Genomic DNA, 112993 nt, shown 5'->3' with positions numbered 1-112993 from the left:
GATGATGCGGCGGCCATCCGGCAGATCGTAATTCTCGCGGACCTTGCCTTTGTAGTGGTTCGGCAATTCCGGAATGAAGGCATCGGAGAGAACGCGCAGTGCTGTCATTCGGTGTCGTGGCTCCCAACGACGTGAGTTTCTGGGGCGACTATTAACAAAGTCGATGGCGCTTCGATACCGAACAGACGGCAATCGCCTGTAGAAAAGCCCGCCCCACGTCAGCCCCATCAATCGATCGGCATGGCATGCCGCCATTCCGAATGTGCCGGCTTTTGCGAATAAACAAGACATTGCCGTCGCCGTGCTGTCTATTTGAAGCTTCCTGCAATTCTGGGGGAGCGGGGACGGGTGGAACTGCAATTTCTGCTGGTCGGATTTGCCTGCGTGATCGCGGCCTGTCTGTCGTTCATCACCTTCGTGAAATGGCGCGAGGTGCAGGCGATGAGCCACTGGCTGCCGACGCCGGGCAAGATCATCTCGTCGCGCGTCGAGGCGCGCAAGGTGAAGGTCTCGGGCGTCGGCGCCGACAGCGAGAAGGTCACCGAAATCCGAAATTTTCCCGCCATCACCTTCGAATACAAAGTGGCCGGCAAGAAATACCGCGGCTCGCGCTACAGTGTGAAGGAAAATCTCGGCAATTTCGAAGTCGATGAAACCCTGGCGCAGTTTCCTACAGGCGCCGAGGTGACGGTGTTTTATAACCCGGCCGATCCCAGCAAAGCGGTGATCGAGCGCACCTTGCCGGACGGCGCCTTCAAATTCATGGTCAAGCTGTCTGCCGGGCTGGTGATCGGTTCCGCGGTGCTGGTGTTTTCCACCGGTGGTGTTCTGGAGGCGATCAGGCCGTTCCTGCCCAAGCCGGAAAAAATTGGCATCGCGATGGTTCTGTTTTTCATGGGCCTGTTCATCCTGCTCATGGGAATAGCCCATAAGGTTCTTGCAAGGCGGTCGACAAAATGGCCCGTTGCCGCCGGCCGCATCGATGCTTCGGGAGTTGAGACGGTCCGGATCGATGGCGGCTCCCAACGCTGGCGCCGCGCCTTTCGGTCCCGCATCGTCTACAGCTATGAGGTTGCCGGTCGGCGCTACACTGCCAGCCGCGTCACCTTCGGCGCCGCTGTCGCCGCTTCTCTGGCCGCCCTGGTTCGGGGCGAGTCGCAACGCTACGCCGAAGGCAGCAAGGTCGACGTACACTACGACCCCGCCAACCCGGCCTCGGCTGTGCTGGAATGCCGGGTGCGCGGGCTGTGGCTGCTTTGGGTGTGTTCGGCTGCCTTTCTCGGCGGCGCGGCGTGGCTGGTCGGGCTGTTGCCCACTCTTTGACAGGATGCAGTGATGAACAACGCCATGAGATCGATCATCTGGGCCGGTGCCCTGTTTGCTTCAATGACACTATCCGCCATCGCACGCGCGGACGAGCCGGCGCCGTCGCGCCCGCCAATCGACAAATGCGCCTGGGAAAAATTGGCCGACAAGACGGTCGGTCTGGCCGCCTGGGCGCAGCGCTGCGATTTCGGCTTTCGCCAGATCCATTTCGAGTTCGTCGGCAACGCGCTCGTCATCAAATACAGCGACGGCGGCGCGCCCGATCCGCTGGTCGAAGTCTTCGACATCAAATCAGGCGAAACCGCCGAAGCTGCCGTGCTGCGCCTGTTGCTGGAAAAGACTGACAAGGCCGTCAGTGCCCGGTGTGAACTCGCGCCCTACACCGAGGGCACCGTGCCCGCCGGCGTCAAGCGTTACACATTCAGCCCGGATGCCGCCTACGCCAAGGAACTGCAGGCGGCCGCCAATGACGAGGTCCCAGAACCGCCCTGCGGCGACCGGGGCGAAATGCCTGACGGCATCCAGTATTTCGAAGTGCCGGCGGGCGAGGGGCACAGGGTGCTGTTCGTCCGGGTGGGGCAGGATGAGCCGCTGTTTGACGAGCAGACGTTGCGGGTGTTGCCGTAGCAGGCCTTCCCTTCTCCCCTTGTGGGAGAAGGTGGATCGGCGCGCAGCGCCGAGACGGATGAGGGGTGCGCGACAAGAGCTCGGCGTGAAAAGGCCAATGACCTGAAGCACCTAACTAAGATCGCACCTGATCGCGACCCTCAAAAAAATCGGCCCGATCTTGCGACCGGGCCGATGATGTTGCGTTTTAGCGCCTATGAGCTCAGCTGCACCCGCTCGTAGCGCCGCACGTATCGCACTTCTCGCAAGTCCCGTTGCGCACCATGGTAAAATTCTGGCATTCGGAGCAGGAATTGCCGGTGTAGCCTTGCAGCAGCGACTTGGCGCGGCGGTCGGCTGCGAGCTTTTTCGCCTCGGCCGCTTCATTCGCCGCGGCGTCGGTGAACAGCGCCGCGGTGGCGTCGGCCGCGTCCACAACCTCCTCGAAGGCGATGTCCTCGGCCAATTCCTTGGCCCGCTCCTCATAGTCGCGCTTGTAGGCGACCGCCTCGTCGCTGGCCGGCTTCAGCGCCAGTACGTTGGAGCCGGAGAAGGCGGTGGGCGCCGTGCGGGCACCGGCGGAGCCGCCGGCAAAGCCCTTCGGCTCGTTACCGGTTGCCCGCGACACCAGCTTCACCGGCGAGGCGCCACGGGTCAGGCCCTTGGACACCGCATCCGTCTTGCCTTCGCTGATGCCGCGTCCCAGTGCCGTGTTGGAAAAGTCCGACTGGTCGACATGGGCGAGGTCGTTGCGGCCGAGATAGGAGATGGCGAGCTCGCGGAACACGTAGTCGAGGATCGACGTCGCGCTCTTGATGGCGTCGTTGCCCTGCACCATGCCGGCCGGCTCGAACTTGGTGAAGGTGAAGGCGTGGACATATTCATCGAGCGGCACGCCATACTGCAGGCCGAGCGAGATGGCGATGGCGAAGTTGTTGAGCAGGCCGCGCAGCGTGGCGCCTTCCTTGTTCATGTCGATGAAGATCTCGCCGAGACGGCCATCGTCATATTCGCCGGTGCGCAAGAAGATGGTGTTGCCACCGATCTTGGCCTTCTGGGTGTAGCCCTTGCGGCGTCCCGGCAGCTTTTCCTGCTCGCGCGACACGCGCTCGATGATGCGCTCGACGATCCGCTCGGTGATCTGCGCCGCGCGCGCAGCCGCCGGGGCCTGGATCAGCTGCTCGACCGCATCGTCCTCGTCCTCCTCGCCATCGGCGAGCAGCGAGGCGTTCAGCGGCTGCGACAGTTTCGAGCCGTCGCGATAGAGCGCGTTGGCCTTCAGCGCCAGCTTCCACGACAGCATGTAGGCGCCCTTGGCGTCTTCCACCGTCGCATCGTTGGGCATGTTGATGGTCTTGGAGATGGCACCCGAGATGAAGGGCTGTGCCGCCGCCATCATCTGGATGTGGCTGTTGATCGAAAGCGAGCGCTTGCCGATCTTGCCGCACGGGCTGGCGCAGTCGAACACCGCAAGGTGCTCGGCCTTGAGGAAAGGCGCGCCTTCGAGCGTCATAGCACCGCAGACATGGATGTTAGCGGCTTCGATGTCCTTCCTGGAGAAGCCCAGCGCCGGCAGCATCTCGAACGAGAAGTCGTTGAGCTGCTCGTCGGTGAAGCCAAAGGTCTCCTTCACCCAGTCGGCGCCGAGCGTCCACTGGTTGAAGACGAACTTGATGTCGAAGGCCGACTTCAGCGCCGCATTGAGCGCGGCGATCTTGTCATCGGTAAAACCCTTCGCCTTGAGCGAGCCGGGGTTGACCGCCGGCGCCTGGTTCATGTTGCCGTGGCCGACCGCATAGGCCTCGATCTCGGCGATCTGGCTCTCGGAGTACCCCAGCGTGCGCAGCGCTTCCGGCACGGCGCGGTTGATGATCTTGAAGTAGCCGCCGCCGGCGAGCTTCTTGAACTTCACCAGCGCGAAGTCGGGCTCGATGCCGGTGGTGTCGCAATCCATGACCAGGCCGATCGTGCCGGTCGGCGCAATCACGGTCGCTTGCGCATTGCGGTAGCCATGCTCTTCGCCGAGCTCGATGGCGCGGTCCCAGGCGGCCTTGGCATGCACGGCCAAATCCTGCTGCTTCAGGTCGGAAGCGACCAGCGGCACCGGGTTGACGGCGAGCTTCTCATAGCCGCCCTTTTCGCCGTAAGCGGCGCGGCGGTGGTTGCGCATCACGCGCAGCATGTTCTGCGCGTTGCGGTCGTAATCGGCGAACGCGCCGAGCTCACCGGCCATCTCGGCCGAGGTGGCATAGGCGACGCCGGTCATGATCGCGGTGAGCGCGGCGCAGATGGCGCGGCCCTCGTCGCTGTCATAGGGAATGCCGGACGTCATCAAGAGGCCGCCAATGTTGGCGTAGCCGAGGCCGAGCGTGCGGTATTCGTAGGACTGCTTGGCGATCTCCTTCGACGGGAACTGCGCCATCATCACCGAGACTTCGAGAACGATGGTCCACAGCCGCACCGTGTGCTCATAGGCGGCGATGTCGATCGTGCCGTCGGCATTGCGGTAGGGCAAAAGGTTGATCGAGGCCAGGTTGCAGGCCGTGTCGTCGAGGAACATGTATTCCGAGCACGGGTTGGACGCCCGGATCGCACCGGCCGAAGCGCAGGTGTGCCAGTCGTTCATCGTCGTGTTGAAATGCAGGCCCGGATCGGCGGAAGCCCAGGCGGCGTAGCCGATCTTTTCCCAGAGGTCGCGTGCCTTCAGCGTCTTCAACACCTTGCCGTCCTTGCGCGCGGTCAGGTGCCAGTCGGCATCGTCCTCGACGGCGCGCAGGAAGTTGTCCTTCAGCGACACCGAATTGTTGGAGTTCTGGCCGGAGACGGTGAGGTAGGCGTCGGAATCCCAGTCGGTGTCGTAGGTCTTGAACGACATCGAGGTGTAGCCTTGCTTGGCGAACTGGATGACGCGGTAGATGTAGTTCTCCGGCACCGCCGACTTCTTGGCCGCCCTGATCTCGCGCTTCAGCGCGGTGTTGATCGACGGGTCGAAGCAGTCGTCGGCATTGCCTTCACAGTTGATGCAGGCCTTCATGATCGCTTCGAGATGCTTCTTGACGATCTTGGAGCCGGTCACCAGCGAGGCGACCTTCTGCTCTTCATTGACCTTCCAGTCGATGAATTCCTCGATATCGGGATGGTCGGCGTCGACAATGACCATTTTGGCGGCGCGGCGCGTCGTGCCGCCCGACTTGATGGCGCCCGCCGCGCGGTCGCCGATCTTGAGGAAGCTCATCAGGCCCGACGAGCGGCCGCCGCCGGACAGCTTTTCGCCTTCGCCGCGCAGCAGCGAGAAGTTCGAGCCGGTGCCCGAGCCGTATTTGAACAGGCGCGCTTCACGCACCCACAGGTCCATGATGCCGCCTTCGTTGACGAGATCGTCCTGCACGCCCTGGATGAAGCAGGCATGCGGCTGCGGATGCTCGTAGGAGGACTTCGACTTGGTCAGCTTGCCGGTGAACGGGTCGACATAATAGTGGCCCTGGCTCGGACCATCGATGCCGTACGCCCAGTGCAGACCGGTGTTGAACCATTGCGGCGAATTCGGCGCCACGCGCTGGGTGGCCAGCATGTAGGCGAGCTCGTCGCGGAAGGTGAGCGCGTCGTCTTCCGACTTGAAGTAGCCGCCCTTGTAGCCCCAGTAGGTCCAGGTGCCGGCAAGGCGATCGAAAACCTGGCGGGCGTCGATTTCGGAGCCGTAGCGCTCGGCTTCCGGCAGCTTTGCCAGCTCGGCCTCGTCGGCGACGGAGCGCCACAGGAAGGAGGGGACGTCATTCTCCTCGACCTTCTTCAAGCGTGCAGGCACGCCGGCCTTGCGGAAATACTTCTGCGCCAGAATGTCGGCGGCAACCTGGGAGAATTGCGCCGGCACATCGATATTGTCCAAGCGGAACACCACCGAGCCATCCGGATTCTTGATCTCCGAAAGCGCCTTGCGGAATTCGATCTCCGCATAGGCTGATTGTCCTGGCTTGGTGAAGCGACGCTCGATGCGCATTGGTCCGGTCCCTTTTGTCTATATATAGCGCTTTTCCCCAGGGATTTCTGCCCCACAAGCTGAAAAACGCAGTCCGCCGTTTGCCGGCATTGCGAGCAACGCCGGCACTCTCCTTTTCGCGAGTGCCGGCATGCAGACAGCAATACGCCTTCCCCAGCGTTTGCCCGGGCTGCAGACCGACCCTTGCGGGTCCTCAACTGAAACTTTGATCGATTCCCTCGTTCGAGGGAGGTTCACACTATCTAGCGTCGAGACTGCCTGCAAACACTAAATATAGTGTTAACAGATGATTTTTTCCAGTCCGACAATTCTCCCTTTCGCCACCCCAAGCCCCACGATCCCAACGCTTCCGCCAGCCTCGTAAACAGGCGGAAATCTGGGCAAAAACGCACAAAATCCGGGAAAAAGACCGGGCTCGAAACTCTCCGGTCGCGCCCTCAACAAGAGCACATGGCACATAAAAGGCGACTCGGATTGCGTCGTCAAGGATTCGTTTACGTAGCTTTTGTGACCCCAACATCTTGTGTGTCACATATGTGGATAACGGGGACAGAAAACCGCCTGCGCCGAATTCGCTTGGCACCGAATCCGAAGCCGGCTTTCGCCCGGCTTGCGAGCCGGACAGGCCAATTCCAGGCTCGATCGTCTGCCGTCCAGGCAACGCCGGATCGGCTGGTGCAGCCCCGCAACCCGATTCCGGATCTTTTTGAAAAAAACTTGACGCCGCGGCAGACGGATGCACTTACTAGTCCGTAACTAAGATATAAGTTCCATAAATATGGAATATACGAAGGGAACCCATATGAAGCGCTTTCTGCATATTGCTGCTTCGCTCGCCGCGCTTCTCCTCGCGGCGACGGGCATCGCCTCGGCCGAGCCCGCCAAGGGCGGTGTCATCGATGTCGCGACCATCGGCGAACCGCCGACGCTGGACCCGATGGCCTCGACCGCCGACCTCGTCGGCATCGTCACCCAGCATATCTACGAGACGCTCTACACCTTCGATAAGGACTGGGGCATCACGCCGCTTCTGGCCGCCGACATGCCTGAGATTTCGCCCGACGGGCTCGTCTACACCATCAAGCTTCGGACCGGCGTGAAGTTCCATGACGGCAGCGATATGAACTCGGCCGATGTGGTCGCCTCGCTGCAGCGCTGGATGAAGATCGCCACCCGCGGCAAGCAGGCGGCAGAAGTCATCGCTTCGGTCGATGCGATCGACGATGCGACGGTCAAAATCAGCCTGAAGAAGCCGTTCGCCCCGCTGCTGGCGCTGCTGTCGCTCAACAATGCCGCCGCCATCATCATTCCGTCGGAAAATGCCGGGCAGGACCCGCTGACAAGCTTTGTCGGCACCGGTCCCTACATGCTGAAAGAGCGCAAGCCCGACCAGTTCATCCAGCTTGCCCGCTTCGACGGCTACAAGTCGCGCGACGGCGAGCCCGACGGCTATGGCGGCGCGCGCAAGCAATATCTCGACGAGATCCGCTTCGTCCCGGTTCCCGACCCCAACACCCGCGTCGAAGGCGCGGTCGCCGGCCAGTTCGCCTATGTCGATTCCATCCCCGTCGAATCCTTCGACAAGATTTCGGGCGGCAAGACCGCGCCCGTCATCCTGAAGCCGTTCGGCTGGCCGGTGTTCGTGCTCAACACCAAGCAGGGTCTGAACAGCGACATCCGCATCCGCAAGGCAATCCAGGCCGCGCTCGCCCCCAACGACATGCTGCTTGCCGCTTTCGGTTCCAAGGACTTCTTTGCTGCCAACGCAGCCCTCTATCCCGAAGGCTATGCCTGGCACACCGACGCCGGCATCGAACCTTACAAGCCCGATGGCGACACTGAGGCCGCGGCAACGCTGCTGAAGGAGGCCGGCTATGACGGCAAGCCGCTGCGCATCCTCACCAGCCGCCAGTACGAGTTCCACTACAAGATGGCGCAGGTTGCCGCCGAATACCTCAAGGCCGCCGGCTTCCAGGTTGAGCTCGACGTTGTCGAATGGGCGACGCTGACCAAGAACCGCACCGATCCGGCGCTCTGGGATGTCTATATCACCCACAGCCCGTTCCTGCCGGAGCCGTCGCTGACCGGCATCATGTCGGATTCGTCGCCAGGCTGGTGGGTGTCCGACCGCAAGCACCAGGTGCTGAATGCGTTCAACGCCGAGGCCGATCCGGCCAAGCGCGTTGCGCTGTTTGCCGATGTGCAGAAGGCGGTGTTCGACGAAGTGCCGGCGGTCAAGATCGGCGACTTCAACGCGCTTGCCGCGCAGGCGCCGACGCTGAAAGGCGTGACGCCGGCGCCATGGCCCTACTTCTGGAACGCCTATCTCGAGGGCAAATGAGAATCCTCCCGCCTGTCCCGCCGCGTAGGGACAGGCACTTTTGGGCGCCGGCCGGTGTGGCCGGCGCCCGGCAAGACCATCCAGTGGATTGCTGAAGTATGCTGCGCTCGATCCTCAACAGGCTTCTCGGCATGATCGTCGTCATGGCGCTGGTGGTCACCATCGTCTTCGTCATCGTGCGGGTGACACCGGGCGATCCGGCCGCTGTCATGCTTGGCCCTGACGCGTCCGCCGCCGATATCGCCGCATTGCGCTCGCGGCTCGGCCTCGACGGCTCGATCCCCGAACAGTTCGCGCGCTATGTCTTTGGCGTCGTCCAGGGTGATTTCGGCCAGTCGATCTTCCTCAACCAGCCGGTGACGACAGCACTGGCCCAGCGTGCCGAGCCGACCTTCTTTCTCACCATCTTCTCGCTGTTGATCGCCACGCTGATCGCGCTGCCGGTCGGCATCCTCGCCGCCTACAAGCGCGGCTCGATCTTCGACCAGGCGACAACCACCGTGGCCATGTTCGCGGCCAGCGTGCCGAGTTTTTGGCTGGGCCTGCTGTTCATCCAGTTCTTCGCCGTCAAGCTCGGCTGGTTCGACACGTCGGGCTATGGCGGACCAGGCGCATCCTTTGCCGACCGGCTGAGCCACCTCGTGTTGCCGGCGCTGGCGCTCGGTCTCGTCAGTTCGGCGCTGATCACCCGCTTTACCCGCGCCTCGATGCTCGACGTGCTCAATGACGACTATGTCCGCACCGCACGCTCCAAGGGCATGAGCGAATGGCGCGTGGTGCTGAAGCACGCCTTCAAGAATGCGCTGATCCCGATCCTCACCGTCATCGGGTTGACGGCCGCGCTGCTGATCTCCGGCGCCGTGGTGACCGAAACCGTGTTCGGTCTGCCCGGCGTCGGCAGCCTTGTCGTCTCGGCGGTGCTGCGGCGCGACTATCCTGTCATCCAGGGCGCGCTGCTGGTCATCGCCGGGCTCTACGTGCTGGTCAATTTCGCCATCGACATGCTGTATCTCGCCGTCGATCCGAGGGTTCGCTACTGATGGCCGCGATCTCCGCCCCGATCCACTCCGAGCCCAACATTTTTTCGCGGCTGCTCGGACGGCCGACCTCGGCCGCCGGCATCGCCGTGCTGGTGATCATCGTGCTGGCCGCGATCCTGGCGCCTGTCATCGCGCCCTATGCGCCGTCAAAACTGTCCATCGCCAGCCGGCTGCATGGACCGAGCCTCGAGCATCTCTTCGGCACCGACGATCTCGGCCGCGACGTCTTCACCCGCATGCTCTATGCCGCGCGCACCTCGCTCAGCGTCGGCTTTGCCGTGGTGATTTTCTCCTCGATCATCGGCACCATCCTTGGGCTGATATCGGGCTATTTCAGACGCCTGGACACGCCGGTATCTCGGCTGATCGATGCGATGATGGCGTTTCCCGACATCCTGCTCGCCATCGCGTTGGTGGCAGCACTCGGCGCAACGGCGATCAACGTCGTGATCGCGCTCGGCATCGTCTATGCGCCCAGGCTCGCCCGCGTCGTGCGCGCCTCGACACTGGTCATCCGCGAACTTCCCTATGTCGAGGCGGCGAGGGCGCTCGGTGTGCCGACGCCAACCATCCTGATCCGCCACGTGCTGCGCAACGTGACGTCGCCGCTGCTGGTCCAGGGCACCTTTATTTTCGCCAACGCCATTCTGGCGGAAGCTGGCCTGTCCTTCCTCGGCGTCGGCATTTCGCCCGACATTCCGACCTGGGGCACGATGATCGCCACCGGCCGCCAATATATGGATCAGGCGCCCTGGGTGATGATGTTTCCGGGTGCCGCCATCGTCATCACCGTGTTGTCACTGCAGCTGGTTGGCGACGGCCTGCGTGACCTTCTCGACCCCCGACTGGCAAAGGATATCTGATGTTCGGCAACCGTTTTCAAAAGGCCGACCGGCCGCTGCTGATCAAGGGCGCCAGGCCTGTCGGGTTCGGCACCGGCGTCGATCAGCCGATCGATGTACTGGTTGATGAGCAGGGCCGTATCGCCGAGGTCGCTTCGAAGGTTGCCGCGGGCGAGGGCGTCAACACGGTCGATGCCAAAGGCGCGTTCTTGTCGCCGGGCTGGACCGATCTGCATGTCCATGTCTGGTATGGCGGCACCGACATTTCGCTGCGTCCGGAACAATGCGGCGCGGCGCGCGGCGTCACCACCATGGTCGATGCCGGCTCGGCCGGCGAGGCCAATTTTCATGGCTTTCGCGAGTTCATCGTCGAGCCGGCCAAGGAGAATGTCTACTCCTTCCTGAACATCGGCTCGATCGGCCTTGTCGCCTGCAACCGGGTCAGCGAATTGATCGACATGCGCTCGATCGACTTCGACCGCACCATCGCCACCGTCGAGGCCAATCGCGATGTGATCGTTGGGCTCAAGGTCCGTGCCAGCCACGTCATCACCGGCGGCTGGGACCTGACGCCGGTGCGGCTGGCGAAGAAACTCAGCCGTATTCTCAAGCTGCCGATCATGGTGCATGTCGGCGAGCCGCCGCCGCTATATGATGATGTGCTCGGGCTGTTGACCGAAGGCGACATCGTCACCCATTGCTTCAACGGCAAGGCCGGCGGCTCGATCATCGAAGATGAAGACCTCTATCAGCTCGCCGAACAGGCGGCGGCGCGCGGCATCGTGCTCGATGTCGGCCATGGCGGCGCCTCCTTCTCCTTCGATGTCGCCAAGGCGGCGCTCGAGCGCGGCCTGGCGCCGGCGACGATCTCCACCGATCTCCACAACCGCTCGATCGACACATCGGTCTGGGACATGGCCACCACCATGTCCAAGCTTTTGTCGCTCGGCATGAAGTTCGAGGATGTGGTGGCGGCCTCCACCACGGCGCCGCGCCGCGCCATCCGCCTGCCGACGGAAAAGCTGCTGGAAAAGGGCAAGCCGGCGGAATTCACCGTCTTCGATGTCGTCGACGCCGATCTGACCGTGCGCGATTCACAAGGAGCGCTGAGCACATTGCACCGACTGTTCGAGCCACGTCACGCCATTCTGGGTGCGCAAGCCATTGCCGCGCATCGTCACGTTCCCATGCCCAGGGAAGGTGAGGGCGGTGTTCATGCCTGTCCGCATTGCGGGTGGAAGTTTTGACCGGGTGAAAACCATGACCGAACCGCTCGCCAGTGACGTCATCCTGTCGGTTCGCGATTTGCGGACCTGGTTCGTGACGCGCCGGCTGACGGCCAAGGCGGTGGACGGCGTGACCTTCGACCTCAAGCGCGGCAAGACGCTCGCCGTGGTCGGCGAATCCGGTTCCGGCAAATCCGTCACCAGCCTCTCCATCATGGGGTTGCTGTCGCGGCCCGGCGCCATTGCCGGCGGCAACATCCTGTTTCGCGACCGGCAAGAGCGCGTCCACGATCTCGCCGGCTTCAGCCAAAAACAGTTCAGGAGAATGCGCGGCTCCGAGATCGCCATGATCTTTCAGGAGCCGATGACCAGCCTCAATCCGCTGTTCACGGTCGGCGACCAGATCGGCGAGATGATCGCGCTGCATGAGTCGGTCGACGGCCGCGAGGCGCGCAAACGGGCGCTCGCCATGCTGAAACATGTCGAAATCCCCGATGCTGAATCCCGTCTGGACGACTATCCGCACCAGATGTCGGGCGGCATGCGCCAGCGCGTCATGATCGCCATGGCGCTGTCGTGCAGCCCCTCGCTGCTGATCGCCGACGAGCCGACCACCGCGCTCGACGTCACCATCCAGGCGCAGATCCTCGATCTGTTGCGCCGCCTACAGGCCGAGATGGGCATGTCGATCCTGTTCATCACCCACAATCTCGGCGTCGTCGCCGAAATCGCCCATGATGTCGTCGTCATGTATGGCGGCCGTGTCGTCGAGCAGGCGCCGGTCAATGATCTCTTCGCGCATCAGCGGCACCCCTACACAAAAGGCCTGCTCGCCTGCACACCGAACGCCGCGCGCGACATCGATGCCGCCGGCGAGCGCCGTGCGCTCTATTCGATCCGAGGCAGCGTGCCGCCGATCACCAACCTGCCGCCGGGCTGCGCCTTCGAACCGCGCTGCGATTTTGCCATCGCACCGTGCCGGGCCGCACCGCCGGCACTGGTGCCGGCCGGCCCGCACGGTGCGTCGCGCTGCATCAGGAGTGCTGAGCTATGAGCGCGCCGCTGCTCAGCGTGCAGGGCCTGACCAAGCATTTTCCGGCCCGCAATGGCCGCATCGTGCATGCGGTCGAAAATGTCAGCTTCGACGTCCAGCGCGGCGCGACCGTCGGGCTGGTCGGCGAGTCCGGTTCCGGCAAGACCACTGCCGGCCGCGCTCTGCTGCGGCTGGTCGAGCCGACTGGGGGCAAGGCGCTGTTCGATGGCGTCGACCTGTTTTCGCTGTCGCCGCGCGACATGCGCGCCTACCGGCAAAAACTGCAGATCGTCTTCCAGGATCCGTTCTCCAGCCTCAATCCGCGCATGCGGGTCGCCGCCGTCATCGGCGAGGCCCTTGACGCACGCGGCTTTCCCCGAGGCAAGAGGCGGACTGAGCGCGTCGCCGAACTGCTGACGCTGGTCGGCCTGTCGCCGGACCACGCCAGCCGCTACCCCCATGAATTCTCCGGCGGCCAGCGCCAGCGCATCGGCATTGCGCGTGCGCTCGCCGTCGAACCGCAATTCATCGTCGCCGACGAGCCGGTCTCCGCCCTCGACGTCTCGGTGCAGGCGCAGGTGCTCAACCTGTTCAGTGACCTGCAGAAGAAGCTTGGGCTGACGCTGCTGTTCATCGCCCACGATCTGTCGGTGGTCGAGTATCTCTGCGACGAGGTGGTGGTGATGTATCTCGGCCGTGTCATGGAGCGCGGCCCAAGCCGGCTGGTCTATGCCGCGCCGCGTCATCCCTACACCAAAGCGCTTCTGGCGACCGCGCCAGTGCCGGATCCGACGCGCCGCCGGACACATATTCCCTTGCAGGGCGACATACCAAGCCCGATCGCGCCCCCATCCGGCTGCGTCTTCCGCACCCGCTGCCCGGAAGCGATTGCCGCCTGCGCCGAAATCGTTCCGCCGGTCGAGCCGATCGGCGGCGGACACCACGTGGCCTGCATCCGCCACAATGAAAAGCGTTAAATCAGGTTGACCGCCGCTATGTTGCTGCCCTTTACATCATCGCGATCAACCTCTTGAGGTCTCATGACAGCCAACGCACCTGATCAAGAGCTGAGCCGCGAAAAAATCGCCCCCGAGCCGCGGCGGTCGCGCACCAGCGGCATCGACCGCGCGCTGCAGATACTGGACTCTCTACAGCGCCAGGGCCGGCCGGCGACCGCCTACGAGATCGCGCGCGATATCGGCGCACCGCTGTCGACCGTCTATGTCATTGTCGACGACATGGTCGAAAAAGACCTTCTCGACCGCAAGGACAGCGGCCAGCTCTGGCTTGGGCCGCGGCTTTACCAATATGGGCTGACCTATGCCCGCACGCTCGACCTGCTCAATGTGGCGACGCAGGAAATGCACGAACTGGCGCAGGGCTCAAAAGAGACCGTCCAGGTCTGCGGCCGCGACGGCGACCATATGGTCGTGCTGGCCATGGAAGAGGGCAAGGACCATTTTCAGGTGACCTCGCGCGTCGGCACGCGCACGCCGCTCAACTGGACGGCGTCGGGCCGGCTGCTCGTCGGCCATCTGCCGGAGGCCGACCGCCTCGCCATCTTTGCCCGCTCGGCCACCGCGTCGCCGACAGGACGCGCCGAGACCGACAGGAACGTGCTGGCCAAGGCATCGGAGGCGGCACTGGCGCAGGGGCTGGCGATCCAGGCCGGCGAATCGGACTTTTCGGTCGCCTGCATCGCCGCACCCATCCGCGACAGCCAGGGCGCCTGCCGGGCGACGATCTCGATCGTCGTTCCCGACCTGAAACTCAGGCAGAAAGACCCCGATCTGACCGCGCTGGTCCGCCAAAGCGCCAGCCGCATCGAGACGCGCCTGGGCTGGCGTCGCGACGAGAGGTAAGCCCCGGCGTAGGTCTTTGTTTGATGCATGTCGTTCTCTCAAAACCGGGGCCACTTTTGAGCGACATGCATTAGCCTTTTCATTTTAGCTGGCGTGCATTATGTCTTTGGCGTCGCGCGGGGGCGCGTCTTGTCAATTCTGAGAGCATCCGTTACGCCCCGCCCATGACAGTTACCGTCCGTTTTGCCCCCTCACCAACCGGCCGCATTCATATCGGCAATGCCCGCACCGCCTTGTTCAACTGGCTGTTTGCCATGAACAACAAGGGTCGCTTCATCCAGCGCTTCGACGACACCGACATTGCCCGCTCGAAGCAGGAATTTTCCGACGCCATCCTCTACGACCTGCACTGGCTGGGGATTTTCCCCGACGCCACCGAATACCAGTCGCGGCGCTTCGAGGCTTACGACGCGGTGGTGGAGCAGCTGCAGAGGGCCGGCGTGCTCTATCCCTGCTACGAAACCCCCGAAGAACTCGACCTGCGCCGCAAGGTGCGCCGCACGCGCGGTCTGCCGCCAGTCTATGGCCGCGAGGCGCTGACGCTGTCGCAGCAGCAGATCGCCGAATACCGGTCGGACGGGCGCCGGCCGCACTGGCGCTTCCTGCTGCCCAACTTCACCAGCGACCCGCTGCAGCCGGAGCGCACCGAAGTGCACTGGAACGACCTGGTGCGCGGCGAGGAAACCGTCGATCTGGCGTCGCTGTCCGATCCGGTGCTGCGGCGCGAGGACGGCACCTATCTCTACACGCTGCCTTCGGTGGTGGACGATATCGAGATGGGCGTCAGCCACGTCATCCGTGGCGACGACCACGTCACCAACACGGGCGTGCAGATCGCGCTGTTCAAGGCGCTGGGCGCCGAGCCGCCGGTGTTCGGCCACCACAATCTGTTGACCACGGCGTCAGGCGAGGGGCTGTCGAAGCGCAGCGGTGCGTTGTCGATCGAAAGCCTGCGCGAGGACGGCATCGAACCGATGGCGGTTGCTTCGCTGGCCGTGCTTGTTGGCACCTCGGAAAATGTCGCGGCCATGCATGACATGCCGGCACTCGCCGAGCGCTTCGATCCCGCGTCCACCTCGAAATCGGCGGCAAAATTCGACCCGGACGAGCTGTTCGTGCTCAACCGCGCGCTAATGCACCATATGCCGTTTGCTGAGGCGCAGGACCGGCTGATCGTGCTTGGCATCTCCGGTGACAAGGCAGAGCCTTTCTGGCTGGCGGTGCGCGGCAATATCGACCGGCTCAGCGACGCGGTTGCCTGGTGGCGCATCCTTGCCGACGGACCGCAGCCACCGCCCGAATTTTCCGATGAAGATCGCGCCTTCTTGCAGCAGGCCTTCGACCTGTTGCCGGAAGAACCATGGAGCGGCACGGTCTGGAAAGACTGGACCGCCAAGATCAGGGAGGCCAGCGGCCGCAAAGGCAAGGCGCTGTTCATGCCGCTGAGGCTGGCGCTTACCGGACTTGCTTCCGGGCCGGAGCTTGCAGATCTATTGCCGCTGCTGGGTCGGGAAGGAACGCTGGCCCGACGACCCTGACCTTGCGCTGGTCCGGCGGGATCAGCGACACCGGCGACACCACAGGCTTGACGGCGAGGCGCTTGATGGCGGCGCGGTCGAGCCCGCCTTGCATGTTGGCCAGCGTCTCCGGATCGGCGCCCGGATCGGGCTTTGCCGCCGGCATCGGAATGAACGGCGTCGTCTCAACATCGGGCTGCGATTGCTCCGGCGGTGGCGGGTTGCCGCCGATGATCTCGAAATTTCCGGCCTGCGCATTGCAGCCGCAGGCCGGCGGCCGCGACATGTTGGGTTGCTTGTAGAGATAGGCGGTCGGCAATTCGCTGTAGGGCTGGCCTGTGACCGACGAGGTCATGTTGGCGGAATCGTCATCCATGCCGCGCGAATAGAACACCTGCATCTCGGTGCCGGGGCAGCTCGATTCGCAGTTCTTCTGGTCGCGCTCGAAATCGCCGAGCGAGGCCGAATTCGACATCGGGAAGAAATAGCCGTCGCAGGTGCGCACGCAGCTCGTATGGAACTCGCCGCCGACCGTCGGGAAATCCGGCACGCCGGGCTGGTTGAGCACGCGGCGCACATTGCGCTCCTCGCTGGGATCATCGTCGAGCGTGTCGACCTGCTGGTTGCCGCCGAACAGCTGGTCGAACAGATTGCCGTCGTCCGGTTCGCGGCTGGCTTCCTGCACCGGCTCCTGCCGCCGCGGCGCAACCGGCTCGTCGCGGCAGCCATTGGCGTCGAGCGCGGCCAGGATGCGGCCGCGGTCGCGCCGCGAGCCGCCGCCACCGGCAAGCTGAGCGCGCTTGGCTTGCAGGGCGTCGAGATTGGCATCCATGCGTTCGATGGATCGGTTGAGGGCTGCGCATGCGCTGACGTTGCGCGAAAACAGCGAAAACCCGCAATTCGCATCGCTCGCGCGGCCGCGAGCCTTATCAAGCTGCTCGCGCTGGCGGGTGATGGCGTTGTCATATTTCCGCACCATGCCGGACTTGCCGCCGCCATTGGATGAAGAAGCAAGCTCGGCTTCCAGCTGCCGGCAGACGCGTGAAGCGGCTTGCGGCTCAGCGATGGTGACGGCCGAAAGCACAAGCGCGCCAAGCAGCGCAGCCATGTGCGTCAGCTTCCACCTTCCGCCGCCCGTCATTGCCAGAGACCCCGCTTGCCTGCCTGTCGCGATGCTAACGGATTCGCAGTTAACCGTTCCCTCAATCTACAACCAAAGATGGTCTTAGCCCATAGACGAGGTGCACGAGGCGTTCGGATAAGGCGGCAACGGAGCGGCGTCACCACTGCATGAAAAAGGCGCAATCGTTCGGGAAATATCGCCTCGATCCAGCAATGCCCGGGGGACCTGCATGACCGCGATTAGCCGTCGAACCGCCCTGCAGTTCGGTCTGTTGTGCCTGGCGGCGCCCGCCCTGGCGCAGGAGGCATTGGCCGCGCCGGACTGGCGCAGCAAATTGGTCGAAGCCGCGCGTGAGCAGATCGGCGTCACCACCTTCTACGACCCGACCTATGTCCGCCTCGGCTATCCCGGCGGCGATGTCGCGCCGGATCGCGGCGTGTGCACGGACGTCATCGTGCGCGCCTATCGCCGCGCCTTCAATCTCGATCTGCAGAAGCTGGTGCATGAGGATATGGCAGCCAATTTCGCCGCCTATCCGAAGACCTGGGGCCTGAAAGCGACCGACCGCAACATCGACCACCGCCGGGTCGGCAACCTTGCGACCTTTTTCGCGCGCAAGGGTGTTTCCTTGCCCGTCAGCGAGGATCTCGCCGACTTCCAGCCGGGCGACCTCGTCACCCAGATGCTGCCCGGCAACCTGCCGCACATCGTCATCGTCTCATCCGACCGTTCAGCGGACGTGCCGGAAAGGCCGCTGGTCATCCACAATATCGGCGCGGGCGCCCGGCAAGAGGACACGCTGTTCGCGTTCAGACAGACCGGGCGCTACCGCTTCGCGCCGGCCTGAGAAACTCAGCCGAAATCCACCACCGCCTGCGCCTTGTGCGCCGCTTCGACCACCGCTAGCGCCGTCATGTTGACGACGCCGCGCGAGGTCACCGACGGCGTCAAGATATGCGCAGGCTTGTCGGTGCCGAGCAGGATCGGCCCGACATGCAGCGCATCCATCATCGTCCTTAGTGCAGACAGCGTGATGTTGGCGGAGTCTAAATTCGGGAACACCAGTAGGTTGGCTTCGCCCTTCAGCCGCGAATGCGGATAGACGCGCTGGCGCAGCTGCTCCGACAAGGCCGTGTCGGCATGCATCTCGCCGTCGCATTGCAGGTCGGGCGCAACCCGCGCCAGGATCGCCGCCGCCTGCCGCATCTTCAGCGCGCTGGGGGAATCGCGCGAGCCGAAATCCGAATGCGACAGAAGCGCCGCCTTCGGCTCGATGCCGAAGCGCTGGATTTCCTCGGCCGCCAGGATGGTCATTTCGGCGATCTCTTCCGCTGTCGGGTCGACCGAGACGTGGGTGTCGGTGAGGAAGATGATGCCGCGCTGCGAGATCAGCATCGACAGCGTCGACAGATCGCGGTCCTTGACGCCGGGGCGAGCGCCGATGACCAGCGTCACATTGCGCAGATGCCGCTCGAAACGGCCTTCAAGGCCGCAGATCATGGCGTCGGCGTCGCCGCGTTTGAGGGCAAGTGCCGCGATCACCGTATTGTCTGTGCGCACCATGGTGCGCGCGGCTTCAGTCGTGACGCCGCGCCGGCCCGCAAGCTCGATCAAAAGGTCGACATAGTGGCGGTAGCGCGGATCGTCCTCGGGGTTGATCAGGCCAAAATCGACGCCCGGCTTGATGCGCAGCCCGTAGCGCTTCAGCCTGACCTCGATGACATGCGGGCGGCCGATCAGGATCGGTTCGGCAATGCCTTCCTCCAGCACCACCTGGGCGGCGCGCAGCACACGCTCGTCCTCGCCATCGGCGTAGATGACGCGCTTGGCGCTCGACGCCTTTGCCGACGAGAACACCGGCTTCATCACCAGGCCGGAGCGGAAGACGAAGCGGTTGAGCTGGTCGATATAGGCGGCGAAATCGGTGATCGGCCGCGTCGCGACGCCGGTGTCGCAGGCAGCCTTTGCCACCGCCGGCGCAATGCGCAGGATCAGCCGCGGGTCGAAGGGCGAGGGGATCAGGAAATCGGGCCCGAAGATCGGCGTCTCGCCGGAATAGGCGCGCGCTGCAACGTCGGATGGCTCCTCGCGGGCAAGGGCGGCGATCGCCCTGACCGCGGCCATCTTCATCTCCTCGTTGATGGCGCTGGCGCCACAGTCCAGCGCGCCGCGGAAGATGTAAGGAAAGCACAGCACGTTATTGACTTGATTGGGAAAATCGGAACGGCCGGTGCAGATCATCGCGTCTGGTCGGGCTGCGCGCGCCGCCTCAGGCATGATCTCGGGATTGGGGTTGGCCAGCGCCAGGATCAGCGGTTTCGGCGCCATGTGCTGCAACAGTTCCGGCTTCAGCACGCCGGCGGCCGACAGGCCGAGAAAGACATCTGCGCCCGGGATCACATCGGCCAGCGTGCGCGCCTCGGTGTCCTTCACATAGGGGTCTTTCCAGCGGTCCATCTCGTCGGTGCGGCCCTTGTAGGCGACGCCGAAGCGGTCGGTGACCCAGATGTTTTCGACCTTGGCGCCGAGCGAGACCAGCAAATTGAGGCAGGCGAGCGCGGCAGCACCGGCGCCCGAGGTGACGATCTTGATGTCGGAAATGGTCTTGCCGGCGAATTCCAGCCCGTTAAGCACGGCTGCGGCGACGATGATGGCGGTGCCGTGCTGGTCGTCGTGGAACACCGGTATGCCCATGCGGGCCTTCAACTGCGCCTCGACCTCAAAACATTCCGGCGCCTTGATGTCCTCGAGGTTGATGCCGCCGAAGGTCGGCTCCAGCGCCGAGATCGTCTCGACCATGCGCTCGATCCCCGGCGCGTCGATCTCGATGTCGAAGACGTCGATCCCGGCGAATTTCTTGAACAGCACCGCCTTGCCTTCCATCACCGGCTTGGAGGCGAGGGGACCGATATTGCCGAGGCCGAGCACCGCCGAGCCGTTGGAGACGACGCCGACCAGATTGGCGCGCGCCGTATAGTCGGCGGCGGTCGCCGGATTGTCGCGGATTTCAAGGCAAGGGGCGGCGACACCCGGCGAATAGGCCAGCGCCAGGTCGCGCTGGTTGCCGAGCGGCTTGGTCGCCTGGATCTCGAGCTTTCCCGGTCTTGGATGCTTGTGGAAGTAGAGGGCGGCTTCGTCGAGGTCCGAACGTGCCGTTTTCTTGTTCTCGCCTTCCATGCGGCCGCTCCCTCGAAACTACTAAGTCCGAGTCCTTTTAGCATGCGGCCAAGGTTTGTCGCGACGCTAAATGACGCGTCGTCAGCTTTCTGCTGCGGCGCGTCGAAAGTCCCGTTGCATCAGATGCTTATACCGATTTCGTCGCAAACGACTCCTGCTGCTTCGCAGGTGCGTCGATCAAAAAGCGCTGACGTACAGACCGCCGTCGACCGGGATGTTCTGGCCGGTGAGATAGCCGGCATGGACCGAGCACAGGAAGGCGCAGACCTGGCCGAATTCTTCCGGCGTGCCGAGCCGCTTGGCCGGAACGTCGGCGCTGATGCGCGTCTTGCGCGCTGCGGCAGCAGCCGGATCTTCCGTCGTGCCGGCCTCATGCGGGCCGCGCAGCCGGTCGGTGTCGAGCTTGCCCGGCAGCAGGCTGTTGATGGTGACGTTGCGGTCGATCACCGTGCGCGCCACGCCGGCCAGGAACGAGGTCAGGCCGGCGCGCGCGCCGGACGACAGGTCAAGGCCGGGGATCGGCACATAGACCGACAGCGAGGTGATGTTGACGATGCGACCGAAGCCGCGCTTGGCCATGCCGTCGATGACCGCCTGCACCAGTTCGATCGGCGTCACCATGTTCTGCGTCACGCCTTCGAGGATTTTTGCGCGGTCGAGCTCGCGGAAATCGCGCAGCGGCGGGCCGCCATTGTTGTTGACCAGGATGTCGGGGTCGGGGCAGGCTGCCAGCAGCGCCTTCTGCACCTCGGGTTTCGAGACGTCGCCGACGATCTCGATCACCTTGACGCCATAGCGTTCGCGCAATTCGGCGGCGGTTTTGGCCACCAGTTCGGCATTGCGTCCGTTAACGACGAGATCGCAGCCCGCCTCGGCCAGCGCCATGGCGCAACCGCGCCCGAGTCCCTTGCTCGAAGCGCAGACGATGGCTTTCTTGCCCCTGATACCGAGATCCATGCCGATTTTTCTCCGTTGATTGGCGCGCACGCTAGCTCTTTGGCTGGCCCAATCGCAACCGTCATACGGTTGTTGCATGAATCGGGGCATAGCCTGCGCGAAAGCAACGGTGACGATCTGATGTCCAGCACAGAAACCCGCACTTTCCGCAGCATGTTCATATCCGACCTGCATCTCGGATCGAAGGCGGCTAAGGCCGAGTTCCTGATCGATTTCCTGCGGTATCACGACGCCGATATCATCTATCTCGTCGGTGACATCGTCGACGGCTGGCGCCTGCGGCGCAGCTGGCATTGGCCGCAGAGCCACAATGACGTCGTCCAGAAACTGCTGCGCAAGGCGCGCAAGGGCACCTCGATCACCTACATCGCCGGCAATCACGATGAGTTCGCGCGCCAGTTCCAGGGCGTGCATTTCGGCGGCATCGTCGTTGCCGACCGCGCCATCCACGAAACCGCCGATGGCAGGCGCCTGCTGGTCATCCATGGCGACCAGTTTGACACCGTCGTCCACAATCAGCGCTGGCTCGCCTATCTCGGCGACTATGCCTACGACGCGGCGATGATGGTGAACCGCGTGGTGACGAAGCTGCGCCATCTGCTCGGCCTGCCCTACTGGTCGTTCTCATCCTGGGCCAAGGTCAAGGTCAAGAAGGCGGTCAATTTCGTCGGCTCGTTCCAGACCGTGCTCTCCGAGGAGGCGCGCCGCTCGCATGTCGACGGCGTCATCTGCGGCCACATCCACCATGCCGCGATCGAGAATTACGGGGATGTGCAGTACATCAACACCGGCGACTGGGTGGAGAGTTGCACGGCGGTGGTCGAGCATTTCGACGGCCATATGGAGATCATCCACTGGGCGAAAATCCTGCCCGAAGCGCCGGACGAACCCTTCATCCCGATGCTGATCGAAGATCGGGTCGTCGAAGCGGCGTGAACCCCTGTTAATCGGTTAGTCCAGGCAGTTTCGGACCGCTTTCGCGCATGTTAAGGGATCGATGCGCGTTGCAGCCCTTTGTGCAGCGCAATTGGATCGATTCATGTCGCTGCCGCCGCTCTCGCCCGAACAACTCGTCAAGCCACGCCATTTCGAACTGCGCATGAGCCTGATCTTCGCGACATTGTTCGTGTCGCTGGGAACGCATCTGCCCTATTTCCCGCTCTGGCTCGAGGCCAAAGGCTTTCACGCCGAGCAGATCGCCATCATCCTGGCGGCGCCGATGTTTCTGCGCGTGGTGACGACGCCGCTGCTCACCGCACTCGCGGACCGGGCGAAGGACCGGGCCGACGTCTATATCGCGCTGGTGGCCGCGACCATGGTGCTTTCCGCCGGCTATTTCCTTAAGCCCACCTACGCCATGGTGCTTGCCGTATCCTTGGCGCTGACGGTGGTGTGGACGCCGCATTCGCCGATTGCCGATTCGCTGGCTTTGTCGGGCGTGCGCCGCTTCGGCTCCAACTATACGGCGATGCGCAAATGGGGTTCGATCTCCTATCTCTGCGCCAATGCCGCGGGCGGCTTCATTCTGTACTGGACAAGTGTGCAGGCCGTGCCCGTGATCATTTTCGTGTCACTTGCCGCCGCGCTCGTCGCCGGATTCTTGGCGCCGCGGATGGGACGACCGCGCAAGGCCTCGCCGCTTTCGGCGACTGAGATTCAGCACCAGGCGCCGAGCCTGTTAAATGCCTACTTTCTCTACTTCACCCTTGGCGTCGGTATCATCACCGCCAGCCATGCCTTTCTCTACGGCTTCGTCTCGATCTACTGGAAGTCGATTGGCATCAGCGGCTCCGTCATCGGCCTGCTGTGGGCCTGGGGTGTCGTAGCCGAAGTCTGCATGTTTTTGTTTTTCAACCGTCTTTTCGCTTCCGTCTCGGTGGTCAAGGTGATGCTGATCGCCGGCATCGGCTCCATCGTGCGCTGGATCGCCTTTCCGCTGATCTGGCCGCTCGGGCTTGGCGTTGCCGGCTTCTTCGGCGTCCAGACCTTGCATTCGGTGTCGGTGGCGATGGTGCTGATCGGCCTGCAGAGGATGATCGGCGAAACCGTTTCGGAAGAACGCACCGGTGCCGCCCAAGGCATTGCCTATTTCTTCAACGGCTTCTTTATGGCGGCGGTGACGCTTGCTTCCGGTCCGCTCTACGAGCGCTACGGCGTCGACGGCTTCCTGGCGATGATCCCGATCGCCATCATCGGCCTGGCGCTGATCGGGCTCGCCGCGCGCTCAGCCCCACAGCATCCTGTCAGGCGGTGAGACCAGCGACCCCTGGTAGACGAGACCGGGCTGGCGGTCGCGGGCCAAAAGCAGCGGACCGTCGAGATCGACGAACTCGGCGCCTTGCGCAAGCAGCACCGCCGGCGCCATCGCCAGCGACGTCCCGACCATGCAGCCGACCATCACCTCAAAACCCAGTTCGCGCGCGCGGTCGCGCAGGGTAAGCGCGGCAGTCAGGCCGCCGGATTTGTCGAGCTTGATGTTGACGGCGTCATAGAGGCCGACAAGCGCTTCAAGGTCCTTCGCTTCGTGCACGCTTTCGTCGGCGCAGATCGGCACCGGATGCGCGATGTGGCGCAATATGCCGTCATGGCCGGCGGGGAGCGGCTGTTCGATCAGGGTGATGCCGTGCTCGGCCGCGAAAGCCAGGTTCTCGACGATGTTGGCATCGGTCCAGCCTTCATTGGCGTCGAGGATGATGCGGCTGTCGGGCGCCGCTTCGGTCACGGCGCGAATCCTTGCCATGTCGTTGTCGCCGCCGATCTTGACCTTGAGCAGCGGCCGCCCGGCATTGGCGCGAGCTTGCGCCGCCATAGCTTCCGGCTCGCCCAGCGACAGCGTGTAGGCCGTCTCCAGCGCCGACAAAGGCACGGCGTGGATGGCGTCGGCCACCGCTATGCCGCTCATCTTCGCCTCCAGGTCCCACAAGGCGCAGTCGATGGCGTTGCGGGCAGCACCCGCCGGCATCGCATCAAGCAGGTCGTTCCGGCTCAAGCCGCCTTCTATCTGCCGGCGCATCGCCTCTATGGCGTCGCGCACGCCGTCCATGGTCTCGCCATAGCGCTTGTAGGGGACGCATTCGCCCCAGCCACGATTGTCCCCATCACGGATCGTGCAGGTGATGACTTCGGCCTCGGTCTTCGAGCCCCGCGAGATGGTGAAGGTGCCGGCGATGGGAAAACGCTCGGCCTCAACCGAAATGACACGCGCCATATTTTTCTGCTCCGGCTATGCGACAACGCGTCGTCGGCAAATCGACAGGTACGACCCGTCAGGCTAAACAGGACGCCATGTTGACCATCGGCAAACGCGACGCAAGCGGCAACGCCGCCAAGGAGGCCGACCACCAGCCCCGCGTCGCGGTCGGCGAGGAGGGTGGTGTCCTCGGCTGCGCTTTCTCCGGAATCTGGACGACAACGACCGTGGCGCATATCGACGCCGAGATGCGCAAGATCGAGCACCGCAAAGGCTTTCAGACGCTGGCCTTGGACCTTTCCCACATCGAGAAGATCGATACGGCCGGAGCCTGGCTGATCGACCGCCTGGTCAGCGTCTTCGAAAAGAAGGGCGTCGAGATCAAGATGCAGGGGCAAAGCGATGTTGCCTCCATCCTGCTTGGCGCCGTCAGCGAAGCCGTCCGGCGCGAGCCCGAATCGCGTGGTGTCCGGCGCCCCAACATCATCCTTCGCGCGCTGGAGGCGATCGGCCGCCGCGTGTATGAGATGCGCGACGATTTCCTCGCCTCGATGAACATCCTTGGCGCCACCATCGGCGGTGCGCAGATGAAGCTCGGGCGCGGCCATGCCATCAACCCGGCGGCGATCTTCAACCAGATCGACCGCATGGGCGTCGGCGCCATACCGGTGGTGGTGCTGATGTCGGCCATCGTCGGCGCCATCGTCGCGCAGCAGGGCGCCTACCAGCTCAACTATTTCGGCGCCAACATCTTCGTTGTCGACCTGGTCGGCGTGCTGATCTTGCGCGAGCTCGGCGTGCTGATGACCGCCATCATGATTGCCGGCCGTTCCGGCAGCGCCATCACCGCCGAAATCGGTTCGATGAAGATGCGCGAGGAGGTCGACGCGCTGAAGGTCATCGGCCTCAACCCGATCGGCGTTCTGGTGTTTCCGCGCCTAGTGGCGCTGGTGATCGCGCTGCCCTGTCTCACCATCATCGCCAATTTTGCCGCCCTTGGCGGTGGCATCCTCGCGGCGTGGCTATATTCAGGTATTGCGCCATCCGCTTTCATCGACCGCCTGCGTGGCGCGATCGATATCAGCACCATCTTCGCCGGCCTGATCAAGGCGCCATTCATGGCCATGATCATCGGAACCATCGCATCCGTCGAAGGCATGAAAGTCGGCGGCAGCGCTGAATCGCTGGGCCTGCACGTCACCGCCTCGGTGGTGAAGTCGATCTTCGTCGTCATCATCCTCGATGGCCTTTTCGCCATCTTCTACGCCTCGATCGAGTTCTGACATGATGGGCAAGAACTCAAAGGCGATCACGGCTGAGCAAGGTACGGGCGAGAGCGATATCGTCCTCTCCGTGCGCGACATCACGGTTTCCCTCGACGACAAGCTGATCCTCGACAAACTGGCGCTCGACATCAAGCGCGGCGAGATCCTCGGTTTCGTCGGCGCCTCGGGCGCCGGAAAATCGGTGCTGCTGCGCACCATTCTGGGCCTGCTGCACAAGCAGGCCGGCACGATCAAGCTGTTTGGTCTCGACCTCGATAAGGCCAGCGACATCGAGCGGTTGCGCATCGACATGCGGCTTGGCGTGCTCTTCCAGCACGGGGCGCTGTTTTCGGCGCTGACGGTGCAGGAGAACGTGCAAGTGCCGATGCGCGAATATCTCGATTTGCCGAAGAAGTTGATGGACGAGCTGGCCTTGCTCAAGATCGAACTGGTCGGCCTGCCGCCGGATGCGGCGCAAAAATTCCCCTCGGAGCTTTCGGGCGGCATGATCAAGCGCGCCGCCCTTGCACGCGCGCTGGCGCTCGACCCCGACATCGTCTTCCTCGACGAGCCGACTTCCGGCCTTGATCCGATCAGTGCGTCCGAGTTCGACGAATTGGTGGTGAAGCTGCGCGATACGATGGACCTGACGGTCTACATGGTGACCCACGATCTCGACACGCTGTTTACCGCTTGCGACCGGGTGGCGGTGCTCGGCAACAAGAAAATCCTGGTCCAGGGCACGATCGAGGACATGCTGAAGAGCGAAGAGCCGTGGGTAAAATCCTATTTCCGCGGAAAACGCGCCCGGCAACTTGATCTTGCGGCGCGCGCATAGCCATAAGTGGGGCAATGGAAACCAGAGCCAACTACGTCATTGTCGGCATTTTCACTGTGGTTGCGATCCTGGCGGCCTTCGCGTTCGTCTATTGGACGGCGCAGATCGGCGATCGGGGCGAGACGGCTCAGTTGCGCGTGCGCATTCAGGGCTCGGCCTCAGGCCTTGGCCCCGGCAGCCTTGTGCTCTTCAACGGCGTCAAGGTCGGTGTGGTCAAGCGCGTCTATTTCGACCGCAACGATCCGAACGCCGCCATTGCCACGACCGAGATCGACAAGACGACGCCGCTCACCAAGTCGACGCAGGCCGATATCGGCATCGCCAGCCTTGCCGGCCAGGTCAACATCGAATTGAAGGGCGCCAATCCCAAGGAACCGAACCTGCTTGAAGAGGCGGAAAAGGAAGGCAGGACCGCCGAGATCGTCGCCAACCCGTCGGCGGTCAACAATCTCCTGCAGACGGCGCAGAACATCTTCACCCGCGCCGACAAGGTGCTTTCCGATCTCGAAGGGTTCACCAAGGATGTGCGCGGGCCGCTGACCCAGACCGTCAAGAACGCCCAGACATTTTCCGATGCGCTGGCCAAGAATGCCGACGGCATCGACAAGTTCCTGACTGCCGTCAGCGCGCTGTCGGACGAGTTGAAGGGTGTTTCCGGCAAGCTCGACGGCACGCTGAAGGCCGCCGAAGGCCTGCTCAATGCCGTCGACAAGGACAAGATCAAGAGCATCGTTGCCAATGTGGACACAGTCACGGGGAACCTCAAGGAAACCTCGAAGCAGCTCGACGGCGTGATCAAGAACGTCGATACGGCGGTCGGCTCGGTCAATGACTTCGCCACGCGCACGCAAGGCACGCTGGCCAAGGTCGACAATGTGCTCGACGGCATCGATCCGGCGCAGGTGCGCGTAGCCCTCGCCAACATCCAGAAGGCCAGCGAAAACGCCAACAAGGCTGCCGCCGACATCGCCATGGTGACCGACAAGTTCGCCGACCGGGCCGACGATATCGACCAGACGATCAAGGACGCCAGACAGCTGGCGCAGCGCCTCAACGATGCCTCGGTGCGCGTCGACGGCATCCTGAAAAGGGTCGACACGCTGCTTGGTTCAGGCCAGGCCGATGGCGTCATGGCCGATGCCCGGGACACGCTGAAGGCGTTCAAGCAGGTCGCCGACACGCTGAATTCCCGGCTTGGCGTCATCACCGACAATCTGGCGCGCTTCTCCGGCCAGGGTCTGTCGAATGTCGAGGCGCTGGTCCAGGACAGCCGGCGTTCGATCACTCGCATCGAAGAGGCGGTAACCGATCTCAGCCGCAACCCGCAGCGCATCCTGTCGGGTGGCGACGGCGAGGTTCGGCAATTCGATGGCAGGGCGCGGCGTTGACTTCCGTGCCCGCCCGCCGCAAGAAGTTGAACCGCGAATACGGGTTGGTCTTACGATCCGGGGACAACGGGGATCGCGCGTGACGTTCAGTCTGGGTGGGTATAAATCTGCTGTCGTGTTGCTTGGCTTGACCCTTGCTGGCTGCGCCGCATTGGGAGGCAAGCCGGCGCCGCTCGATACGTTCGAGCTGTCCGCCCCGTCGATCGACGCGCATGGCCACAGCCGCCGCCAGATCCTGATCGCCCAGCCTTCCGCGCTCAAGGCGCTGGACAGCCAGAACATTGTCATCAAGCCGTCCGACCGGTCGATCCAGTACCTCAAGGGCGCGCAATGGGCCGACCGGCTTCCGCTGATCGTGCAGGCAAGGCTCGCCGAAACCTTCCAGCGCTCCGGCAGCTTTGCCGGCGTCGGCAAGCCAGGCGAGGGGCTGGCGATCGACTATCAGGTGATCGTCGAGATCCGCTCCTTCGAAGTCCGGGTCAATGGCGGCGAGCACGCCGAGGTCAATCTCTTCGTGCGCATCCTGAACGACCGCAACGGCGAGGTGCGCGCCTCGAAGAGCTTCACCGCATCCGCCCCCGTCTCGGGCAGCGGCAATCCAGCCTATGTCAGCGCGCTCGACAGCGCCTTCGGCGAGGCGGCGAAGGATATCGTGCGCTGGACGGATTCGGTTATCTGACGATCAGACAATTGGCTGGTCCGGGCGAGCAGGGCATCGGCCGTCAAGCATCCTGCCACGCCACCAAATCGTATCGGGCACCGTCATTGCGGAAGAAATGCGCGATCGCCTCGTAGCATTGCTCGATCGGGATGCACCACGACAGCGGGTATTCATCGACCTGACCATTCGCGAGCGTGTAGGCGCAGGTCTCATCACCATGGTGAGCGCCCTGTGTCACCGAGCCGCTGTCGCCTTCGAAGCGCAGATACATTAGCCAAGCGTGGTCGCCATTTCGCAGCATGGAGATGGATTGGCCACCAGGAGCTGTGATCCAAAGCTCGAACAATGGCTCCAGATTGAAGCGGCCCAAGATCGGAGCAAACTCGTCGAAGGCTTCGTATGCCCGAGAGATTCTGTTGAATGTAACTTCCACTGGGTCAGCTTGCTGCGTTGCCGCGTCCGCTGCGGAAGACCCGGAGGTCTCCCGCGTGCGGATGGGGCTTAGTGCAACCGGCCGCTGGCGTGGGCCAGCATGGTGTAGACCTTGCCGGTGTCCGACGTCAGGTAGGTCTGCGCCATGATGTTGTCGCGGTCGTTGCGCGACACGTCCTTGAGCAGCTTCTCGAAATCGTCGCAATAGCGGTCGACGGCCGCGCGGAACTCGGCTTCGCCCTGATATTTGCGGCGGATTTCATCAAAGGTCTGCTGGCCCTTGAGCGTGTAGAGACGGCGCGTGAACACGTCACGTTCGCCGCGCCGGTAGCGGTTCCACAGCTCGATCGAGGCGTCGTGGTCGATGGCGCGCGCAATGTCGACCGACAGCGAGTTGAGCGACTCCATGACATGCAGCGGCGAGCGCGGAGCGGGAGCCGCGCGCGGTGCTTCCACGGGCGCTGCCGGCTTGGCGATCTCTTCCTCGCGCGATGCCCCGGTCAGCAGGTCGCGCACCCAGCCACCTTGCGGCGTGCGGGCGTTGGCGTCGCGCTGGCGCGGTGCTTCGGCAGGACGTTCGATATCGAGCGTGCCGCGCAGGCCGCCGAGCGGCGCCTGCGGAGCCGGACGCTCGGCCTGCGGTGCCGGCGGCGGGCGGCGTACAGGCTCGGCCGGGCGCTGGACTGGCGCCTGGGGCGCCGGGCGCAGGTTGCGCGGCTCGGAATTGTCGCCACCACCGCGGCCCGATTTCGCAACGATATCCGAAAGTTCCTTGAGCGCATTGATCTGCTCGGAAACGGCACGGCGGATCGCCGAGGTCGATTCCTTGGCCTCTTCCGGCATCTCGATGACGCCCTTCTTGAGCTCGGCGCGGGTAAGGTCGAGCTCGCTCTTGATCGAGCTTGCGGTGCGCCGCATCTCCTCGGTCGCATCGGCGAACCGGTTGGTTGCCGAATCGACCACCTCCGCAATGGCGACGCGGATCTTGTCGGCCGAGGCCAGCGTCCTGCCTTCGGCATTCTGCATCGTCTGACCGACAAGGCTCTCGAAGGAACGCATCACCTTTTCGAGGTCTTCCGACTTCTTGACCAGGCCGACGGCGAGGTCTTCCAGCGACGACTGCCGCTCCAGCGTGTGTTCCAGATTGCTCTGCGCCGAGCTCAGCAGGTCGGAAGCCGACGACAACAGACGGCTGTGTTCGTCGAACTTGGTGGCGATCGAGGCGACTTCGCGCAGCGTCGAAGACGACAGTTCGGTAAGCCGCGTCGTGTTCGAATCGACCAGGCGGGCCGAGCTGGCGAAAGTCTGGGCGGCCTTTTCGGTGGTCGCTGCGAAGCTCTGCGTGCTGCCGCTGAGACGTTCGTCGACCTGGCCGAGATTGACCGCCGCCTGCTCGATCAGCTCACCGAGCTGCGAAGAGGAGACGCTCATGCGGCCGATGAGATCGGCGACACTGTCGGCGAGCGACGAGCGCGCGCCTTCGACGGCCGACAGCGTTTCGGCCGTGCGGCTGGCGAGCGCGTTGACGAGGGCTGCGTTTTCGCTGCGCAGCTTCTCGGTGGCGCGTTCGGTGACGTCTTCCATGCTCTTTTGCAGTTCCGAGCCGCCCTGGGCGAAGCGTTCGACCAGCGGCCGCGCGGTTTCGTCGAGGATTTTCGCCATCTCGGCCGAACGCGCCGCCAGCATCGTGTTGAGCTCGCGGGTGTTGGTGCCGATGGTCTTGGCTGCGTCGTTGGTGCTCTGGCCGATATGCTGGCCAACCGCGGTGAAAGTCTCCGCAATCGTGTTGGCGCGCGAGATCAGTTGAGCCTCGGCGCTGGACACCTGCTCGTTGAGCTTCTGGCCCATCGTCTCGGTGGTGTAGACGAGGCGGTTTTCGACATTCGCGACCTGTTCCTCGACGCGGGTGGTTGCCGCCGCGACGCTCGCCGCCAGCCGCTCGTCGGCGCCGGCCAGAGCCTGCTCCATTTCGCGGGCGTGGACGGCAAGTTCCTGGCCGGTCTGGCGCGCGCGTTCGGCAACCCGCTGCTCGGTGCTGGCGAAGGCGCCGACGATGTTGTCGGCATGCTCGCCGATCGTCGAGGTGGAGTCGGCGATGCGCGACACCAGCCGGTGGTCGGCCTCGTCGAAGATGCGGCTGATCTCGGTGGCGCGGGCCGACAGCGCGTCGGAACCCTCGGCGATGCGCGAAATCAGCTGCTGGTCGGCGGCGTCGAAGATGCGGCCGAGGTCGGAGGCGCGGGCGGCCAGCGCTTCGGCCGATTCGCCGATGCGCATGGAGAGCCGCTGATCGGCACCCTCGAAGTTGCGCAGGATATCGCCGGCGCGGTCGGCGAGCGACTGCGCCGTCTCGACCGCACGGGCGACCAGCTTCTGGTCGGCGGCGTCGAACGTGCCGGCGATCTCACCGGCGCGGGCAGCCAGCCGTCCGGCCGTCTCTTCGGCGCGGGCGAGCAGCGAGTTCGACGTCTCGTCGTGCCGGGCAAGCAGCGCGCTCGATGTGTCTTCGGCGCGAGCAAGCAAGGCGTTCGTCGTGTCCTCGGTGCGAGCAAGCAGCGCGCTCGTCGTGTCTTCGGCACGTGCGTGCAGGCGGCGATCCGCATCCTCGAAGGTGCGGGCGATGTCTTCGGCCCGGGCGAGCAGGGCGGCCGAGGTCTGCTCGGCGCGTTCGGCGATCTTGCGGTCGGCATCGCTGAAGGCGGCACCCGCCTGTTCGTGCAGGGCGCTGGTGACCTCCATCACCTTCTCGCGCAGGGCGCCGGCAACGAAGACGGCGCTCTTTTCGAGCACGTTGCGGACATTGTCGACACCCACCGACAGCGCGCGCTCCATCGTTCCGGCGCGCTCCTCGATAATGCCGGTCTGCTTGCTGAAGGCCTGCTCGATCTTCTCGACGTCGGCTGCGATAGCGGCCGAAATGTCGGTGCTTCTGGCGGCGATCTGGTCGATATGGCCCGACAGCGAGCGATCGACGTCGTTGCGCGCGTCGGCGAGCTTTGCCAGATCGCCTTCCAGCGCCTGGGTCAGCATGTTGCGGCCTTCGGCCAGCTTGCCGACATGGCCGGCGATGATGTCGTCGACCTCACTACGGCTTGCCGACAGCTTCTGCAGGTCGGCTTCGAGCGCGCGCTTGAGGATGTCGCGGCCTTCGGCCAGCTTTTCGACCTGGCCGGCGACCAGTCCGTCGATGCTTGAGCGGCTCTCGGCGAGCTTGGCGAGGTCGTCTTCCAGTGCCTTCGACAGCGACGCGCGATCCTGGGCGAGCTTGTCGCTGTGACCCTGGAGCAGGCTGTTGACATTTTCCAGATCGGTTTCCAGCACCCGTGCGAACTCGCCACGGTTTGCCGTCAGCTTATGCGACTGGTCGTCAATGGCGCTCCTGATCGTGCTGAGATCGGCTTCGAGTGCCCGCCTGAGGATGTCACGGCCCTCGGCGAGCTTCTCGACCTGTCCGGCGACCAGCCCATCGATGCTGGAGCGGCTCTCCGCCAGCTTGGCGATGTCGTCTTCCAGTGCCTTTGAGAGGGCAGAGCGGTCCTGGACGAGCCTGTTTTGATGATCGGCCATGATGCCGCTGACATTGTGCAGCTCATCCCGAAACGCCTGGGATATCGTCGAACGATCCTGCACAAGCCGGCTTGTATGGTCGGCGATCAGGTTGTTCACATTCTGCAGATCGGCTTCCAGTGCCTTCGAAAGCTGGCTGCGCTCTTCCGCCACCCTGTCGGAATGACCCGCAATGGCACCCTTTATGGTATTGATGTCGGCTTCGAGCGCGCGCTTGAGGATATCGCGGCCCTCGGCCAGCTTCTCGACCTGGCCGGCGACCAGCCCGTCGATGCTCGACCGGCTTTCCGCCAGCTTGGCGAGGTCGGCCTCAAGCGTCTGGGACAACAGGCCACGGTCGTCGGCGAGCCGGTTCGAATGGTCGGAGAGAAGGCCCCTGATCCCGGACAAATCGTTCTCCAGCGCCTTGCTGAGTTCGGTCCGGTCCTCGGCCAGTTTCGCCGAGTGGTTCTCGATCACGCCCTTGATGCCGATAATGTCGTTTTCCAGGGCCTTGGTGAGGACGGCACGGCCTTCGGCGATCTTTTCGACCTGGCCGGCGACCAGCCCGTCAATCGAGGCGCGGCTGTCGGCGAGCTTGCCGAGGTCGGCCTCGAGGGCGCGCGACAGAATGTTGCGGCCTTCAGCCAGTTTCCCGACATGTCCGGCGACCATTTCATCAATGATCGTACGGGCTTGCACGAGTTTTCCGGAGTCTTCATGCAAGGCCTGGTTGAGCCGGTTGCGGCCCTGTTCGAGGCGCTCAAGATGGCTGCCGACCGACGCGTCGATGGCGGCGCGCGACTCGTTGACCTTGCGCAGATCTTCCTCCAGAGCGCGCGAAATCAGGTTGCGGCCTTCGGCCAGCTTCTGCACCTGGTTGGTCACAGCGGCATCGATGCCGGCGCGGCCCTCGGCGAATTTCGCCAGATCCGCCTCCATGGCCGCTGCCATGCGCTCGCGGCTTTCGGACAGCTTGCGGCTGTGGTTTTCGACCGCGTCCTCGATGCCGACGCGGGCATCGGCGAGGCGCTGGATATCGGTGTCGAAGGAGCGCGACACGACATGGCGGGCCGCTTCCATACGGCCGGCGAAATCGCTGGCGCGGGCTTCGAGCATGGACGAGGTCGACGAGACGATGTCGGCCATGTCGGCGCCGATCTGGGTCTTGCCCTGATCGATCATCGCCGACAGATGGTCCTTGCTCTCGGCAAAGGTGTGGGCGATCTCGCGGGCACGCTCGACCAGCGTTTCGTTGATCTGGCGGGCACGCGCCTCGAGCGCGGCGTTGAGTTTTTGCGTGCCGGTATCCAGCGCTTCGGCGCGGGTCTGGAATTCGCTGATCAGCGCCTGGCCGCGTTCGGCCAGCGTGCGCTGGATGCCGTTGAGGCTGGATTCGAATTCCGAGCTCAGCGTGCGAGCGGCGCCGCCCAGCAGCGACACCATGCCGGTGGTGCGGTCGTCGAGCAGGTCGGTCAGCGACCGGGTGAGGCCATCCGTGGTGTCCGTCAGCTTGGCGATACGGGTGTCGAGCAGCGACGCAAAGGCTTCGCCCGAGGTCGACAGCCGGTCGGTGATCGTATCGAGGCGGCCTTCGACCTGGTCGAAGATCGACATCGAGCTTTCATTGATGCGGTCGATCAGCGTGTCGCCGGAATTGGTGATCGTCATCGACAGCTTGGTCGACGCGTTGAGGATGGAGTCGCGAATGATGTCCGAGGCAGCGCCGATTTCGTCCTTCAGCGTCTCATGCGCGCCGGTGATCGAGGCGCGAACGCGCTCGGCATGGGTGACGACGGCTTCGCGCTCGCTGCCCAGACCGTCGACCAGCTGCCGGATGCGGGATTCATTCTCCGAATAGGAGCGTTCGATCTGGTTGACCTCGCTGTGAACCAGCGTTTCCAGCTCGACGGCACGTGCCAGCGTGCGCTCGATGCCTTCGCCCATCGCCGCCACTTCGCGGCGAACGGCCTGGCCGATCATCATCACGCGGTCCTGGGCGAGGTTTTCCGGTTCCGCCAGGCGGAAAGCCACTTCCGTCATCGACTGGGCGGCAATGCGCATTTCCTGCGCGCGGCGGATCATTGCCGCGAAGGCCCAAAACAGGACAACCGGTATGATTGCCGCGATTGCGAGGCCGATCAGTTCGGGACGGGCCAGGAGTTGATCGAATGTACGGATTTTCCAGATGCTCGGGCCGAACAGCAGATTGGCGAGACCGCCGGCGCCGGCAATCCAGGCCAGCGACACGAACGCCACGACCCAATAGATCGTGCTCGACGCACGCCGGTTGAGGCTGTGCAGCAGCGTCTTGTAGTCTTTCTGGCGGTCGTCGTTTGCCGGCTTGAAACCGGCCGGCTGGGCGCTGTTGCGCGATTCAACCGGGCGCAGTTCAGCGGGCTTGGCAGCCGGCGCAGCACTTTGATTCTGTTGGACGGGTGCGCTTTGAGCGGGGGCGGGTTTCTGGGTGCGGCCTTCGCGCGCCAGTTCGTCCGCGGCCTGCGAAATCTGCGCTTCCAGATCTTCCATCGACGCCGCTATATCGAGATCGCCGCTGCCGTCTCCGCTAAGGTCTAGGTCTAGTGCCTTTTCGAGTTCCCTGGCTACGTCGCTGTCGAGAGTTCTGGTCGTCGTTGGTTTCTTCGCCATGCCTTCGCTACCCTGTACTAGCTGCCGAGGGACTTTATGATTTTGGCCTGATTCTGGCTTGTCTTATCCCACGCAGGAGGCTGAAAATGGACCCCTCGTATCGTAATGACACACTGGGGTAAAGAAAACATGCATTCCGCGAGATACGTAAAACTTTAAATATAAGGTTAACAAGAACGTGATTTGGCCGCCTCTACGGCAACAATTTTCCAGCCCATACATTAACGCGTTGGCGACGGAAATCGCCTATTTTTTTGACGGCGATCGGGACAAGGAGCTTCAAATTGGTACGCGGTGAAAGCGGCATTGCCTTCTCAATGCCGGGCGGCGATGCGTCGGGTCCGGCCCGTTCGCGGCCGGTGGATCTGGCCCATCTGGCCCGCCAGACAATGGGCGATCGCGCCCTCGAACAAGAGGTGTTGGCACTGTTCGTACAGCAGGCGCTTTCCGTCCGCGACAAGATCATCGATGCCGACGTCAGGGAGCGGCTGCTTCTGGCACACGGGCTGAAAGGTTCGGCGCGCGGCGTCGGCGCCTTTGCCATCGCCGACTGCGCCTCATTGATCGAACAGCAGCCGGAAGATGCACGCAGCCTCAAGCGCCTCGGCGTCCTGATCGAGGAAGTGCGCGATTTCATCGCCGCCATCAACCGGTAATGGCTGCCGCTCGGCAGCCGCCACTGGCATGAATCGGCCGGGCCAGGGCGCGCTTTAGCCAGCTTTCCGAAAAAACGTCACAAAGCGGCGCTTTCGCGCCGCAGTTGACTTGTCCGGCGGAGTGATTATCTCGGCTGAGACTCCCTTCAGGTGACAAATGACCAAGCTGACCTTCATCGCCCATGACGGCACCTCTTTCGATGTCGAGGCCGAAAACGGCTCGACCGTCATGGAGAATGCGATCCGCAATGCGGTGCCGGGCATCGAGGCCGAATGCGGCGGCGCCTGCGCCTGCGCAACCTGCCATGTCTATGTCGACGAAGCCTGGACGGCCGAGGTCGGCGAGCCGGAGGCGATGGAAGAGGACATGCTGGACTTCGCCTATGACGTCCAGCCGAACTCGCGCCTGTCCTGCCAGATCAAGGTGCGCGACGCCCTTGACGGCCTCGTCGTGCGCGTGCCCGCCCGCCAGGGCTGAACTTCCCGTTCCAGCCGATTTTTGCCGCTGCCGCTTGGCAGCGGGCCAATGCTCATGCAGTTTGGCCCAGTTTTGGCAATGAGGCTCACTTGGCATGACCGATGTAATCAAGACGGACGCACTCATTGTCGGGGCAGGGCCGGTCGGCCTGTTCGCCGTGTTCGAACTCGGCCTCCTCGACATGAAGTGCCATTTGATCGACATCCTTGACCGGCCCGGCGGCCAGTGCGCTGAACTCTATCCGGAAAAGCCGATCTACGACATTCCGGGCTGGCCCTTGATCTCGGCGCAAGGGCTGGTCGACAAGCTGATCGAGCAGATCCATCCGTTCAAGCCTGATTTCACCTACAACCGCATGGTCTCCAGCCTGGAAAAGCTGGAGGATGGCTCCTTTCGCGTCACGACCGACGAGAATGAGGTATTCGAGGCCAAGGTGGTGGTGATCGCCGCCGGCGGCGGCTCGTTCCAGCCCAAGCGGCCGCCCATTCCCGGCATCGAGGCCTATGAGGGCAAGAGCGTCTTCTATTCGGTGCGCCGCATGGAGGATTTCCGCGGCCACGATCTCGTCATCGTCGGTGGCGGCGATTCCGCGCTCGACTGGACGCTGAACCTGCAGCCGGTGGCAAAAAGCGTCACGCTGGTTCACCGCCGCCCGGAATTCCGCGCCGCGCCCGACAGCGTCAACAAGATGTACGCCATGCAGGAGATGAAGCAGCTGGAGTTCCGCGTCGGCCAGGTAAGCGGTCTGACCGGCGCCGACGGCCAGCTGGCGTCAGCGACCATCAAGGGCGGGCCTGACGGCGATATCGAGGTGCCGTGCACGCGCATGCTGCCCTTCTTCGGCCTGACCATGAAGCTCGGCCCGATCGCCGAATGGGGGTTGAACCTTCACGAGAACCTCATTTCGGTCGATACGGAAAAATTCCAGACCTCGGTACCCGGCATCTTCGCCGTCGGCGACATCAACACCTATCCCGGCAAGCTAAAGCTGATCCTGTCTGGCTTCCACGAGGTGGCGCTGATGGCGCAAGCGGCCAAGCGCGTCATCAGCCCCGGCGAACGCATCGTCTTCCAGTACACGACCTCCTCAACCAGCCTGCAGAAGAAGCTCGGCGTCGTGGAGTAAGGCCTTCAGGGCTTTGCGGATCACTCCACCAGAACGACTGGCGCCTCGGCCTCGTCGCGGCCGCGCAGCGACTTCTCCGGCATCAGCGCCAGCGTGATCAGCGCCAGCACGAGCGTGATGGCCGCGGCAAGGAAGATCATCATGAATGGCGTTGCCGAGACGATCTGTCCGGCAGCCGGCACGCCTTCGCCGGCAAGCGGCAAGCCGTAGCCGAGCGCGACCGCGCCGAGCATGGCGACGCCGAGCGCGCTGCCGAGCGAACGCAGAAAGGTCAGCACGCCGGTGGCGACGCCGAGATGCGCGCGGTCGACCGCGTTCTGGACCGACACGGTGGCAACCGGGAAGGTGGTGCCGCTTCCAAGTCCAATGCAGATGGTCAAGAGCTCGACCACCAGCAGCGAGGCACGGCCGGCGACCAGGCTGAGCACGCCAAGGCAGATGATGGCGAAGAGAACGCCGACCATGGCGATGCGCTTGTAGTGAAAGAAGCGCGGGATCGTGCGGCCGCTGAATGTCGCGCCGGCGACCGTGCCGAGCAGCAGGCCGAGCATGGCAAGGCCCGACTGGCTGACCGACAGGCCGATGATCGACTGCAGATAGACCGGCAGGTACACCGACAGGCCGATATTGGCGGCCTGCAGCAGGAACATCGACGCCGTGCCGGCAAGCACGATCGGGTTGCTGAGCACTTCCAATGAAATCAGCGGCTCGGCTGCCCGCATCAGCCGCAGTGCAAACGCGCCCCAGAAGACCGCCGAACACGCGAGCAGACCGAGGATCTCGCGCGAGGCCCAGGGATAGGCGCTGCCGCCCCAGTTGAGCGCCAGCAATAGCAATGCCGTCGCCACCACCAGAAGCAGAGCGCCCAGCGCGTCGATGCGGTGCCGCTTTGCGGCGACCGGCAGCTTGCGCAGCGGCTTGTTGATGATCGCCATGGCCACCAGGCCAAGCGGGATGTTGATCCAGAAGATCAGCGACCAGTGCAGATGTTCGGCAAAACCGCCGCCGAGCAACGGTCCGGCGATGCTGGCGACAGCCCAGGTTCCCGAAATCCAGGCGGCATAACGCGCCCGTTCACGTGGCGGCACCAGGTCGCCGATGACGATCTGCGCCAGGGCAAACAGGCCGCCGCCGCCGGCACCCTGGATTGCCCGGCCGATGACCAGCACGAACATGTTGGGGGCCATGGCGCTGACCAGCGATCCCGCGAGGAAGATCAGGATCGCCGCATAGACGGTCGGCCGGCGGCCATAGACGTCGGAGATCTTGCCGTAGAGCGGCGCCATGGCGGTCGCCGTCAGCAGATAGCCGGTCACGATCCACGGCAGATAGTCGGCATGGCCGAGCGAACGGCCGATGGTCGGCATGGCCGGCGCGACGATGGTCTGGTCGAGCGCCGCCAGGAGCATCGACAACAGGATGCCGGCGATGATGACGTTCTTTTCGCTCTCCGTCAGCGGCGCGGCCGCCATCACCGGCTTGTCGACAGCCTGGTCCATATCAGTTCATCCACAATGCCTGGCGAGCGATTGCGCGGCGCCAAATGGCCGCTCCGCTGTCCGCCGCCTCGATTGGTCTTGATCTCGTGTCTCGAAGCTCGCGTCGAGCGAGCCTGACATATGTCGTTCCCTATAGGCCGATTTCGACCCTTGCCCGAAAACTTTTCGTGACTGGCCTCATGCTTCGGCGACTTTGGCTTGTGATCAGCCGGGCGGAAGCTGGCCGTTCTCGACGCGCTGCATGCGGTAGCGCAGCAGCCGCAGGATGCGGCTTTCGAAGTTGACGCCCTCGACACGGTCGAAGCGCAGCTGGTCCTGGTCATGCCTGGCGAGTTCGGCCGCGGTGATCTCAGCCGCCTTGGCCTTCGCCTCGGCGCAGGTCTTTTGCGGGTAGCTGGCGTTCAGCGCGTCTTCGAGCTGACGGCCGTGATTCTTCGCGATCTCGACATGGCGCTCCTCATGGCGCTTGATGTCCGCCGACAGCGTATCCCAGAAGAGCCTGACATCGGCGTCGGCCTTGCGCGGCCTGCGCCATTGCGGAAGGATTACCTTTACCTTGACGGTGACGGCGGCCTTGGCGATGCGGCAGCTATCGGCGGTTTGCGCGTAGCTGATGCGGGTGGTGAATGCCATCTGGGTGGCGCCCGGATGCCGCATCCCGGTGCTTTTCACCTCGGGTCCATGTGTCGACAATTGTGTCTCGATGGCATCGAGCGTGCTGCCGCCGATGCCAAAATAGCTGTAGGTCTTCACCAGATTGGCAGCACCCGCCGGCAAAACGGTCAAAGCCAGCATCAGGGCGCAGAGCAGGGGTCGTTTCATCATGTTGCCTCTTCACTCACCTTGCTTTACGGCCGTTGCCGGCGCAACGGAATTGATCTTCCACCGATCACGCATCGTTGATGGATTGCAAGCGCCCGATGAGCCACATGCCAATGAGACACGTTGAAGGACAATGACGACAAGGCGATGGCAACTGGCGCATGGGCGTCATCTCGACCTTGGCGAGAAGGCCATGGTGGTCGGCATTCTCAACGTCACGCCGGACAGTTTTTCGGATGGCGGACAGTTCGTTGCGCCTGACCAGGCGGTGAGCCAGGCGCGCCGCATGGTGGAAGAGGGCGCTGCCATTATCGACATCGGCGGAGAATCGACGCGCCCCGGCGCCTCTCCCGTAACCGCTGGGGAAGAGCAGGCGCGCATCCTGCCGGTGATCGCCGCGCTCGCGGCGTCTGGTGAAGCACTGATCTCGGTCGATACCTATCGCGAGGAAACCGCGCGCCTGGCCGTTGCCGCCGGGGCGCATATCGTCAACGATGTCTGGGGCTTGCAGCGTGTATCAGGCATTGCCCGCGTCGCCGCCGAGACCGGCGCCGGGCTTGTCATCATGCATACCGGGCGCGAGCGGCAAAAACTGTCCGATGTCATCGACGACCAGTTTTTCTTCCTCAAAGCATCGCTGGAAATCGCCAAGCGCAGCGGCGTGCAGGATAGCCATATCGTGCTCGATGCCGGCTTCGGCTTCGCCAAGGAGACGGCGGAGGAAAACCTCGACCTGATGGCGCGGTTTTCCGAACTGACGGCGCTGGGCTTTCCCTTGATGGCCGGCACGTCCAGAAAACGCTTCATCGGCACCGTCACCGGCCGCGAAGCGCCCGAGCGCGGCGCCGGGACAGCGGCCACCAGCGTCATCCTCAGGCTCAAGGGCGCCGATCTGTTTCGCGTTCATGATGTCGCAATCAACGTGGACGCACTGGCCATGGCGGATGCTATGCTGGCGCGTGAAAAGCCGGGACACTGAGCCCAGGAAGCCAAGAAATGTACGTCATCCGCATGAAGAACTGCGCCTTCTTTGCCCGGCACGGCGTGCTGGACGAGGAGGAGGCGCTTGGCCAGCGTTTCTATGTCGATGCCGAGTTGACGGTCGAGCCCAGCCGCCCGCTGGAGGATGATTCCATCGAGGACACCGTCAATTACGGCATTGCCTTCACGGTGATTGAAAAGATCGTCACCGGACATCGCCGTTTCCTGATCGAGGCGCTGGCGCTCGAAGTGGCGAAGGCGCTGACGGCGCGGTTTCCGCAGATCAGGAAGGCCGAGATCACCGTGCGCAAACCGAACGCGCCGGTGCCCGGCGTGCTCGATTATGTCGAGGTGACCGTTGTCTGGCCCGAGTAACACGGTCTATCTCAGCCTTGGCGGCAATCTCGGCGATCCCGCGGCCTCGATGGCCACGGCGCTGCGCCTGCTCGACGCCGACGATGACACGCGCGTCATGGCCGTCTCATCGCTCTACCGCACGCCGCCCTGGGGAAAGCTCGACCAGCCGGATTTCTTGAATGCCGCTGCCGAAATCTCGACGGCGCTGGCGCCAAGGGCGCTGCTCGACCTCTGCCTTGAGGCCGAGCGCAAGCTGAAGCGGGTGCGCGAGGAGCGCTGGGGGCCGCGACTGATCGACATCGACATATTGGTATTCGGCGACCGCATCATCCATGAGACCGGGCTGGAAGTGCCGCATCCCAGGATGCTCGAGCGCGCCTTCGTGCTGGCGCCCCTGGCCGAGATCGCGCCGGAGCTGGCGGTTGGCGGCCGCAGCGTGAGCGAGCGGCTCAGCGGCGTCGATACGTCGGGCATAGAGCGGCTGGCGTCCGGCCGCGACTGGTGGCTAAGCTAACCTGAGAAGCCGCCGCCATCGAGAAATGCCTGTTCGTCCGCTGTCGTTTCGCGGCCAAGCATCTTGTTCCGATGCGGAAAGCGACCGAAACGCTTGATGATGAAGCGGTGCTCGATCGCGTATTTGATATACTCCGGCGCGCTGGCGGTTGTGAGCTCGACCGATCTGTCTTGATCGGTGGGCGATTCCGAATGTTCGTAGGGCAAATACAGGAATACGCGCAGGTCCTCTTCCAGCGCAAGGTCTTGGCCGGCAGCGATCGCCTTGGCGGCAAAATGCCTTGCCAGCGGATCGGTGGCATACATGTGGCCGCAGCCGCGAAAGCAGTTGCGCGGAAACTGGTCGAGCAGGATCATCAGCGCCAGCGAGCCCTCGGCATGCTCCGACCAGGCATCGCATTCGCGCCGCGCGGCCGCATAATGCAGGTCGAGGAACCGGCTGCGAAAATCCGCGTCGAAAGCGTAGTTCTTTTCGAACCAGGCGTCTTCGCCGGCCTCGCGCCAGAATTTTGTGACGGCGAGCGCGCGCTCATCCAATGCGGTCATCGGCCTTCCTCTGGCTGGGCGGGTTCGGATTTGTTCAACACACCGGCGGTTTCTTCATTCAGCGCCTGGCCAGGCCGGCGCGGCGGGGCGAGCGGCGTCGGTATAGGCGTGCCGATATTGCCCCTCAGGAAGCGTCGGCCAGCCCGTATGCCTTCCGCCAGCTGCGTCTCGAAGCGGTCATTGTCGCGGCGCCGGACATCCTCGATGACGTCGGCGACTTCTTCCGGTTCGACGCCAAGCGCTTCAAGCGCCGAGCCGCCGAAGACGAGGGCCGATTCGAAGGTTTCGCGAAGCTGGAAATCCACGCCGACGCGGATGAGCGACAGCGCGGTGCCGCGATCGTAGGCGCGCGCAAGAACCGTCAGCAGCGGGAACTCCGCCTTGATCAGTTCGGCAATGCGAACGGCAGCGTCCGCCTTGTCGACGCAGATCAGCACCGCGCGTGCGCGGCCAGCACCGGCGGCGCGCAAAATGTCGAGCCGCGTGCCGTCGCCATAATAGACCTTGAAGCCGAAATCGGCGGCCGCCTGGATCATTTCGACGTCATTGTCGATGATCGACACGTCGATGCCGCGCAACAAAAGCGGCTGGCTGGCGATCTGGCCGAAGCGGCCGAAGCCGATGACCAGAACACTGCCGGTCAGGCCTTCAGCGACGTCGACGCCTTCCAGCGACTGCTCGTCGCGCGGCGTCAGATATTTGAGCACGATGATGGCCAGCGGCGTCAGCACCATGGAGATGATGATGATCGCGGTCAGCGTGGCGTTGGCCCGGCTGTCGATGATGCCGACTGCCGCTGCCGCCGAATAGAGCACAAAGGCGAATTCGCCGCCCTGCGCCATGAACACGGCCCGCTCCAGCGCTTCGCGATGGCCGCTCTTCAGCATGCGGGCGACGAGATAGATGCCGAGCGCCTTCATCACCATGTAGGCGACGACATAGATGGCGACGAGCCGCCAGTTGTCGACCACCACATGCAGGTCGAGCGACATGCCGACGGCAAGGAAGAACAGGCCGAGCAGGACGCCGCGGAACGGTTCGATGTCGGCCTCCAGCTGGTGGCGGAAGGTCGATTCGGACAGAAGCACGCCGGCCAGGAACGCGCCCATCGCCATCGACAGGCCGGACAGCTGCATGACCAGCGCCGACCCAAGAACCACCAGAAGTGCGGCCGCCGTCATCACCTCGCGCGCCTTGGCGTCGGCCAGGATGCGGAAGAACGGATTGAGCAGATAGCGGCCCGCCACCACCAGCCCGACGATGGCGCCAAGGCCGATGCCGACCTCGGTCAGCCTTTGCTGCAGGGTCATCTCGGCACCGCCCGGCGCCAGGAAGGCGACCAGCGCCAGAAGCGGCACGATTGCCAGATCCTCGAGCAGCAGGATGGACACGATGCGCTGGCCCTTCGGGCTGGCCATCTCGCCGCGCTCTTCCAGAAGCTGCATGACGATCGCCGTCGAGGTCAGCACGAATCCCGCGCCGGCAACGAAGGACTGCGCGATCGGAAAGCCGCCCGCCAGTCCGACGAGGGTCAGAAGCACCGCGCAGACGCCGACCTGCAGCGCGCCGAGGCCGAAAATTTCGCGGCGCAGGCCCCATAGCCGCGACGGCTGCATCTCCAGCCCGATGATGAACAGGAACATGACGACGCCGAGTTCGGCGACATGCAGGATGGCCTCCGATTCGGAAAAGATGCGGATACCGAACGGGCCGATGACGACGCCGGCGGCGAGATAGCCGAGGATTGAGCCCAGGCCCATGCGCTTGAAGATCGGAACGGCGACGACGCCTGCGGCAAGCAGCGCCACCACCTGAATGAGATCGCTGCCCGATGCTTCCGCTGCCATGCCTCTTGTCCCCGTGTTCAGCAGCACTCCTTGCATGCAGTTGGAGCTAGAGGCAAGGGTGGGAAGCCTGCCATGACGGGTAGGTGCCGTTGACGCGATTCCTCCGGTGGAACAATGGTCTCCGCTTGCCTGTCGGACGCTCGGCATCTATATTTGCCAAATGCTTGACCATTCGTCCCACCCGTCTTCGCCGCCGCATATCCCGATGGATGCGCTCAGCGAAGTTCTGCAGGACTTTCGCTTGAGTGGCGTCAACTATGGCCGCTGCGAGCTCCGGCATCCGTGGAGCATAGACTTTCCGCAGCAACAGCTGCTTCGGTTTCACTTTGTCGGTCAGGGTCCATGCTGGATCCATACCGAAGCGCAAGGCTGGCAGGAGTTGCGCGATGGCGATCTGGTGCTGCTGCCGCAAGGCATCGCCCATCGCATGGCGAGCGCGCCCGACGTTGAAGTCGACTCGCTCGAGGGTTGCCAGGTGATCAAGCTGGGCGGCAACGTCTGCGAAGTGGTAAGGCAGGGAACGGGCGCGACAAGCACGCTTTTCTGCGGCTCGATGGCCCTGGGCTCCTGTGCGCTCAACCCGTTGATCACGTTGATGCCGCCTGTCATCAAGGGTTGCGACGTGGCCGGCAATGACCCGATCGTCGGCCCTTTGCTGGCAGCCATGACGGTCGAGGCCTCACAGCCGCAGATGGGCAGCGCCACGATCCTGTCGCGTATGGCGGACTTGCTGACAGCCCGGCTCATCCGCTGCTGGGTCAATTGCAATGGCGCTTCGACCACCGGTTGGCTCGCAGCCATCCGCGACCCGCATATCGGCCGCGCTCTGGCAGCCATGCATCGCGACCCCGGCCACAACTGGACGCTGGGAAGCCTCGCCGGCGTGGCAGGCCAATCGCGTTCGATTTTCGCCGAGCGCTTCAGCGCTGTCTTGGGCGAGGGTGCCGCACACTATCTCGCCCGCATGCGCATGCAGCTTGCCCGGGAACTGCTGGGCCAGAACGGCTTGTCGGTTGCCGAAGTCGCTACCCGTTTGGGCTATGATTCCGAGGCATCCTTCGCTCGCGCGTTCAAGCGCATTACCAATGTTTCGCCAGGCGTTGTGCGTCGCACAATTCCCGGACGAATAGATATGAATTTCGGATTTTAGGGTACATATCATCCGGGCGGACTCGCCTATCTAAGATCTCCAAACTTTGGAGATCCTTCCGTGACTGACACAACATTACAGCTTGAAGACACCGCGATCGGCCTTGACGCCGATGCGCCAACCGCGTGGAGCGCTGGCACCTGGTTCGCGGTCCTTTCATTGGCGGCCACCAGCTTTGCCCTGGTCTCCGCCGAATTCCTGCCGGCGGGTCTGCTGACGCCAATGGCGCGCGATCTCGCCATCAGCGAGGGAACGGCCGGACAGGTCGTCACCGCCACCGCTTCGGTCGGCGCCGTGACGGCCATGCTGAGCAATGTTCTCATCGGCCGGTTGAACCGCAAGACCGTGCTGGTTGGCCTCATGGCCCTGGCGGTCGCTTCCAATATTCTTGCAGCGCTGGCGCCCAATTTCTGGCTGCTGCTGGTAGGTCGGGCCGGGCTCGGCATTGCGCTCAGCGCTTTCTGGGCACTTTCGGTAGCGGTCGTGGCGAGGCTGGTTGGCGCCAATGCGACCGGTCGGGGCATGGCCATCGTCACCCTCGGCGTCTCGCTTGCCACGATTGCCGCGCCATCGATGGGGGCGTTGATCAGCGACTGGCTGGGATGGCGCAGCGCCATGGCCATGACAGCGGGGCTGGCCCTGGTTGCCATGCTGCTGCAGTTTCTCAGCCTGCCGACCTTGCCTGCAAGCGCAAGCAATAGCCTTGCCGATGTATTTCGGCTGACGCGGCGGCGTGGCATTCAACTCGGCATGCTGGCCATTGTTTTGCTGATGACCGGGCATTTCGCCGGCTCGGTCTATGTGCGCCCCTTCCTCGAACACGTGACGCTTCTCACAACCGGGCCAATTGCCCTGGCGCTGCTCGGGTTCGGCATTGCTGCTGTGATCGGCAATATTGCCGGTGGCCGCTTGGCCGACGCCAACATCCACATGGCGCTCGCAGTTACCGCCGCGTTGATGGCGTTTGCGGCACTCGCTTTGGTGCTTTGGGGCGCGCAAATCGGTGTCGCCTTCGGCTTTGTTACGCTGTGGGGCTTCGCCTTTGGCATGGCACCGGTGGTGCTGCCGACCAATATGTCCCGCGCGGCACCTGATGCGCTGGAAGCAGCGGGCAGTCTGATGGTCACCTCCTTCCAGGTTGCCATCACCGCCGGTGCGGTTGTCGGGGGCTATGTCGTGGACACCTATGGCGCCACGGGGCCCTTGACCCTTACCGCGGTCCTTGCCGCGGCGACGGCTGTGCTGGCGCTACTGCAGCCTCGCGGCTGAACCTTGCTCCCACTCACGCGGGCGGCCTGAATTCAGGCCGCCCGCGATGTTGCAGCCGCGTTACACAAGTTTATGCGGTGCGCGCGTTGCGTTTTGCCGCAATCGGCAGCTATGGGACGCTAGGCTTCGGCCGTTGGAAGGCAGCGACGATCAAGTTCTGCCTTTGTGAGGAGATGACTGACATGAAGAAGTTTTTGCTCGTTGGCGTGGGTGTCGCCATGCTTGCCGCATCGGCCTGCTCGAAGGCGCCTGAGTGCACGTCCGAAATGCTGACCAAGAAGGCTCAGGATGTGACGACCGCCCTGCAGGAGGCGATCACCAAGGATCCGTCCAAGGCGGCCGATCTCACCGCCAAGGTTCAGGCGGTCACCACCAAATATTCCGGCGCCACCACGGCTGCCGAGGCCTGCAAGGCTTATGACGACGTGCTTGCCGCCATCAAGGGCTGATTTTTCGTTCGGGGAATTAAAGAAGGCGGTGGCTCAAGGAGCTGCCGCCTTTTTTGCTGGCCGTCTAGAGCAATTCCAGGGAAAGTGTGTGCGGTTTTCCCGTCCGGAATTGCGTGAAAACAAAGACATAGAGCGGTTCGCCGTTTCTGTGAAACGGTGAAACGCTCTAGGGAATGGCCATCGTCCGTTTGTGATCGTCGATCTCGGCCAGCAGCCAGTCCTGGAACAGGCCGGTGCCCGGCTTGTTGCCGATGCTGCGACGCTGATGCAAATAGATGCCGGCCGGATAGGTGTGGCGGGCGCGAAACGGGGCGACCAGCTTTCCCTGCTGCAGAAGATCCTGCGCCATCATCGTGTCGGCCAGCGCTATACCGGCGCCGTTTATCGCCTCGCGCATGATCAAGGTGCAGTCATCGAGGGTCGTGCTCGATTTTGGCGTGGTGTCCAACACGCCTTCCTGTTCGAGCCATCGCTTCCATCGCATGGTCTCGCATTCATGGATCAGGTGATGATTGACCAGATCGGCGGGCGATCGCAGCGGCACCGGTCCCTCCAGCAGCGAGGGCGCGCAGACCGGCGTCAGCAACAGCGGGATCAGCAGCGTCAGCGCCGGGCCGGCCTTGTAGACGAACTCGTCGACAATCGCCAAATCGAAGTTGGCCCGCTTGCCGGACGTGGAAATCTCCAGATCGACGGTCGGATGCAGCCGGCGAAAATTTGGCAACCTGTCGGCCAGCCAAAGGTTCAGAACCGCCGGTACGCACAAGACCCTGACACGTTGGGCCTTGTTGTGGCTGGGGCCATCGGAGACGCTGACATCGTCGGTGGCGCGCCAGATAGCCTCGAACGCTTCGGAGAGGCCGCGCGCATAGTAGGAACCTCTGATCGTCGGCGTTATCTGGCGAAAGCCGCGCTCGAACAGATCCTGGCCGAGATTTCGTTCAAGCGCCCGGATGTGACGGCTCACCGCCGACGGCGTCAGGTGCAATTCCTCTGCTGCATCCTTGATGCTGCCGAGGCGTGCAGCAGCCTCGAAAGCGCGCATGCCATTCAGTGAGGGTAGCGCCATCGCCCGATCATGAATTGTCAGTTGAGTTTTTGTCAATCGACTTGGGCAAAATTGGCGTTTGATCACCTGGGCCGTTCGGGGATACCCAGAAGGTAAGAGCGACCAAGTCGCCATCAGAAAACGATTATTTGGGGCCTCCGGCACCATTCCACCAACGGCAGACCGGCCTGATCGGTTTCCACCGCTGGCGGGCGAAGCTTTGCGCAAGCTGCGCTGAGGCCGGAGCAAAATGGGAGAATGACTGCTTATGCCTCAATCGCCAGTGCCGGTCTTTGAAGCGGTCGACGAGATTTCGGCGGAAGCCTCTGTCGTCGTGATCCTGCAAACCGCCCAGGCAGGCTTTGGCCCCCGGGCGGCGGCACTGGATGCTGAATTGAGCGGGATTTTGTCTCGCGCCTGCTCCGATGCGGACGCTCTGGCCGAGATCGGCACCTGCATCGATGTGATCGCGCCGCAGGCAGTGTCGACCCGGCGCGTCATCGTCCTCGCCCTGGGCAAGGCAGAGACCGTGAGTGCGCGGTCTCTGGCGCGTGCCGGGGGTCTGCTTGCCGCGCATCTTGAGGGCAAGAGCGAGTGTGCCGCTACCTTGCTCCTGGACCCGATCGCCGGCGTCGATCTGCCAGGCGCGGAAATTCTGGCGCGCGTCGCGCTCGGCATGCGGCTCCGGCGCTATCGTTTCGACATGCGCAACCAACGGCAGGGAGCCGGCGCGGACCGAACCCTGCGGGTGCAACTGGTCGGCGCAAGCGGCGCGGAACTCGCCCCGGCGCTGGCGCGGATCAACGCCATCGCCGACGGCGTCGAATATGCGCGCACGCTGGTCAACCTGCCGCCGAACCATCTTCATCCCGACAATTTCCACGATCATCTGGAGCCGCTGCGCGAAGCCGGTATCGACGTCGAGATCCTCGATACGGCTAAGCTGAAAGAGCTCGGCATGAATGCCATCCTGGCCGTCGGGTCAGGGTCAGTGCGGCCGCCACGCGTTGCCGTGCTGCGCTACCGCGGCAAGGGGGCTCCCGCACAGCCGATGGCTTTCGTCGGCAAGGGCGTCTGCTTCGATTCCGGCGGCCTCTGCATCAAGCGCGGCGAGCAGATGTTCGACATGAAGGCCGATATGGGTGGCGCGGCCGCCGTGGTCGGGCTGCTGATCGCGCTGGCCCGGCAAGGCAGCCCGGTGCATGCCATCGGCGTTCTGGGCATTGCAGAAAACATGCCATCCGGCACCGCGCTCAAACCGCGCGACATCATCACCACGGCCTCTGGCCAGACGGTAGAAGTGTTCGACACGGACGCGGAAGGGCGGCTGATCCTGGCCGACTGCCTTTACTATGCGGCTTCGCGCTTCAATCCCTCGGTGATCGTCGATCTGGCGACGCTGACCTATTCGGTGATGCGCGGCCTGGGATCGATATTCGCCGGCCTGTTCAGCACCGACAATGCCATCGCGACGCAGATGATCGCGGCCGGAGAAACGGTCGGCGAGCGGTTCTGGCAGCTGCCGCTCGACCGGGCTTACGATGAGGGGCTGCAGTCGCCATTCGCCGACATAAGGCACCACGCCAAGGACATGGAAGACGGCGACGCGCCCTATGCGGCGGCGTTCCTGCGCCACTTCACGCAGGATCGGCCCTGGGTGCATCTCGACATAGCCGGCAAGGAAATGGCCGACAAGGATCAGCCGCTCGGCCGGGAAGGCGCGACGGCGTTCGGCGTGCAGATGCTGGAAGAATGGGTGCAAACCAGCCGCAAGGTGAACTAGGCCCAACAACGAGATGCCTTCAAACATGCAAGGAGCCGGGATGTCGTCTGAGATCAGTGGTAGGCAGGGGCGGGCCGCCTTCGGCAGCTACGAAACCTGGTATCGAATCTCCGGCGACCTCGATGCCGACAAGGCCCCGGTGGTGATCCTGCATGGCGGGCCGGGCGCCGCGCACAATTATGTCGATGCCTACAAGCTTCTTGCCCGACGCGGCCGCGCCGTCATCCACTACGACCAATTGGGCTGCGGCAACTCCACCTTGCTGCCAGAAAAAGGCGCCGACTTCTGGACGCCCGGGCTTTTCATCGACGAGCTTGAAAACCTCGTCGACCGTCTCGGCATTCGCGACGGCTTCCATGTCCTCGGCCAGAGCTGGGGCGGCATGCTGGGCGCCGAATATGGGGTGATCCGGCCGAAAGGCCTGAAGTCGCTGACCATCGCCAATTCGCCGGCTTCGATGAAGCTGTGGGTCGAGGAAGCCAACCGGCTGCGCGCCGACCTGTCTGTAGATGTGCAGGAGACGCTGACCCGCCATGAGCAGGCCGGCACGACGGACGATCCGGCCTATCAGGAAGCGACGATGCGGTTCTACGAACGGCATGTCTGCCGCGTGCCGTTCCCGCCCGAAGTGACCGAAACTTTCGCCCAGATCGCGCGCAATCCGACCGTCTATCATGTGATGAACGGGCCGAACGAGTTTCACGTCATCGGAACACTGAAGGACTGGAGCATCATCGACCGACTGCCGGCCATCGATGTTCCGACGCTGATCATTTCCGGCCGCTACGACGAGGCGACGCCCGCGACGGTGCAGCCCTTCAAGGACGGCATCAAGGGATCGCACTGGGAGATATTCGAGCATTCCAGCCACATGCCGCATGTCGAGGAGCAAGAGGCGTGCATGCGGCTGGTGGGTGACTTCCTAGACGACAACGATAACTGAGAAAAAGGGGAATAACACATGAAGAAACTGCTTTTGGCGGCGTCAGCCGCAGCCTTGCTGGCCGGCACATGGCTGGCCCCGGCGCAGGCCGAATATCTTAGGGAACACCGAGGTGGCACCATCCGCCTTTTGGCCCGCTCGGCGGCCGGAACGCTCGATCCGCACATCAACTACACTGACCAGGGCTGGCAGATGTACCAGCCGATCTATGACGGCCTGGTTGCCTTCCGCAAGGCCGAAGGCATGGACGGCTTCACCGTCGTGCCCGATCTGGCCGAGGCGCTGCCTGAGGTTACCAATGACGGCAAGACCTTCACCTTCAAGCTGCGCAAGGGCATCAAGTTCTCCGACGGCCAGGATCTCGGCGTGAAGGACGTCGTCGCCTCTTTCCAGCGCATCTTCAAGATTTCCGGACCGACCTCCGGCACCTTCTATGCCGGCATTGTCGGGGCCGACAAATGCCTGGCCGACGCCAAGAGCTGCACGCTCGAGGGTGGTGTAGTCGGCGACGAAGCCGCCGGCACGATCACCATCAATCTCACCAAGCCCGACGCGGAGATCTTCTACAAGCTTGCCTTGCCGCATGCCGTTGTGTTGCCGGCGAACACGCCCGCCGAAGACATGGGCTCCAAGCCCATCCCCAGCACCGGCGCCTACATGATTTCCGCTTTCGACCCCAACAAGGGCATGACGGTGTCGCGCAATCCGAACTTCAAGCAGTGGAGCGAGGAAGCCCAGCCCGACGGTTACCCGGATGTCGTACAATATGATTTCGGCCTGTCCGAGGAGGCGGCCGTCTCCGCAATCCAGAATGGTGAAGCGGACTGGATGTTCGACGCACTGCCGAGCGATCGCCTCGGCGAACTCGGCAGCAAGTTCATGGACCAGCTGCACATCTCGCCGCTTTCGGCCTGGTGGTACGCACCGCTGAACAACCGACTGGCTCCCTTCGACAACGAGAAAGCGCGCCAGGCTGTTGCCTATGCAGTCGACCGCAATACGCTGGTCAAGCTGTTCGGCGGCAAGGTGCTGGCCTCGCCGGTCTGCCAGGTTCTGCCGCCGGATTTCCCCGGTCATGAGGACTATTGCCCCTTCACCAAGAACCCCGGCGCCAAATGGTCGGCGCCCGATCTCGACAAGGCAAAGCAGTTGGTCGAGGAATCCGGCACCAAGGGCCAGAAGGTGACCATCATCGCCGAGGACACCGCCATCTCACGCTCCATCGGCGTCTATCTGCAGAGCGTGTTGACCAGCATCGGCTATGTCGCGGACGTCAAGCCGATCTCGTCCAACATCCAGTTCACCTACATCCAGAACACCAACAACAAAGTGCAGATGTCCATCACCCAGTGGTACAAGGACTATCCTGCGGCTTCGGACTTCCTGAACATCCTGTTCTCCTGCGCTTCCTTCCGTGAAGGGTCGGATGCCTCGATCAACATCGCCGGCTTCTGCGACAAGGATATCGACGCCAAGATGCAGAAGGCGCTCGACCTCGGCGTGACCGATCAGACAGCCGCCGACAAGATGTGGGCCGAAATCGACAAGCAGATCACCGACAAGGCGCCGGCCGTCGGCCTGTTCACGCCGAAGCGGCTTGACTTCGTCAGCAAACGGGTTGGCAATTTCAAGTTCAACCGGCAGTTCAACTGGATGATCACCCAATCCTGGGTGCAGTAATGGCCTGGGTGCAGTAACGAACTGCGGAGAGGCACGCCGGTGTCGAACCAAGCTGTCGCCATGCCGCGCAAGACGCGAGGGCCCTGGGCCGTCGCGTTTGCGAAGCTGGCAACGGACAGGGCCGCCATGGCGTCCCTGGCCGTGTTTCTCCTCATCGTCCTTGCCTGCCTCAGCGCACCGCTCTACGCGAAATGGGCAGGCACGGACCCGTTCGCCTCGACGCTCGACGCCGTCATCCAGATCGACGGCGTCGATGTCCCCGTGATGGAACAGTCGACGGAAGGACTTGGTCTCGGCTATACGCCGATCGGTCCGACCTGGCGGCTCGGCAATTACTTCCTCGGCGCCGACAGCCAGGGCCGCGATGTCATGGCCCGTATGCTCTATGGCGGGCTGAGTTCGCTGTTGATTTCCGGCGCCGCCACCATCTTCACGCTGATCATCGGCACGCTGGCGGGCCTGATCGCCGGCTATTTCGGCGGCATCACCGATACGGTGCTGTCGCGCTTTCTCGACGTGCTTTGGGCATTCCCGATCTATCTGCTGGCGATTTCGCTTTCCATCGTCACCATCGCGCACGGCATTTCGATCGGGCCGATCGAGATCGAGTCCGGCAGCCTGTGGCTGCCGGTCATCATCATCGGCATCGTCTACATACCCTATGTGGCGCGGCCGATACGCGGCCAGGTTCTGGCGCTGCGCAGCAGCGAATTCGTATACGCCGCGATCAATCTCGGCGTGCCGGGATGGCGCATCCTGTGGCGCGACATCCTGCCCAACATCACCACCACGCTGATCGTCTTCGTGCCACTGATGATGGCGCTGAACATGCTGACGGAATCCGCACTTTCCTTCCTATCGATCGGCGTCCAGCCTCCCGCCGCCAGCTGGGGCACCATCATCCAGGACGGACAGGCACTGCTCTACACCAGGCCGCTGGTGGCGCTGGTGCCGGGCCTGGCGATTGCGATTTCCGTCATGACGCTCAATGTCTTCGGCGACGGCCTGCGCGATGCGCTCGACCCGCGCTCCAAGGTGCGGCTGGGGCGCGACTGATGATCTACGCAATCCTGCGCCGCTTCGGTCAGATGCTGTTCGTGATGTTCGGCATTTCGGTCATCGTCTTCCTGATTTTCTTCGCCACGCCCGGCGCCGACCCGGCGGCGCGCATCGCCGGCCGCAACGCGTCGCCGGAAGTGCTGGAAGCGGTGCGCCACAGCTTCGGCTTCGACCAGCCGCTCTACGTCCAATATTTCAGGATGATGGAGAAGATCTTCGTCACCGGCGACCTGACCTCCTTCGTCAACCGGGGCTGGAAAGTGGTGCCGGCGGTGATGGATTCGATCCCCGTCACGTTGTCGCTGGTGTTCGGGGCGGCGATCCTGTGGGTGGTTGTCTCCGTAGTCATCGGCGTCGTTGCCGCGGCCACCCGCGACAGCTGGCTGGACAAGCTTCTCATGGCTTTGGGACTGCTCGGCATTTCCATGCCGGTCTACTGGCTGGGCGAGGTGATGAACCTGATCACCCAGAGCCGTTATCACGACAGCTGGGCGTTCTCCTGGGTGCCGCCGCTCGGCTACAAGAATTTCTCCGACGATCCGAAAGGCTGGTTCCTGACCCTGGTCATTCCGTGGATCACGCTGGCCATCCTTTACATCGGCATTTACGGGCGCGTCCTGCGCGCGGCGATCATCGAATCCATGCAGGAGGACTATATCCGCACCGCCCGCGCCAAAGGCCTGTCGGAAACGCGCATCCTGCTGCGCCATGCCTTGCGCACCTCGCTGATTGCCTTCGTCACTCTGTTCGGCCTGGATTTCGGCGCGCTGGTGGGCGGTTCCGCTTTGCTGACCGAGGTGGTGTTCGGACTGCACGGCATCGGCAAGCTCACCTATGACGCGCTGCAGAACCTCGATTTGCCCATGATCATGGCGACGGTGATGTATGCCTCCATGTTCGTGGTCATCGCCAACGCCGTGGTCGATTTCGTCTACATCCTTCTCGATCCGCGCCTGAGGACATCATGATACTGTCGGTGCGCGACCTCAAAGTTTCCTTCCGCACCAATGACGGCCTGGTGCGCGCCATCGATGGCGTTTCCTTCGATCTCGAAGAAAGCGAGATCCTCGGCGTCGTCGGCGAATCCGGTTCGGGCAAGACGGTGTCGCTGCTGGCGGTGATGGGCCTCATCACAGACCCCAACGCCGTTATCGAAGGCTCGATCCGCTACAAGGGCCGCGAACTGGTGGGGCTGCCGGCGCGCGAGCTCAGGCGCCTGCGCGGCAACGAAATCGCCATGATCTTCCAGGATCCGATGACGGCGCTGACGCCGGTCTACACGATCGGCTGGCAGATCGCCGAGCAGATCCGCGCGCATCGCAATGTCAGCAAGGCCAAGGCGATGGAGCGCGTCGAAGAACTGCTGGCCGAGGTGAATTTCCCCAACCCGCATGAGGCCATGTCGCGCTATCCGCACCAGCTTTCCGGCGGCATGCGTCAGCGGGCGGTGATCGCCATGGCGCTGTCCTGCAATCCGGCCCTGCTGGTGGCGGACGAGCCGACCATGGCGCTCGACGTGACGGTGCAGGCCGGCATTCTCGACCTCGTGCGCAAGCTGCGCGCAACACACAAATCGGCGGTCGTCTTCATCACCCATGATATGGGCGTGGTCTCCGAACTCGCCGACCGGGTCATGGTCATGTATGCCGGCCGGGTGGTGGAGCGTGGCAGCCGCATGGAGCTGTTTTCCGACCCACGGCACCCCTATACGCGCGCGCTGCTTGGTTCAATCCCGCCGCTGACCGGCGACAAACCGCGCCGCCTGCCGGCCATCCCCGGCTCGCCGCCATCGTTGCTGCGGCTGCCGCAAGGCTGTGCTTTCGGTCCGCGCTGCCCGGTTCAGTACGAGCCCTGCGCGACCGGCAAGCCTGACCTCAGGGGCGGCACCCATGCCGCCGCATGCTACCGGGTGGCGCAGGCATGAGCGAAGCGATGATCGACAGCCCAATTCTCGAGACGCGTTCGCTGGGCAAGCGTTTTGCTATCGGCACGCGTTTTTCCGCCGAAGGCAGGCGAACCGTGCATGCCGTCGACAATGTCTCGCTGACGGTGTGGCGCGGCGAGACCGTCGGGCTGGTCGGCGAATCCGGTTGCGGCAAGTCCACGCTGGCGCGCTGCCTGGTGCGGCTCTACGACATCACGGACGGCAAGCTTCTGTTCGAAGGCGACGACATCACGACAAAATCGCTGTCCGAACTCAGGCCGCTGCGGCGCCGACTGCAAATGGTTTTCCAGGACCCGTCGGCCTCGCTCAATCCGCGCCGCCGTGTTGGCGACCTGGTGGCCGAGCCGCTGCGCATCCATGGCAAGCTTTCGTCCCGCGAGATTACCCAGCGAGTCGCGGAACTGTTCGACCTCGTTGGACTGCTGCCGGACCATGTCATGCGCTATCCCCATGAATTCTCGGGCGGGCAGCGCCAGCGTGTCGGCATTGCGCGGGCAATTGCGCTCAATCCCGATCTTGTCGTGCTGGACGAACCGGTCTCCGCGCTCGACGTTTCGGTGCAGGCGCAGATCGTCAACCTGCTTGCCGACCTTCAGGAGAAGCTGAAGCTCACCTACATCTTCATCGCCCACGATTTGTCGGTGGTGCGCCAGGTCTCGACCCGCATCGCGGTCATGTATCTCGGCTCGATCGTCGAGGAGGGGCCAGCCGAAGAATTGTTTGCAACACCGGCCCATCCTTACAGCCAGGCGCTGATCTCGGCCGTTCCCATTGTCGAGACGACGCCGAGCGGGACGCGCAAGCGCATTATCCTGACGGGTGACGTGCCGAGCCCGCTCAACCCGCCGTCCGGCTGCCGCTTCCATCCGAGATGTCCGATCGCGGTGGAAAGGTGCCGCACAGAACGGCCCGTGCTTGAGGAGCGCAAGCCCGGCCGCAAGGTGGCCTGCCACTTCCCGACATTGATCTGAGCGGAGTCCGCTAAGCTACCGCGGCGGGTGGCAGAGCCGTCCAGCGCTTTCCGGAAGCCGTTCGAAGATCAGTTCTTGGCGATGGAGCCGACTTCGACGGCATCGACCCGCTTCAGATTCATGCCGATGACCGGCACCAATTGCTGGTCGACGCGCACGGCGATGGTCACCGTCATCGAATTGTCGTCGGGGATGCGGGCCTGCATGACGCCGCGCAGCTGGTTGCGGTTGATGGTGAAGACCACCTTGCGGGGGTCGACGACATTGCCGCCGATAATGTCGAGGCCGGTGCCTGCCGCGCCACCCATGAAATTGCCCTTGTAGTCGCGTCCCTTGCGCTCGACGGTCGCCGACATTTTCTGGGTGAAGACGCCGACCCGGCAGTCGCCATCGAGCGTCATGCCCGTCTTGTTGTCAGGCGTCGAGCCATCGAAACTGCAGGTGAATTTCGTGCCCTTGTACTTGCCGGCAATGATTTCGCCCGGGCCGACCCACTTGCCTTCGACGGTGCGGAAGAACTGCTTGTCGGGTTCGGCGGCAGAGGCTTTCCCGGCCAGGCCCAGAGGTGCTGCAAGCGCGACCAGGGGCAGGACGCAGGACAAGATTACGCTTTTCATAGACGACACCCGGCAACAAGGAGGCTGTTGTTGGACGACCATGAACAAGATTGGTTAATGCTTGGTGACCGCGAGGCAGAACTTCATTTGGTCGTAGCCGCGGTCTCGCCTTCTTTTTTGCTCGCAAACGAGGTCAGTGCCGACAGGAAATCGCCCATGCCCGGTCGCCTGGCGGCAATGAAGGGCAGGGGCCGCGCCGTCTCCATGGCAGCGATGCCGATGCGCGCCGTCATCATGCCGTTGACGACGCCTTCGCCAAGTTTCGCCGAAAGCCGCGCGGCAAGGCCATGGCCGACGATCTGCTGGACAAAACTGTCGCCGACGGCGATCGAGCCGGTCACCGCCAGATGGGCGAGAACGCTGCGCGCCAGCCGGAAAAAGCCCAGCGTGCCCGGCCGGCCGCCATAAAGCTCCGACAGGCGGCGGATGAGGCGCCCGGCCTCGAACACGACATAGGCGACGTCGACAAGGGCACGCGGGCTGACGGCGGTGACCAGCGACACACGCTTGGCCGCTTCCAGGATCATCACCTTTGCTCTGGCGTCGAGCGGCGCCAGAATCTCGGTTTCGGCCAGCCGCACCAGATTGCCGCCATCGATGATCTCGCCGCGTAGTGCGGCCAGCGATCGCCTGCCTGCCGCCGTTTCAGGTTTCGCCGCGACAAAGGCCGAGAGTTCGTCGACGACGGTTCTCGCCGCCTTCGGATCGTCGCGCGCCACGGCATCGAGCGCTCGTTTCTGCAGCTTTTCGACTTCGGCCAGCCGGGCGATGGCCAGGAATTCGCGCACCAATATGATCACCAGCGCCAGCACGGCGATTCCCGCCATTCCGGCCGCCAGCCAGCCCAGCCATTCCGCGCGCTCGAACAGGTCGCGAATGAGCTGGTCGGTCCACAGGCCAACGGCAAGGGAAACCAGCACGCCGACCGCGCCGAAGAACAGGCTGGCAAACAGCGAGCGCTTGCGCGGCGCGGTCGCCGGCGGTGGTTCGGCGGCGACGATGTCGGGTTCGTCGAAGACATCGATCTCGGCCGGCACGACGACGGCGCGCGGTTTGCGCGTCGGCTGCGGCTCGGCATGGCTGCGGGCCTGCTTCGGTTCGGCCTCCGGCTCGATGCGGAAAGCTGCCGGTCTGCGGGGCGCGGTCATGCCAGATGGTCTCCGATCAGGAACTGCAAGGCGCGGTCGAGCCGGATATGCGGCAACGACAGCGTGACGCCTTCGGCGGTGCGTTCGAGCTTTGGCGGCCGAAAGCGCACGAAACGGATCGCCGGGTCGTCGCTGCTTTGCCGGTGATCGGCCTCGGAAACATCGAAAACCGCATCAATTTTTTCCGGCAAGTCCCCGGGAAATATGGCGGTTTCGGTTTTGCCGTCGAAGGTTTCGCCGTTGATCTTCTCGCCCTTCAGTGGCGTCCCGATGATCACCGGCAGCGTTTCCCGGCCTTGCTTGACCGTGCCTTCGCGTGTCGCGCGCACCGCCGCCATGGCGACCACGTCGACATCGGCGCCGGTAAAATTCGCTCGTGCCACGGCCCGGTCGGCAAGCCGCCGCACGATCGCCTGCAGCCGGTCATGGCTTTCGTGATGCAGATGGTCGGCCTTGGTTGCGGCGACCAGGATGCGGTCGATGCGGCGCGAAAACAGGTCGGTGAGGAAATTGCCCCGGCCGGGACGGAAACAGGACAGGATCTCGGTCACCGCGCGCTCGAGATCGGCCATGGCGCCGGGGCCGGCGTTCAGCGCCTGCATGGCGTCGATCAGCACGATCTGGCGGTCGAGGCGGGTGATATGTTCGCGAAAGAACGGCTTCACCACATGCGTCTTGTACGCCTCGTAGCGGCGCTCCATCATCGCCTGCAGCGACCCGGAGCGCGGCCGCCGCTCGCCCTTGAGCAGCAGAGGCGCGAAGGTCAGCGCCGGCGAACCCTCGAGGTCGCCCGGCATCAGGAAACGCCCGGGCGGCAAGGTCGACAGCGCCCGCTCGTCGAGCTTGCAGGCCTTGAGATAGGCGGCAAAGCTCTCGGCGAGGCGCCGCGCCGTCATCTCGTCGGCATCGGCATTGGCGTCGATCGTCGCCGCCAGAGCCCGCCAGTCCTGCGACAGGTCGTGACGCACCGGCAGCATCGCCATTTCGAAGGCTTCGCGCGAGAAATCGGCGAAGGATTTGCCGAGCAGCGGCAGGTCGAGCAGCCATTCGCCGGGATAGTCGACGATATCGACCGACAACCGCCCGCTGGAAAACATGCGGTTCCAGCCGGAGGCCGATTCGTATTCGATGGTGAGTCTTAGTTCGGAAATGGCGCGCGTCGAGTCCGGCCAGACGCGGTCATTGACCAAAGCGGCGATGTGATCCTCGTACTGAAAACGCGGCACGGCGTCGTCGGGCTGTTCCTCGAGGAAGGCGCGCGCGATGCGTCCCGACTTCTGCGCCTCGAACAGCGGCAGGCGCCCGCCATGGATCAGATTGTGGACGAGCGCCGAGATGAACACCGTCTTGCCGGCACGGGAGAGGCCGGTGACGCCGAGCCGCAGCGATGGCGAAAACAGCCCGCTTGCCCGCCCCGACAGCGTATCCAGGGCAATTCTCGCTTCGTCGGTGAATGTCGTCAGCGATGATGCCAAAATCTGCTCTCTCGGGTCCCGGTCTGCCCCGATATAGGCTTTGCATCCGCAGTTTGAAATGGCGTCCGGCCCTGGCCGGCTCCGCTCAGAGATCGGCAGGCGTCAGGAAGGCTTCGAGATAGCCGGCACCTTGCGCGGCCTCGGTGAGGGTGCCCTCGAAGCGCACGACCGCCAGGCCCGAAGTCGGAAAACCGTGGTTCATGATGGCCCGCGCCGCCTCGTCGCCATCGCCCGAAACCGCCATGGCAAGGTCTTCCGTCATCGGATTGTGGCCGATGACCAGCAGCGAGCCCGGCCCGCCATTGCCGCGGATGATGGCGAGATAGCCGGCGGCATCCTCGCTGTAGAGCGTGTCGAAGAACAGCACCCGGCCGGTATCGGTGTGGCCGGCAATGCCCTCCAGCGTCTGGCGCGCGCGCTTGGCGTTGGAGCAGAGCGTGATATCGGGAATGTAGTTGCGGGCACGCATCGCCGTCCCCATCATTTCGGCATCGGCAATGCCCGATGCGTCGAGCGGGCGATCGAAGTCGCGCACGCCGGGCAAGGCCCAACCAGCCTTTGCATGCCGCAACAGATACAGTGTGCTCACCGGACCCCCATGGTGCGCTGGCCTCTCAAATGACACAATTGGATTAGCCACGAGAACGGCCTGCCGCACAATGGGCAGCAGTACCCAAGCACAACGAATCATGTGCGAATTCGCCCGCGCCCTTGTTGTGGAAGGCTTTGCCCGGGGTTGCTGCATACGGCATTAACAATTGCGTGAAACGCGCGCCGATTACGCTTGTGCAGCCTTCTCTGCGCGAATATATAGGCCCCAAATTTGGGGTTGTTGGGTGAGTCGAATGAACGATATCTCTACCGCCGATTACGTACCCTCCGAAGACGAGCCGTTCATGAACGAACGGCAGAAATCATACTTCCGCCTGAAGCTCGTCACTTGGAAGAACGACATACTGCGCGAAGCGCGCGAAACTCTCGAAATCCTGCAGCAAGAAAACGCAAACCACCCCGATCTTGCCGATCGGGCTTCTTCGGAAACCGACCGCGCGATCGAACTTCGCGCTCGCGACCGCCAGCGCAAGCTCATTTCAAAGATCGATTCGGCGCTGCAGCGCATCGATGAAGGCACTTACGGCTACTGCGAGGAAACCGGCGAACCGATCGCGCTCAAGCGTCTCGACGCACGCCCGATCGCGACCCTGTCGATCGAAGCGCAGGAGCGCCACGAGCGCCGCGAGAAGGTCTATCGCGACGATTGAGCCGCAGACATCAGACATCAATTGCTTCATTTAGAAATGGCCGGGTTTCCCGGCCATTTCTGTTTGTGCGTGACTCTTCCGGTCTTGCCGCACCAAGCCTCGGTTCGAAGAGATCATGCGCAAGAATGGTAATGGTACAAATCCACACTCCGGTCAGGACCGGCCGGTTTCCGGTGGGACCTACCGCTTCTGGCTGGCGAGCTCGCCGAGCAGCTTGGTCATCTCGTCGTCGAGCGAAGCCGGCGCTTTGGCCGCCGGCTTGCTGGCGTGCGAATCATCGAGCGAGACCTCGAGCTCCCGCATCAGCGTGTCGTCGATGGACTCGCGCTTCGGTGGCGGCGGCGCCTGCCGGGCGGTGTTGGCGGCAGCGCCATAGGCCGGCAGCGGCGTCACATTGCTCGCTTGGTAGATCTGGGCTGGTTTTGGCGCCGGCGCGGCCTGGCGTGGCGGAACGGCGGCAGGGGCCGCCCTTACCGGTTGCGGCGCCTGCCTTACGGGTGCGGCGGCAGCGGGTTGTGCCGCGCGCGGACGCGGCGCCTGTTGCTGCTGGCCGCCGCCATCGCCGGTCAGGGCCGGACGGCGAGGCGCTGCCAGCCTGATGTCGCGCTCGACGACGACGTCGGTCGGGCCGCCGATCAAAATCAGGTGTTCGATATCGTCGCGACGGATGAGCACCAGCCGGCGGTGGCTGTCGACCGCGGTGGCGTCCATGACCGCCAGCCGCGTCTTGCGGTTCCTGCCGCCGGCAACGAAGGTGCCGAAGGTCAGGTTGCGGACCAGCCTGATGATGACAAGCACGATGACCAGCAGGACAAGGGCGGCAAACGTCCACAGCAGCGCCGCGGCATATCCGGGACCCGCCACGCTATCCAGCCACTGCATCGGTGCCCCCAAATCGGTTTTGAAGTGGAGGCGACACTAGACCGTTGCGACCGGCCACCGCAAGTTGCCTTCACGCTTCATGAACAGCTTGAAACACCGGGGCGTCATTTTTATCCGACATTTGCCGCCAAGGCCTTTTCCGGACTAGGAGAATGTGATTCAACCGGCCGGGGGCGATGTCGGACAAACTCACGAGCAGGGGGCATATGGCCAGGGAAACGCGCGGCGATTTCTATCCGGTACCGATCGTCGACCAGAACACGCGGCCAGGCGCGGTTACCCGGCTCATCGTCTTCATTATCGTCCTGACCGGCGCCGCGGTCGTTTTCGGCCTTTTCCGGGAGCGGCTTGGCGATCCCTTCCTGCTCGGCATGCTGGGCGTGCTCGCCATGATCGGCGTCGGCTTCCTGTTCGCCACGGCCATCGGCTTCGTCCAGATCGCGCCGCGTTCGACCGGGGATGAACTGTCGAAGGCCTTCGTCGATTCGATGTCGCAGGGCCTGATCGTCACCGATACCAAGGGCCGCGTCGTCTACGCCAACCGGGCCTATGCCGAGATGACCGGCGCCGCGTCGGCGGCCGATCTGAAGACGGTCGAAGGCCTGCTTTCCGATGTTCCCGAGGCATCGGTGACCATATACCGGCTGGCCTCGGGTCTGCGCGATGGTCAGGCCGGCGACGGCGAATTCCGTCTGGCGCAGTCGATCCGGCCGGGCGCCGAACCGGGCGCACGCTGGTACCGGGCACGGGCCCGCACCTTCAGCGTTCCCGGCCAGCGTCTGCCCATGCTCGCCTGGCAACTTGCCGATATCTCGCAGGAACGGGCCGAGCAGGAGCGCTTCTTCCTCGACCTGCAGAAGGCCATCGACCATCTCGACCACGCCCCGGCCGGCTTCTTCTCGGCCGACCAGGAGGGGCGCGTCACCTACATCAACGCCACGCTCGCCGAATGGCTGGGCATCGATCTCGCGAGCTTCACGCCTGGCGCGGTCACGCTGCCGGAAATCGTCGCCGGCGATGGCATGGCGCTGGTGCGCTCGGTCAAGGCCGATCCCGGCACCACCCGCAACGCCGTCATCGATCTCGACCTGACGACGTCAAACGGCGAGGCGCTGCCTGTGCGCTTCATGCACCGTGTCTCGGCCAGCCGCGAGGGCACCAACGGTCCGACCCGCACCATCGTGCTCAACCGCACGCAAGGGGAGGACGCGTCCGCCGACTTGCGCGCCTCGGAAGTGCGCTTCACCCGCTTCTTCAACTCGACGCCGATGGCGATTGCCGGCGTCGACGCCAGCGGCCGCATCCTGCGCACCAACGCGCCGTTCCTGTCGCTGTTTGCCTCCGTCGTCGACCGCGATGCCGTCGACCGCCGCGTGCGGCTGGATACGGTCATCCATGAGCGCGACCGCCCGGCCTTTGCCGCCGCCTTCGAAAAGGCCCGGCTCAGGCAGGCCGACATCGATCCGATCGACACGCTGCTGCCCGGCAATGAGGAGCGCCACATACGCTTCTACGTCAACGCGGTTGCCGACGGCACCGGCGGCGAGGGGGCCGAGGAATCGGCCATCGTCTATGCCGTCGACACCACCGAGCAGAAAGCGCTCGAAGGCCAGATGGCGCAGAGCCAGAAAATGCAGGCTGTGGGACAGCTCGCCGGCGGCATCGCCCACGACTTCAACAATGTGCTGACCGCCATCATCATGGCGTCGGACCTTCTTTTGACCAATCACCGCCCGTCGGACCCGTCCTTCCCCGACATCATGAACATCAAGCAGAACGCCAACCGGGCGGCCTCGCTGGTGCGTCAGCTGCTCGCCTTCTCGCGCAAGCAGACATTGCGGCCGGAGGTGCTGAACCTCACCGACGTGCTTGCCGATCTCAGGATGCTGCTTGCCCGCCTGGTCGGCAACGACATCAAGCTGAAGGTCGACCACGGCCGCGACCTGTGGCCGGTCAAGGTCGACATCGGCCAGTTCGAGCAGGTGGTGGTCAATCTCGCCGTCAATGCGCGCGACGCCATGCCGGCCGGCGGCGATCTCACCGTGCGCACGCGAAATGTCACGGCCGAGGAATGCAAGAGCTTTTCCTACCGCGAACTCACCCCGGCCGACTATGTCCTGGTCGAGGTCGAGGACACCGGCTCCGGCATCGCGCCGGATGTGCTCAAGAAGATCTTCGAGCCGTTCTTCACCACCAAGGAGGTCGGCAAGGGCACCGGCCTCGGCCTGTCGATGGTCTACGGCATCATCAAGCAGACCGGCGGCTTCATCTACTGCGATTCCGAAGTCGGCAAGGGCTCGACCTTCCGCATCTTCCTGCCACGCCACATCGTCGAGGCGAAAAAGCCCGGCGACGTCAGCGAGGCGCCGGCAGCACCGGTGAAAGCCGCCGACACCGGCAAGGACCTCTCGGGCTCGGCCACCGTGCTGCTGGTCGAGGATGAGGACGCCGTGCGCATGGGCGGCTCGCGGGCGCTCACCTCGCGCGGCTACACGGTGCACGAGGCATCTTCGGGCGTTGAGGCGCTGGAAGTCTTCGAGGCGCTCGGCGGCAAGGTCGATATCGTCGTGTCCGACGTGGTGATGCCGGAAATGGACGGCCCGACGCTGCTTGGCGAATTGCGCAAGCGCCAGCCCGACATCAAGTTTGTCTTCGTGTCCGGCTATGCCGAAGATGCCTTCGCCCGGAACCTGCCGCCCGACGCGCAATTCGGCTTCCTGCCGAAGCCGTTCTCGCTCAAGCAACTGGCCACCGTCGTCAAGGACGTGTTGGAATCCTGATGCATGGCGCTCAAAAGTGGCCCGCTTTTGAGAAAACGACATGCATAAAACAACAGCCTAAAGTGCGTCGCCAGCGACGCGCGTTAGATCTCCCTAATTCACTGCTTGCGCAATGACGTGACGCTGCCATGATTGCAGGCGAAACGGGCGGCGGGTTTTGGGGAGCATGTCGTGACGCCGCACAATGAGGCAGCCAAGGGTGACTATGCCGCAACGGTGCTGTTGCCGGGCGACCCACAGCGCGCCGAGTGGATGGCGAAAACCTTTCTGGAGGCGCCGCGCTGCGTCAACCGCCGCCGGGGCGCGCTGGGCTTCACCGGCCTCTATCGCGGTCGTCCCGTCAGCATCCAGGCCACCGGCATCGGTGTCCCGTCCTTCCTGGTCTATGTGCATGAGCTGCTGGACTTCCACGGCGTCAAAACGCTGATCCGTACCGGCACCTGCGGTGGCCTGACCGCCGATGTGCCGCTGCGTTCCGTGGTGATCTCGCAATCGGTGCGCGCCGAGAGCGAGCGAAGCGGCGAGGTCTTCGGCCTCTACGATGCCGCGGCCGGGCCAGATCCCGGCCTGTTCGCCCACGCCTTGGCGTGCGCCGCTCAACTCGGCATCGACCATCAGGCAGGGCTGACCATCTGCAGCGATGTGTTCTATCACCCGGAAGGTCGCGCTCGGTTCGCTGAAGCACAGGCGCTCGGCGCGCTCGCCGTCGACATGGAAACCAGCGCGCTCTACCGCCTCGCGGCGCATTTCGGCGCCCGCGCTTTGTCGCTGCTGACCGTCGTCGACAACATCGTGACCGACGAGCTAACCGCCTATTCCGAACGTCAGGCGCTGTTCGCCGACATGGCGCGGCTCGGGCTCGAGGTTGCGGCCGAGGGCTAAGCTTCAGGCGGCTTCGCGCTTCGGCGTCAGCTCATCCATGTCGGGCCGGTGACCGCGCAGATAGAGCGCGCAGGTGGTGCGCAGCATCGACGCGAAGTTGGGAATGGCGCCGTTGATCTCGATCGCCTCGTCATAGAGTTTTGAGATGAACTTCGGCGTCGTCAGGCCCTGGCTGTCGGCGATCTCGTCGAGCAGCGCCCAGAACGTGGCTTCAAGCTGGATGCTGGTAGAGTGTCCGTCGATGCGGATCGATCGGTTGATCTGTCGGTAGCCTTCCGGATCCTGCCCGGCAAAAACCCTGCACATTCCTACCTCCCGATATTGTTGGTTTTGGGCGCAGTGAGTCGCGCCTTCAAGCCTATTTTTGTCCAGCCATTTTCGACCCGAAAGCCGCAAACGGCAATCGGACTTTGGTCTTTAGGCATCAGCCATAGCACCGATTGCAAATTTGGCCGTGGTAACCGGCTGCCACCACCTTTCGCGCGTGCCGCCCATAATCGCCTCCAACATGCAGCGACGGAGACTGATTTGGCGAAGGCTATCCATTCCATGATCCGGGTTCTCGAGGAGGCCCGATCCGTCGATTTCTACAGAAACGCTTTCGGGCTCGATGTCGCCGACAGGCTGGATTTCGAGACATTCACGCTGGTTTACCTCGCCAACCCCGAAACCGGCTTCGAACTTGAACTCACCGTGAACAAGGGCCGCACCGAGCCTTATGGGCTTGGCGACGGCTATGGCCACCTGGCGGTCTCGGTCGCCGATCTCGACAGCGAGCACGACCGCATCGGCGCGCTCGGCCTCAACCCCAAGAAGATCGTCGAGTTCAACCGCGACGGGACGCTGATCGCCCGCTTCTTCTTCATCGAGGACCCCGACGGCTACAAGATCGAGGTTCTGCAGCGCGGAGGGCGCTTCCAGTAGGGGATTATTCGGCCGCGCTCATCAGCGCGGACGCCAGCAACGGCGCTTTTCAAGGGGCGCAAATAGCCAGCAGGGAGGAACAAATGGTCACGATCTATGACGGGAAGCCTGGGCTCTCACGTCGTGAACTTCTCAAGCGCGGTGGCATCGGCGCGCTGCTTGTCATTTCCGGCAGCGCCGTCATCAGCCCCGAAAATGCCTGGGGGCTGGAGACATCGGCGCTCAAGCCCGAAACCATGGCGACGCTGATCCAGATGGCGCGCGACATCTATCCGCACGATCAGGTCCCGGACAAATATTACGCCATCGCCGTCAAGGGACATGACGAGCAGGCCGGCAAGGACGCCGCCTACAAGACGATGATCGAAGACGGCATCGCGGACCTAGACAAGAAGTCGGGTGAGAGCGGCTATCGCGGCCTTGGCTGGGAGGAGCAGCGCGTCGCCGTGCTGAAGCAGATCGAGGCGACGCCGTTCTTCCAGTCCATCCGCGGCGGCCTCGTCGTCAGCCTCTACAACCAGCAGGAGGTCTGGCCGATCTTCGGTTACGAGGGCGAGTCCTTCTCCAAGGGCGGCTACATCGAGCGCGGCTTCGGCGACATCGAGTGGCTCTAGAGCCCTCTGTCGTTTTGAAGCTCCGCAAACAGGAACTCATGGGAGGAAACCATGGCAGCACCATTTGATCTCAAGAACGACAATGTCGTCGTCATCATCGGCTCGGGCGCCGGCGGCGGTACGCTCGGCAACGAACTCGCCCAGAAAGGCGTCGATGTCGTCATCCTCGAGGCGGGCGCCCGCCACGAATATGAGGATTTCATCAACGACGAGTGGGCCTCCTTCAGCCAGCTCGCCTGGACGGACAAGCGCACGACATCCGGCGACTGGCGGGTGTCAAAGGATTTTCCCAATTTGCCGGCCTGGATCGTCAAATCGGTCGGCGGCTCGACCACGCACTGGGCCGGCGCCTCGCTGCGCTTCCAGGAGCATGAGTTCAAGGCACTCACGAACTACGGCAAAGTAGAGGGCGCGACCCTACTGGACTGGCCGGTCACGCTGGCCGAGATGGAGCCCTACTACGCCAAGGCTGAAGCCAAGATGGGCGTCACCGGCACCAATGACTGGCCGCGGCTGCCCGGCAACAACAACTTCAAGGTGCTGAAGGCCGGCGCCGACAAGCTCGGCTACAAGGAATGCCATACCGGCAACATGGCCATCAATTCCGTCCAGCGCGACGACCGCAACTCCTGCCAGCAGACCGGCTTCTGCTTCCAGGGCTGCAAATGGGGCGCCAAATGGTCGACGCTCTACACGGAAATTCCAAAGGGCGAAGCCACCGGTCATCTCGAAGTGCGGCCAAATGCCATGGCGATCAAGATCAACCATGACGCCTCGGGCAAGGTGACCGGCGTCGTCTATGCCGACAAGGACGGCAAGCTGCAGGAGCAGAAGGCGCGTATCGTCGCCGTAGCCGGCAATTCGATCGAAAGCCCGCGCCTGCTGCTCAATTCGGAGTCGGCCAAGTTCCCGCACGGGCTGGCCAATTCGTCGGGGCAGGTCGGCAAGAACTACATGCGTCACACCACCGGCTCGGTCTACGCCATCTTCGACAAACCGGTGCACATGTATCGCGGCACCACCATGGCCGGCATCATCCGCGACGAGGCGCGCCACGACCCGTCACGCGGTTTTGTCGGCGGTTATGAGTTCGAGACGCTGTCGCTCGGCCTGCCCTTCATGGCCGCCTTCCTCAACCCCGGCGGCTGGGGCCGTTCCTTCACCACCGCGCTCGACCACTATGACCACATGGCCGGCCTGTGGATCGTCGGCGAGGACATGCCGCGCGCGGAAAACCGCATCACGCTGCACAAGGACGAGAAGGATGCGCACGGCATGCCGATTGCCGATGTGCATTTCGACGATCACCCCAACGACACGGCGATGCGCAACCATGCCTACAAGCAGGCCACCGCGCTCTATGACGCCGTTGGCGCGACGCGCTCGTTCCCGACGCCGCCCTATCCCTCGACCCACAATCTCGGCACCAACCGGATGAGCGAGAAGGCGGAAGACGGCGTCGTCAACAAGCACGGCCAGGCGCACGACATCAAAAATCTGTTCGTGTCGGACGGCAGCCAGTTCACCACCGGTGCGGCCGAAAACCCGACGCTGACCATCGTTTCGCTGGCGATCCGCCAGGCCGAATACATCGCCGCGCAAATGTCGGCCAAGACGATCTGAGCCGTCCTCCCGGACCGCTAAGCGGAACGCGCATGGGCGCGTTCCGCACTTCTTCTCCCGAGACTGACTAGGCGCCGACCGGCTGGCCGTCCTTGCGGCGGATGGCGACGACGGACGGCCGCGGCAGCTGGCCGTCTTTGAAGTCGGGCCACCGCGTCTGCACCTTGTCGAGCGTCTCGGCGTCTTCGGCCGGGTGCTGTACCGACAGGAACAGCGTCGTGCCATCCGGCGTGAAGCACGGGCCGGTTGCCTCCGCGCCGTGTGGGCAGGTGAACAGCAGTTTCGGCAGGCCGCGCGCCGCGCCCTCCGTATCGACGCCATAGACGCCGTCCGGCAGGTCGAAATCATTGGCGCCGTCGGTCGCCACCCACAGCCGCCCGGCCGGATCGAAGGTGATGTTGTCGGGGCAGACGAACCAGCCATTGTCTGACGTATCCGGATGGAAGGTCGCGCCGACTTTTGCATCCTTCGGATTGCCGCAGAGGACGAACAGGTCCCAGGCATATTTTTCCGACGTGTGGTCGGCATCCGCGCCGCGGCCACCGGGCGGGATCAGTTCGACGATATGGCCCCAGAGGTTTTCCGGCCGTGTATTGGCCGGATTGACCTTCGACTGGTCGCGCTTCTTGTTCTTGGTCATCACCGCATAGACGCGGCCGGTCACCGGATTGGTCTCGATGTCCTCCGGCCGGTCCATCGGCGTGGCGCCCAGCGCATCGGCCGCAAAACGCGTCTTCAGCAGCACTTCGGCCTGGTCGGCGAAACCGTTCTCGGCGGTGAGCTTGCCCTGGCCATGCACCAAAGGCAGCCACGTCATCGACCCATCGGCATCGAAGCGGGCGACCGACAGCACGCCGTCGTCGAGCAGATCAGCGCCCGAGGCCGGGTTGGCCTTGTCATAGGCCTTGGCCGAGACGAAGCGGTACATGTATTCGAAATAGTCGTCGTCACCCATATAGACGACGACGCGGCCGTCCTTGTTGAGGACGACGGTCGACGCCTCATGCGACATGCGGCCGAGTGCGGTGCGCTTCACCGGCTTGGACTGCGGGTCGTAGGGATCGATCTCGACCACCCAGTCGAAGCGGTTGGCCTCGTTGGGCTCCTTGTCGAGGTTGAAGCGGTCATGGAAGCGGCCGCGGCCGTAGATGTCGGAACCGTCGAAACCATACCGATCAAGAAGCTCGGCGGTCGGCGCCTTCTTGGGGTCGCCACCAAAGATGTCGGACACGCCTTCCTCGCAGGTCAGCACCGTGCCCCAGGGGGTAAAGCCGCCGCTGCAATTGTAGCTGGTGCCGAGCACTTTCGTGCCGGTCGCGTCGGCTGTGGTCTTCATCAGCGCATGGCCGGCCACCGGCCCGGAAACGGTCATTTCGGTGTTGGCGGTGATGCGACGGTTGAGCGGGCTGTCGGCGACCGTTTCCCACTTGCCGTCCTTCAACTGCACTTCGACGATCGAATGGCCCATTGCGGCCATGCCGAGATCGACCTGCTCCTTGGTCATCGTCTTGCCGGCGTCTTCCTCGGTCGTGCCCGGAAACATCACATTGGGCGAGATGTATTCGTTGTTGACGCAGAGCAGGCCATGGTCGGAATTCACCGTGCCCTTGGGCAGCGGCATGAAGGCGATGTAGTCGCAATTGTAACCGAAGCGCTTTTCCTGCTCGTCGGCTGCGACCTTGTTGCCGTCGAATTCGGCGAGGCCGGCGGCGAGCGGATCGCCCCAGCGCGCGACGATGGTCGTTTCATAGCCTTCGGCGGCGGCGTGGGTTTTGTCGTAGACGCGCTTCAGCTCGGGAAAGCCGAGCGTCGATTGCGCTGCCGCGGCATGCGTTTCGCCGGCAAACAGGGAGCCGACGAAGCTGGCGCCGGCAAGCAGCGCGCCGGAGGCAAGGCTGCCTTTGAGAAGAGACCGGCGCGAGACGCGCTCGGCAATGATGTCGCGGATGACGGGTGAGGATGAAGACGGTGCGTTGGCCATGGTGTCTGCCTCTCAGGGTGGATGTTACGGCGCACCGCTGCCCTAGTCTGCTTCGGCAACATCCGCATGACATGAGAGGAAGGTTTCGCCGCAATCGGGCGCGGCGAGGGCTTTGCTCAGCCCTTGGTGCAGGTCGAGGCGGTGAAGGCGCCGTCGGGCTGCTTCAGGATGATGTCGAACGACGGGGTGGTTTCGCCGTCCAGCGTCGCTTGCGTCATCGAGACGGAATTGCCGCCGGCGGTGTAGCCGCCCAGCGGGCCGAGCCAGGTGATCTCGCCATTGGCGTTCATCTGATAGTTATAGCCTTGCAGCGCGGTGCCGAACGTCACCGGACCGCTATAGACATTGCCCTTGATGGTGATGTCACCGAGGTTGAGGAAGGCGCCGAGCAGATAGACTTCGCAGTGATAGGTGCCGTCCGGCAGCTTGCCGTCGCTGAAGTCGGCGCGCGCGCCGCCGCTCGTTGCCATCAGCAGCAGGATGCCGGAAATGCAGGAGATGCGGGATGTCATCGGCTCACTCGTTTGCGGGGTGAGCTTGCCCCATTTTTGCGCCGTGCCGCAACATTGTTCGTCCTTATGCCGCCGGCGGAGTTCAAAATCTAGGCACTTGTCATATTTGGGCGAAAATTAGGCAAAAGCCTTGTGCGCTGCGCAAATTTCCCTCATCAAATTTTTAACCGGCTGCCTTTGTTTTCTTGAGGATAATATAGTAATCAGCTGATAACGTTAGATTATTCCCCATTTCCGAGAGCCGCCCTTGCGTTTGGCACGGCTGTTGCATTGCTTGTTGCGATGCAATCAACCAGCTGGGGAGACTTCGATATGAGGGGTAATTTCGCGACAATAACAAAAATGTTTTCGGCCGGCGTGGTCGCTGCCGGCCTGTCGATGTCGTCTCCGGCCAAGGCCGCCGAAGACACGATCAAGGTCGGCATTCTGCATTCGCTGTCGGGGACCATGGCGATTTCGGAGACGACGTTGAAAGACGCCATGCTGATGCTCATCGAAGAGCAGAACGCCAAGGGCGGCCTGCTCGGCAAGAAGCTGGAAGCCGTCGTCGTCGATCCGGCCTCGAACTGGCCGCTGTTTGCCGAAAAGGCGCGCGAGCTGATCTCGAAGGACAAGGTCGCCGCCGTGTTCGGCTGCTGGACCTCGGTGTCGCGCAAATCGGTGCTGCCGGTGTTCTCCGAGCTCGACAACATCCTGTTCTATCCCGTCCAGTATGAAGGCGAGGAAAGCGAGCGCAACGTGTTCTACACGGGTGCGGCGCCCAACCAGCAGGCGATCCCCGCCGTCGACTATCTCATGAGCGAGGATGGCGGCTCGGTGAAGCGTTGGGTGCTGGAAGGCACCGACTATGTCTATCCGCGCACCACCAACAAGATCCTCGAGGCCTATCTGAAGGCCAAGGGCGTCGCCGCCGAAGACATCATGGTCAACTATACGCCGTTCGGCTTCTCCGACTGGCAGACCGAAGTCTCGGCGATCAAGAAGTTCGGCTCGGCCGGCAAGAAGACCGCCGTGGTCTCGACCGTCAATGGCGACGCCAACGTGCCCTTCTACAAGGAGCTCGGCAACCAGGGCATCAAGGCCGAGGACATCCCGGTCATGGCCTTCTCGGTCGGCGAGGAAGAACTGGCCGGTCTCGACACCGCGCCGCTGGTCGGCCATCTCGCCGCCTGGAACTACTTTGAGAGCGTCGACACGCCCGAGAACAAGAAGTTCATCGCCGACTGGCACAAGTTCATCAAGAACGACAAGCGTACCACCAACGACCCGATGGAAGCCCACTATATCGGCTTCAACATGTGGGTGAAGGCGGTCGAGAAGGCTGGCACCACCGATCCGGACAAGGTCATCGACGCCATGGTCGGCGTGTCCGTGCCGAACCTCACCGGCGGCTATTCGACGATGATGCCGAACCATCACATCACCAAGCCCGTGCTGATCGGCGAAATCCAGGCCGACGGCCAGTTCGAGACCGTGTCGCAGACGCCCGGCCTCGTGATGGGCGACGAATGGTCCGACTATCTGCCTGACTCCAAGGACCTGATCTCCGATTGGCGCGCGCCTCTGTCCTGCGGCAACTTCAACGTCGCCACCGGCAGGTGCGGCGGCAAGGGTACGAACTGATCCCTCCCGGGACTGGTCGTCGCCACGACCAGAGACCGCAAGGCGTCCGGGCGCTTCAGCCCGCCCGGACGCCAAATTCCACCTCCTGGAAAGTATCTGAACGGATGATCCTGTTGCGCGCTCTCGGCTTCATGCTGGTGTTCCTGATGGCAAGCCTGTTGCCGTCGAACGCAGCCGAAGCCGATCTGCGCGCTATCATCGCCAAATTCGCCAGCGGCACCGGCTTTGCCGCCACCGAGGCGGTCGTGCGCGAGCTTGCCACCACCGGCGATCCGCTGGTCGAACGGCCGCTCGCCGCACTTGCCGAAGGCAACCTCTACATCCGCAAAGCCGATTCAGCCGTCTTCGTCGGCAATGAGGCCGGCGACAGCGTCACGCTGCTCGACCCGCTGAGCGGCGAGAAGACCGGCGAGGCCGCCAAGGCCGACATCACCAAGATCAAGGTCAACAACACGCTGCGCCGCGTTATCCGCGATGCGCTGGGCACGCTGACGTTGCGTGCGAAAGATCCGGCCGTGCGCATTGCCGCCGCCGACACCATGTTCAAGACGCCTGATGCCGCGAACATCGAGCCGCTCGACGCCGCAATCGCCGCCGAGACCGACGCCAAGGTCAAGGCGCTGTTCGAACAGGCGCGCGCGGCATCGGTGCTGGTCTCCGACAAGCCAGAGGCCGACAAGCTCGCCGCCATCGCGTTGATCGGCGCGCGCGGCGACCGCGACGCGCTGTCGCTGCTCACCGCGGTCGAAACCAATGCGCAAGGCGCGGTCAAGGACGCCGCGAGTGACGCGATCGCCAGCATCAACTCGTCCCTGGCGCTGTGGGATGCCGGCCAAAACATCTGGTACGGCATATCGCTGGGCTCGGTGCTGCTGCTCGCGGCCATCGGCCTTGCCATCACCTTCGGCGTCATGGGCGTCATCAACATGGCGCATGGCGAGATGGTCATGCTTGGCGCCTACACCACCTTCGTCGTCCAGCAGGTGATCCGCACCTCATTCCCCGGCCTGTTCGACTGGTCGCTGGTCATTGCGCTGCCGCTCGCCTTCCTGGTCGCCGCTTCTGTCGGCCTGATCATCGAGCGCGGCGTCATCCGCTTCCTCTACGGCCGGCCGCTGGAGACGCTGCTCGCCACCTGGGGCGTCTCGCTGGTCCTGCAGCAGGCGGTGCGCTCGATCTTCGGCCCGACCAACCAGGAGGTCGGCAACCCCTCCTGGATGTCGGGCTCGTTCGATGTCGGCCAGCTCGCCATCACCTGGAACCGCCTCTGGATCCTGGTCTTCGCGCTGACCGTCTTCGGCGTGCTGCTCTATGTCATGAAGCGCACGCCCTGGGGCTTGCAGATGCGCGCCGTCACCGCCAACCGCCGCATGGCCGCCTCGATGGGCATCAGGACGCCCTGGGTCGACGCGCTGACCTTTGCCCTGGGATCGGGCATTGCCGGCATTGCCGGCGTCGCGCTCAGCCAGATCGACAATGTCTCGCCCAATCTCGGCCGCGGCTACATCATCGACAGTTTCATGGTCGTCGTCTTCGGCGGCGTCGGCAATCTCTGGGGCACGCTGGTCGGCGCCTTCTCGCTCGGCATCGTCAACAAGGTTTTAGAACCCTATGCCGGCGCCGTGCTCGGCAAGATCGTCGTGCTCGTCCTGATCATCCTGTTCATCCAGAAGCGCCCGCGCGGCCTGTTCGCGCTCAAGGGCAGGGCGGTGGAAGCATGATCACGGGACGCTTCTTCGCCGCGGGTGCGGACCGCCGCATCGCCATCACCATTTTCATCTTGCTGGCCGTGGCCATCCTCGTTCCGGCGCTCAACCTCGCGGTATCGCCGACCAGCGCCTTCTACATCCCGTCCTATATCGTCGCGCTGACCGGCAAATATCTCTGCTACGCATTGCTTGCCTTGGCGCTCGATCTCGTCTGGGGCTATTGCGGCATTCTCTCGCTCGGCCATGGCGCCTTCTTCGCACTCGGCGGCTATGCGATGGGCATGTATCTGATGCGCCAGATCGGCTCGCGCGGCGTCTACGGCAATCCGGTCTTGCCCGATTTCATGGTGTTCCTGAACTACAAGGAATTGCCCTGGTTCTGGACCGGTTTCGACCATTTCTGGTTCGCCGCCATCATGGTGCTGGCGGTGCCCGGCCTGCTCGCCTTCGTCTTCGGCTGGTTTGCCTTCCGCAGCCGCGTCACCGGCGTCTATCTCTCGATCATCACCCAGGCGATGACCTATGCGCTGCTGCTCGCCTTCTTCCGCAACGATATGGGTTTCGGCGGCAACAACGGCCTGACCGATTTCAAGGACATTCTGGGCTTCAACGTCCAGGCCGACGCCACGCGCTCGGCTTTGTTTGCCGCCAGCGCGGTGACGCTCGCGCTCGCGGTTTTAGTCACCTGGGCGATCGTCGGCTCCAAATACGGCAAGCTGCTAATGGCGGTGCGCGATGCCGAGAGCCGCACCCGTTTCCTTGGCTGGCGCGCGGAGAACGTAAAACTGTTTGCCTTCACCGTCTCGGCCGTTATGGCCGGCATTGCCGGCGCGCTCTACGTGCCGCAGGTCGGCATCATCAATCCCGGCGAGTTCGAGCCGTCCAACTCGATCGAAGTGGTGATCTGGGCGGCAGTCGGTGGGCGCGGCACCATCGTTGGCCCGATCGTCGGCGCGCTTTTGGTCAATGCCGGCAAATCCTGGTTCACCGGCGTGCTGCCGGAGTTCTGGCTGTTTGCGCTGGGCGGCCTGTTCGTTGCCGTCACCCTGTTCCTGCCCAAGGGCATCATCGGCATGTGGGATTCCTGGCGCGGCAACGCCAAGGCGATGCGGGCAGCCGCAATCGCCGAGGAAGCCGGCAGCGATGCCGATGCCCCACCACCAAAGATCGTCCGCAGCGCGGCGACAACGCCCGGTGCCTGGTCCGCGACCGGCCCTGAACCGCAGCCGGCGGAGTAGAGCGATGTCGAAGTCCAACACCATCCTTTATCTCGACGGCGTCTCGGTCTCCTTTGACGGTTTCCGCGCCATCAACAACCTGTCGCTGGTGCTCGACAAGGGCGAGATGCGCGCCATCATCGGCCCCAACGGCGCCGGCAAGACGACGATGATGGACATCGTCACCGGCAAGACGCGTCCCGACGAGGGTGAGGTGTTCTTCGACGGCCAGGTCGATCTGACCCGGCACGACGAGGCCGAGATCGCCATGATGGGCATCGGTCGCAAGTTCCAGAAGCCGACCGTCTTCGAAAGCCACAGCGTCGAAGACAATCTGATGCTGGCGCTGAAGGGGCCGCGCTCGATCTTTCCGGCGCTGTTCCATCGCCGCTCGGCCGCCGAAGCCCGGCAGATCGACGACATACTCGGCGTCATCCGGCTCGGCGACAAGCGTCACGATCTCGCAGCCAACCTCAGCCACGGCCAAAAACAGTGGCTGGAGATCGGCATGCTCTTGGCGCAGGACCCGAAGTTGCTGCTGGTCGACGAACCGGTCGCCGGCATGACCGATGCCGAGACCGAGGAAACAGCGCGCCTGCTCAAGGATATAGCGCGGGATCACTCAGTCATCGTCGTCGAGCACGACATGCATTTCGTGCGCGAACTCGGCGTCAAGGTCACCTGCCTGCACGAGGGCTCGGTGCTGTCGGAAGGGACGCTCGATTTCGTCTCGGCCGACGAGCGGGTCGTCGAAGTTTATCTCGGGAGATGAGCATGCTGTGGCGGGTGCAGTTCCATCGCTTCGATCTGTCGTTCCTCCGCTTCTGGAAAAGGCGCTGACATGCTCGAAGTTTCCAACGCCACGCTCCACTACGGCGCCGCCCAGGCGCTGCGCGGCGTATCGCTGAAGGCGGGCGCGGGCAAGATTACCTGCGTGCTCGGCCGCAACGGCGTCGGCAAGACCAGTTTGATGAGATCGATCGTCGGCCACCACCGGCTGACGAGCGGAAGCGTTGCCTTCGAGGGGAAGGCGCTCGACCGGAGCGCGGCGTATGATCGCGCCCGGTCGGGCATCGCATTCGTACCGCAGGGCAGGGAGATCTTTCCCCTGCTCACGGTGCGTGAGAACCTGGAATCCGGCTTTGCGCCCTTGAAGCGTGCCGACCGCAATGTGCCGGTGCATGTCTTCGAACTGTTCCCGGTGCTGAAGCAGATGCTGGGGCGCCGCGGCGGCGATCTTTCCGGCGGCCAGCAACAGCAGCTCGCCATCGGCCGGGCACTGGTGATGCGGCCGAAACTGCTGGTGCTCGACGAACCGACCGAAGGCATCCAGCCCTCGATCATCAAGGACATCGGCCGCGCCATCCGCTATTTGCGCGACCAGGCCGGCATCGCCGTGCTTTTGGTCGAGCAATATCTCGATTTCTGCCGCGAGCTCGCCGACGAGGTCAACATCATGGACCGCGGCCAGATCGTCCACACCGGTCCGGCCGAAGATCTGGACAGGGCGGATGTCAGGAAGTTTCTGACGGTGTAGCGCACGGCTGCACGGATCGCGACGTTGAAGATTAGCTGAACGCCCATAGCACTTCGTCATTCTAGGGCGGAGCAAGGAGCGAAGCGACGCGCGCAGACCCTAGAATCCATGCCGCGACATCCGCCGAAGGGCACCGCGATGCAGAATGAAAATGTTTCTGCGGTACATTGCCAGTTCCATCTTCTGAACCGTTGGCAACGTGTCTTGGTCACGGAATGGATCCCTGGGTCTTCGCTCCGCTTTGCGTCGCTACGCCCAAGGATGACGAAGTCGTGGAGGCTCGCGCTGTTGAGGTCAGCTTTAGTCCTATGCCGCCATACTCACCTCTGGCACCCGCAATACTGCATGCTACTCTTTGTCAGGCCTCGGTGAGTCGGCCGCTTCCGTATCAGTCTGGTTCTGTAGCAGATCGGGGGAATGCGCTGGCTCAGCCTGCAAGTTCCACGCAAGCAAGCCATCCTAGCTTTCCCTCGCAGTTCTGATTGTCGGTCAATGTGTCCAGATAATCTTGCCAGGAGAATAGGCTATGGAACGGTTCGTCGAGGACCACCAGAAACGACGGCTGACAGAGCGCGTCGACATCATCACCGCCATCAACATCCTGCGATCGCAAGGCTACCAGCCGGATGAGCTGATCGGCGAAATCACCAAGGTTTTCTACGTCGATCTCGATACCTACAACGAGATCGTCCTGGCGGCCTGACCGCTCAACCTACCCGGCGCGCCGGAAGGCGAGCACACGATTGCGGCCGCCGCGCTTGGCGCCGTAGAGCGCCTTGTCGGCGGCGCTGAGCACCTTGTCGAATTTACTGCCGCCTTCGCTGCCGAAGGCGTAGCCGGCGCTGACCGTGCAGGCGAGCAGCCGGGTCTCGGTGTCGATGCGACGCGAGGCAAAACTGGCCCGGATGCGCTCGGCAATGAATTCCACCTTCTCAGGCAGAATGCGATCGAGGACGAGCGCAAATTCCTCTCCGCCCATACGCGCGGCGACATCGCCCGGCTGGAGATTGGCGGTCAAATCCTTGGCGAACAGTTTCAGCACCTCGTCACCAGTGGCATGGCCGAACTCGTCGTTGATGGCCTTGAAGCCATCGAGATCGAACACGATCACGGCGGTGAACACCCCGACCGGCGTTTTGCCATGCAGGTCGAACAGAGCGCGTCGGTTGAGCAGGCCGGTCAGCGGATCGGTCAGCGCTTCGCGGCGGTGATGCTGCGCCAGGCGGCCCTGGTTGAGCGCCAGCGACAGCGCGCCGATACCGGTCATGCAGGCGATGACGACGATGAGGCTGAGATCCTCGGCCCAATTGCTCGGCGCATGGCCGAGCACCAGCCTGCCATCCCAGACCAGCACTCCGGAGCACAGCACAAAGGATATGGCGGTGGCCGTGTAAAGCCCGGCAATGCCGATGATCGGGGCCGGAAATTCGGTGCGCCCCTTCCAGTATTCATAGGCCGTCGCAAACAGGAGCAGCGCGGCAAAGGCATTTTCCAGCATGAAGCCCAGCCCGTCATAGCCAAGCGCCATTGGCGGCAAGGCGATCGCCAGCGAGACGCCGGCGCCGATGGCGATGCGCGGCAGCGGCGAGTTGCCGGTGGTGAATTGGTGGGCTGCACCCAGCATGGTCGCGAAGCCGAGCAGCAGGAAGGTGAAGGTGGCAAGGCCGAGCAGGCGTCCGGGCGCGTCGATATAGGCCTGGTAGGCGAAGACGTCGGCGACGATCAGAAGCACGCTGGCCGCCCATGTCAGCAGGAATTTCTCCGAGCGCGCGGTAAGCCAGATTCCGAACAATGTCATGCCGAGGCAAGCGGCGGAAAAACCGACGGCCAACAGAAGGGAATTGTAGTCGAGCGACATGCCCTCGTCCTTGCCCGCGGCGACCTGGCTCTTGCAACCGGGCCGGACCGGATTCATGCAGCAAGGAGGTATCGATAAGGTTACGATGGCGGGGAAGATACCACGTTTCGCTTGATTTGGAGCAATTCTGGGTTGAAACGCAACCCGGGCCGGAATTGCGCCAGGACGGAGCGTTGGAGCGGTTTGCTATCTTCCGCGATGCGGGCGAACCGATCAGTTCACCCGCTTCATCAGCGCCATGGCGCCGAACGGCGCGCGCACCTTGCCCTCGGTGATGAAGTAGGCGAACACGTCGCGCGGCTTCACCGGCGCGTCGAAAGCCGGATCGGCGCGCCTCAGATCGGCCGGCTGCTTGCCCTCCGCCCAGATCTTTACCCGCGCCGCCCACTCGTCCAGGCCCTTCGGCGTGTAGCAATCGGGATTGTCGTCCGAACCGGTTTGCAGCCGCGCATAGATGAAATCGCCGGTGATGTCGGCAATGTCAGGGTATTTGGCATGGTCGGCGTAGACGATCGCCGCCTTGTATTTGCGCGCAAGGCTCACGAATTCCGGTACGATGAAACTGTCGTTGCGCACTTCGAGCGCATGGCGCAGCGCCACCCCGTCCTGCTTTTCCGGCAGCAGTTTCAGAAAAGCCTCGAAATCGTCCGCATCGAACTTTTTCGTCGGCGCGAACTGCCACAGAATCGGGCCCAGCTTGTCACCCAGTGCTGCAACGCCGGAGCTGAGGAAGCGCGTCATGGACTCGCCGGCTTCGCCGAGCACGCGGCGGTTGGTGACGAAGCGATTGCCCTTCAGCGAATAGACAAAACCGTCCGGCGCTTCGCTTGCCCATTTGATGAAGGTCGGTTCCTTGAAGCTCGAATAATAGGTGCCATTGACCTCGATGCTCGACACCTGGCGGCTGGCATAGTGCAGCTGCTTGGCCTTCGACAGTTTGTCCGGATAGAAGGACGTATCCCAGGGCTCGAACGTCCAGCCGCCCATGCCTGAGCGGATTGTTCCTTGGCTGGTCATCGTCTTCCTCCCAGTTTTGAAAATGCGGTCCGGCTATTTTGCCACCGGCTTGGCCATATCGACCACGATCCATCCCGGCCTGTAGGATTTTTCCCGGCGACCGGTCTCGCGAAAACCATATGCGGTGTAGAGCGCAATGTTCCGTTCCATGCGCGCATTGGTGTAGAGCCGTATCTCCGGCACGCCCCATTTCAGCGCCTGTTCGCCGGCGAAATCGAGCAGCGCGATGCCGAGTTTCCTGCCCTGGAATGCAGGGGAGACGGCGACGCTGAAGATCATCGCGTGGTCGGGGTGTTTTTCGAGAACGATCAGCCCGGCGAGCTCCGCACCACTTTCCAGGAGCCAGACCTCGCCACGGTTGATGCGCGGCGCATAGTCCTCGTTGACCGGGATCGGTGGCGCGCCGAGCAGGGGCGTGTAGTGCGCATAGGCGGCCTGCGTCAGCGCGACGACGGCAGAGAGATCACCGGCAAGCGCCTTTCGGAACAACATTCAAAGCTCTCCAGGCGCTTGACCGGTCTGTCTGCTATTCCGCCGCTTCGCGCTTGCCCCCTGGGCGCCGCTCCAGCAGTTCTTTCAGGAACTGACCGGTGTAGCTGCGCTTTTCGCGCACGATCGCTTCCGGTGTGCCCTGTGCCACCAGTTCGCCGCCGCCGTCGCCGCCTTCAGGGCCGAGATCGAGCACCCAGTCGGCGGTCTTGATCACCTCGAGATTGTGCTCGATGACCACCACCGTGTTGCCCTGGTCGACCAGTTCGTGCAGCACTTCCAAGAGCTTGGCGACGTCGTGGAAATGAAGGCCGGTGGTCGGCTCGTCGAGGATATAGAGCGTCTTGCCGGTCGCCCTGCGCGACAATTCCTTGGCGAGTTTTATCCGCTGCGCCTCGCCGCCCGACAGCGTCGTCGCCTGCTGGCCGATATGGATGTAGCCGAGGCCAACCTGCTTCAGCGTGTCGAGCTTGTCGCGCACGCCGGGTACGGCGGCGAAGAAATCGACGCCTTCCTCAACAGTCATGTCGAGCACATCGGCGATCGACTTGCCCTTGAACACGACATCGAGCGTCTCGCGGTTGTAGCGCTTGCCATGGCAGACATCGCAGGTGACGTAGACGTCGGGCAAGAAGTGCATCTCGATCTTGATGACGCCGTCGCCCTGGCAGGCCTCGCAGCGGCCACCCTTGACGTTGAACGAGAAGCGTCCCGGCTGGTAGCCGCGCGCCTTGGCTTCCGGCAGGCCGGCGAACCAGTCTCGGATCGGCGTGAAGGCGCCGGTATAGGTGGCCGGATTCGAACGTGGTGTCCGTCCGATCGGCGACTGGTCGATGTCGATGACCTTATCGAGGAATTCGAGGCCCTCGATGCGGTCGTGATCGGCGGGATGCTCGCGCGAGCCCATGATGCGGCGCGACGCGGCCTTGAACAAAGTCTCGATCAGGAAGGTCGACTTGCCGCCGCCCGACACGCCGGTGACAGCGGTGAAGGTGCCGAGCGGGATTTCGGCGGTGACGTTCTTCAGATTGTTGCCGCGCGCGCCGACGATCTTCAGCCGGCGGTTCTTCTTGGCTTCGCGCCTGACACCAGGTGTCGCCACTTCCAGCGCGCCCGACAGATATTTGCCGGTGATCGAATTCGGGTTGGCCATCACCTGCTGCGGCGTACCCTGGGCGATGATCTCGCCGCCATGGATGCCGGCGGCGGGTCCCATGTCGACGACATAGTCGGCATGCAGGATGGCGTCCTCGTCATGCTCGACGACGATCACCGTGTTGCCGATGTCGCGCAAATGCTTCAGCGTGTCGAGCAGGCGGGCATTGTCGCGCTGGTGCAGGCCGATCGACGGCTCGTCGAGCACATAGAGCACGCCGGTGAGGCCCGAGCCGATCTGCGACGCCAGGCGAATGCGCTGGCTCTCGCCGCCCGACAGTGTGCCGGAATTGCGCGACAGCGTCAGATAGTCGAGCCCGACATCGTTGAGGAAGCGCAGCCGCTCGCGGATCTCCTTGAGCACGCGCACCGCGATCTCGTTCTGCTGGTCGTTGAGATGTGGCGGCAGGTCGGTGAACCAGCGGTCGGCGCTGCGGATCGACAGTTCCGTGACCTCGCCAATGTGCTTTCCCGCGATCTTCACCGCCAGCGATTCCGGCTTCAGCCGGTAACCCTTGCAGACCGGGCAAGGCGTCGCCGACATAAAGCGCTCGATCTCCTCGCGCATCCAGGCGGATTCGGTCTCTTTCCAGCGCCGCTCGAGATTGGGGATGACGCCTTCGAACGTCTTGGTCGTCTTGTAGGAGCGCAAGCCGTCATCATACTGGAAGGTGACCTCGCGCTCGCCGGTGCCGCGCAGGACGGCTTCCTTGGCCTCTTCGGTCAGATCCTTGAACTTGTCGCCGAGCTTGAAGCCATAGGCCTTGCCCAGTGCTTCCAGCGTCTGCGCGTAATAGGGCGAGGTCGATTTCGCCCACGGGCTGACGGCGCCGTCGCGCAGCGAGACGTTCTCGTCGGGCACGATCAGGCTGGCGTCGATGGCGCGCTGGCTGCCGAGACCGTCGCAGGTCGGGCAGGCGCCGAACGGGTTGTTGAACGAGAACAGCCTGGGCTCGATCTCCGGAATGGTGAAGCCGGACACCGGGCAGGCAAACTTTTCCGAGAACAGGATGCGCTCATGCGTCTCGTTCTTCGACTTGTTGACCGAGTCCTCGCCGGTCTGGCTGGCATCGAGCGGCTTGTCGGCGAATTCCGCGACGGCCAGCCCCTCGGCAAGCTTCAGTGCCGTCTCGATGGAGTCGGCGAGGCGCGTGGCAAGATCGCCGCGCACGACGATGCGGTCGACGACGACGTCGATGTCGTGCTTGTACTTCTTGTCCAGCGCCGGCACGTCGGCGATCTCGTAGAAGACGCCGTCGACCTTGACGCGCTGGAAGCCCTTCTTCTGCAGCTCCAGGAGTTCCTTGCGGTACTCGCCTTTGCGGCCGCGCACGATCGGCGCCAGCAGGAACAGGCGCGTGCCTTCCTCGACCGCCAGCACCCGGTCGACCATCTGGCTGACCGTCTGGCTCTCGATCGGCAGGCCGGTGGCCGGCGAATAGGGGATGCCGACGCGCGCAAACAGCAAGCGCATGTAGTCGTAGATCTCGGTGACGGTGCCGACCGTCGAGCGCGGGTTCTTCGACGTGGTCTTCTGCTCGATCGAGATGGCAGGCGACAGGCCGTCGATCTGGTCGACGTCAGGCTTCTGCATCATTTCGAGGAATTGCCGCGCATAGGCCGACAGGCTCTCGACATAGCGGCGCTGGCCCTCGGCATAGATGGTGTCGAAGGCGAGCGACGATTTGCCGGAGCCCGACAGGCCGGTCATGACGATCAGGCTGTCACGCGGCAGGTCGAGATCGACATTCTTCAGATTGTGTTCGCGCGCACCGCGAATGGAAAGGTATTTATGGTCGGCCATAGCCGGTCGCCGCCTCAGTCTGGATTTCGTGGGATCGGCGGGTTTTCCCGGCCAATCCCCTATGTAGGTATTTTTGCAGCCACGTCGAGAGACGCCACAATTCTCGACCAAGGTCGTTTAACCGCCTTTCGCGCGTAGGGGCAAGCGGAAAGAACAAAGGCCGAACACGCTCCTGACAAAGCTGTGCAGAAACCTGACAAGGGCGTTTCAAGAACTGACCCTGACGTAAGCTCCCGGCGATCACATTTTTCGGTAACCGGCTATTCAACGGTTGACGTCGCCGAATCAGGGGCGCAGTCTCAAGAAGTCAACGAAGCCGGCCGTCTTTCGATGGCCTCGCCGCCCAGAGGCGGCCTGCGAGACGCCGCAGGCAGGTGCGATTAGCGCTTCGGACGACACAGTCGCAACGGACATAGGAGCGGAGCATGACGCCACCGGACAGTCCCTTGAGGCTCCACATCTCGTTGGAGCCGCGGCGGGCATAAGTGCCAGGGTACTTTCAAGGTAGAGAGCATATGCGTCCAAACGAACGCATCGCTTGAATCCGGGAAGCCACCCGACAAACCGTGACCTGCCGTATCCCCTAAAATCAGAGACGGATAGTCGGATCGTCGGCTGAATGCCGCGAAGCATCCGAGATCAAAGTCGGTATAACACTACCGGCAGTTTGGATCTGGAATCCAAAAAAAGCCCCGACCGTTTGCGGAAGCAACGGCGGGGCTGTTCTTTTGTGGGTGTGCCACCCGGTCTCGATCGTTTCACAATGTCCGCGATGGGCAATCGCATAGGGGCGGCGCCAGCCCCCTCTCCGTCCGCTACGCGGCCACCTCTCCCCCATTTCATGGGGGCGAGGAAACGTTAATCTCTAAGGTCGCGGCCCTGAAAAGCTTGGGTTCCTCGCCCCCACAAAGTGGGGGAGAGGTGGCTCGGCGAAGCCGAGACGGAGAGGGGGAGCGCCGTATGCGATTAACTGCCATTCGCAGGCAAGATGCCGGCAGGCAGGTGAGGGGCAGCGCTGACTTTCGGCTGGGAGCTACGAATCCGACCCTACCGGCGCGGCGGCTTGATTCCGCCCGTGCCGACATCGACAGTGATGGTGCCGGAAATCCTGACATCGGTATTGCCGATCTTGAACGTGCCGTTCTCGCCGGCAGGCAGCGCGTCGTCGGGCTCGGGCTGCGGCGCCGGCTTGGCGATGCGGTAGTCGCTGGTCACGCCGGGCAGGGCGCCGGTGCCAGTCTTGCTGTCCGCGGCGACGGCCATGCCGCCCTGCAGGACAAATCCGAAAGTGATGCCCAAGGCCCAGAGCGGGTGCTTCGAAAGGCTTCTGATCATAAGGCCATTATAAGATGCCGGGGCCGGCAATTCCAGACGCCAGCGTTAAACTCACGAGCCATCTGGCAGCTCTTGCGAGCGGACGATCTCAAGAGATTGCGGCCGGATTAGAAAATTATTCCGAATTCGCACATCTTGATTTGCTTGGATGAGCCGTCGGAAGCCTCAAAGAAGGACATCGCGCCGTTCTTGCAAATCCCCGGGATCTGCAAGGGTGTGTCTTGTGACGCTGACTTCACAGGCAGCATCATGAACCCTTCCAGGGACTGCTTTTTGAAATCGTTTCGAAACAGGGCCGATAAGCAGTACTCTCCGTCGCACATGTTTTCGAAGCGCACGACTATGAGCGTGTATATCGGTTTCCCCGATGCGATTGGCCCCCACAGCTCCTGCGACCTCGTGAATTTTGGGTCGAAATCGACCTTGCCGTCCAGCGCCGTCTTCAACTCGTCGAGAAGCGATTTTCTGTAGATTGGTTTAAAGAAATCGGCCGGCCCAAGCATGTATGCCTGCGCCGAACCGGTCGAAGCCTGGGTGGCAAGAACCAAAAAAAGGAAAACGAATACTTTTCTGAAGCCCATGCATATACGTCCAACCCAAATCGGGCGGAACTCGGACCTATATGGTCGGCCTTAGGCCGCCGCCTGCTTGCGGGTATCAAAAACATGGTCGACGAGGCCCCAGTCCTTGGCTTCGCGCGCGGTCATGAAGAAATCGCGGTCGAGCGTGCGTTCGACCTCTTCATAGGTGCGGCCGCAATGCTGCGCGTAGAGCTCGGTCATGTTCCGCTTGGTGCGCAAAATGCCTTCGGCATGGCGCTGGATGTCGGAGGCCTGGCCCTGGAAGCCGCCCAGCGGCTGATGAAGCACGATGCTGGCGTTGGGCAGCGCGATGCGCCGCCCGGGCGTTCCCGCCATCAGCAGGAACGAAGCCATCGAGGCGGCAAAGCCCATGCACACCGTCGACACCGGGCAGCTGACATATTGCATCGTGTCGTAGATGGCAAAACCGCTGGTCACCACGCCGCCGGGCGAGTTGATGTAGAGCGAGATCTCCTTGTCGGGGTTGTCCGATTCCAGCGACAGCAGCTGGGCGCAGACCAGCGCCGACATGCCGTCATTGATCTCGCCATTGATGAAGATGATGCGCTCGCGCAGCAGCCGCGAGAAAATGTCGAAGGCGCGTTCGCCGCGGCTCGATTGCTCGATGACCATCGGCACCAGATTGGCAAAGCCGCTCATCTCATTGTCTCCGTTTGATTTTTTCGATTCAGGCCGCGCGCATCAACAGGTATGGCGCATTGGCGGCGATCAGCGCTTTGGGCTTTTCTTCGCGCAGCGAAAGCCGGCAGCCGCCGCCCGCCATCGCCACCGCGGGCGTCGCCGCCTGCACAAACCCGTCATGGACAATGCGCAGATGCGTGCCGCCTGAAACGGTGCGGGCGAGCGTGAAGGTGACGATGCTGTCCAGCCCGTTGGCATCGCCGGTGCCTGACCGCTCGCGCCAGGAATAGCGCAACAAACGCCCTGGCTCGGCATCGAGCACTTCGCACTCGATCGACGCCTCCGGTCCGGCAAACGCAAAGCGGCTGCCAGCTTCCGGCTTGATGTCGTTCGGCATCATCCAAGCCGCCAAAAGCTCCGGCACGGTCAGCGCCCGCCACACCTTTTCCGGTGCGTCCGGCAGGTCGCATTCGAAGGCGAGGGCATCCTTGGCGGCCGGCGCCTGCTTTTCATCGCTCATTGGTCCATGTCCTTCAAAACGGCCTTCAGCCTCTCGATGCGCTCCGGCCAGAAAGCGCGGTAGCGTTCGATCCAGCCAAGCAACGGCTCGAGCCCTTGCGGATCGGCGCGGTAATAGGCGTTGCGGCCGGCTCGCCTTTCGCTGACCAGGCCCGCGCCGCGCAGCACGGCGAGGTGCTGCGATACCGCCGGCTGCGACACGCTCATGCCGGTGCGCAGTTCCGACACGCTCATCTCGCCAGCGGCGAGCCGCTCGTAGACGGCGCGGCGCGTCGGGTCGGCCAGGGCGCGGAAAATCTCTGCTTCGATCATGACAAAAGCATAAGTCGACACTTATCGATTTGGCAAGCGATGTTTTTCACCCCATATCAAACGGGCTGCCGCACCCCTCCAATTGCTGACATTCCTTGACAATTGACTGATGTGCAGTATAGAACGAAAAGAGAACAAAAACCTTGTGGGAAAAGCCAGCCTTAGCAGGCGGTAGACGTACGCAGCCTGTAAGGTGCTGCGAYAAAAATTTGTTTCGGATGAGCGCGGAGAAAAATCATGGCGGGTAGCGTCAACAAGGTCATTCTGGTCGGCAATCTCGGGGCGGACCCTGAAATCCGCCGCCTGAACTCCGGCGAGCCGGTCGTCAACATCCGCATCGCCACGTCGGAAAGCTGGCGCGACAAGAATTCCGGCGAGCGCAAGGAAAAGACCGAGTGGCACAATGTCGTCATCTTCAATGAGGGCATCGCCAAGGTCGCCGAGCAGTACCTGAAGAAGGGCATGAAGGTTTACGTCGAAGGCCAGCTGCAGACACGCAAATGGCAGGACCAGACCGGCGCCGACAAATACACGACCGAAGTCGTGCTGCAGAAATTCCGCGGCGAGCTGCAGATGCTCGATTCACGTGGCGAGGGCGGCGGTCAGGTCGGCAACTATGCCGGTGGCGGCAATGCTGCCCGTGGCTCGGATTTCGGCCAGTCGAGCCCCAATGAAAGCTTCAACCGCGGTGGTGGCAACAGCGGTGGCGGCGCAAGGGGCGGCGGCGGTGGCGGCTCGTCGCGTGAACTGGACGACGAAATCCCGTTCTGAGCAGTGGGCGATAGCATATAGGGAGAGGGCGCGATGTCGCTCGGACCGCTTCTATCGGCGCCCCCTCCCATTCCATGGCACGCTTTCGCGGCCCTTGCCGCGCTGGTCATCGGCGGCGCCCAGCTGGCGCTGCCGAAAGGCACGACGCGCCACCGCGTGATGGGCTATGCCTGGGCGGCGCTGATGCTGGTCATCGCCATCTCCAGTTTCTGGATCCAGCAGATCCGCCTCATCGGTCCGTTCAGCCCGATCCATATCTTGTCGATCATCGTGTTGATCACCGTGCCGCTGGCGGTCTGGCATGCGCACATGCATCGCGTCGCCAAACATCGCAGGGTCATGATTTCACTCTATGTTTTTGCGCTGATCGGCGCCGGCGTGTTCACGCTGCTGCCGGGGCGCATCATGCATGCGGTCGTGTTCGGCCAGTGACGCGTTTCTAGAAGGAAGATTGCTGTGAAAGCACGGATCAAGTGGGTCGAAGAGCGGACTTTCGTCGGCGAGTCCGGCAGCGGCCACAAGCTCGTGCTGGGGACCGCCTCCAGTCCTGAAGGCAAGACGCCAGGCCCGAGCCCGATGGAGCTGGTGCTGATCGGCACCGGCGGCTGCTCGGCCTATGACGTCGTCCACATCCTGGAAAAAGGCCGCGAGGCGATCGAGGATTGCGTGGTCGAACTCGACGCCGACCGGGCGGAAACCGACCCAAAAGTCTTCACCCGCATCCACATGCATTTCATCGTCAAGGGCAGCAATCTGTCGCACGACAAGGTCCAGCGCGCGATCAATCTGTCGATCGAAAAATACTGCTCGGCCTCGGCAATGATGGCCAAGACGGCCGCGATCACGCATGATTTCGACGTGGTCGATACGGCGGCGAAGTAGGCAGTAGGCAGTAGGCAGTGGGGACAGCCGTTCAGCTCGCCATCAGCGCCTTGATGCCGTCGGCCACGAACTGCACCGCCAATGCGGCCAGGATGACGCCGAGCAAGCGTGTCAGGATCGAGCGGCCGGTCTGGCCGAGGATGCGGTCGATGCGTTCGGACAGCACAAACACCACATAGGTGATGGCCAGGCAGACGAAGATGATGCCGACCAGCGCCGCCTGTGCGGTAAAACCCTGAAACGAGCCGGACAGAAGCACGGTCGCCGAAATCGCGCCGGGGCCGGCGATCAGCGGGATCGCCAGCGGGAAGGCGGCGATGTTGTGGATCATGTCCTTGGTGATGGCGACGTCGCCGATCTTCTCCTTGCGGTCCTGCCGGCGCTCGAACACCATTTCGAAGGCGATGAAGAACAACAGGAACCCGCCGGCGACGCGGAAGGCAGGGAGCGTGATGCCGAACACCGACAGGATCGAGGCGCCGGCAACCGCAAACAGCGCCATCACCAGGAAGCCGATGATCGAGGCGCGCACCGAAACCTGCTGGCGTTCCTCGCGGTTCATGCCGCGTGTCACGGCCAGGAACAGCGGCGCCAGCCCTGGCGGGTCGATGGTCACCAGAATGGTGACGAAGGCGTTGAACAGGCTGTCGAAACTCGGCATCGCTGACCCCTCCCGCCGGGCCGGACCCCTGCGCCATCATAGTGGTAGAGCAAAGCCCGGTCGGTGGGAACTGCCAGGATGATAGTTGTGGAAGCCGGCAGGTCAGCCGGCAGCGCTGCAATAGGCCTCCAGGCGATAGCCATCGGGATCGATGACGAAGGCGGCGTAGTAGTTCTCGCCGTAGTCGGCACGCAGGCCCGGCGCGCCATTGTCGCTGCCGCCTCCGCGCAAGGCCCCGGCGTGAAAGGCGTCGACGCTGGCCCTTGTCGGCGCGGCAAAGCAGAAATGCAGACCGGATTTCTTGTCCGATGGCACCGGCCGCTCAACCTCATTCACCCACAGCGCGGCGGTTTGCGCGCCATAGCCCAGCGAGCCTGGCGACTGGCTGAGGCAGGAGTAGCCGAGCGGCTGCAGCGCGGCATCGTAGAAGAGCTTCGAAACGTTGGTGTCGCGGACACCGATCGAGACATGGTCGAGCATGGTTTTCACCTTTTTTACAATATGTTGCGCTGTCAGCCCTGGGCGACGCGGCGCGCTAGGAACTCGACTTCGAGCCGCCACGTCTTGCCATCGTCGTGCGAACGCTCGCCGAGCCAGCGGAAACTATCTTTTGTGATGCGTGAAAAGCTCCAGCGGACCGAGGAACCGGTGCCGTCGGCCCCGACCTGCACAATCGTGTCGCCTTCGGCACGACCGAGCTGACGGCTGTAGTACTGGTTGCGCGGGTCGCTCCAGAAGATGTGCCAGGCATCCGCGCCGGGATCATAGGCCCGCAGCGTTGTGCCATAGAAAGTCCATTTGCCGAGCGAGGGCGAAGGGCCGGCGTCGCGCGCGGGCAGGATCCACACATCCTGGATCGCCTTGCCTTCCAGCACCCAGCCGAAATGCACCTCGCCGCGCCCGGTGAGCTTGGTGCCGTCCTCAAGGATGCGCGTGGCATCGAATGTCCAGGCGCCGACAAAGCGGCCGTAGAGGTCCAGCTTTTCAGCCAGGCCGGGGACGGGGCCGTCACTGTGCAAAGCTTCTGTGAATGGATCGGTCATGCTGCTGCCTTCGTGGTGTCAGGAGGCTGCAAGCGATAGGCCGCGCGAGGGTGTTGCGCTTGGGAAAAATTGCTATCTTTCAAGCCATGACGACGAGCGAACAAAAACTGGCTTCGGGGCCGGACTGGTATGTGTCCGACGTGCTGTGCACGGCCGGCGCCGGCGATCGCCCGTTCGAGGAAGAGCACCGCAGTATCTGCATTGCCGCTGTCACCAGCGGCACCTTCCGCTACCGCACCAGCCAGGGCGCCGCCATGCTGGCGCCCGGGTCCGTTTTGCTCGGCAATGTCGGCGCCTGCTATGAATGCGGGCACGAGCATGGCGCCGGCGACCGCTGCCTGTCCTTCCACTTCGCTCCGGCCCATCTCGACCGCATCGCCAGCGACGTGGCTGGCGCCAAGAAGCTGACGTTCGGGGTACCGCATCTGCCGCCCTTGCCTGCGCTGGCGTCGCTGCTGGCCGAGGCCGAAGCGGCACGCGAGACGGCCGATATCGACGCCTTCGAGGAGCTTGGCCTGCGCATTGCCGGCGCCGCCCTGGCGGTCGCCAGTGGGGCCGCGCCTGCCGCTCGCCCACCGAGCCGGCGCGACCAGAAACGGGTCGCCGAGGCGGTGCGGCAGATCGAGCTCAATGCCGACCGGCCCGTCTCGCTTTCCGAACTGGCCGGCTCGACGGCGACCAGCCCCTATCACTTCCTGCGAACCTTCCGGCAGGTCGCCGGCATGACGCCTTACCAGTTCCTGCTCAGAACCCGGCTGCACCGCGCGGCGGTGCGGCTGCGCATGTCGGATGAGCCCATCTCGGCAATCGCTTTCGAGGCCGGCTTTAACGACCTGTCGACCTTCAATCGCCGTTTCCGGCGCGTCATGGGCGAGACGCCGGGCGGCTATCGCGCCCGCCGGTCAGGCAGCGCCTTGCCGTCACCGTCAGCGTTCGCAGCCTTCTGAACCTCAGTCCGAGGTCGGCCCGCACCAGCCCGGCAGATAGGCGGCATCCTTGCTCTTGGCGAGCGCCAGCGCATCCTTCATTGCCTTGTCGAAGTTTTTTGCCACGGCGCTCCGGTCGATGCGCCGGCGCAGGAAATCCGCCCACAAAAATTCGCTGAACGGCGTCGTGTCCTTGGCAAAGCCGCCCATCCGACGCAGTTCGCCCGCCACGCTGCGGTAGGGATCGTCGACCAGTTCGCCGATTGTCTTGGGAATTGCCGAGTAGTCGCGGCGCCGGCCGTTCTCATCGAACGGGTGCATCCAGCCGCGACTGTCGAGCACGAAAAGAAACGCGTCCTTGTCGAGCGCGGACAGGTCGCTGATCACGGTCACAAGCACGTCCTTGACGCCTTCCTCGAGCAGGGCGCGGGCGAGGTGATGGTGATCGGTGACGTAGTTACGATTTTTGGGACCCAAAACCACCGGCACCATGTGTCTGCCGAGAAAAGCGCCGGTCTTCTTCTTGGCGTCCTGTGCCCGGATCATCTGGCGCTTCAACGCAACTTCCCTCATGCCGACTGTTATCTGCGTCGGCCGAAGGTCCTCGACAGGGACCGGCGTGACAATGGGTTCTCGGGGGTCAATCATGGCACTCCATCCTGTTCTTGCAGCTGATGTTTCCCCGGACCAAGTGATTTGATGGCGGCGTCGACGCTGTGAAAGATCCGCTGCGGGCCGACGAGGTCGGCAATGCCGAACCGCGCCAGCGCCGCCTGGGCGCGCAGCGATTCCAGCCGTGCAATGGCGAAGATCGCGCCGCTCTTGCGGCAGTGAGCGATGGTTTCGATCAGCGCTTGCGCGGCGGTATAGTCGATCTCGGCTATGTTGCTGGCCTCCAGCACCACCAGTTTGATGGTTTCGGCCCTCGCATCGATCAGATCGCAGACGCCGCGCTTGAAGCTATCGGCATTGACGAACGACAGCGGCGCCTGGAACGCCGCAACCAGCACGCCGGAGAGCTGCTCACCCGCCGTCGGCGCTCCGGGCGGCCACCACACCGACGTTCCCGGAACCTTCTCCAACTCGATCGCCTGCGTGCGTGTCGCGCTCCACAGCCCATGCAGCAGCGACAGGCCAATGCCGACCGCCACGCCGGTTTCGATCGGCAGCACGACGATCGCCGTCATGGTGACCAGGATCAGCAGGAATTCGACCGGCGCCTGGCGGTAGACACTGGCAAACACCTTCCAGCGCAAAATGTGCTGGGCAACGAACAACAGCACACCGGCAAGGGCTGCCTGCGGGACATCGGCAAGCAGGCCGCCGCCGAAAGCGCCAAGCGCCAAGACGATTGCCGCGGCGATCAGACCTGAAAACTGCGAACGGCCGCCCGACTGGGCGGCGATTGCGGTGCGCGGCGGGCTGGAATTGACCGCGAAGGCGCCGAACAGGCCGGACAGAATGCTGCCGGCGCCGACGCCGACGAAGTCCCGATTGATGTCGGGCGCCTCGCCGACAAAGGAGCGGCTGGTGGCCGCCGTCTGCACCATGACGACGATGGCGATCAACAGGGCCAGCGGCAGCAACGCCTGCGCATCATTGAGACTGACCGTCGGCAGGCCCGCCCGCGGCAGGCCGTTCGGCAAGGCGCCGAGCACCTCGACGCCGCGCGCCTTCAGATCGAAGACAGCAATGGCCAGCGTCGCCAGCACCATGCCGATCAGGGCGCCGGGGATGCGGGCGCTGATGCGTTCGGCAGCGAAGACGATGGCAAAGACGCCAAGGCCGAGCGCCAGGCTCCACGGGTTGGTCAGATGCAGATTGGCGGCGATCTCGCCGACGCGGCGCAGTGTTTCGCCGCTTTCGGGCGGCAGGCCGAGCAGTCCGGGCAGTTGCGAGACGATGATATGAACCGAAATGCCTGCCAGGAATCCTGTCGTCACCGGTACTGAGAGCAGGTCGGCGATCCAGCCGAGCCGGAAGATGCCGCTCAAAGCCACCAGCAGGCCGACCATGAGCGCCAGCATCGCCGCCAGCGCCAGATAATGCGCCGAGCCGGCAACGGCGATGACGGCGAGGCCGCCGGCAAACAGCGGCGTGATGGTTGAATCCGCCCCGGACGACAGATGGCGGTTGGCGCCAAACAGCGCAAAGGCCAGCGATCCCGCGACAAAGGCGAAGAAGCCGATCTCGGGGGCAAAGCCGCCAAGCCGTGCCGTCGCCATCTGTTCGGGAATGGCGATTGCCGCCAGCGTCAGCCCGGCGGCCAGATCGCCATTGAGATCCCGAGGCCGCCAACCGCTCAATGCTCGCAAAGGCAGCCACCAGTTCATCGTGCTTACGGCTCGGGCTTGAGAAAACAGTGCATCGCAGGCTTTTGCCTTGGTGGCGGCGAAATCGGTTATGGCCAAATCGTCGCAATCAGCGGTATCCATTTGAAATTACCACTGAAATTGTCGTTGGAAAAGTGCCACGAATATTGGAGTTTTGGCCGTGCTTCCTATATAAGCGGTCAGTGATTCCTGATTAGATTGTGATCCAATTTGACCGACCAAAAACCCCCGCGCGGCGCCGACGGCGGCCCCACCGGCATCGAGCCGATCTCCATCATCGAGGAGATGCAGAGCTCCTACCTCTCCTACGCCATGAGCGTGATCGTCAGCCGTGCGCTGCCGGACGTTCGCGACGGCCTGAAGCCGGTGCATCGCCGCATTCTCTATGCCGCGCATGAGAGCGGCTACCACTGGAACCGCAAATATGTGAAGTCGGCCCGCCCGGTCGCCGACGTGATGGGTAAATACCATCCGCATGGCGACGCCTCGATCTATGACGCCTTGGTGCGCATGGCGCAGGACTGGTCGCTGCGCGTGCCGCTGATCGACGGGCAGGGCAATTTCGGTTCGATCGACGGCGATCCGCCGGCGGCGATGCGCTACACCGAGTCCAGGCTGACCAAGGTCGCGCATGAGCTGCTTGAGGACATCGACAAGGAAACCGTCGATTTCCAGGAAACCTATGATGCCTCCGACACCGAACCGAAGGTGTTGCCGGCTCGTTTCCCCAACCTTCTGGTCAACGGTTCCGGCGGTATTGCCGTCGGCATGGCCACCAACATCCCGCCGCACAATCTGGCCGAAGTCTGCAACGGCGCCATCGCCGTTATCGACAATCCGGCGATCGACCTGCCGGCGCTGATGGAGATCATTCCGGGTCCCGATTTCCCGACCGGCGGCATCGTGCTTGGCCGCTCGGGTATCTACAGCGCCTATCAGACCGGTCGTGGCTCCATCGTCATGCGCGGCAAGGTCAATGTCGAGCAGCGCGGCAATGACCGTGAATCGATCATCATCACCGAGGTTCCCTACCAGGTGAACAAGGCCTCGATGATCGAGAAAATGGCCGAGCTGGTGCGCGACAAGCGCATCGAAGGCATTTCCGATATCCGCGACGAAAGCGACCGCCAGGGCTACCGCGTCGTCATCGAGCTGAAGCGCGACGCCGTCGCCGACGTCATCCTCAACCAGCTTTACCGCTTCACGCCTCTGCAGACCTCCTTCGGCGCCAATATGGTGGCGCTGAACGGCGGCAAGCCGGAAGTGATGAACCTGACCGACATGCTGAAGGCCTTTGTCGGCTTCCGCGAAGAGGTGATTAGCCGGCGCACGAAATTCCTGCTGCGCAAGGCGCGTGACCGCGCCCATGTGCTGGTCGGTCTCGCCATCGCCGTCGCCAACATCGACGAAGTGATCAAGCTGATCCGCACCGCACCCGATCCGCAGACGGCGCGCGAGCAGTTGATGGAGCGCCGCTGGCCCTCCGGCGACGTCGAATCGCTGATCCTTTTGATCGACGATCCGCGCCATCGCATCAACGAGGACGGGACGTACAATCTGTCCGAGGAGCAGGCGCGCGCAATTCTCGAGCTGCGCCTGCAGCGCCTGACCGCCCTCGGCCGCGACGAAATCGCCGACGAGTTGAACACGATCGGCGCCGAAATCGTTGATTACCTTGATATTTTGTCGTCCCGCGCGCGCATCCAGCAGATCGTCAAGGATGAGCTCGCCGCCGTGCGCGACGAGTTCGGCACGCCGCGCCGCACCGAGCTCACCGACGGCGGCGCCGACATGGAAGACGAGGACCTGATCCAGCGCGAGGACATGGTCGTCACCGTCAGCCATTCCGGCTACATCAAGCGCGTGCCGCTGTCGCTCTACCGGGCGCAGCGCCGCGGCGGCAAGGGCCGCTCCGGCATGTCGACCAAGGAAGAGGATTTCGTCACTAGGCTGTTCGTGGCCAACACGCACACGCCGGTGCTGTTCTTCTCCTCGCGCGGTATAGTCTACAAGGAAAAGGTCTGGCGGCTGCCGATCGGCAACCCGCAGTCGCGCGGCAAGGCGCTGATCAACATGCTGCCGCTGGAGCAGGGCGAGCGCATCACCACCATCATGCCGCTGCCCGAGGACGAAAACAGCTGGGGCGAGCTTGACGTGATGTTTGCCACCACGCGCGGCACGGTGCGCCGCAACAAGCTGTCCGACTTCGTCCAGGTCAACCGCAACGGCAAGATCGCCATGAAGCTGGAGGAGGAGGGCGACGAGATCCTCGGCGTCGAGACCTGCACCGACAATGACGACGTGCTTCTGACGGCGAATTCGGGCCAGTGCATCCGCTTCTCCGTTGGCGACGTGCGGGTCTTCCAGAGCCGCAATTCCGTCGGCGTGCGCGGCATAAGCATGGCCGAGACCGACCGCATCATCTCCATGTCGGTGATCGAGCATGTCGATGCCTCACCGGCGGAGCGCGCCGCCTACCTGAAGCGCGCGGCGGCGGAGCGGCGGCTAGAGACGGCCGGCGAAGAGGAAGAGATCGCGCTCACCAATGAGGAGATCGGCGAGGAGGCGGAGCTTTCCGACGACCGCTACGAGTTCCTCAAGGCGCATGAGCAATATGTGCTGACGGTGACCGAGTATGGCTACGGCAAGCGCTCGTCGTCCTACGACTTCCGTCTGACCGGGCGCGGCGGCAAGGGCATTCGCGCCACCGACGTGTCGAAAACGGCAGAGATCGGCCAGCTGGTGGCGACCTTCCCGGTCGGCAATGACGACCAGATCATGCTGGTTTCGGACGGCGGCACGGTCATCCGGGTACCGGTCAACGGCATCCGCTTCGCCAGCCGCGCCACCAAGGGCGTCACCATCTTCAACACCGCCGAAGGCGAAAAGGTGGTTTCGGTCGAGCGGATCTCGGAGCCGCAGGCTGACGAGGACGTCGAAGAGAGCGGCGAGGGTACGGCTGATGCCGGCCCGGACGCCGGGGATGCCGCGCCGGGCAATGCCGAATAAAGGGCCGGATAGGCTCAGACACAGCAACGCCGGCCCGATGGGCCGGCGCAATCGAGACTTGGCCGGTAAGATTAGTGGTGACGGTGGGGCCAGCGAGCGCCGAAGCCTTCGAAGCGCTTTGTCCTGACACGGACACGCTCTGCTTCCTGATGCAGCCCGAATGCGGTAGCAATCAGCATGGCGACGGTCATTGCGGTGGCGAGCATGTAGATCAGCATTTGCGTGTTCTCCTGCGCCTTACAACGGTTAGATGGGGTTTTGGTTTCATCTTCTGAAGTGCAAACTAGTGAACGCTGCGTGAAGTCTTCGTGATCAAGGCATTCATCTGTCGTTCATGTCTGCGAAAAGGTTCACGCAGATGTTCCCAATCGCATTTGCCTTCCGTTCAATGCCCCGCTAGAAGCCTGCCATGACCGAACGCACCGCCCTTTATGCCGGCTCCTTCGACCCGCTGACCAACGGACATCTCGATGTCCTGAAGGCATCATTGGCTGTCGCCGACACGGTTTATGCGGCGATCGGCACCCATCCCGGCAAGACGCCGCTGTTTTCCTTCGAGGAACGGGTGAAGCTGATCGAGGCCGCGACAAAGGCCGAATTCGGCCGCGACGGCGGCCGCATCAAGGTCGTCGCCTTCGACGGGCTGGTCATCGACGCGGCCCGCAAGCACGGCGCCTCGATCATGATCCGCGGCCTGCGCGACGGCACCGACCTCGACTATGAGATGCAGATGGCCGGCATGAACGAGACCATGGCGCCTGAATTGCAGACGGTTTTTCTGCCCGCCAGCCCTTCGGTGCGCACCATTACCGCCACACTTGTGCGCCAGATAGCTTCGATGGGCGGCGACATCCGTCCTTTCGTGCCGGCCGCCGTTGCCGGCGCCCTCAACGCCAAATTCAAGAAATAATCCCTCGGAGATCCCTATGCAGCTGAAGAAGCTCGCCTCGTTCCTCGTCGTGCTTGCCGGTCTCGTCACCGCATCGGTGTCGGCCTATGCCGCCGATGCGGAAAACACCATGATCATCACCTTGAAGGATGGCGACGTCACCATCGCGCTGCGGCCGGATCTGGCGCCCAAGCATGTCGCGCAGATCAAGAAGCTGGTGCGCGAAGGCGCTTACGACAATGTCGCCTTCCACCGCGTCATCGACGGCTTCATGGCGCAGACCGGCGACGTCAAGTTCGGCAATATGAAGAAGGGGTTCAGCCCCGAGGCCGTCGGCACCGGCGGTTCCGACCTGCCTGACCTGCCGGCCGAATTCTCGCAGAGCGAACATTACAAGCGCGGCACGCTCGGCATGGCCCGCTCGCAGGATCCGAACTCCGCCAATTCGCAGTTCTTCATCATGTTCGCGCCGGCGCCGAACCTCGACGGCCAATACACCATCGTCGGCAATGTCGTCAGCGGCATGGAATTGGTCGATCACATCAAGAAGGGCGACGAGGCCGACAATGGCACCGTCAGCAACCCCGACCGCATGATCAAAGTGCGCATCGCCGCCGACAAGTAGTCTATCAAATCAATCTGTTTTTCTGAGATAAAGGATATCCGACATGGCTGAGATCAAGGACCGCGAAAACGCGCTCATCCTGGAAACGACCAAGGGCAAGGTCGTCATCGAACTGTTCCCCGAACTGGCCCCCGGCCATGTCGCCCGCATCAAGGAATTGGCCCGCGAAGGCGCCTATGACGGCGTGGTCTTCCACCGCGTCATCGAAGGTTTCATGGCGCAGACCGGCGACGTGAAGTTCGGCAATTCGTCGAAGCCGACTTTTGCGCCATCGCGCGCCGGCATGGGCGGCTCGGAAAAGCCCGACCTGAAGGCGGAGTTCTCCAACGCCAACCACGGCCGCGGCACCTGCTCGATGGCGCGTTCGCAGAACCCGAACTCGGCCAATTCGCAGTTCTTCATCTGCTTCGACGACGCCGCCTTCCTCAACCGCCAGTACACGGTCTGGGGCCAGGTCATCGAAGGCATGGACAATGTCGACAAGATCAAGCGCGGCGAGCCGGTGGTCGATCCCGACAAGATCGTGTCGCTGAAGGTCGCGGCAGACGTCAAGTAAGGACTGATATCGATGATGGGCGTCGTCTGGTCGCTGCTCGGCATCCTGTCCGGCGCCTTCATCGCCATTCAGGCGCCGATCAATTCGCAGCTGGCGCGCGGCCTGGGGCTCCCGGTCGCGGCGGCGGCGTTTTCGTTCCTGTCCGGCGCGATCGTGCTCGGCATCATCTCCGTCGCCGTGGTGAAGTTGAACGATATCTCGCTCGACTGGAAGGCGCCGGCGCCGTGGCTGTTCGTCGCCGGCGGCATGCTCGGCGGCTTCTATGTCACGCTGTCGACCATTTTGACGCCACGCATTGGCGCTGCCGCCCTGATGGCGTTCCTGGTCGCCGGCCAACTGCTGGCCGGCATGCTGATAGACCGCGTCGGCTTCCTCGGCGTCGCGGTACGCGAGATTTCGCTCGGCCGTGTCGCCGGCGCGGTGCTGCTCTTGGCCGGAGCGCTGCTCGTCCGGCTTTACTGATGCGCGTCGACCTCTTCGACTTCGACCTGCCGGAAGAACGCATCGCGCTGCGCCCGGCGGAGCCGCGCGACAGCGCCAAAATGCTGGTGGTGAGGCCGGGCGAGGCGCTTGAAGACCGCACGGTAGGCGAGCTGCCGTCCTTGCTGAGGCAAGGCGACGTGCTGGTCTTCAACGACACCAAGGTCATCCCGGCGCAACTGAGAGGCATCAGACGGCGTGGCGAGGCGCAGGCGCAGGTCGAGGCGACGCTGCATATGCGCATGGCGCCGGACCGCTGGCTGGCCTTCATGCGGCCGGGCAAGCGCATCGCTGCCGGCGACCGCATCCATTTCGGCCATGACGGCAATTCCTGTTTTCTAGGCCAGCTCGACGCCACGGTGATCGAGAAGGGCGAGGCTGGCGAAGCGCTGCTCGGCTTCGACCTGTCCGGCCCGTTTCTCGACGAGGCGCTGCGCGCCGTCGGCCACATCCCGCTGCCGCCCTATATCGCTTCCAAGCGCGACGACGATGCGCGCGACCTGACGGACTATCAGACCATCTACGCCAGGGAGGAAGGCGCGGTGGCAGCACCCACCGCCGGCCTGCATTTCACGCCGGAGCTGTTTGCCGCGCTCGACGCCAAGGGCATCGAACGCCACTTCGTCACGCTTCATGTCGGCGCCGGCACCTTCCTGCCGGTCAAAGCCGACGATACCGCCGACCACAAGATGCATGCCGAGACCGGCTCGGTCAGCGAAGCAACGGCCGAGGCGCTCAATGCCGCCAAGGCGAGGGGTGGGCGCATCATCGCCGTCGGCACCACCTCGCTGCGCCTGTTGGAGAGCGCCGCGCGTGAAGATGGCACGCTGGCCGCCTGGTCCGGCCCGACCGACATCTTCATCACGCCCGGCTATCGCTTCAAGACCGCCGACCTGCTGATGACCAATTTCCATCTGCCGCGCTCGACGCTGTTCATGCTGGTTTCGGCCTTCAGCGGCCTCGACACGATGCGTGCGGCCTATGCGCATGCCATTGAGAGCAGCTACAGATTCTACTCCTACGGAGACGCAAGCCTGCTTTATCGAGCGGAGATGAGCGATGGATGATGACCTGCAAGCCTTTGATCGCGACAGCCTGATCGCGGAGGTGAAAAAACTGCGCGCCGGCATCCGTGCGCACCGCGACACGACCGGCCATGACCTGTGCTGGCATCACCCCGATCTGTGGGATCTGCTGCCGGAAAAGACCGAGCCGGCGATCGCCGTGCCGCCCTGGCCCAAATTCATGCGCGGCTGCATCCAGTACCGGCAGTCGCTCGACAGGCAGGCGCCGGACGCACCTGTCCATGACAAGGAATTCAATGACTGAGACGTTTACTTTCAAGGCCCTCGCCACCGACGGCAAGGCACGGCGCGGTGTCATCGACATGCCGCGCGGCGAAATCCGCACGCCGGCCTTCATGCCGGTCGGCACCGGCGGCACGGTCAAGGCCATGTATATGGACCAGGTGCGCGGCGTCGGCGCCGACATCATCCTGGGCAACACCTATCATCTGATGCTGCGGCCGGGCGCCGAGCGCGTGGCGCGGCTTGGCGGCCTGCACGAGTTCGCCCGCTGGCCGCAACCGATCCTGACCGACAGTGGCGGCTTTCAGGTGATGTCGCTGTCGAAGCTCAGGAAACTGACCGAAAAAGGCGTCACCTTCCGCTCGCATATTGACGGCGCGCCTTACGAGATGTCGCCGGAGCGCTCGATCGAGATCCAGGGGCTGCTGGATTCCGACATCCAGATGCAGCTCGATGAATGCACCGCGTTGCCGGCCGAGTTGAAAGAAATCGAGCGCGCCATGGAGCTGTCACTGCGCTGGGCCGAGCGCTGCAAGACGGCGTTCGGCGACCAGCCGGGCAAGGCGATGTTCGGCATCGTGCAAGGCGGCGACAACGCGGCGCTCAGGGTTCGCTCGGCGCAGGCGCTGAGCGCCATGGAGCTGAAGGGCTATGCGGTCGGCGGTCTGGCTGTCGGCGAACCGCAGGCCGTGATGCTGGAGATGCTTGACATCACCTGTCCGGAACTGCCTGACAACAAGCCTAGATATCTCATGGGCGTCGGTACGCCGGACGACATTGTGAAATCGGTAGCGCGCGGTATCGACATGTTCGACTGCGTCATGCCGACCCGTGCCGGTCGTCACGGCCTGGCCTACACCAGGCGCGGCAAGGTCAATCTCAGGAATGCCCGCCACGCCGACGATCCGCGCCCGCTCGACGAGGAAAGCGACTGCCCGGCGGCGCGCGACTATTCACGCGCCTATTTGCATCATCTCGTGCGCTCGCAAGAGGCGCTGGGGGCGATGCTTTTGACCTGGAACAACCTGTCCTACTATCAAAAACTGATGCAGGACATTCGCGCCGCGATCGAGGCGCAGGCCTTCGATGCACGCACAGCCGAGATTTCCGAGGGCTGGGCGAGGGGCGATATCCCAGCCCTATAGCCTCAGGTGCTGAGCGAATTCGAGGCGCGCAAACTGCAGCCGGTGATCTGAAAACTGCCGTCGGGCTGTTGCTGCAGCGTATAGACCGCCTCGTAGTCCTTGCCATCGGGGCCGACGATCATCACCTGCTGGATGATCGAACCCGGGCCGGTTTGTTCGACCTTGCCGAAGGAATAGCTTTGCGGCTGGCGCACCGGCGCGTAACCGTTGGTCACCATGTTCATGAAGGCGTCGACAGTCGGGAAAATCTGCTTCACGTTTGGAGCAGCGTAGCTGTAGGCCTTGGCGCCATCATTGGCGATGAGCGCCTTCAATTGGCCATCGATGACGGCCTGGCCGGCCTTGATTTCGGCATCGCCGGCAAGGGCTGCCGAGACGAACAGGGTTGATGCGAACAGCAACGAAACGACTGCGAATGCGATGCGGCGCATGGTCTGTCTCCATTGTCTCCCGACAAATCGCTGTCTGAGGACGCATCATACCATACGCTTGGCGCTGCCTCACGGTTTCAGCAACCGCGAATATTCGCCACGCAAGTGCCACAAGCTCATGCTTAAGCATCCTTTAAGGCGGGGCGCGCATCGTAGGGGACGGGTGGGGACCCGTTCGCGCAACCAGGGGACGAGCATGTCCAAGCAGCCAATCGACCGGCGCCTTTTGTTGAAGGGCGCGGCAAGCTTTGCACTTCTGGCTCCCTTGCCGGCCTGGGCAGCCACCGGGCCGACCGTCACCGAAATCGCCTTCGATCCGGTCATTCCAGCGCTCGGCAATCCCGATGGCGACGTCACCATTGCCGAGTTCGTCGACTATCAGTGCCCGATCTGCAAGCTCGTCTTCGTCGAACTGAAGAAACTGATGGCAGAAGACAGCGGCATCCGGCTGGTAATGAAGGACTGGCCGATTTTCGGCGATGTCTCGCGCGACGCGGCGCGCGTGGCGCTTTTGACCGGCGAACATTACGCCGCGGCCGTGGATGCGTTGATGACCAATCAGCGCGGCCTGTCGGAACGCCGCACCAACGATATYCTGGCTTCGGTCGGGGTCGATGTGGCGATGGTGCGTGCCGATCTCGCCATTCGTGAGCCCGACATTGACGCTGCCCTTTTGCGCACCGACACGCAGGCAACCGCCTTTAAACTGCGTGGCACCCCCGCTCTGGTCATTGGCGGCAGCCTCTACCGGCGCGGCATGCCGGTGTCCGAACTGAGACAAGCCGTCGCCAAGGCGCGCTCGGCCTGATGCTTGAAAGCCGGGCGGCAGTCTGCCACAAGGGCCGCTTGTGTGCTGAAGCTTGATCGGGACCGGCAATGAAGACGTTTTTCGTGCAGATAAAGTGCGACCTGGGCAAGTCCTACGAGGTCGCCAGCGCGCTTGCCGACGCCGAGATCGCCTCGGAAATCTACTCGACCGCCGGCCATTACGACCTGCTCGCCAAATTCTATATCGACGATGAGGACGATGTCGGCCACTTCGTCAACGAGAAGGTGCAGATCATTCCCGGAATCAAGGACACCTTTACCGTCGTCACTTTCCGCGCTTTCTAAAGCCAGATCAGGCACTTGCCCGGCGACGAGGCAAAGCCTGACTACGCCCCTGTTTCCACTGCCCTAATTTTGGGCAGTCGTAACATACTGATCGCCGATATCCTCCAAATCACCGATTGCGCTTGATTTTCTCCCGCGACGCCAGTGAAATGGCGTCACAGGGGAGTATGCGATTGGCAGCGTTCGATGAAATGCTTCCGGAAGTTTCCGGACTGAGAAAACCGTATACGGCTTACGACCGCTGGCTGAAGGAGCAGGACCCGGCTAGGCTTACCGAAAAGATGCAGGACGCCGAGCGCGTCTTCCGCAAGACCGGCATTACCTTCGCCGTCTATGGCGAACAGGAAGCCTCCGAGCGATTGATCCCCTTCGACATCGTTCCGCGCATCATCTCCGGCAATGAATGGCGAAGGCTGACGCAGGGCATCGAGCAGCGCGTGCAGGCGCTGAACGCCTTCCTCGACGACATCTATCATCGCCAGGAGATTTTGCGCGCCGGGCGTGTTCCCAGAGAGCTCATCGCCAGGAACGAGGCCTTCCTGCCGGAGATGATCGGGGTCAGGCCGCCGGCCGGCGTCTACACCCACATTATCGGCGTCGACATCGTGCGCATCTCGGAAAACGAATTCTACGTGCTGGAGGACAATGCGCGCACGCCGTCGGGCGTCTCCTACATGCTGGAGAACCGCGAGACGATGATGCAGCTCTTCCCCGAGCTGTTCCAGCAGATCAAGGTGCGGCCGGTGGAGAACTATCCGCAACTGCTGCGCCAGTCGCTGGCGGCGGTGCGGCCGCAAAGCACAAAGGGCGCGCCGACCATCGCCGTGCTGACGCCGGGCAGCTTCAACTCCGCTTATTTCGAACATGCTTTCCTTGCCGACCAGATGGGCGTGCAATTGGTCGAAGGCCAGGATCTGCGCGTCGTCGACGGCCATGTCGCGATGCGCACCACCGAAGGCTACAAGCAGATCGACGTGCTTTACCGGCGCGTCGACGATTCGTTCCTCGACCCGCTGACCTTCCGGCCGGACTCGGCGCTCGGCGTGCCCGGCATCATGGATGTCTACCGCGCCGGCAACATCACCATCGCCAACGCGCCGGGAACCGGCATCGCCGACGACAAGGCGATCTATTCCTACATGCCCGAGATCGTCGAGTTCTACACCGGCCGCAAAGCCATCCTCGGCAACATCCCGACCTGGCGCTGCTCGGAAGCCGACAGCCTGAAATATGTGCTCGAGCACATTCATGAACTGGTCATCAAGGAAGTGCATGGCTCCGGCGGCTACGGCATGCTGGTCGGGCCGGCGGCGACAAAGAAGGAATGCCAGGAGTTCGCCAAGAAGCTGCAGGCAAAGCCATCCAACTACATCGCCCAGCCGACGCTGGCGCTGTCGACCTGTCCGATCCTGACCGAAAAAGGCCTGTCGCCGCGCCACGTTGACTTGAGGCCGTACGTGCTCGTCTCCGATCGTATCCAGATCGTGCCGGGCGGGTTGACGCGGGTGGCGCTCAAGGAGGGCTCGCTGGTGGTCAACTCGTCGCAAGGCGGCGGGACGAAGGATACGTGGGTACTCGATGACTGAGCTGGGCAGGGGGACGCAGCACATGAAAAGCATTCTTCCCTATTCGCTACTCGCTATTCGCTATTCGCTCGACATCGGGGCACACTGACATGCTTCTCGGCCGCACCGCCAACGGGCTTTACTGGATGAACCGCTATATCGAGCGGGCGGAAAACATGGCGCGGCTGGTCGATGCCGGCCTGCGCATGGCGCTGACGCGTACCCAGAGCGCCTCGGAAGAGTGGAATTCGGTGCTTCTCAGCGCCGGTTCCGACGTCACCTTCACGCAGAAATACTCCGACTACACCGCCGCCAATGTCGCCGACTTCCTGTTGCGCGACACCTCGAACCCGTCGAGCACGATGTCGGCGATCGAGACCGCGCGCAACAATGCCCGCATGGTGCGCACCGCGCTGACGCGCGAAACCTGGGAGAGTATCAACGAAGCCTGGATGGCGCTGAAGCGCATGCTGGCAAAACCCATCGACGAGCGCGATCTGCCCAGTGTGCTCGATGCCATCAAGCGCGAGACGGCGCTGATCCGCGGTTCGTTCTACGGCACCATGCTGCGCAACGAGATCTTCGATTTCTCGCAGCTCGGCACCTATGTCGAGCGCGCCGACAACACGGCGCGCATCCTCGATGTAAAATACTATGTGCTGCTGCCGTCGATTTCCTGGGTCGGCTCGAGCCTCGACAACTACCAATGGGAATCGATCCTGCGCTCGGTGTCGGCGCATCGCTCCTACCGCTGGGTCTATGAGGCCGACTACAAGCCGACCAACATTGCCGACTATCTGATCCTCAATGTCCGCATGCCGCGCTCGCTGACCTTCTGTTACCGTTTTCTCGCCGAGCACCTCAAATTCCTCGGCGACGACTATGGCGAACGCCATGCCTGCCACGCCACGGTCGACAGGACCCAGGCGATGCTGCGGGCAGGGTCGATCAAGGACATATTCGACGCCGGCCTGCACGAATTCCTGGCCAGGTTCATCCAGGACAACACCAAGCTCGGCGACGAGATCGCACAAGATTATCGGTTCAATTGATATGCGGCTCAAAATCACCCACCGGACCGAATACCGCTACGATGCGCCGGTACACTATCTGCTGCAGCGGCTGCGGCTGTTGCCGGTCAGTGGCCCGACGCAGACCGTGTTGTCGTGGGCGCTGAAGATCGAGGGCGCGCGCGAGGAAGTGCGCTTCAGCGACCATTTCGGCAATGATAACAGGCTGTTGAGCGTCGAGGGTGAGCGCGACTTCATCACCGTCGAGGCCTCCGGCGAGGTTGTCACGCGCGACACTTCGGGTGTTTCCGGCCCGCATCACGGCTTTGCGCCGCTCTGGCTGTTCAGCCAGGAGACCGCTTTGACCATCCCCGGCGACGGCATCCGCGAGCTTGCCGCGGCGGTCGGCAAAGGCACCGACATCGAAAGGCTGCATCGGCTGATGGCGCTGATCGTCGAGCGCGTCGCCTATACGCCGGGCACCACCAGCGTGACGACACCGGCGGAAGAGGCGTTGGCGCTGAAGACCGGAGTCTGCCAGGATCACAGCCATATCTTTGTCGCTGCCGCCCGCGCCATGGGTTTTCCGGCTCGCTACGTCAGCGGCTATCTGATGATGGATGCGGCCATCGAACAGGCGGCGAGCCATGCCTGGGCCGAAGCCCATGTCCAGGGTCTCGGTTGGGTCGCCTTCGACGCCGCCAATGGCATTTCCCCTGATGAGCGCTATGTCCGGGTGGCCACCGGCCGCGATTATCGCGACGCCTCACCGGTGTCGGGAATTCGACTGGGACAGGCGGAGGAACAGCTTGCGGTCACCGTCACGGTAGAGCAGTAGTCTCGCCAAGATTTGCTGCTTGAAGAGATTCCATGACTTATTGCGTCGGCCTCAAGATCGATCGAGGGCTCGTGTTCATGTCGGACACGCGCACCAATGCCGGCATGGATTCGATCTCGACCTTCAAGAAGATGCATGTCTGGGAAGAGCCGGGCGAGCGCGTCATCGTGCTAATGTCGGCCGGCAATCTGGCGACGACGCAGGCCGTGGTGAGCTTGCTCGACGAACGCAACAAGGCGATCGGCGAACGCCATGCGACGCTGCTCGAAACCCCGTCCATGTACCAGACCGTGCGATTGGTCGGCGACACCGTCAAGGAGGTCATCGCCCAGGCGTCACCGGCCGGCGAGAAGGCGGATTCCTATTTCAACGCCTCCTTCATTCTTGGCGGCCAGATCAAGGGCAGCCCGCCGCGCCTGTTCATGATCTATCCCGAAGGCAATTTCATCGAATCCACCGACGACACGCCGTTCTTCCAGATCGGCGAGACCAAATACGGCAAGCCGATCATCATCCGCGCCTATGAAAAGACGATGAGCCTGGCCGAAACGGTCAAGCTGCTGCTCGTGTCGTTCGATTCGACGCTGAAATCGAACCTCTCTGTCGGCCTGCCGCTCGACCTGCTCTTCCTGGAGAAGGACGCTTTCAAGGTCGGTCTCAAAAGGCGCATTGGCCAGGACGACCAGTATTACCGAGCCATTTCCGAGGGATGGTCGAATGCGTTGAAGACGGCCTTTGCCAGCCTGCCGGATTTTCCGGGGTAGCGCAGGTGCTTGCGTCGCAGTTGCCTCTTTTTATTTAACATGTTAATCAAAAATCGAAACGACCGGGCTCATCGGCGCGTCGGGAGGACACATGGATAACGAGCAATTCCGCGACTGGTCGAAGCGCGCCGCCGATTGGGGTGCAGACTATCGCGCCGGCCTGCGCGACAGGCCTGTGCGACCAGCCATCGCGCCGGGCGAGATATTCAGGAGCATCGAAGCGTCTCCGCCGGAGGCCGCGGAACCCATGGAGACGATCTTCGCCGATTTCGAAGCCAAGATCGTGCCGGGCATGACGCATTGGCAGCATCCGCGCTTCTTTGCCTATTTCCCGGCCAATGCAGCACCTGTCTCGGTGGTGGCGGAATATCTGGTCTCGGCGATGGCCGCCCAATGCATGCTGTGGCAGACCTCGCCGGCGGCGACCGAGCTTGAGACGCGCATTGTCAATTGGATGCGCCAGGCGCTCGGCCTGCCCGATGGCTTCTCCGGCGTCATCCAGGATTCGGCATCCTCGGCAACGCTGGCCGCCGTGCTCACCATGCGCGAGCGCGCGCTCGACTGGCAGGGCAACAAGAAGGGGCTTTCCGGGCAGGGCAGGCTGCGCGTCTATTCCTCCGACCAGGTTCACACCTCGATCGACCGCGCCATCTGGGTGGCGGGCATAGGCGAGGAAAACCTCGTCCGCATTCCCGTCGCCGGCACCTACCGCGCCATGGATACCGCAGCCTTGGAAGCGGCGATCATTGCCGATCGCGCGGCCGGCCTTTTGCCGGCCGGCATCATTGCGTGCGTCGGCGGCACCAGCATTGGCGGCACCGACGACATCGCTGCCGTTGCCGCGGTGGCCAAACGCCATGGGCTCTATTTGCATGTCGATGCCGCCTGGGCCGGCTCGGCGATGATCTGCCCGGAGTACCGGCATTTCTGGACCGGCGTCGAGGGTGCTGATTCCATCGTCTTCAACCCACACAAATGGCTGGGGGCGCAGTTTGATTGCTCGATCCAGTTCGTCCGCCAGCCAGAGGATCTCGTGCGCACGCTGGCGATCAAGCCGGACTATCTGAAGACCCGTGGCCATGACGGCATCATCAACTATTCCGAATGGTCGGTGCCGCTCGGCCGCCGCTTCAGAGCGCTAAAACTCTGGTTCCTGTTGCGCGCCCACGGCCTCGAGGCGCTGCGTGGCATGATCCGCAACCACGTGGCCTGGAGCGAAGGCATTGCAGCCAGACTGGCCAGGGAGGCGGATTTCGAGCTCGCCAGCCAGCCGATGCTGTCGCTGTTCTCGTTCCGGCATCGCGCCGCATCCGGCGCCGACTCCGATGAGCACAATTTGCGCCTGGTCGACGCCATCAACAATGATGGCCGCACTTATCTCACGCAGACACGCGTCGATGGCCGGGTCGCCATCCGCTTCCAGGCAGGCCAGTTCGAGACGACCGCCGCCGATGTCGATACCGCCTTCACTGTCATTTGCGAGTGTGCAAGATCCCTGAAAGACTGACAGGGATTGTCCGGGCGGTTGCCGCCGGGGTAAGCCAGCAAGGACTTGCGAGCAAGCATATGGCCGGAAGGGGCGAAGGGGTTAGCCTGAATCTGACGGGCGTCTGGAGCGGACGCTATTTCTATCCGCGCGAACTGCCGCCGGTTTCCTTCGTTGCAACGCTGATCGAGACGGCAGCCAGCTTGACGGGGATGACCCACGAACCGGCGGCGACCGGCACCGCAAGATACGCAAGCCTGCAGGGGCAGCGCGAGGGCAACACCGTCTCCTTCGTCAAGACATATGACAATGGCGGACCGAACGCGCATCCGATCGATTACAGCGGCGTCCTGAACGGCGATGCCACTGAGATCAAAGGCACCTGGCGAATTCGCGGAAACTGGTCCGGCACATTCCTGATGATCCGCTCGCCGGGCAAAGTCGCTGCCGTCACCCGCAAGGTGGCTGAGCGGGTCTGAGCCGTATCCGCCAGGTTCGCCTTTGCAATCATCGATATTTCATTAGCCGGCTTCTCCCTTTTCATTGCTTTCGTTTTGCGCTACAAACAAGAAAAACGAAAACGGGAGGTTCTCAGTGTATCTGTCGCCGCGCCATGCCGAAATCATCCAGATGGCGAAAGACCATGGCCGCGTGCTGGTCGACGATCTCGCCACGCATTTCAATGTGACGCCGCAGACCATCCGCAAGGACCTCAACGATCTCTGCGACCAGCGGCTGCTCACCCGCATCCATGGCGGCGCCTTGTTCCCGTCCGGCATCGAGAACATGGAGTACGAAGCCCGCCGCAAGATCGCCGCCGACGAGAAGGAGGCGATCGGCCGCGCGGCGGCCAGGCTGATCCCCGACAACGCCTCCCTGTTCATCAATATCGGCACCACGACCGAGTCGGTCAGCAAGGCGCTGCTCGACCATACCGGGCTCATGGTCATCACCAATAACATCAATGTTGCCAATAGGATGCGCATTTATCCTTCAATCGAAGTGGTGATCGCCGGCGGCGTCGTGCGCGGCTCCGACGGTGGCGTGGTCGGCGAGGCAGCGGTCGATTTCATCAGGCAGTTCAAGGTCGACTATGCCGTCATCGGCGCCTCGGCGATTGACCATGACGGCGCGCTGCTCGATTTCGACTTTCGCGAAGTGAAAGTGGCGCAAGCCATCATCGCCAATGCCAGGCATGTCATCCTGGTTTCCGACCAGACCAAGTTCGAGCGCACCGCGCCGGTTCGCATCGGCCATCTGTCCCAGGTCAACACCTTCATCACCGACCGTTGCGACATCCCTTCGGTGCGCAAGATCTGCGAGGAAGCGGAGGTTCAATTGATCGAAACGTCGCTCGGCTAACGGCTTTTGGGGCCCCCATCACAGGCTTCTCACGTGGCCGTGATATTTCGTTTGACATTCGTTATCATTTCGAAATAATTCCGCCACGGTTTCGCAAAACACCAAAAATGCTGCAATGCGAAATCGGTGGAGGAATTCTTGGACGCATCTCCGATCCATGACATCTTTGTCATTGGCGGCGGTATCAACGGCTGCGGCATTGCCCGCGATGCGGTTGGCCGCGGCTTCTCGGTGTTTCTCGCCGAGATGAACGACCTGGCCAGTGGGACCTCCTCCGGTTCGACCAAGCTGATCCATGGCGGCCTGCGCTACCTCGAATTCTACGAATTCCGGCTGGTGCGCGAGGCGCTGATGGAGCGCGAGGTTCTGTGGAAGAACGCGCCGCACATTATCTGGCCGATGCGCTTCGTGCTGCCCTATGCCAAGGGCCTACGCCCGGCCTGGCTGATCCGGCTCGGCCTTTTCCTTTACGATCATATTGGCGGCCGCAAATTGCTGCCGGCGACCCGCACGCTCGACATGGCCAAGGATCCGGCCGGCAAGCCACTGAAGCCGCTGTTTCACAAGGCTTTCGAATATTCGGATGGCTGGGTCAACGATGCCCGCCTGGTGGCACTGAACGCACGTGATGCCGCCGATCGCGGCGCCACCATCCGCACCCGCACGAAAGTGGTCTCGGCGCGGCGCGAAGGCGATATCTGGGCGATCCGCCTGGAAGATCTGGCGACAGGTAAGACCGAAGAGGTCAAGGCCCGGCTGCTGGTCAATGCCGCCGGTCCGTGGGTCGACCACGTGCTGTCGACCGCGGTCGGCCAGAACGACGTCCACAATGTCCGCCTCGTGCAGGGCAGCCATATCGTCATCAAGAAGAAGTTCGACGATCCGCGCGCGTACTTCTTCCAGAACAAGGACGGGCGCATCATTTTCGCCATTCCCTATGAGGAAGAGTTCACGCTGATCGGCACCACCGATCGCGACTATCCCGGCGATCCGCATGACGTGAAGATCAGCGATACCGAGATCGATTATCTCTGCGCCGCGGCGAGCGAATATTTTGCCCAACCCGTGACGCGCTCCGACATCGTCTGGACCTATTCGGCAGTGCGCCCGCTCTACGATGACGGCGCCTCGAAGGCGCAGGAAGCGACCCGCGACTACGTGCTGAAGGCCGATGGCGGCGAGGGCAAGGCGCCGATCGTCAACGCTTTTGGTGGCAAGATCACCACTTATCGCCGGCTGTCGGAATCGATGCTGGAAAAGATCGAGGGATTTCTCGGCAAACGCGGCAAGCCATGGACGGCGAACGCGTCCTTGCCGGGCGGCGATTTCCCGGCCACCGGTTTCGACGCGCAGGTGGCGAAGCTGAAGAGCGCCTATCCCTTCCTCGACCAGCGCCTGGCGCGCCGGCTGACCAGGCTTTACGGCACGCGCGCGCAAGTGCTGCTCGGCCTGGCCAAGTCGAATGCCGATCTCGGCCGCAATTTCGGCGCCGATCTTTATGAGGCCGAGGTGCGTTACCTCTGCGAAAACGAATGGGCGCTGACCGCCGAAGATGTATTGTGGCGTCGCACCAAGCGCGGCCTGCATTTCAGCCGCGAGCAGGTCTCGGCCCTCGATGAATTCATGCGCGGCATCAGCCGGCGCCATGTCGTTGCAGCGGAATAGGGAAGGCGATTGATGCGAAAAGCCTGGGAGGAGGCATCATGCTGGAACTGAGAAACGTGACGAAGACGGTCGGTGCCGCGGAGCACATCCGCGACGTCTCGCTGACGCTTCAGCACGGCTCGCTCAACGTCCTGCTCGGGCCGACGCTGTCGGGCAAGACCAGCCTGATGCGGCTGATGGCCGGGCTTGACGTGCCGACCTCCGGTTCGGTCTGGTTCGACGGCCAGAATGTCACCGGCATGCCGGTGCAGCAGCGCAAGATCGCCATGGTCTACCAGCAGTTCATCAATTACCCGGCGATGACGGTCTATGAAAACATCGCCTCGCCTCTGCGTGTCGCCGGCACCGATCAGGCCAAGATCGACAAGGAAGTCCGCAACGCGGCAAACCTGCTGAAGCTGACGCCCTATCTCGACCGCACGCCGCTCAGCCTGTCGGGCGGCCAGCAGCAGCGCACCGCGCTTGCGCGCGCCATCGTCAAGAACGCCAGCCTGGTGCTGCTCGACGAGCCGCTCGCCAATCTCGACTACAAATTGCGCGAGGAACTGCGCGCCGAACTGCCGAAGATTTTCGCCGCCGCCGGCACCATTTTCGTCTACGCCACGACCGAGCCGCACGAGGCGCTGCTGCTCGGCGGCAACACGGCGACGCTTTCGGAAGGGCGCATCACCCAGTTCGGCCCGACCATCGACGTCTTCCGCAAGCCGATCGACCTGGTGACGGCACGGACGTTTGCCGATCCGCCGCTCAACACCATCGTGCTGGCCAAGAAGGGCCCGGATTTCCTGCTCGAAGGCGGCGTCAAGCTGCCTGTGCCGGCCGAACTCGCCGGCATTGCCGACGCCAACTACACGATCGGCTTCCAGCCGCATCATCTGTCGCTCGAGCGGCCCAATGCTGCCGCCGTGCCGGTGCGCGCCAAGGTGACGATCACCGAGATCACTGGCTCGGAAAGCTTCATACATCTCGATTTCGCCGACGCGCGCTGGGTCATGCTGACCCATGGCATCAGGGATTTCGAGCCCGACGCCGAGATCGAGGTGTTCATCGATCCGCGCCACATCATGGTCTTCGACAGCAACGGCACCGCCGTCGCCGCATCGAAGCTGGCGGCTTGAGGGGGAAGAGATGGCGCGCATCGACGTCAACCATGTCCGGCACTCCTATCTGCCCAACCCGCAGAAGGATGCCGATTTCGCGCTGAGGGAAGTGCACCACACGTTCGAGGATGGCGGCGCCTATGCGCTGCTCGGGCCGTCCGGCTGCGGCAAGACCACGCTGCTCAACATCATTTCGGGGCTGCTGCATCCGTCGCACGGTGAGCTTTTGTTCAACGGCAAGGACGTCACCAATCTGTCGACGCAGGAACGCAACATCGCGCAGGTGTTCCAGTTCCCGGTCATCTACGACACCATGACCGTTTACGACAATCTGGCCTTCCCGCTGCGCAACCGCGGCGTGCCGGAAGCAGATGTCGACCGCAAGGTGCGCGAGAC

General features: G+C 63.2%; 106 protein-coding genes (2 of these 106 cut by a window edge). 69 read left to right on the top strand and 37 right to left on the bottom strand.

Translation table 11 applies throughout. The annotated features are described in order from the left end of the window. Positions 1 to 99, bottom strand: partial view of a phosphoribosylaminoimidazolesuccinocarboxamide synthase gene (locus tag AC1DYJ_RS21025; RefSeq protein WP_477284848.1) — the start only. It extends 843 nt beyond the left edge of the window; only the first 99 of its 942 coding nucleotides appear in the window; the start codon lies at positions 97 to 99; the stop codon falls past the left edge of the window. A gap of 249 nt (positions 100 to 348) precedes the next feature. Between AC1DYJ_RS21025 and AC1DYJ_RS21020 the strand changes: the two genes are divergently transcribed. Together AC1DYJ_RS21020 and AC1DYJ_RS21015 are read left to right on the top strand one after the other, a co-directional pair. Beyond that, on the top strand, positions 349 to 1323 hold the full coding sequence (locus tag AC1DYJ_RS21020; protein WP_477284530.1) for a DUF3592 domain-containing protein: 975 nt from the start codon (positions 349 to 351) through the stop codon (positions 1321 to 1323). A 12-nt stretch (positions 1324 to 1335) separates the two neighbouring features. Continuing rightward, entirely contained in the window at positions 1336 to 1953 is a 618-nt protein-coding gene (locus AC1DYJ_RS21015; protein ID WP_477284528.1) for a hypothetical protein, read from the top strand. A 202-nt stretch (positions 1954 to 2155) separates the two neighbouring features. Here the strand turns inward: AC1DYJ_RS21015 and AC1DYJ_RS21010 are convergent, their stop codons facing one another. Continuing rightward, positions 2156 to 5929 carry a vitamin B12-dependent ribonucleotide reductase gene (locus AC1DYJ_RS21010; protein WP_477284526.1) on the bottom strand — a complete coding sequence of 1258 codons (3774 nt, stop codon included), beginning with the start codon at positions 5927 to 5929 and terminating at the stop codon, positions 2156 to 2158. Positions 5930 to 6731: 802 nt separating this feature from the next. Here AC1DYJ_RS21010 and AC1DYJ_RS21005 point away from each other — a divergent pair. The 8 genes from AC1DYJ_RS21005 to gltX all read left to right on the top strand — a co-directional run bounded on the left by AC1DYJ_RS21005 (position 6732) and on the right by gltX (position 15811). Beyond that, complete coding sequence (locus AC1DYJ_RS21005) at positions 6732 to 8270, top strand: ABC transporter substrate-binding protein (protein ID WP_477284524.1); 1539 nt, start codon at positions 6732 to 6734, stop codon at positions 8268 to 8270. Between the two features lie 98 nt (positions 8271 to 8368). Beyond that, positions 8369 to 9310 carry an ABC transporter permease gene (locus AC1DYJ_RS21000; RefSeq protein WP_477284522.1) on the top strand — a complete coding sequence of 314 codons (942 nt, stop codon included), beginning with the start codon at positions 8369 to 8371 and terminating at the stop codon, positions 9308 to 9310. Next, the gene (locus AC1DYJ_RS20995) at positions 9310 to 10173 is read left to right on the top strand and encodes an ABC transporter permease (protein WP_477426231.1); all 864 of its coding nucleotides are present in this window, start codon (positions 9310 to 9312) and stop codon (positions 10171 to 10173) included. Before AC1DYJ_RS21000 ends, AC1DYJ_RS20995 begins: the two co-directional genes overlap by 1 nt. Continuing rightward, positions 10173 to 11399 (top strand): amidohydrolase/deacetylase family metallohydrolase, encoded by a 1227-nt coding sequence (locus tag AC1DYJ_RS20990; protein ID WP_477284518.1) that lies wholly within the window; start codon positions 10173 to 10175, stop codon positions 11397 to 11399. Before AC1DYJ_RS20995 ends, AC1DYJ_RS20990 begins: the two co-directional genes overlap by 1 nt. A gap of 13 nt (positions 11400 to 11412) precedes the next feature. Then, positions 11413 to 12432, top strand: a complete 1020-nt coding sequence (locus tag AC1DYJ_RS20985; protein WP_477284516.1) for an ABC transporter ATP-binding protein — start codon at positions 11413 to 11415, stop codon at positions 12430 to 12432. Then, positions 12429 to 13388: an ABC transporter ATP-binding protein gene (locus tag AC1DYJ_RS20980; RefSeq protein ID WP_477284514.1), complete on the top strand. Its 960-nt coding sequence runs from the start codon at positions 12429 to 12431 to the stop codon at positions 13386 to 13388. Before AC1DYJ_RS20985 ends, AC1DYJ_RS20980 begins: the two co-directional genes overlap by 4 nt. Positions 13389 to 13451: 63 nt before the next feature. Then, positions 13452 to 14273: an IclR family transcriptional regulator gene (locus tag AC1DYJ_RS20975; protein ID WP_477284512.1), complete on the top strand. Its 822-nt coding sequence runs from the start codon at positions 13452 to 13454 to the stop codon at positions 14271 to 14273. 164 nt (positions 14274 to 14437) lie between these two features. After that, complete coding sequence (gene gltX, locus AC1DYJ_RS20970) at positions 14438 to 15811, top strand: glutamate--tRNA ligase (RefSeq protein ID WP_477284510.1); 1374 nt, start codon at positions 14438 to 14440, stop codon at positions 15809 to 15811. On the opposite strand, the gene AC1DYJ_RS20965 is transcribed toward gltX, so the two are convergent. Continuing rightward, positions 15729 to 16931 carry a DUF2865 domain-containing protein gene (locus AC1DYJ_RS20965; protein WP_477284508.1) on the bottom strand — a complete coding sequence of 401 codons (1203 nt, stop codon included), beginning with the start codon at positions 16929 to 16931 and terminating at the stop codon, positions 15729 to 15731. The two genes, gltX and AC1DYJ_RS20965, sit on opposite strands and share 83 nt — an antisense overlap. Positions 16932 to 17142: 211 nt before the next feature. Here AC1DYJ_RS20965 and AC1DYJ_RS20960 point away from each other — a divergent pair, with 211 nt between their 5' ends. After that, positions 17143 to 17760, top strand: a complete 618-nt coding sequence (locus tag AC1DYJ_RS20960; protein WP_477284506.1) for a DUF1287 domain-containing protein — start codon at positions 17143 to 17145, stop codon at positions 17758 to 17760. 5 nt (positions 17761 to 17765) lie between these two features. On the opposite strand, the gene AC1DYJ_RS20955 is transcribed toward AC1DYJ_RS20960, so the two are convergent. Both AC1DYJ_RS20955 and AC1DYJ_RS20950 read right to left on the bottom strand, forming a co-directional pair. Next, on the bottom strand, positions 17766 to 20090 hold the full coding sequence (locus AC1DYJ_RS20955; RefSeq protein WP_477284505.1) for an NADP-dependent malic enzyme: 2325 nt from the start codon (positions 20088 to 20090) through the stop codon (positions 17766 to 17768). Between the two features lie 177 nt (positions 20091 to 20267). Next, the gene (locus tag AC1DYJ_RS20950; RefSeq protein ID WP_477426229.1) at positions 20268 to 21047 is read right to left on the bottom strand and encodes an SDR family oxidoreductase; all 780 of its coding nucleotides are present in this window, start codon (positions 21045 to 21047) and stop codon (positions 20268 to 20270) included. 120 nt (positions 21048 to 21167) lie between these two features. Here AC1DYJ_RS20950 and AC1DYJ_RS20945 point away from each other — a divergent pair, with 120 nt between their 5' ends. Next, entirely contained in the window at positions 21168 to 21983 is an 816-nt protein-coding gene (locus tag AC1DYJ_RS20945) for a UDP-2,3-diacylglucosamine diphosphatase (RefSeq protein WP_477284501.1), read from the top strand. 103 nt (positions 21984 to 22086) lie between these two features. Next, positions 22087 to 23301: an MFS transporter gene (locus AC1DYJ_RS20940; RefSeq protein ID WP_477284499.1), complete on the top strand. Its 1215-nt coding sequence runs from the start codon at positions 22087 to 22089 to the stop codon at positions 23299 to 23301. On the opposite strand, the gene dgcA is transcribed toward AC1DYJ_RS20940, so the two are convergent. After that, a complete protein-coding gene (gene dgcA, locus AC1DYJ_RS20935) occupies positions 23272 to 24255 on the bottom strand; it encodes an N-acetyl-D-Glu racemase DgcA (protein ID WP_477284497.1) in 984 nt (327 codons plus the stop codon). The two genes, AC1DYJ_RS20940 and dgcA, sit on opposite strands and share 30 nt — an antisense overlap. 77 nt (positions 24256 to 24332) lie before the next feature. Here dgcA and AC1DYJ_RS20930 point away from each other — a divergent pair, with 77 nt between their 5' ends. Genes AC1DYJ_RS20930 through AC1DYJ_RS20915 form a run of 4 tightly spaced genes read left to right on the top strand, consistent with a single transcriptional unit; the run spans position 24333 to position 28407 of the window. After that, positions 24333 to 25520 (top strand): MlaE family ABC transporter permease, encoded by a 1188-nt coding sequence (locus AC1DYJ_RS20930; RefSeq protein WP_477284495.1) that lies wholly within the window; start codon positions 24333 to 24335, stop codon positions 25518 to 25520. Between the two features lie 4 nt (positions 25521 to 25524). Continuing rightward, the gene (locus AC1DYJ_RS20925; RefSeq protein WP_477284846.1) at positions 25525 to 26340 is read left to right on the top strand and encodes an ABC transporter ATP-binding protein; all 816 of its coding nucleotides are present in this window, start codon (positions 25525 to 25527) and stop codon (positions 26338 to 26340) included. A gap of 14 nt (positions 26341 to 26354) precedes the next feature. Beyond that, positions 26355 to 27728 carry an MlaD family protein gene (locus AC1DYJ_RS20920; RefSeq protein ID WP_477284493.1) on the top strand — a complete coding sequence of 458 codons (1374 nt, stop codon included), beginning with the start codon at positions 26355 to 26357 and terminating at the stop codon, positions 27726 to 27728. A gap of 37 nt (positions 27729 to 27765) precedes the next feature. Further along, a complete protein-coding gene (locus AC1DYJ_RS20915) occupies positions 27766 to 28407 on the top strand; it encodes an ABC-type transport auxiliary lipoprotein family protein (RefSeq protein ID WP_446669880.1) in 642 nt (213 codons plus the stop codon). 43 nt (positions 28408 to 28450) lie between these two features. On the opposite strand, the gene AC1DYJ_RS20910 is transcribed toward AC1DYJ_RS20915, so the two are convergent. Next, complete coding sequence (locus AC1DYJ_RS20910) at positions 28451 to 28822, bottom strand: Imm1 family immunity protein (RefSeq protein ID WP_477284491.1); 372 nt, start codon at positions 28820 to 28822, stop codon at positions 28451 to 28453. Between the two features lie 68 nt (positions 28823 to 28890). Beyond that, positions 28891 to 35016, bottom strand: a complete 6126-nt coding sequence (locus AC1DYJ_RS20905; protein ID WP_477284489.1) for a kinesin — start codon at positions 35014 to 35016, stop codon at positions 28891 to 28893. Between the two features lie 317 nt (positions 35017 to 35333). Between AC1DYJ_RS20905 and AC1DYJ_RS20900 the strand changes: the two genes are divergently transcribed. The 3 genes from AC1DYJ_RS20900 to AC1DYJ_RS20890 all read left to right on the top strand — a co-directional run bounded on the left by AC1DYJ_RS20900 (position 35334) and on the right by AC1DYJ_RS20890 (position 37276). After that, a complete protein-coding gene (locus AC1DYJ_RS20900) occupies positions 35334 to 35672 on the top strand; it encodes an Hpt domain-containing protein (RefSeq protein WP_477284844.1) in 339 nt (112 codons plus the stop codon). A 157-nt stretch (positions 35673 to 35829) separates the two neighbouring features. After that, positions 35830 to 36150 (top strand): 2Fe-2S iron-sulfur cluster-binding protein, encoded by a 321-nt coding sequence (locus AC1DYJ_RS20895; protein WP_181057164.1) that lies wholly within the window; start codon positions 35830 to 35832, stop codon positions 36148 to 36150. A 94-nt stretch (positions 36151 to 36244) separates the two neighbouring features. Further along, positions 36245 to 37276 carry an NAD(P)/FAD-dependent oxidoreductase gene (locus AC1DYJ_RS20890; protein ID WP_477284487.1) on the top strand — a complete coding sequence of 344 codons (1032 nt, stop codon included), beginning with the start codon at positions 36245 to 36247 and terminating at the stop codon, positions 37274 to 37276. Positions 37277 to 37296: 20 nt separating this feature from the next. Here the strand turns inward: AC1DYJ_RS20890 and AC1DYJ_RS20885 are convergent, their stop codons facing one another. Together AC1DYJ_RS20885 and AC1DYJ_RS20880 are read right to left on the bottom strand one after the other, a co-directional pair. Beyond that, entirely contained in the window at positions 37297 to 38775 is a 1479-nt protein-coding gene (locus tag AC1DYJ_RS20885; protein ID WP_477284485.1) for an MDR family MFS transporter, read from the bottom strand. A gap of 204 nt (positions 38776 to 38979) precedes the next feature. After that, complete coding sequence (locus AC1DYJ_RS20880; RefSeq protein WP_477284483.1) at positions 38980 to 39600, bottom strand: DUF922 domain-containing Zn-dependent protease; 621 nt, start codon at positions 39598 to 39600, stop codon at positions 38980 to 38982. Between the two features lie 130 nt (positions 39601 to 39730). Here AC1DYJ_RS20880 and folP point away from each other — a divergent pair, with 130 nt between their 5' ends. The 3 genes from folP to folK are packed head-to-tail and all read left to right on the top strand — an operon-like array spanning position 39731 to position 41449. Further along, positions 39731 to 40576 (top strand): dihydropteroate synthase, encoded by an 846-nt coding sequence (gene folP / locus AC1DYJ_RS20875; protein WP_477284481.1) that lies wholly within the window; start codon positions 39731 to 39733, stop codon positions 40574 to 40576. A gap of 17 nt (positions 40577 to 40593) precedes the next feature. Continuing rightward, positions 40594 to 40953: a dihydroneopterin aldolase gene (gene folB / locus AC1DYJ_RS20870; protein ID WP_112395424.1), complete on the top strand. Its 360-nt coding sequence runs from the start codon at positions 40594 to 40596 to the stop codon at positions 40951 to 40953. Further along, on the top strand, positions 40937 to 41449 hold the full coding sequence (gene folK / locus AC1DYJ_RS20865; protein WP_477284479.1) for a 2-amino-4-hydroxy-6-hydroxymethyldihydropteridine diphosphokinase: 513 nt from the start codon (positions 40937 to 40939) through the stop codon (positions 41447 to 41449). The genes folB and folK overlap by 17 nt, the downstream gene beginning before the upstream one ends. Here the strand turns inward: folK and AC1DYJ_RS20860 are convergent. Both AC1DYJ_RS20860 and AC1DYJ_RS20855 read right to left on the bottom strand, forming a co-directional pair. Then, the gene (locus AC1DYJ_RS20860) at positions 41446 to 41994 is read right to left on the bottom strand and encodes a DUF924 family protein (protein ID WP_477284477.1); all 549 of its coding nucleotides are present in this window, start codon (positions 41992 to 41994) and stop codon (positions 41446 to 41448) included. The two genes, folK and AC1DYJ_RS20860, sit on opposite strands and share 4 nt — an antisense overlap. Beyond that, the gene (locus AC1DYJ_RS20855; protein ID WP_477284475.1) at positions 41991 to 43841 is read right to left on the bottom strand and encodes a monovalent cation:proton antiporter-2 (CPA2) family protein; all 1851 of its coding nucleotides are present in this window, start codon (positions 43839 to 43841) and stop codon (positions 41991 to 41993) included. The genes AC1DYJ_RS20860 and AC1DYJ_RS20855 overlap by 4 nt, the downstream gene beginning before the upstream one ends. Positions 43842 to 44001: 160 nt before the next feature. Here AC1DYJ_RS20855 and AC1DYJ_RS20850 point away from each other — a divergent pair, with 160 nt between their 5' ends. The 3 genes from AC1DYJ_RS20850 to AC1DYJ_RS20840 all read left to right on the top strand — a co-directional run bounded on the left by AC1DYJ_RS20850 (position 44002) and on the right by AC1DYJ_RS20840 (position 46709). Then, complete coding sequence (locus AC1DYJ_RS20850) at positions 44002 to 44991, top strand: AraC family transcriptional regulator (RefSeq protein ID WP_477284473.1); 990 nt, start codon at positions 44002 to 44004, stop codon at positions 44989 to 44991. Positions 44992 to 45051: 60 nt separating this feature from the next. Next, a complete protein-coding gene (locus tag AC1DYJ_RS20845) occupies positions 45052 to 46260 on the top strand; it encodes an MFS transporter (protein ID WP_477284471.1) in 1209 nt (402 codons plus the stop codon). Between the two features lie 182 nt (positions 46261 to 46442). Next, positions 46443 to 46709 (top strand): hypothetical protein, encoded by a 267-nt coding sequence (locus AC1DYJ_RS20840; RefSeq protein WP_477284470.1) that lies wholly within the window; start codon positions 46443 to 46445, stop codon positions 46707 to 46709. Between the two features lie 166 nt (positions 46710 to 46875). Here the strand turns inward: AC1DYJ_RS20840 and AC1DYJ_RS20835 are convergent, their stop codons facing one another. Beyond that, entirely contained in the window at positions 46876 to 47925 is a 1050-nt protein-coding gene (locus AC1DYJ_RS20835) for a LysR family transcriptional regulator (protein WP_477284468.1), read from the bottom strand. Between the two features lie 100 nt (positions 47926 to 48025). Between AC1DYJ_RS20835 and AC1DYJ_RS20830 the strand changes: the two genes are divergently transcribed. The 7 genes from AC1DYJ_RS20830 to AC1DYJ_RS20800 are packed head-to-tail and all read left to right on the top strand — an operon-like array spanning position 48026 to position 56138. After that, entirely contained in the window at positions 48026 to 49540 is a 1515-nt protein-coding gene (locus AC1DYJ_RS20830) for a leucyl aminopeptidase (protein WP_477426228.1), read from the top strand. Between the two features lie 40 nt (positions 49541 to 49580). Further along, positions 49581 to 50483 carry a proline iminopeptidase-family hydrolase gene (locus tag AC1DYJ_RS20825; RefSeq protein ID WP_477284464.1) on the top strand — a complete coding sequence of 301 codons (903 nt, stop codon included), beginning with the start codon at positions 49581 to 49583 and terminating at the stop codon, positions 50481 to 50483. An 18-nt stretch (positions 50484 to 50501) separates the two neighbouring features. Further along, a complete protein-coding gene (locus tag AC1DYJ_RS20820) occupies positions 50502 to 52163 on the top strand; it encodes an ABC transporter substrate-binding protein (RefSeq protein ID WP_477284462.1) in 1662 nt (553 codons plus the stop codon). A 39-nt stretch (positions 52164 to 52202) separates the two neighbouring features. Next, on the top strand, positions 52203 to 53219 hold the full coding sequence (locus AC1DYJ_RS20815; protein WP_477284460.1) for an ABC transporter permease: 1017 nt from the start codon (positions 52203 to 52205) through the stop codon (positions 53217 to 53219). Then, a complete protein-coding gene (locus AC1DYJ_RS20810) occupies positions 53219 to 54190 on the top strand; it encodes an ABC transporter permease (protein ID WP_477284458.1) in 972 nt (323 codons plus the stop codon). The genes AC1DYJ_RS20815 and AC1DYJ_RS20810 overlap by 1 nt, the downstream gene beginning before the upstream one ends. After that, positions 54187 to 55146 carry an ABC transporter ATP-binding protein gene (locus AC1DYJ_RS20805; RefSeq protein WP_477284456.1) on the top strand — a complete coding sequence of 320 codons (960 nt, stop codon included), beginning with the start codon at positions 54187 to 54189 and terminating at the stop codon, positions 55144 to 55146. Before AC1DYJ_RS20810 ends, AC1DYJ_RS20805 begins: the two co-directional genes overlap by 4 nt. Continuing rightward, the gene (locus AC1DYJ_RS20800) at positions 55143 to 56138 is read left to right on the top strand and encodes an ABC transporter ATP-binding protein (protein WP_477284454.1); all 996 of its coding nucleotides are present in this window, start codon (positions 55143 to 55145) and stop codon (positions 56136 to 56138) included. Before AC1DYJ_RS20805 ends, AC1DYJ_RS20800 begins: the two co-directional genes overlap by 4 nt. Positions 56139 to 56206: 68 nt before the next feature. Here the strand turns inward: AC1DYJ_RS20800 and AC1DYJ_RS20795 are convergent, their stop codons facing one another. The 4 genes from AC1DYJ_RS20795 to AC1DYJ_RS20780 all read right to left on the bottom strand — a co-directional run bounded on the left by AC1DYJ_RS20795 (position 56207) and on the right by AC1DYJ_RS20780 (position 59967). Continuing rightward, positions 56207 to 56755 carry a hypothetical protein gene (locus AC1DYJ_RS20795; protein ID WP_477284452.1) on the bottom strand — a complete coding sequence of 183 codons (549 nt, stop codon included), beginning with the start codon at positions 56753 to 56755 and terminating at the stop codon, positions 56207 to 56209. 83 nt (positions 56756 to 56838) lie between these two features. Continuing rightward, positions 56839 to 57903: a YcjF family protein gene (locus tag AC1DYJ_RS20790; RefSeq protein WP_477284450.1), complete on the bottom strand. Its 1065-nt coding sequence runs from the start codon at positions 57901 to 57903 to the stop codon at positions 56839 to 56841. After that, the gene (locus AC1DYJ_RS20785) at positions 57900 to 59378 is read right to left on the bottom strand and encodes a YcjX family GTP-binding protein (protein ID WP_477284449.1); all 1479 of its coding nucleotides are present in this window, start codon (positions 59376 to 59378) and stop codon (positions 57900 to 57902) included. The genes AC1DYJ_RS20790 and AC1DYJ_RS20785 overlap by 4 nt, the downstream gene beginning before the upstream one ends. 85 nt (positions 59379 to 59463) lie before the next feature. Beyond that, a complete protein-coding gene (locus AC1DYJ_RS20780) occupies positions 59464 to 59967 on the bottom strand; it encodes a SixA phosphatase family protein (RefSeq protein WP_477284447.1) in 504 nt (167 codons plus the stop codon). A gap of 256 nt (positions 59968 to 60223) precedes the next feature. Here AC1DYJ_RS20780 and dksA point away from each other — a divergent pair, with 256 nt between their 5' ends. Continuing rightward, complete coding sequence (gene dksA, locus AC1DYJ_RS20775; protein WP_112395407.1) at positions 60224 to 60640, top strand: RNA polymerase-binding protein DksA; 417 nt, start codon at positions 60224 to 60226, stop codon at positions 60638 to 60640. 180 nt (positions 60641 to 60820) lie between these two features. Here dksA and AC1DYJ_RS20770 read toward each other — a convergent pair whose 3' ends face one another. Continuing rightward, positions 60821 to 61522 (bottom strand): hypothetical protein, encoded by a 702-nt coding sequence (locus tag AC1DYJ_RS20770; RefSeq protein WP_477284445.1) that lies wholly within the window; start codon positions 61520 to 61522, stop codon positions 60821 to 60823. A 206-nt stretch (positions 61523 to 61728) separates the two neighbouring features. Between AC1DYJ_RS20770 and cckA the strand changes: the two genes are divergently transcribed. Both cckA and AC1DYJ_RS20760 read left to right on the top strand, forming a co-directional pair. Then, positions 61729 to 64302, top strand: a complete 2574-nt coding sequence (gene cckA / locus AC1DYJ_RS20765; RefSeq protein WP_477284443.1) for a cell cycle histidine kinase CckA — start codon at positions 61729 to 61731, stop codon at positions 64300 to 64302. Positions 64303 to 64473: 171 nt separating this feature from the next. Next, positions 64474 to 65184, top strand: a complete 711-nt coding sequence (locus AC1DYJ_RS20760; RefSeq protein ID WP_477284441.1) for a purine-nucleoside phosphorylase — start codon at positions 64474 to 64476, stop codon at positions 65182 to 65184. A 3-nt stretch (positions 65185 to 65187) separates the two neighbouring features. On the opposite strand, the gene AC1DYJ_RS20755 is transcribed toward AC1DYJ_RS20760, so the two are convergent. Next, positions 65188 to 65490, bottom strand: a complete 303-nt coding sequence (locus tag AC1DYJ_RS20755; RefSeq protein WP_181057146.1) for a ribbon-helix-helix domain-containing protein — start codon at positions 65488 to 65490, stop codon at positions 65188 to 65190. A 222-nt stretch (positions 65491 to 65712) separates the two neighbouring features. On the opposite strand from AC1DYJ_RS20755, the gene AC1DYJ_RS20750 reads away from it, so the two are divergent. The 3 genes from AC1DYJ_RS20750 to AC1DYJ_RS20740 all read left to right on the top strand — a co-directional run bounded on the left by AC1DYJ_RS20750 (position 65713) and on the right by AC1DYJ_RS20740 (position 68345). Continuing rightward, positions 65713 to 66108, top strand: a complete 396-nt coding sequence (locus AC1DYJ_RS20750; protein WP_477284439.1) for a VOC family protein — start codon at positions 65713 to 65715, stop codon at positions 66106 to 66108. 83 nt (positions 66109 to 66191) lie between these two features. Next, entirely contained in the window at positions 66192 to 66722 is a 531-nt protein-coding gene (locus tag AC1DYJ_RS20745; protein ID WP_477284437.1) for a gluconate 2-dehydrogenase subunit 3 family protein, read from the top strand. Positions 66723 to 66773: 51 nt separating this feature from the next. Beyond that, positions 66774 to 68345: a GMC family oxidoreductase gene (locus AC1DYJ_RS20740; protein WP_477284435.1), complete on the top strand. Its 1572-nt coding sequence runs from the start codon at positions 66774 to 66776 to the stop codon at positions 68343 to 68345. Positions 68346 to 68412: 67 nt separating this feature from the next. Here AC1DYJ_RS20740 and AC1DYJ_RS20735 read toward each other — a convergent pair whose 3' ends face one another. Then, the gene (locus AC1DYJ_RS20735) at positions 68413 to 70326 is read right to left on the bottom strand and encodes a PhoX family protein (RefSeq protein ID WP_477284433.1); all 1914 of its coding nucleotides are present in this window, start codon (positions 70324 to 70326) and stop codon (positions 68413 to 68415) included. Between the two features lie 116 nt (positions 70327 to 70442). Then, a complete protein-coding gene (locus AC1DYJ_RS20730) occupies positions 70443 to 70838 on the bottom strand; it encodes a hypothetical protein (protein ID WP_477284431.1) in 396 nt (131 codons plus the stop codon). A 312-nt stretch (positions 70839 to 71150) separates the two neighbouring features. Here AC1DYJ_RS20730 and urtA point away from each other — a divergent pair, with 312 nt between their 5' ends. The 6 genes from urtA (at position 71151) to AC1DYJ_RS20700 (ending at position 77627) form a co-directional block, all read left to right on the top strand. Then, a complete protein-coding gene (urtA, locus tag AC1DYJ_RS20725) occupies positions 71151 to 72461 on the top strand; it encodes an urea ABC transporter substrate-binding protein (RefSeq protein ID WP_112561521.1) in 1311 nt (436 codons plus the stop codon). A 104-nt stretch (positions 72462 to 72565) separates the two neighbouring features. Beyond that, on the top strand, positions 72566 to 74182 hold the full coding sequence (gene urtB / locus AC1DYJ_RS20720; protein WP_477284429.1) for an urea ABC transporter permease subunit UrtB: 1617 nt from the start codon (positions 72566 to 72568) through the stop codon (positions 74180 to 74182). Next, complete coding sequence (gene urtC, locus AC1DYJ_RS20715) at positions 74179 to 75408, top strand: urea ABC transporter permease subunit UrtC (protein WP_477284428.1); 1230 nt, start codon at positions 74179 to 74181, stop codon at positions 75406 to 75408. Before urtB ends, urtC begins: the two co-directional genes overlap by 4 nt. Before the next feature lie 4 nt (positions 75409 to 75412). Further along, positions 75413 to 76159: an urea ABC transporter ATP-binding protein UrtD gene (gene urtD, locus AC1DYJ_RS20710; protein ID WP_192253719.1), complete on the top strand. Its 747-nt coding sequence runs from the start codon at positions 75413 to 75415 to the stop codon at positions 76157 to 76159. Between the two features lie 69 nt (positions 76160 to 76228). Further along, entirely contained in the window at positions 76229 to 76924 is a 696-nt protein-coding gene (gene urtE / locus AC1DYJ_RS20705) for an urea ABC transporter ATP-binding subunit UrtE (protein WP_477284426.1), read from the top strand. Positions 76925 to 77450: 526 nt separating this feature from the next. After that, positions 77451 to 77627: a hypothetical protein gene (locus AC1DYJ_RS20700; RefSeq protein WP_477266637.1), complete on the top strand. Its 177-nt coding sequence runs from the start codon at positions 77451 to 77453 to the stop codon at positions 77625 to 77627. A gap of 9 nt (positions 77628 to 77636) precedes the next feature. Here AC1DYJ_RS20700 and AC1DYJ_RS20695 read toward each other — a convergent pair whose 3' ends face one another. The 9 genes from AC1DYJ_RS20695 to AC1DYJ_RS20655 form a co-directional block, all read right to left on the bottom strand. Beyond that, complete coding sequence (locus AC1DYJ_RS20695; protein WP_477284424.1) at positions 77637 to 78782, bottom strand: GGDEF domain-containing protein; 1146 nt, start codon at positions 78780 to 78782, stop codon at positions 77637 to 77639. A 213-nt stretch (positions 78783 to 78995) separates the two neighbouring features. Continuing rightward, complete coding sequence (locus AC1DYJ_RS20690) at positions 78996 to 79799, bottom strand: DUF72 domain-containing protein (RefSeq protein WP_477284422.1); 804 nt, start codon at positions 79797 to 79799, stop codon at positions 78996 to 78998. A gap of 33 nt (positions 79800 to 79832) precedes the next feature. After that, complete coding sequence (locus tag AC1DYJ_RS20685) at positions 79833 to 80291, bottom strand: GNAT family N-acetyltransferase (RefSeq protein WP_477284421.1); 459 nt, start codon at positions 80289 to 80291, stop codon at positions 79833 to 79835. Between the two features lie 34 nt (positions 80292 to 80325). Continuing rightward, complete coding sequence (gene uvrA / locus AC1DYJ_RS20680; RefSeq protein ID WP_477284419.1) at positions 80326 to 83247, bottom strand: excinuclease ABC subunit UvrA; 2922 nt, start codon at positions 83245 to 83247, stop codon at positions 80326 to 80328. 1047 nt (positions 83248 to 84294) lie between these two features. Beyond that, positions 84295 to 84510, bottom strand: coding sequence for a hypothetical protein (locus AC1DYJ_RS20675; protein WP_477426226.1), 216 nt, complete (start codon positions 84508 to 84510; stop codon positions 84295 to 84297). Positions 84511 to 84689: 179 nt separating this feature from the next. Next, positions 84690 to 85163, bottom strand: coding sequence for a hypothetical protein (locus AC1DYJ_RS20670; protein ID WP_477284415.1), 474 nt, complete (start codon positions 85161 to 85163; stop codon positions 84690 to 84692). A gap of 51 nt (positions 85164 to 85214) precedes the next feature. Continuing rightward, positions 85215 to 85823, bottom strand: a complete 609-nt coding sequence (locus AC1DYJ_RS20665) for an ATP-dependent Clp protease proteolytic subunit (RefSeq protein ID WP_477284413.1) — start codon at positions 85821 to 85823, stop codon at positions 85215 to 85217. Positions 85824 to 85851: 28 nt separating this feature from the next. After that, entirely contained in the window at positions 85852 to 86325 is a 474-nt protein-coding gene (locus AC1DYJ_RS20660) for an SRPBCC family protein (RefSeq protein WP_477284411.1), read from the bottom strand. After that, positions 86322 to 86636, bottom strand: a complete 315-nt coding sequence (locus AC1DYJ_RS20655; protein WP_477284410.1) for an ArsR/SmtB family transcription factor — start codon at positions 86634 to 86636, stop codon at positions 86322 to 86324. Before AC1DYJ_RS20655 ends, AC1DYJ_RS20660 begins: the two co-directional genes overlap by 4 nt. A 237-nt stretch (positions 86637 to 86873) precedes the next feature. Between AC1DYJ_RS20655 and AC1DYJ_RS20650 the strand changes: the two genes are divergently transcribed. Genes AC1DYJ_RS20650 through AC1DYJ_RS20640 form a run of 3 tightly spaced genes read left to right on the top strand, consistent with a single transcriptional unit; the run spans position 86874 to position 88289 of the window. Continuing rightward, positions 86874 to 87407 (top strand): single-stranded DNA-binding protein, encoded by a 534-nt coding sequence (locus AC1DYJ_RS20650; RefSeq protein WP_477284408.1) that lies wholly within the window; start codon positions 86874 to 86876, stop codon positions 87405 to 87407. Between the two features lie 33 nt (positions 87408 to 87440). Next, the gene (locus AC1DYJ_RS20645) at positions 87441 to 87839 is read left to right on the top strand and encodes a DUF2306 domain-containing protein (RefSeq protein WP_477284406.1); all 399 of its coding nucleotides are present in this window, start codon (positions 87441 to 87443) and stop codon (positions 87837 to 87839) included. A 24-nt stretch (positions 87840 to 87863) separates the two neighbouring features. Beyond that, positions 87864 to 88289: an OsmC family protein gene (locus AC1DYJ_RS20640; protein ID WP_477284404.1), complete on the top strand. Its 426-nt coding sequence runs from the start codon at positions 87864 to 87866 to the stop codon at positions 88287 to 88289. 31 nt (positions 88290 to 88320) lie between these two features. Here AC1DYJ_RS20640 and AC1DYJ_RS20635 read toward each other — a convergent pair whose 3' ends face one another. The 3 genes from AC1DYJ_RS20635 to AC1DYJ_RS20625 all read right to left on the bottom strand — a co-directional run bounded on the left by AC1DYJ_RS20635 (position 88321) and on the right by AC1DYJ_RS20625 (position 89993). Continuing rightward, positions 88321 to 88950, bottom strand: coding sequence for a MarC family protein (locus AC1DYJ_RS20635; RefSeq protein ID WP_477284402.1), 630 nt, complete (start codon positions 88948 to 88950; stop codon positions 88321 to 88323). Positions 88951 to 89052: 102 nt separating this feature from the next. Next, a complete protein-coding gene (locus AC1DYJ_RS20630) occupies positions 89053 to 89430 on the bottom strand; it encodes a VOC family protein (RefSeq protein WP_477284400.1) in 378 nt (125 codons plus the stop codon). A 32-nt stretch (positions 89431 to 89462) separates the two neighbouring features. Next, the gene (locus AC1DYJ_RS20625; RefSeq protein WP_477284398.1) at positions 89463 to 89993 is read right to left on the bottom strand and encodes a hypothetical protein; all 531 of its coding nucleotides are present in this window, start codon (positions 89991 to 89993) and stop codon (positions 89463 to 89465) included. Positions 89994 to 90079: 86 nt separating this feature from the next. Here AC1DYJ_RS20625 and AC1DYJ_RS20620 point away from each other — a divergent pair, with 86 nt between their 5' ends. Next, a complete protein-coding gene (locus AC1DYJ_RS20620) occupies positions 90080 to 90940 on the top strand; it encodes a helix-turn-helix transcriptional regulator (RefSeq protein WP_477284396.1) in 861 nt (286 codons plus the stop codon). Positions 90941 to 90943: 3 nt separating this feature from the next. Here AC1DYJ_RS20620 and AC1DYJ_RS20615 read toward each other — a convergent pair whose 3' ends face one another. Continuing rightward, the gene (locus AC1DYJ_RS20615; protein ID WP_477284394.1) at positions 90944 to 91567 is read right to left on the bottom strand and encodes a ParB-like protein; all 624 of its coding nucleotides are present in this window, start codon (positions 91565 to 91567) and stop codon (positions 90944 to 90946) included. Next, positions 91564 to 93252 carry a SulP family inorganic anion transporter gene (locus AC1DYJ_RS20610; RefSeq protein ID WP_477284842.1) on the bottom strand — a complete coding sequence of 563 codons (1689 nt, stop codon included), beginning with the start codon at positions 93250 to 93252 and terminating at the stop codon, positions 91564 to 91566. Before AC1DYJ_RS20610 ends, AC1DYJ_RS20615 begins: the two co-directional genes overlap by 4 nt. Positions 93253 to 93462: 210 nt before the next feature. Here AC1DYJ_RS20610 and gyrA point away from each other — a divergent pair, with 210 nt between their 5' ends. Continuing rightward, positions 93463 to 96261 (top strand): DNA gyrase subunit A, encoded by a 2799-nt coding sequence (gene gyrA / locus AC1DYJ_RS20605; RefSeq protein ID WP_477284392.1) that lies wholly within the window; start codon positions 93463 to 93465, stop codon positions 96259 to 96261. 71 nt (positions 96262 to 96332) lie between these two features. Here gyrA and AC1DYJ_RS20600 read toward each other — a convergent pair whose 3' ends face one another. After that, entirely contained in the window at positions 96333 to 96479 is a 147-nt protein-coding gene (locus tag AC1DYJ_RS20600; RefSeq protein WP_192253752.1) for a hypothetical protein, read from the bottom strand. A 191-nt stretch (positions 96480 to 96670) separates the two neighbouring features. On the opposite strand from AC1DYJ_RS20600, the gene coaD reads away from it, so the two are divergent. From coaD to tgt, 7 genes are all read left to right on the top strand, one after another. Continuing rightward, positions 96671 to 97171, top strand: coding sequence for a pantetheine-phosphate adenylyltransferase (coaD, locus tag AC1DYJ_RS20595; RefSeq protein ID WP_477284390.1), 501 nt, complete (start codon positions 96671 to 96673; stop codon positions 97169 to 97171). 109 nt (positions 97172 to 97280) lie between these two features. Beyond that, on the top strand, positions 97281 to 97775 hold the full coding sequence (locus AC1DYJ_RS20590; protein ID WP_376740396.1) for a peptidylprolyl isomerase: 495 nt from the start codon (positions 97281 to 97283) through the stop codon (positions 97773 to 97775). Positions 97776 to 97818: 43 nt separating this feature from the next. Then, on the top strand, positions 97819 to 98331 hold the full coding sequence (locus AC1DYJ_RS20585; RefSeq protein WP_477284388.1) for a peptidylprolyl isomerase: 513 nt from the start codon (positions 97819 to 97821) through the stop codon (positions 98329 to 98331). A 12-nt stretch (positions 98332 to 98343) separates the two neighbouring features. Further along, entirely contained in the window at positions 98344 to 98793 is a 450-nt protein-coding gene (locus AC1DYJ_RS20580) for a DMT family transporter (protein WP_477284387.1), read from the top strand. After that, the gene (gene queA / locus AC1DYJ_RS20575) at positions 98793 to 99878 is read left to right on the top strand and encodes a tRNA preQ1(34) S-adenosylmethionine ribosyltransferase-isomerase QueA (protein ID WP_477284385.1); all 1086 of its coding nucleotides are present in this window, start codon (positions 98793 to 98795) and stop codon (positions 99876 to 99878) included. The genes AC1DYJ_RS20580 and queA overlap by 1 nt, the downstream gene beginning before the upstream one ends. Next, entirely contained in the window at positions 99871 to 100140 is a 270-nt protein-coding gene (locus tag AC1DYJ_RS20570) for a hypothetical protein (protein ID WP_477284383.1), read from the top strand. The genes queA and AC1DYJ_RS20570 overlap by 8 nt, the downstream gene beginning before the upstream one ends. Further along, complete coding sequence (gene tgt / locus AC1DYJ_RS20565; RefSeq protein ID WP_477284381.1) at positions 100133 to 101263, top strand: tRNA guanosine(34) transglycosylase Tgt; 1131 nt, start codon at positions 100133 to 100135, stop codon at positions 101261 to 101263. Before AC1DYJ_RS20570 ends, tgt begins: the two co-directional genes overlap by 8 nt. A gap of 2 nt (positions 101264 to 101265) precedes the next feature. Here tgt and AC1DYJ_RS20560 read toward each other — a convergent pair whose 3' ends face one another. Beyond that, entirely contained in the window at positions 101266 to 101694 is a 429-nt protein-coding gene (locus AC1DYJ_RS20560; RefSeq protein WP_477284379.1) for a DUF4864 domain-containing protein, read from the bottom strand. Between the two features lie 196 nt (positions 101695 to 101890). On the opposite strand from AC1DYJ_RS20560, the gene AC1DYJ_RS20555 reads away from it, so the two are divergent. The 12 genes from AC1DYJ_RS20555 to AC1DYJ_RS20500 form a co-directional block, all read left to right on the top strand. Beyond that, positions 101891 to 102502, top strand: a complete 612-nt coding sequence (locus AC1DYJ_RS20555; RefSeq protein ID WP_477426224.1) for a DsbA family protein — start codon at positions 101891 to 101893, stop codon at positions 102500 to 102502. Positions 102503 to 102570: 68 nt separating this feature from the next. Then, a complete protein-coding gene (locus AC1DYJ_RS20550) occupies positions 102571 to 102807 on the top strand; it encodes an Lrp/AsnC ligand binding domain-containing protein (protein ID WP_477284376.1) in 237 nt (78 codons plus the stop codon). Positions 102808 to 102980: 173 nt separating this feature from the next. Next, complete coding sequence (locus AC1DYJ_RS20545) at positions 102981 to 104393, top strand: circularly permuted type 2 ATP-grasp protein (protein ID WP_477284374.1); 1413 nt, start codon at positions 102981 to 102983, stop codon at positions 104391 to 104393. An 89-nt stretch (positions 104394 to 104482) separates the two neighbouring features. Further along, the gene (locus AC1DYJ_RS20540; protein ID WP_477284372.1) at positions 104483 to 105424 is read left to right on the top strand and encodes an alpha-E domain-containing protein; all 942 of its coding nucleotides are present in this window, start codon (positions 104483 to 104485) and stop codon (positions 105422 to 105424) included. Between the two features lies 1 nt (position 105425). Then, positions 105426 to 106220, top strand: coding sequence for a transglutaminase family protein (locus tag AC1DYJ_RS20535; protein WP_477284370.1), 795 nt, complete (start codon positions 105426 to 105428; stop codon positions 106218 to 106220). A 32-nt stretch (positions 106221 to 106252) separates the two neighbouring features. Further along, entirely contained in the window at positions 106253 to 106984 is a 732-nt protein-coding gene (locus tag AC1DYJ_RS20530) for a proteasome-type protease (RefSeq protein ID WP_477284368.1), read from the top strand. A 91-nt stretch (positions 106985 to 107075) separates the two neighbouring features. Then, on the top strand, positions 107076 to 108491 hold the full coding sequence (locus AC1DYJ_RS20525) for a pyridoxal phosphate-dependent decarboxylase family protein (protein WP_477284366.1): 1416 nt from the start codon (positions 107076 to 107078) through the stop codon (positions 108489 to 108491). A gap of 59 nt (positions 108492 to 108550) precedes the next feature. Then, positions 108551 to 108949 carry a hypothetical protein gene (locus AC1DYJ_RS20520; protein ID WP_477284364.1) on the top strand — a complete coding sequence of 133 codons (399 nt, stop codon included), beginning with the start codon at positions 108551 to 108553 and terminating at the stop codon, positions 108947 to 108949. 115 nt (positions 108950 to 109064) lie between these two features. Continuing rightward, entirely contained in the window at positions 109065 to 109832 is a 768-nt protein-coding gene (locus AC1DYJ_RS20515) for a DeoR/GlpR family DNA-binding transcription regulator (protein WP_023670971.1), read from the top strand. A 138-nt stretch (positions 109833 to 109970) separates the two neighbouring features. Continuing rightward, positions 109971 to 111497 (top strand): glycerol-3-phosphate dehydrogenase, encoded by a 1527-nt coding sequence (gene glpD / locus AC1DYJ_RS20510; protein WP_477284362.1) that lies wholly within the window; start codon positions 109971 to 109973, stop codon positions 111495 to 111497. A 38-nt stretch (positions 111498 to 111535) separates the two neighbouring features. After that, positions 111536 to 112615 (top strand): ABC transporter ATP-binding protein, encoded by a 1080-nt coding sequence (locus AC1DYJ_RS20505; RefSeq protein WP_477284360.1) that lies wholly within the window; start codon positions 111536 to 111538, stop codon positions 112613 to 112615. A gap of 10 nt (positions 112616 to 112625) precedes the next feature. Then, positions 112626 to 112993, top strand: partial view of an ABC transporter ATP-binding protein gene (locus AC1DYJ_RS20500; RefSeq protein ID WP_477284358.1) — the 5' end (the start) only. The gene runs 709 nt beyond the window's last position; the window shows 368 of its 1077 coding nt (coding positions 1-368); the start codon lies at positions 112626 to 112628; its stop codon lies beyond the right edge, outside the window.

The organism is Mesorhizobium sp. P2_B11 (assembly GCF_056404855.1).
The sequence above is the reverse complement of the archived record's forward strand: the minus strand, read 5'-3'. Positions and strand labels throughout refer to the sequence as shown.

What these genes read in the sequence shown, in the direction of transcription:
- AC1DYJ_RS21015 (WP_477284528.1), top strand. Translation starts at nt 1,336, where the DNA reads ATGAACAACGCCATGAGATCGATCATCTGGGCCGGTGCCCTGTTTGCT.
- AC1DYJ_RS21010 (WP_477284526.1), bottom strand. Translation starts at nt 5,929, where the DNA reads ATGCGCATCGAGCGTCGCTTCACCAAGCCAGGACAATCAGCCTATGCG.
- AC1DYJ_RS21005 (WP_477284524.1), top strand. Translation starts at nt 6,732, where the DNA reads ATGAAGCGCTTTCTGCATATTGCTGCTTCGCTCGCCGCGCTTCTCCTC.
- AC1DYJ_RS21000 (WP_477284522.1), top strand. Translation starts at nt 8,369, where the DNA reads ATGCTGCGCTCGATCCTCAACAGGCTTCTCGGCATGATCGTCGTCATG.
- AC1DYJ_RS20995 (WP_477426231.1), top strand. Translation starts at nt 9,310, where the DNA reads ATGGCCGCGATCTCCGCCCCGATCCACTCCGAGCCCAACATTTTTTCG.
- AC1DYJ_RS20990 (WP_477284518.1), top strand. Translation starts at nt 10,173, where the DNA reads ATGTTCGGCAACCGTTTTCAAAAGGCCGACCGGCCGCTGCTGATCAAG.
- AC1DYJ_RS20985 (WP_477284516.1), top strand. Translation starts at nt 11,413, where the DNA reads ATGACCGAACCGCTCGCCAGTGACGTCATCCTGTCGGTTCGCGATTTG.
- AC1DYJ_RS20980 (WP_477284514.1), top strand. Translation starts at nt 12,429, where the DNA reads ATGAGCGCGCCGCTGCTCAGCGTGCAGGGCCTGACCAAGCATTTTCCG.
- AC1DYJ_RS20975 (WP_477284512.1), top strand. Translation starts at nt 13,452, where the DNA reads ATGACAGCCAACGCACCTGATCAAGAGCTGAGCCGCGAAAAAATCGCC.
- gltX (WP_477284510.1), top strand. Translation starts at nt 14,438, where the DNA reads ATGACAGTTACCGTCCGTTTTGCCCCCTCACCAACCGGCCGCATTCAT.
- AC1DYJ_RS20965 (WP_477284508.1), bottom strand. Translation starts at nt 16,931, where the DNA reads ATGACGGGCGGCGGAAGGTGGAAGCTGACGCACATGGCTGCGCTGCTT.
- AC1DYJ_RS20960 (WP_477284506.1), top strand. Translation starts at nt 17,143, where the DNA reads ATGACCGCGATTAGCCGTCGAACCGCCCTGCAGTTCGGTCTGTTGTGC.
- AC1DYJ_RS20955 (WP_477284505.1), bottom strand. Translation starts at nt 20,090, where the DNA reads ATGGAAGGCGAGAACAAGAAAACGGCACGTTCGGACCTCGACGAAGCC.
- AC1DYJ_RS20950 (WP_477426229.1), bottom strand. Translation starts at nt 21,047, where the DNA reads ATGGATCTCGGTATCAGGGGCAAGAAAGCCATCGTCTGCGCTTCGAGC.
- AC1DYJ_RS20945 (WP_477284501.1), top strand. Translation starts at nt 21,168, where the DNA reads ATGTCCAGCACAGAAACCCGCACTTTCCGCAGCATGTTCATATCCGAC.
- AC1DYJ_RS20940 (WP_477284499.1), top strand. Translation starts at nt 22,087, where the DNA reads ATGTCGCTGCCGCCGCTCTCGCCCGAACAACTCGTCAAGCCACGCCAT.
- dgcA (WP_477284497.1), bottom strand. Translation starts at nt 24,255, where the DNA reads ATGGCGCGTGTCATTTCGGTTGAGGCCGAGCGTTTTCCCATCGCCGGC.
- AC1DYJ_RS20930 (WP_477284495.1), top strand. Translation starts at nt 24,333, where the DNA reads ATGTTGACCATCGGCAAACGCGACGCAAGCGGCAACGCCGCCAAGGAG.
- AC1DYJ_RS20925 (WP_477284846.1), top strand. Translation starts at nt 25,525, where the DNA reads ATGGGCAAGAACTCAAAGGCGATCACGGCTGAGCAAGGTACGGGCGAG.
- AC1DYJ_RS20920 (WP_477284493.1), top strand. Translation starts at nt 26,355, where the DNA reads ATGGAAACCAGAGCCAACTACGTCATTGTCGGCATTTTCACTGTGGTT.
- AC1DYJ_RS20905 (WP_477284489.1), bottom strand. Translation starts at nt 35,016, where the DNA reads ATGGCGAAGAAACCAACGACGACCAGAACTCTCGACAGCGACGTAGCC.
- AC1DYJ_RS20900 (WP_477284844.1), top strand. Translation starts at nt 35,334, where the DNA reads ATGCCGGGCGGCGATGCGTCGGGTCCGGCCCGTTCGCGGCCGGTGGAT.
- AC1DYJ_RS20895 (WP_181057164.1), top strand. Translation starts at nt 35,830, where the DNA reads ATGACCAAGCTGACCTTCATCGCCCATGACGGCACCTCTTTCGATGTC.
- AC1DYJ_RS20890 (WP_477284487.1), top strand. Translation starts at nt 36,245, where the DNA reads ATGACCGATGTAATCAAGACGGACGCACTCATTGTCGGGGCAGGGCCG.
- AC1DYJ_RS20885 (WP_477284485.1), bottom strand. Translation starts at nt 38,775, where the DNA reads ATGGACCAGGCTGTCGACAAGCCGGTGATGGCGGCCGCGCCGCTGACG.
- AC1DYJ_RS20880 (WP_477284483.1), bottom strand. Translation starts at nt 39,600, where the DNA reads ATGATGAAACGACCCCTGCTCTGCGCCCTGATGCTGGCTTTGACCGTT.
- folP (WP_477284481.1), top strand. Translation starts at nt 39,731, where the DNA reads ATGACGACAAGGCGATGGCAACTGGCGCATGGGCGTCATCTCGACCTT.
- folB (WP_112395424.1), top strand. Translation starts at nt 40,594, where the DNA reads ATGTACGTCATCCGCATGAAGAACTGCGCCTTCTTTGCCCGGCACGGC.
- AC1DYJ_RS20860 (WP_477284477.1), bottom strand. Translation starts at nt 41,994, where the DNA reads ATGACCGCATTGGATGAGCGCGCGCTCGCCGTCACAAAATTCTGGCGC.
- AC1DYJ_RS20855 (WP_477284475.1), bottom strand. Translation starts at nt 43,841, where the DNA reads ATGGCAGCGGAAGCATCGGGCAGCGATCTCATTCAGGTGGTGGCGCTG.
- AC1DYJ_RS20850 (WP_477284473.1), top strand. Translation starts at nt 44,002, where the DNA reads ATGCTTGACCATTCGTCCCACCCGTCTTCGCCGCCGCATATCCCGATG.
- AC1DYJ_RS20840 (WP_477284470.1), top strand. Translation starts at nt 46,443, where the DNA reads ATGAAGAAGTTTTTGCTCGTTGGCGTGGGTGTCGCCATGCTTGCCGCA.
- AC1DYJ_RS20835 (WP_477284468.1), bottom strand. Translation starts at nt 47,925, where the DNA reads ATGGTGCCGGAGGCCCCAAATAATCGTTTTCTGATGGCGACTTGGTCG.
- AC1DYJ_RS20830 (WP_477426228.1), top strand. Translation starts at nt 48,026, where the DNA reads ATGCCTCAATCGCCAGTGCCGGTCTTTGAAGCGGTCGACGAGATTTCG.
- AC1DYJ_RS20825 (WP_477284464.1), top strand. Translation starts at nt 49,581, where the DNA reads ATGTCGTCTGAGATCAGTGGTAGGCAGGGGCGGGCCGCCTTCGGCAGC.
- AC1DYJ_RS20820 (WP_477284462.1), top strand. Translation starts at nt 50,502, where the DNA reads ATGAAGAAACTGCTTTTGGCGGCGTCAGCCGCAGCCTTGCTGGCCGGC.
- AC1DYJ_RS20810 (WP_477284458.1), top strand. Translation starts at nt 53,219, where the DNA reads ATGATCTACGCAATCCTGCGCCGCTTCGGTCAGATGCTGTTCGTGATG.
- AC1DYJ_RS20805 (WP_477284456.1), top strand. Translation starts at nt 54,187, where the DNA reads ATGATACTGTCGGTGCGCGACCTCAAAGTTTCCTTCCGCACCAATGAC.
- AC1DYJ_RS20800 (WP_477284454.1), top strand. Translation starts at nt 55,143, where the DNA reads ATGAGCGAAGCGATGATCGACAGCCCAATTCTCGAGACGCGTTCGCTG.
- AC1DYJ_RS20795 (WP_477284452.1), bottom strand. Translation starts at nt 56,755, where the DNA reads ATGAAAAGCGTAATCTTGTCCTGCGTCCTGCCCCTGGTCGCGCTTGCA.
- AC1DYJ_RS20790 (WP_477284450.1), bottom strand. Translation starts at nt 57,903, where the DNA reads ATGACCGCGCCCCGCAGACCGGCAGCTTTCCGCATCGAGCCGGAGGCC.
- dksA (WP_112395407.1), top strand. Translation starts at nt 60,224, where the DNA reads ATGAACGATATCTCTACCGCCGATTACGTACCCTCCGAAGACGAGCCG.
- AC1DYJ_RS20770 (WP_477284445.1), bottom strand. Translation starts at nt 61,522, where the DNA reads ATGCAGTGGCTGGATAGCGTGGCGGGTCCCGGATATGCCGCGGCGCTG.
- cckA (WP_477284443.1), top strand. Translation starts at nt 61,729, where the DNA reads ATGGCCAGGGAAACGCGCGGCGATTTCTATCCGGTACCGATCGTCGAC.
- AC1DYJ_RS20755 (WP_181057146.1), bottom strand. Translation starts at nt 65,490, where the DNA reads ATGTGCAGGGTTTTTGCCGGGCAGGATCCGGAAGGCTACCGACAGATC.
- AC1DYJ_RS20745 (WP_477284437.1), top strand. Translation starts at nt 66,192, where the DNA reads ATGGTCACGATCTATGACGGGAAGCCTGGGCTCTCACGTCGTGAACTT.
- AC1DYJ_RS20740 (WP_477284435.1), top strand. Translation starts at nt 66,774, where the DNA reads ATGGCAGCACCATTTGATCTCAAGAACGACAATGTCGTCGTCATCATC.
- AC1DYJ_RS20735 (WP_477284433.1), bottom strand. Translation starts at nt 70,326, where the DNA reads ATGGCCAACGCACCGTCTTCATCCTCACCCGTCATCCGCGACATCATT.
- AC1DYJ_RS20730 (WP_477284431.1), bottom strand. Translation starts at nt 70,838, where the DNA reads ATGACATCCCGCATCTCCTGCATTTCCGGCATCCTGCTGCTGATGGCA.
- urtA (WP_112561521.1), top strand. Translation starts at nt 71,151, where the DNA reads ATGAGGGGTAATTTCGCGACAATAACAAAAATGTTTTCGGCCGGCGTG.
- urtB (WP_477284429.1), top strand. Translation starts at nt 72,566, where the DNA reads ATGATCCTGTTGCGCGCTCTCGGCTTCATGCTGGTGTTCCTGATGGCA.
- urtC (WP_477284428.1), top strand. Translation starts at nt 74,179, where the DNA reads ATGATCACGGGACGCTTCTTCGCCGCGGGTGCGGACCGCCGCATCGCC.
- urtD (WP_192253719.1), top strand. Translation starts at nt 75,413, where the DNA reads ATGTCGAAGTCCAACACCATCCTTTATCTCGACGGCGTCTCGGTCTCC.
- urtE (WP_477284426.1), top strand. Translation starts at nt 76,229, where the DNA reads ATGCTCGAAGTTTCCAACGCCACGCTCCACTACGGCGCCGCCCAGGCG.
- AC1DYJ_RS20700 (WP_477266637.1), top strand. Translation starts at nt 77,451, where the DNA reads ATGGAACGGTTCGTCGAGGACCACCAGAAACGACGGCTGACAGAGCGC.
- AC1DYJ_RS20695 (WP_477284424.1), bottom strand. Translation starts at nt 78,782, where the DNA reads ATGTCGCTCGACTACAATTCCCTTCTGTTGGCCGTCGGTTTTTCCGCC.
- AC1DYJ_RS20690 (WP_477284422.1), bottom strand. Translation starts at nt 79,799, where the DNA reads ATGACCAGCCAAGGAACAATCCGCTCAGGCATGGGCGGCTGGACGTTC.
- AC1DYJ_RS20685 (WP_477284421.1), bottom strand. Translation starts at nt 80,291, where the DNA reads ATGTTGTTCCGAAAGGCGCTTGCCGGTGATCTCTCTGCCGTCGTCGCG.
- uvrA (WP_477284419.1), bottom strand. Translation starts at nt 83,247, where the DNA reads ATGGCCGACCATAAATACCTTTCCATTCGCGGTGCGCGCGAACACAAT.
- AC1DYJ_RS20675 (WP_477426226.1), bottom strand. Translation starts at nt 84,510, where the DNA reads ATGGCCGTCGCCGCGGACAGCAAGACTGGCACCGGCGCCCTGCCCGGC.
- AC1DYJ_RS20670 (WP_477284415.1), bottom strand. Translation starts at nt 85,163, where the DNA reads ATGGGCTTCAGAAAAGTATTCGTTTTCCTTTTTTTGGTTCTTGCCACC.
- AC1DYJ_RS20665 (WP_477284413.1), bottom strand. Translation starts at nt 85,823, where the DNA reads ATGAGCGGCTTTGCCAATCTGGTGCCGATGGTCATCGAGCAATCGAGC.
- AC1DYJ_RS20660 (WP_477284411.1), bottom strand. Translation starts at nt 86,325, where the DNA reads ATGAGCGATGAAAAGCAGGCGCCGGCCGCCAAGGATGCCCTCGCCTTC.
- AC1DYJ_RS20655 (WP_477284410.1), bottom strand. Translation starts at nt 86,636, where the DNA reads ATGATCGAAGCAGAGATTTTCCGCGCCCTGGCCGACCCGACGCGCCGC.
- AC1DYJ_RS20650 (WP_477284408.1), top strand. Translation starts at nt 86,874, where the DNA reads ATGGCGGGTAGCGTCAACAAGGTCATTCTGGTCGGCAATCTCGGGGCG.
- AC1DYJ_RS20645 (WP_477284406.1), top strand. Translation starts at nt 87,441, where the DNA reads ATGTCGCTCGGACCGCTTCTATCGGCGCCCCCTCCCATTCCATGGCAC.
- AC1DYJ_RS20635 (WP_477284402.1), bottom strand. Translation starts at nt 88,950, where the DNA reads ATGCCGAGTTTCGACAGCCTGTTCAACGCCTTCGTCACCATTCTGGTG.
- AC1DYJ_RS20630 (WP_477284400.1), bottom strand. Translation starts at nt 89,430, where the DNA reads ATGCTCGACCATGTCTCGATCGGTGTCCGCGACACCAACGTTTCGAAG.
- AC1DYJ_RS20625 (WP_477284398.1), bottom strand. Translation starts at nt 89,993, where the DNA reads ATGACCGATCCATTCACAGAAGCTTTGCACAGTGACGGCCCCGTCCCC.
- AC1DYJ_RS20620 (WP_477284396.1), top strand. Translation starts at nt 90,080, where the DNA reads ATGACGACGAGCGAACAAAAACTGGCTTCGGGGCCGGACTGGTATGTG.
- AC1DYJ_RS20615 (WP_477284394.1), bottom strand. Translation starts at nt 91,567, where the DNA reads ATGATTGACCCCCGAGAACCCATTGTCACGCCGGTCCCTGTCGAGGAC.
- AC1DYJ_RS20610 (WP_477284842.1), bottom strand. Translation starts at nt 93,252, where the DNA reads ATGAACTGGTGGCTGCCTTTGCGAGCATTGAGCGGTTGGCGGCCTCGG.
- AC1DYJ_RS20600 (WP_192253752.1), bottom strand. Translation starts at nt 96,479, where the DNA reads ATGCTGATCTACATGCTCGCCACCGCAATGACCGTCGCCATGCTGATT.
- coaD (WP_477284390.1), top strand. Translation starts at nt 96,671, where the DNA reads ATGACCGAACGCACCGCCCTTTATGCCGGCTCCTTCGACCCGCTGACC.
- AC1DYJ_RS20590 (WP_376740396.1), top strand. Translation starts at nt 97,281, where the DNA reads ATGATCATCACCTTGAAGGATGGCGACGTCACCATCGCGCTGCGGCCG.
- AC1DYJ_RS20585 (WP_477284388.1), top strand. Translation starts at nt 97,819, where the DNA reads ATGGCTGAGATCAAGGACCGCGAAAACGCGCTCATCCTGGAAACGACC.
- AC1DYJ_RS20580 (WP_477284387.1), top strand. Translation starts at nt 98,344, where the DNA reads ATGATGGGCGTCGTCTGGTCGCTGCTCGGCATCCTGTCCGGCGCCTTC.
- queA (WP_477284385.1), top strand. Translation starts at nt 98,793, where the DNA reads ATGCGCGTCGACCTCTTCGACTTCGACCTGCCGGAAGAACGCATCGCG.
- AC1DYJ_RS20570 (WP_477284383.1), top strand. Translation starts at nt 99,871, where the DNA reads ATGGATGATGACCTGCAAGCCTTTGATCGCGACAGCCTGATCGCGGAG.
- tgt (WP_477284381.1), top strand. Translation starts at nt 100,133, where the DNA reads ATGACTGAGACGTTTACTTTCAAGGCCCTCGCCACCGACGGCAAGGCA.
- AC1DYJ_RS20560 (WP_477284379.1), bottom strand. Translation starts at nt 101,694, where the DNA reads ATGCGCCGCATCGCATTCGCAGTCGTTTCGTTGCTGTTCGCATCAACC.
- AC1DYJ_RS20550 (WP_477284376.1), top strand. Translation starts at nt 102,571, where the DNA reads ATGAAGACGTTTTTCGTGCAGATAAAGTGCGACCTGGGCAAGTCCTAC.
- AC1DYJ_RS20540 (WP_477284372.1), top strand. Translation starts at nt 104,483, where the DNA reads ATGCTTCTCGGCCGCACCGCCAACGGGCTTTACTGGATGAACCGCTAT.
- AC1DYJ_RS20535 (WP_477284370.1), top strand. Translation starts at nt 105,426, where the DNA reads ATGCGGCTCAAAATCACCCACCGGACCGAATACCGCTACGATGCGCCG.
- AC1DYJ_RS20530 (WP_477284368.1), top strand. Translation starts at nt 106,253, where the DNA reads ATGACTTATTGCGTCGGCCTCAAGATCGATCGAGGGCTCGTGTTCATG.
- AC1DYJ_RS20525 (WP_477284366.1), top strand. Translation starts at nt 107,076, where the DNA reads ATGGATAACGAGCAATTCCGCGACTGGTCGAAGCGCGCCGCCGATTGG.
- AC1DYJ_RS20520 (WP_477284364.1), top strand. Translation starts at nt 108,551, where the DNA reads ATGGCCGGAAGGGGCGAAGGGGTTAGCCTGAATCTGACGGGCGTCTGG.
- AC1DYJ_RS20505 (WP_477284360.1), top strand. Translation starts at nt 111,536, where the DNA reads ATGCTGGAACTGAGAAACGTGACGAAGACGGTCGGTGCCGCGGAGCAC.